Source organism: Mycobacteroides sp. H001 (genome assembly GCF_001440005.1).
Taxonomy (GTDB): Bacteria; Actinomycetota; Actinomycetes; order Mycobacteriales; family Mycobacteriaceae; genus Mycobacterium; species Mycobacterium gwanakae.
The window spans coordinates 1-113675 of sequence record NZ_LJYH01000043.1 but is presented as its reverse complement, the minus strand read 5'-3'; the positions used below and the strand labels follow the sequence as shown (position 1 = coordinate 113675).

Below are 113675 nucleotides of genomic sequence, written 5' to 3'. Positions count from 1 at the left end.
GATAAGGACGTACGCCTGGGGCTCGCGGACGGCGATCGCCGAGTTCACCGGACGCCCCACACCGACACCGCATCCGGAAGCCGAACTGTGGCTGGGTGCGCACCCTGCCGATCCGGCCTACCTGGAAACCGGTGGTGGCGCAGAGTCATTACTCGATGTGGTGGCCGCAGATCCGGCAGGGCAGTTGGGTCCGGCGTCGGTGGCTGAGTTCGGCGATCAATTGCCCTTCCTACTCAAGGTGCTGGCGGCGGACGAGCCGCTGTCCCTGCAAGCCCACCCCAGTGCGCGGCAGGCGGCAGACGGATACGCGCGGGAAGAGGCGGCGGGTGTCCCGCTCAACTCCCCGGTGCGCAATTATCGGGACCGCAATCACAAGCCCGAACTGGTTGTGGCGCTGGATCGTTTTGAGGCGCTGGCAGGTTTTCGCGACCCCGGTGACACCGTCGAACTCTTTCGCGCGCTCGATGTCGGCGAGCTGACACCCTATGTGAATCTGTTGGCCGGACAATCCGATGCCGATGGGCTGCGCGCCCTGTTCACCACCTGGATAACCCTTCCGCAGCCCAGCCTGGATCTGTTGGTGCCTGCCGTGCTCGAGGGTGCCGTGCGTTATCTGTCGTCCGGCCACGAGCGTTTCGCTGGTGAGGCGCGCACGCTTCTGGAGTTGGGTGAGCGGTATCCGGCGGACGCCGGAGTACTTGCCTCCTTGTTGTTGAATCGGCTCACGCTGGAACCGGGGGAGGGGATCTACCTGCCCGCCGGAAATCTGCATGCGTACCTGCGTGGTCTGGCCGTCGAGATCATGGCCAATTCCGACAACGTGCTGCGCGGCGGGCTTACTCCCAAACACGTCGATGTACCCGAATTGCTTCGGGTGCTGGATTTTTCACCCGCCGCCGAAAAACACCTGCATGTTGAGACCGTCACCGACGGTGCACAGACTCGGTACCTCACGCCCGCCAGGGAGTTCGCGTTATCGCGATTCGATCTGGTGGACGGCGAACGCGTTCCGGTGGAAGTAAAAGGACCGCGGATAGTGCTGTGCACGCGGGGCAGCGTGCGGTTGGACGGTATGGGGCCGGACCTTGACGTTCATGCCGGACAGTCGGTGTGGATACCGGCCGACGGCGGAGATGTGACGCTAACCGGGCAGTCCGATGCCCGTGTATTCATGGCAACAGTTGACGCGGACGCGTGACCGTCCGGCAGGACGGTGCGAGCGGGAACAGAAGGAGAGTCGATGTCGGCAGGCGGCAGTAAGAGGGCGATCATCGCGGCGCTGGCGGCGAACGCGGGTATCGCGGCGGCCAAGTTCGTCGGGTTCCTGATCACCGGGAGTTCGTCGATGCTCGCCGAGTCCGTGCACTCGGTGGCGGACACCTCTAACCAGGGGCTGCTGCTCTACGGCCAGCGCGCCGCAAGTAAGGAAGCAGATCGACTGCACCCGTTCGGATATGGACGTAGCCGATTCTTCTACTCTTTTGTGGTCGCGCTGGTGCTGTTCACGCTCGGCTCGGTCTTCGCCCTCTATGAGGGCTATCACAAGATCCACGCTCCCGAGCATCTGCAGTCGCCCATTGTCGCGATTGTGATCCTGGTGTTGGCCATAGGTTTGGAGGGCTACAGCTTCCGCACCGCCTTCGTGGAATCCAAACCGCTGAAGGGCAAAGCCAGCTGGTGGCAGTTCATCCGAAACTCCCGTAACCCGGAGCTTCCCGTCGTGCTGCTCGAAGACACCGGTGCTCTGCTGGGGCTGGCCTTCGCGCTGTTCGGCGTCGGCATGACGATTCTCACGGGCGACCCCGTGTGGGATGGGATCGGCACCATGGCGATCGGTGTGCTGCTGGGTGTCATCGCGATCGTTTTGATGGTCGAGATGAAGAGCCTGCTGATCGGTGAAGGTGCGACCGCAACACAGGAGCGCGCGATCCTGGATGCGCTGACCGGCACCGATCACGTCGAGCGGGTAATCCATTGCCGTACTCAGTATCTGGGTCCCGAGGAGCTTCTGGTCGCGGCCAAGATCGCGATCGCGCCCGATGCGGATCTGCCGTTGGTTGCCGCCACGATCGATGCCGCAGAGCGGCGGGTGCGCGAGGCGGTGCCGATCGCGCAGGTGATCTATCTCGAGCCCGATCTGGATCGTTCGGCCGTCAATTCTTAGCCGGCCGGTGTGATCAACAGTGGTGAGCACGGGGGTTGTGCAAGACTGCCGTAATGCCAGGTAGCGGATTGTGGCGAACCAAGTCTGTCGAACAGTCGATCGCGGATACCGACGAGCCGGAAACGAAGCTCCGTAGGGACCTAACGTGGTGGGATCTCACCGTTTTCGGGGTCTCTGTGGTCATCGGAGCCGGTATCTTCACCGTCACGGCATCGACGGCCGCCAATGTCACCGGTCCGGCGATATCGCTGTCCTTCATCATGGCTGCGATCGGGTGTGGCCTGGCCGCGATGTGCTACGCCGAGTTTGCATCGACCATTCCGGTTGCAGGCAGCGCCTATACGTTCTCCTATGCGACATTCGGTGAGTTCGCGGCCTGGATCCTGGGATGGGATCTCATCTTGGAGTTCTCGGTTGGTGCGGCCACCGTCGCGAAGGGCTGGTCGAGCTATCTGAGCACGGTATTTGGGTTATCTAGTGGCACAGTGCATCTCGGGTCGCTCAAGATCGACTGGGGCGCGCTGCTCATTGTCTCGGTGTTGACGGTGCTGCTGGCCGTCGGCACCAAGCTGTCTTCACGGGTGTCCCTCGTCATCACGACCGTCAAGGTCCTGGTGGTGCTGCTGGTGATCATCGTCGGCGCGTTCTTCATCAAGGCGGCCAACTACACACCGTTCGTTCCACCGGCGGAGGCGGGAAGTTCCAGCAGGACCGGTTTGGATCAGTCTCTGTTTTCGTTCATCGCCGGCGGCTCCGGAAGCCAGTACGGCTGGTTCGGGGTGCTGGCGGGCGCCTCGATCGTGTTCTTCGCGTTCATCGGGTTCGATGTCGTCGCCACCACCGCGGAGGAAACGCGGAACCCGCAAAAGGATGTGCCGCGCGGCATCATCGCCTCGCTCGTCATCGTCACCGTTCTGTACGTCGCGGTCACGGTGGTGCTCTCGGGCATGGTTAAATACAGCGACCTGCGGGCGGCCGATTCGCACCCGAATCTGTCCACGGCATTTCACCTCAACGGTGTCGACTGGGCGGCCAAGGTCATCGCCATCGGCGCGCTGGCCGGCCTGACCACGGTGGTGATGGTGCTGATGCTCGGACAGATCCGCGTCATCTTCGCGATGTGCCGTGATGGACTGCTGCCCCGCGAACTCGCCCGGACGGGATCGCATGGCACACCCATACGCATCACCCTCATCGTGGGCTTTCTTGTCGCGATAGCGGCGTCTCTCACCCCGATAGAGGGGCTGGAAGAGATCGTCAACGTCGGGACATTGTTCGCCTTTGTGCTGGTGTCGGCCGGCGTCATCGTGCTGCGGCGCTCCCGGCCCGACTTGCCCCGGAGCTTCCGCACACCGGGTGTGCCGTGGCTGCCCGTGGTCGCGATCCTGGCGTGCGGGTGGTTGATGCTCAATCTCGCCGTCCGCACCTGGATGTTCGCACTGGCCTGGATGGTCATCGGCGTGATCGTCTACTTCGCTTATAGCCGCAGGCACTCGGTGCTGGGGTTGCGGGTAGCCGTCGAGAAGTAGCGCGCTCCCTATCTCTCCGTAGGTCCCTTGTGGGTGACGCACACCACCAGGCTCTTTACAAAACCTATTCATTTGTCTAGACAAGCGACGAATCATGTCCTATCGTCAAATCTGTTCGGTGACGTACCTCACGCAGATTTAGACCGAGGAGATAGTGACGATGACGTCAAACCTTGATGCAGCCCATGACCTGCCAGTCCGGTGGCGCGACCGCAAGCGCCACATGTGGCTGTACGGGATGATCCCGCCCACCGCGATCTTCATTGCGACGGCGCTGGTTTATGCGATGAACCAGCTCGGATGGCAGCAGTTCTCGCCGTTCTTCTTCTGGATCGGCCCACTGCTGGTGTACGTGATCCTGCCGCTGCTGGATCTGCGGTTCGGTGCCGACGGCGAGAACGCACCCGATGAGGTGATGGAGGCGCTGGAGAACGACAAGTACTACCGCTATTGCACGTACATCTTCATTCCCTTCCAGTACGCGAGCTTCTTCCTGGGGGCCTACTACTTCACCGCCACCGATCTGAGCTGGATCGGGTTCGACAACGGCATCAGCTGGATCTCCAAGCTGGGTATCGCCTTGTCGATTGGTGTGCTCGGCGGCGTCGGCATCAACACGGCCCACGAGATGGGGCACAAGAAAGACGAGCTGGAGCGCTGGCTCTCGAAGATCACACTGGCGCAGACGTTCTACGGCCACTTCTATATCGAGCACAACCGCGGACACCATGTGCGCGTCGCGACACCTGAGGATCCGGCCAGCTCGCGATTCGGCGAGACGTTCTGGGGCTTCTGGCCGCGCAGCGTCTGGGGCAGCCTGAAGTCTTCGTGGAATCTTGAGGCCACCCGCATGAAGCGGTTGAACCGCTTCGTGCTGCACCCCAGCAACGATGTGGTGAACGCCTGGCTGATGACGGTGGTGTTGTTCGGGGTCACCATCGCCATCTTCGGCACCGCGGTCATCCCGTACCTGATCATTCAGGCCATCTACGGCTTCACCTTCCTGGAGACGGTGAACTACCTGGAGCACTACGGGCTGCTGCGGCAGAAGGTCGCCGGCGGGCGGTACGAGCGCTGCACCCCCAAGCACAGCTGGAACTCCGATCACCTGGTGACCAACATCTTCCTGTACCACCTGCAGCGGCACAGCGATCACCACGCCAACCCCACCCGGCGCTATCAGACTCTGCGCAGCATGGACGGTGCTCCGAACCTGCCCAGTGGCTACGCCACGATGCTGACGCTGGCCTACTTCCCGCCGCTGTGGCGCAAGGTGATGGATCAGCGGGTGCTGGATCACTACGACGGTGACATCACCAAGGTCAACATCCAGCCCAGTAAGCGCGCCAAGATTCTGGCCAAGTACGGCGTAACCGAACAGGCGGCCTGACATGTCCCAGTACCGTTGCCCCATATGTCAGTACGTGTACGACGAGAGCATGGGCGCTCCTCGCGAGGGGTTCCCGGCCGGGACGGCGTGGTCGGAGGTTCCCGACGACTGGTGCTGCCCCGACTGCGGAGTGCGCGAGAAGGTGGATTTTGAAGCCCTGCAAGGAGCGGAATCATGAGCGACGACGACTACAAGTTGTTCGAATGCATGCAGTGCGGATTTCAGTACGACGAGGCGCTGGGCTGGCCGGAGGACGGTATCGAGCCGGGCACTCGCTGGGATGACATCCCCGAGGATTGGAGCTGCCCGGACTGCGGGGCCGCCAAGGCCGACTTCGTGATGGTGGAGATCGCGCGGCCATGACATTGACCGAGTACACCGCGCCTGCCAGGCTCCACGGTGTGACGCCACGAGTGCCGTATGCCGAGGCCGCGCGGGCGCTGCTTCGCGAATCGGTGCTTGATGCGCTCGGAGACCTTCTGCGTCATCAGGATTGGTCGGCAGTGACCATGTCGGCGGTCGCCCGCCGGGCAGGAGTCAGCCGTCAGACGCTGTACAACGAATTCGGTTCGCGGCAGGGGCTGGCTCAGGGATACGCCCTGCGGCTGGCCTTGCGTCTGGCCGACTCCGTCAACGACGCGATCTACGCCAACGTCGGTGATATCCATGGCGCGTTGCACCAGGGATTCGCGGCCTTCTTCGCCGAGAGTGCCGCAGACCCCATGGTCATCTCGTTGTTGACAGGGGAGGCCAAGCCCGAACTCATGCGCCTCGTGACGGTCGACAGCGCGTTGATCGTGCTGCCGGCGTCGGCGCGGCTCACCGAGTCGTTTGCGAACAGCTGGGTGGCCGCCAGTGAGGAAGACGCGTCCATCCTCGCGAGGTCGATTGTGCGGCTGGCGATTAGTTACGTGTCGATGCCGCCGGAATCGGATCATGATGTGGCGCTCGATATGGCGCGCCTGCTGTCCCCGTTCGTGGAGGCCAACGCGCTCACCGGCAAGGCCCCCACAAGCGGGACGGGCCCCCAGTGACCTGCGCATCCATAAATCTCGCTACCTGATCTAACTATCCGTTGCTTACACGCGCTAACCTGGTGACGGACCCGTGTGTGTCAGTTGGATTGACATGCAGGAATTATTCAAGCGACGCGATTGAGGTGGCGATGACCGAGCTGGTGGCCGACGTACGCAACGGCATTGATTACAAGGTGGCCGATCTTTCCGAGGCCGAGTTCGGCCGCAAGGAGATCCGTCTCGCCGAGCATGAGATGCCCGGCCTCATGGCGCTGCGTCGCGAATACGCGGATGTATTGCCGCTCAAGGGCGCTCGCATTTCGGGCTCGCTGCACATGACGATCCAGACTGCGGTGCTGATCGAGACGTTGACGGCCCTGGGTGCCGAGGTGCGCTGGGCTTCTTGCAACATCTTCTCCACCCAGGACCATGCGGCGGCGGCGATCGTCGTCGGCCCGCACGGCACCCCGGAGGAGCCTCAGGGCACCCCGGTCTTCGCCTGGAAGGGCGAGACGCTGGAGGAGTACTGGTGGGCCGCCGAGCAGATGCTCACCTGGCCGAACGAGCCGGCCAACATGATCCTCGACGACGGCGGCGACGCCACCATGCTGGTGCTGCGCGGCGCGCAGTTCGAGCAGGCCGGCGTGGTGCCCCCGGCGGACGACAATGACTCGGCCGAGTACAAGGTCTTCCTGAACCTGCTGCGTGAGCGGTTCGAAACCGATAAGGACAAGTGGACCAAGATCGCCGAGTCGGTCCAGGGTGTCACCGAGGAGACCACCACCGGCGTGCTGCGCCTGTACCAGTTCGCCGCTGCCGGCGAGCTGGCGTTCCCGGCCATCAACGTCAACGACTCGGTGACCAAGAGCAAGTTCGACAACAAGTACGGCACCCGGCACTCGCTGGTCGACGGCATCAACCGCGGCACCGACGTGCTCATCGGTGGCAAGAAGGTGCTGATCTGTGGCTACGGCGACGTCGGCAAGGGCTGCGCCGAGTCCCTCGCGGGGCAAGGCGCTCGTGTGCAGGTCACCGAGATCGACCCGATCAACGCGCTGCAGGCGCTCATGGACGGGTTCGATGTCGTCACCGTCGAGCAGGCCATCGGCAATGCCGACATCGTGGTAACCGCGACCGGTAACTACGACATCATCCTGCTGGACCACATGAAGGCCATGAAGGACCAGGCGATCCTGGGCAACATCGGCCACTTCGACAACGAGATCGACATGGCGGCCCTCGAGAAGTCCGGCGCCACGCGGCTCAACATCAAGCCTCAGGTCGACCTGTGGACCTTCGGGGACTCGGGCAAGTCGATCATCGTGCTGTCCGAGGGGCGTCTACTCAACCTGGGTAACGCCACCGGACACCCGTCGTTCGTGATGAGCAACAGCTTCTCCAACCAGGTGATCGCGCAGATCGAGCTGTGGACCAAGAACGACGAGTACGACAACGAGGTCTACCGATTGGCCAAGCACCTGGACGAGAAGGTGGCGCGCATTCACGTCGAGGCTCTCGGCGGCACGCTGACCAAGCTCACCAAGGATCAGGCCGAGTACATCGGCGTCGACGTGGAAGGCCCGTACAAGCCGGAGCACTACCGCTACTGATCGCCGCTCATCCGCGTAGAGGCCCCTTGCACTCCGGTGCCGGGGGCCTTTGCGTAGGCTGACCAGCCGTGGGCCAGCTGATTGCGATCGAGGGTGTCGACGGCGCGGGCAAGCGCACGCTTACCGCCGCGCTGACGAAGCGCTGCGGATTGCAGGGGTTATCCGTTGCGACGCTGGATTTTCCGCGCTACGGACGCTCGGTGCATGCCGATCTCGCCGCGGAGTCGCTCAAGGGCGGGCACGGCGATGTGGTGTCCTCCGCGTACGCGATGGGACTGCTGTTCGCCCTCGACCGCCGCAGTGCGCTCGGTGAGATAGCCGAGCTGATCGCCGCGAACGATCTGGTGATACTGGATCGCTGGGTTGCGTCCAACGCTGCCTATGGCGTGGCGCGGCTGCATCAGGACGGCGGCGGCGACATGGCGCGCTGGGTCTATGAGCTTGAGTACCAACGCTTTGGCCTGCCGCATCCCGACCGGCAGGTGTTCTTGAACGTTTCCCCGGAGCTTGCTCAGCAGCGGGCGCGGCACCGCGAGCAGCAGGAGAGCGCGCGCACCCGCGATACCTATGAGCGTGATGCGGATCTGCAGTCGCGGGTCTCCGCGGCGTATGCCGATTTGGCGCAACGGAATTGGGGTGGCCCATGGGTGGTCACCGACGGCGCCGACCCGGATGCATTGGCCGAGAGGCTCCTGCGCCGAGTGTGAAGATTCGGCGGGTATTTCGCCGAATTACCGCCGTGGCTTCACACTCGACGGGTTTCACCGTAGAGGCTCACCATTCACTGGCTTCGGCCTCTTCCTCGCGGTCGACATGCCAGCGCACCGAGGAGACGGCGGGTTCCATGGATAACCGGCTCACCGCGGACTCCAGCAGCGAGTCGTTGCGCTCTTCGGCGCTCAGCTTCGCCACCACGCGCACATGCTTGCCGTCTTCGACGTCATAGGACCGCACTGATTGCAGCGCGAATTCGGGCCTGCTGACGGCCTGCACGGTGAGTGCGCGGATGTGCGCCTCGGTTTCGTCGGTGGTGGTGACCTCGAACAGGTACGCGGCCGGCCGGGCTTCGCGGCCGATGGCAGGCTGGCGATCCAGCAGATGTCCGAGCGGCCGCAACAGCACGTTGGCCAGCACGATGGCGGCGGTGCCGACTATCGCGACGTCGTACATCCCGCCGCCGGCCAGTGCCCCCACGGCGGCGGTGGCCCACATGGTGGCGGCGGTGTTCAGTCCGGTGATGGTTGCGCCCTGCTTCATGATCACGCCGGCGCCGAGGAAACCGATGCCCGAAACAATCTGTGCTGCAACGCGAGTCGGGTCGGCGCCGGGGCCGTGGAAGCTGTAGCCGCCCATGATGACGAAGAGTGTCGCACCCAGGCACACCAGCGCGTTGGTGCGCAGGCCGGCATTTTTGGCGCGCCACTGCCGTTCGATCCCGATGACGCAACCCAGGCCAAATCCCAGGGCTACGCGGATGATGACATCCCAATGACTCATGATGGGTCCTGTTCTCTTGCAGTGGCTTCGAGGTGCACACAACGGTGTGGTGCAACAAGAGCGCCTTCGAGCGCGACCCTGATGTGCGTTAGAAGGCGCTGTGGATACTCGGAGGTTGACTATCGGACATAGTCGCGTCACCTCCTAAGCGTGTGCGCAAAGCGCGCATGAACCACTGCTGAACAAAGCGCCATCATTAAACACCCGTCTGCGGTGACCGGCAAGGCGTCCGCGTGCTTCGTGGATATCCACGCCACATTGGGGGCGGGACGGCAGGATTGGTGCGTGTTCTTCGATCTGAGTGTGCGAGATTTCCTGGACCGCGCGGAGCTGGTGTATCCCGACCGCGTCGGGGTTGTCGACGAGCCGGTGCAACCGGCGCCCTCCTGGGGAGCGGTGACCTACCGGCAGCTTGCCGAGCGGGCGCGCGGGCAGGCCGCGGCACTCGACGGTCTGGGTATCGGACCGGGGGAGCGGGTCGCGATTGTCTCGCAGAACAGTGCGCGACTGCTCACCTCGTTCTTCGGGGTTTCCGGGTGGGGACGCATCCTGGTACCCGTCAACTTTCGGTTGGCTCCCGCTGAGATCGAGTACATCGTCGAGCACTCACGGGCTTCGGTACTGATAGTGGACCCGGAGGTGCGTGGGTTGCTCGACACCGTGCGCGCCACCCATAACTTCGTGCTGGGAGAGGATGACGCCGCGATATTCGGTGAAATCGGTACACCGCAGCGCGCCGATCCGAGACCCTGGTCGTGCACCGAATCAGACACCGCCACTTTGAATTACACCTCAGGAACCACGAGCCGGCCCAAAGGTGTGCAACTCACTCATCGCAACATCTGGATCAACGCAGTCGTTTTCGGGTTGCATGCCACCCTGCGTGACGACGATGTGCTGCTGCACACGTTGCCGATGTTCCACTGCAACGGGTGGGGGTGGCCGTATGCGGCGACCGGAATGGGTGGCCGGCACATCGTGCTGCGCAAGGTCGACGGTGACGAGATCTTGCGGCGTATCGCAGAGCATGGAGTCACCGTGATGTGCGCGGCGCCAACGGTCGTCGATTCTGTGCTGGACGCGGCGGCCCGTTGGCAGGGGCCCATCCCCGGCCGGGACCGGGTTCGGATAATCGTCGCGGGTGCGCCGCCCCCGACGCGCACCATCGAGCGCGTGCGTGCCGAACTCGGCTGGGAGTTCATCCAGATATACGGGCTCACCGAGACTGCACCGCTGATTACGATGAATCGCTTTCGGTCCGAGTGGGCAGATCTCGACGACCACCAGCAGGCTCGCATGCTGGGTCGCGCGGGAGCCCCGGCGATAGGTGTGCGGGTATCAATCGCCGAGGACGGTGAGGTACTCACTCAGTCGAACACGAATCTTGATGGCTACTGGGATCAGCCGGAGGCGACCACGGAAGCGTTGGCGGGCAATTGGTTTCATACCGGTGATCGCGGATCGATGTCCGACGGGTACCTGAGCATCTCGGACCGCAAGAAGGACATCATCATTACCGGCGGCGAGAACGTGTCGTCCATCGAAGTGGAAGACGCGCTGATATCTCATCCAGGGGTCCGTGAGGCTGCCGTCGTCGGAGTGCCCGACGACAAGTGGGGCGAACTGGTTACCGCTGTCGTGGTGATCTCGGTGACAGGTCCGGGGACAGATCCGCCGACCGGGCCGGATCTCATCGCGCACTGCCGGGAGCATCTGGCCGGATACAAGTGCCCCAAACGCGTCGAGTTCGTCGATTCCTTACCCAGAACCGCGACCGGGAAGATTCAGAAGTTCAGGATCCGCGAGCAGCTCGCGTGAGACTAGTTCGCAACTCGCCCCTTTGGTACCCCGGTTTTGTCACGATCTAGTGACACGATGGGCTCTATGAGGCAAAGGATCCTTGTTGTCGACGATGACGCGTCATTGGCAGAGATGCTCACCATCGTGTTGCGCGGGGAGGGCTTCGAGACGGCGGTGGTGAGCGACGGTACCCAGGCGCTCACCGCAGTCCGCGAGCTGCGTCCCGATCTAGTTCTGTTGGATCTCATGCTGCCCGGGATGAATGGCATCGACGTATGCCGGGTGCTGCGTTCCGATTCCGGTGTGCCGATCGTCATGCTGACCGCCAAGACCGACACCGTTGATGTGGTGCTCGGCCTGGAGTCGGGTGCCGACGACTACATCATGAAGCCGTTCAAGCCCAAGGAGCTCGTCGCACGTATTCGTGCCCGGTTGCGGCGCAACGACGACGAACCCGCCGAGCTGCTGAACATCGCGGGCATCGACATCGATGTTCCCGCGCACAAGGTGACGCGCGAGGGCGAGCAGATCTCCCTGACCCCGCTGGAGTTCGACCTGCTGGTGGCGCTGGCACGCAAACCGCGCCAGGTGTTTACTCGTGATGTGCTGCTCGAACAGGTGTGGGGCTACCGTCACCCGGCCGATACCCGGCTGGTGAATGTCCACGTGCAGCGGCTGCGGGCGAAGGTCGAGAAGGATCCCGAGAATCCGACCGTGGTGTTGACCGTTCGAGGAGTGGGATATAAGGCCGGACCCCCGTGATCTTCGGCTCGAAGCGGCGCATTCAGCGGCGATCGGCACCACTGGTACGCGGACTGAAGACGCTGAGTCGAGCGGTCGGGTTCACCTGGCGCCGTTCCCTGCAGGTGCGGGTGGTGGTGTCGAATTTGGCGCTGTCCTCCCTGGTCATCCTGATTCTGGGATTCGTGCTCACCAGCCAGGTGACCGGTCGCATTCTGGAGTCGAAGATTCGGGTCGCGACTGAAGAGATGGAACGCGCTCGCGTCATCGTCAGCGATGACGTCGGTGGCGAGGAGACGCGGTCGCTGCAGAGCAGCCTGGAGCTGGCCCGTAACCAGCTGCTGAACGGCAGCAAGGGATCCGAAGGCGGTGGCGCCGGAGCGTTCGACGCGGTCCTGCTGGTGCCCGGGGACGGTCCCCGCGAGGCGACGTCGGCTGGCCCCGCCACTCAGATCCCCGGCCCGCTGCGCGAATTCGTCAAGGCCGGTCAGGTCAGTTACCAGTATTCGACAGTCCACACCGAGAGCTTCTCCGGGAAAGCTCTGGTCATCGGCTCGCCGACCACGTCGAAAGTCACCGCGCTCGAGCTGTACCTGGTCTTCCCGCTGTCGAACGAGGAAAGCACGATTTCGCTGGTGCGCGGCACCATCGTCACCGGCGGTGTGGTGCTGCTGGTGCTGCTGGCGGCCGCCGCGCTGCTGGTCGCGCGCCAGGTGGTGTTGCCGGTGCGGTCGGCCTCGCGCATTGCCGAGCGATTCGCCGAAGGACATCTGTCCGAACGCATGCCGGTGCGCGGTGTCGACGACATGGCACGGCTCGCGGTGTCTTTCAACGACATGGCCGAAAGCCTCTCGCGGGAGATCACCCAGCTGGAAGAGTTCGGAAACCTGCAGCGCCGCTTCACCTCTGACGTCAGCCACGAACTGCGTACACCGTTGACCACGGTGCGCATGGCGGCCGATCTCATCTACGACAACCGTGAGGAGCTCGACCCGGCGCTGCAGCGTTCCGCCGAACTGATGGTCAACGAGCTCGACCGGTTCGAGACGCTGCTGAGTGACCTGCTGGAAATCTCGCGGCACGACGCCGGTGTGGCCGAGCTCGCCGTGGAGCAGGTGGATCTGCGCGACACCGTCAAGACCGTGGTGGCTTCGGTCAAGCACCTGGCGGACGAGCTGGACACCGAAGTAGAGCTCGACATGCCCGACAGCGAGATCATCGCCGAGGTGGATCCCCGTCGGGTGGAGCGGATTTTGCGCAACCTTGTCGCCAACGCGATCGACCACAGCGAGCACAAGCCCGTCACCATCCGGATGGCCGCCGATATCGACAGCGTCGCCGTCACCGTGCGCGATCGCGGAGTTGGACTGCGTCCCGGTGAGGAAAAGCTGGTGTTCAACCGATTCTGGCGTGCCGACCCATCGCGCAAGCGTCACTCGGGCGGCACCGGGCTGGGGTTGGCGATCAGCGTCGAGGACGCCCGGTTGCATCAGGGTCGCCTGGAGGCGTGGGGAGAACCGGGCAACGGGGCGCTTTTCCGATTGACGGTGCCGTTGGTTCGTGGGCATAAAGTGACCACGAGCCCGCTTCCGTTGAACCCGACCAGCCGTCCGAGCGCTGGTGCGCGCCGGCCGGTTTCGCGGGGAACTCAGCCAGGGGAACGGGGCATCCAGCCGGGGGAGCAGGAGACCACACCAATGCGTACCTCGGGTGCCAAGGCCGACAACGTGCGGGAGTCGTCCTGATGCGCCGCCGGGTGGCCGCGGTACTGACCGCGGTGGCGCTCGGTATCACCGGCTGTGCCGGAGTGCCGACCTCGTCCTCGCCACAGGCCATCGGCACGGTGCAACGGCCATTACCGCCAGGGATGCCGGCACCCACCCCGGGGATGGAACCCGAGACGGTGCTGCGCGAATTCTTGAAGGCGACCGCGGACCCCTCGAACAGGCACCGTGCGGCGCGCCAGTTCCTCACCGAATCCAGTTCGCGGACGTGGGATGACGCGGGCGATGCGGTGCTGATCGAGTCGCCGTCATTCGCCGACCAGCGCGGCGTCGATCGATGGACGATCAATGTGCGCGCCAACAAGTTGGGCACGCTGTCCGACATCGGGGTCTTCGAGATGCACCAGGGTGATGTTCAGGATCCCCAGTTCACGCTGGTGAAGGCCAATGGCGAATGGCGGATCGATTCGTTGCCCAATGGCGTGTTCCTTGACTGGGGGCAGTTTCAGTCCACCTATCGCCGGTACACGGTGTACTTCGCCGACCCGGCGGGTCGTACGGTCGTGCCCGATCCGCGCTATGTGGCGGTCAACGATCCCGATCTGCTGGCCACCGAGCTCGTGTACAAGCTGCTGTCCGGCCCGCGCCCGGAACTGGTTGGGGCGGTGCGCAACCACCTGAGCGGTCTGCGGTTGCGCGGCCCGCTGACCCGCGTCGACGGCAGCAGGGTGGACGTGGGGCGCGGATACGGCGGCGTGCGCGTGGAGCTGGAAGGCAACCTCACGCCCGATCAGCGGACCCGCCAGTTCCTTGCCGCGCAGGTGATTTGGACGCTCTCGCGGGCCGGTATCGCCGGGCCGTACGTCTTGCAGGTCAACGGTGCTCCTCTCGACGAGCAGTTCGCGGAAGGCTGGAGCACCCAGAACGTCGCCTCGACCGACCCCGGCGCATCGGAGGGTGCGGGGGTGGGCCTCTACGGATTGTTGAACGGGTCCATGGTGACGGTCGACCGTGATGCCGCGGCGCCCGTGCGCGGATCGTTTGGCCAAGTGGGAAACCAGGTTTCGGCTGCGCTCTCACGCAGCGGGCGTCAGATTGCCTCGGTTATCCGGGTGCAGGGCGGAGATGATCCGCAGATGTCGCTCTGGGTGGGTGCCAACGGCGCCAACGGCAGCGAGGCGGTCGGCGGTAAGACGCTGACCCGCCCGACCTGGGCGCTCGACGATGCAGTGTGGACGGTGATCGACGGCGGCCGAGTGGTCCGGATAATCCAGGAAGCCACCACGTCGATGGTGGCGGTGTTGCCCGTCGAATCATCCGCGGTGGCGGAGAAGTACAAGGGCCCCATCAGCGAATTGGCTCTATCCCGCGATGGCACGCGCGCCGCGATGATCATCGATGGCCAGGTGATCCTGGCGACGGTGATACAGACCGACAGCGGCGACTACGCCCTGGCCCATCCGCGCCGGTTGGGCTACGGACTCGGGAACTCCGCGGTGTCGCTGGCCTGGCGCACCGGCGACGACATTGCGGTGGCGCGCAACGACGGTTCACATCCGGTGGCGAACGTGAACCTCGACGGAGTGAACTCGGATCTGAACGACCAGAATCTCCTGACACCGGTCTCGACGATCGCTGCCTCGCCGGCGGCGATCTACCTCGCCGATGCGCGGGGCGTGCTGCAGCTGACGGGACTAGGCACTCCCGAAGTGCGATGGATCGAGGTACGTCCGCTCATGCTGCCGCAAGCGATTCCGGTGCTGACGGGCTAGTTGTCGGGGATCATCTCCGTGGCGAGCAGCGCCTCGGGAATTCCGAAAGCATCCACCAGGGTGCTCAGATGCGGGCGCAGCTCCTCGCACAGTTGATTGACACCGCGCCTGATGGCCTTCGCTCGTTCGGTCGAGACATGCCGGTGCATCAGGAACCAGGACAGGTCCGCCTCGAGTGTGCTGTAGACAAACAGATCGCACAGCTTCTCCAGCAGTTCCTGCGCCGACTTGCTGTCGCAGCTGTCGATCGCCTCGATGAAGGCTTCCAGCACCACCCGCTCGGTGTGGGCCGAGCCCACCTTGAGGATGTGGTCCTGTGCGGAGTTGAAGACCTCGAAGGGGTCCTCATCATCGGATTGGGCGCGCTGCATCCGGGTGGCGGCAGTGCGCAGCAGGTGATCTTCGCGATTGCGCAGCAGCCGCAGCTGGGTGCCCCTGTTGCTCAAATCGGATTCCTCGACGTCCTCGTCGGAAGAGTCCAGGATGGTCTGGATGACCTGCCGGGCCGCAGAGCGTTCCAGGATCACGTCGCGGGCCATGCCTGCGATAAACCGGGTCCAGCCCACAGCATTGAGACCACGCACATCCTCGGCGTAGGCCGACAGGAGTTCCTTGGCCACCAGCTGGGTGAGCACGGTGTTATCGCCTTCGAAGGTGGTGAACACGTCGATATCGCGGCGCAGAATGGTGAGCTGGTTTGCATCGAGGTAACCGGCCCCGCCACACGCCTCGCGGCACACGGTGATGGTGTTCTGGGCGTGCCAGCTGGTCATCGCCTTCAAACCCGCTGCGGCACTTTCCAGCTGGCGCTGCCGGTCCGCGTCCACCTCGTCGGCGGTCTGCACCTCGTGCAGTTCCTCGGTGAGCTCGTTCTGCGCGAACGCCAGTGCGTACGACCGGGCGATCAGGGGCAATAGCTTGCGCTGATGCACCAGATAGTCGGCGATGATCACCTCGTCGTCGCTGTCCGGTGTGTCAAACTGCTTGCGTACCAGGGCATATCGCGAGGCGATGGTCAGCGCCTTGCGCGCCGCCGCACCGGAGGTGGCGGCGACGCTGACTCGTCCGCGGATGAGTGTGCCCAGCATGGTGAAGAATCGCTTGTTCTCATTCTCGATGGGCGAGGTGTAGGAGCCGTCGGCGCCGACGTCCGCATATTTGTTGAGCAGGTTGGCGCGAGGCACCCGCACGTTGTCGAACACAATGCGCCCGTTGTCGACCCCGGCGAGGCCGCCCTTGTATCCGCAGTCGCTGGTGGTGATGCCGGGTAGATCATTGCCCGCCTCATCCCGGATGGGTACCACGAAGCAATGCACTCCCCGGCCGGATGCCTCCTCGCCGGGCCCGCCGGTGACGAGCTGAGCGAAAACCGCTGCCACAGTAGCGTGCTCCGCAGCGCCGCCAATGTAGTCCTTACGTGCCAGCGAGCCCTCCGAGTTCAGAACGAAGTCACCGGTCTGGCTGTCGTAGGTGGCGACGGTCTGCAGGGCCTGAACATTGGAACCATGGCCGGTCTCGGTCATGCCGAAACATCCGAGTACGTCCAGATTGATCAGCGGGACCACGTATTGCTTGTGATGGGTTGCGGTGCCGAGGTTTTCGATGGCACCGCCGAACAAGCCCCATTGCACGCCGGCCTTGACCATGAGGGACAGATCGGCATAGCCGAGCATCTCGATGCCGACGATCGCGGCTCCGACGTCGCCGGTGCCGCCGTGTTCCTTGCGGAACCCCGCGTGTGGCAAGCCATGTGGAACCAGCTCGCGCATGATGCGCAGCGATCGCGTCCGCGCCTCCTCGAGTGTCAGTGAGGGGTCGGGTAGCAGATCGGCGCGGTTCAGGTACTCACGAGCGGCATCACGTATCGGGCCGAATCGGCCGTCGAGCGCAAAGCGCAGATTCGAGGTGAGGACTTCGGGATCGGCAGGTGCTGTCCGGGTCTCCATATGCCCGAGCCTAGTCAGGTCGATCCGTCGGCTTGGCGTTCTAGGGCAAACCATTTGCTTATACCGACCAGTGGTCTAACATACCAACCAGTGGTCTATTAAGGCTGTGTGAAAGGAGATCGGGACATGAGTACTGCGTCCACCACGGTCGATCCGGCCCTGCGTACCCGCGCATTTGCGCGGGTCATCGGCCCCTTTGTCGCGACGGTCACCGCCATCATCGCTGTGCGCGCGGCAGATCTGCGCTTCCTGGGCGACAGCTTTTTCACAGAGCCGATGTGGTCGTGGCTGTTCGGTGCCCTGCTGCTGTTTTGTGGGCTGATGATCATCGCCTTCCATCAGTTTTGGCGAGGACTCGCGCCGGTGATCATCTCGTTGTTCGGATGGTTCCTGGCCCTGCGCGGATTCGTTCTGCTGGCGGTTCCTCAGCTGATGCAGAAGGGAGTCGACGCCTCGGTGCCCGCAGTCGGCCCGGTCCGTTTCTTCTTCCTGCTTCTGACGGTTGTCGGCGTGTACCTGACCTACGTCGGCTGGATCAGGAAGCGCTGACGTATGCCGCGTGTGGTGAAGCATCCAGAGGTGCGCCGGGCCGAGTTGCTCGATCTGGCGATGACTCTGTTCCTGGAACGCGGCTACGAGAAGGTGAGCCTCAACGATCTCATCGCCACCTCCGGCATGTCGAAAGGTGCTTTCTACCATTACTTTTCTTCGAAAGAGGCCCTGGTGGCCACGCTGGCGGAGCGTAGCGCCGACCAGGCCTTCGAGGTGCTGAGTCCGGTGTTCACCGAGCCGGGCATGGGGGCGTTGGAGCGGCTGAACGCCGGACTGCGCGCTAGCTACGAGGTCAAAATGGCGCTTGGTGCACCGGAGAGCATCGCGGCGATGGTGTCGATGTTCAGCCCAGAGAATCAGCCGCTGCTGCGCCGGATCTCGGCGATCTGGGAGGACAAGTTCCGTCCCGTGCTTACCGAGCTGATCACTCACGGAGTCGCCGAGGGGGTGTTCCAGACATTCGATCCCGAGGGCGTCGGCGACATGATTCAGGGCTTCGCAGCCAACATGGGCTCTACCGTGCAGAGGATCGTGGCCGCGCCGGATGCCCAGGCGCGCGCGGAGGCTATCGATGCGGCGGTCCAGCGTCAACGGCTCTACGGCATCGCCACCGACCGCATTCTCGGGCTACCCGACGGGACGGTCGACGTGCTGGACCGCCGTCAGATCGAGAGGCTGGTCGCGGCACTCTAGGCCGGGGTGAGTGCTATCCGGTCAGTCTGTCGGACCCCGCGGGCACAGTGACCCCATGCTTGATCTGGTGCTGCCACTGACCTGTGGCGGATGTGGGGCACCCGCCACCCGGTGGTGTTCGGCGTGTGCGTGTGCGTTCACCGCCGAGCCCGTGGTGGTCACGCCGCGGGTCGATCCGGGTGTGCCCGTTCTTTCGCTCGGGCGGTACGCGGGCGCTCGTCGGCAGGCGATTGTGACGATGAAGGAGCGCGGTCGCCGCGATCTCACCGCTCCGCTGGGTGCGGCATTGGCACGCGGGGTGGCGCAGCTGCTGTGCTGGCACCTCGTCGAGCAGCCGGTGACATTGGTTCCCGCTCCCACTCGATGGACGTCGGAACGCGGGCGAGGCGGTGATCCGGTGACCGCCGTGGCCGCGGTCGCTACCCGGATTCCGGGTGTGCGCCTTGCGTCCCTGCTGCGCATGAGGGTGGGGGCGCGTGATTCGGTCGGACTGTCCATTTCGGCCCGGCAGCGCAATGTGTCCGGACGCGTCGCGCTGCGCCGGGCCCGGACACCGGATACGGAATTGGTGCTGGTGGACGATGTCGTGACCACCGGCGCCACCGCTACCGAATCGGTCAGAGTGTTGAAATCGGCGGGATTTCGAGTCGCCGCCGTGCTCACGCTGACGTACTCCTAAAGATCGTATGACGATCTCGAAACGACTCTGACGAATCGGTGGCAAGGCGAGTGAACACGGACTACCGTCGGGGCCAACAAGCTATGAACGTTCCGCGCTTGGGCGGTCGAACCGCCTACCGACACGGGCGCCTGCGTCCGGTTTGGCGGAGGAGGTGGTCACCAACCCCAACGCCGGCGGGCTGCCGTCTCAGCGTTTCAGGCGACTCCGGCGTACTTCAAACATCAAACATGCGCGTCGCCAACATCTTTAGTCCCTAGCGGAAGGGTTGAGCGCAAGCGCACTCTCAGTACCGGAGGTATGAGTTGTCAAGCACATCAAAGGCATCCGTTGCACTCGAGGACGGGGAGCGGACAGCCCAGGCCGATATCGTGGTCAAGGGCCGAAACGTGGAAATCCCCGATCACTTTCGAATCTTTGTGAACGACAAACTGTCCCGTCTGGAACGTTACGACAAAACCGTTTACCTCTTTGATGTAGAACTCGAACACGAACGCAACCGGCGCCAGAAAAAGAGCTGTCAGCGCGTGGAGATCACCGCGCGGGGCCGGGGGCCAGTCGTCCGGGGCGAGGCATGTGCCGACACGTTCCACAGCGCCCTTGAAGCGGCCGCCGCCAAGCTGGAAAGCCGGTTGCGGCGAGGCCGTGACCGCCGCAAGGTTCACTACGGAGACAAGACGCCGGTATCGCTTGCCGAGGCCACCAAGGTTCTGCCCGCCGATGCCTTCACGCCACCCGCCGAGCTCAATGGCGCACACAGTCACAACGGAGCCGAGGTCGATGACGGTCACGGTCCGGGACAGATTGTGCGGACCAAAGATCACCCGGCCAAACCGATGACGGTCGACGACGCGCTCTACGAGATGGAATTGGTCGGCCATGACTTCTTCCTCTTCCACGATGAGTCCTCGGGCCGCCCGTCGGTGGTGTACCGCAGGCACGCGTACGACTACGGCCTGATACGCCTCGGGGAGTAGTAGGGCGCGCGGTTCACTCGCGCACAGGGCCCCCGCACCAGATCTGGTGTGGGGCCCTGTTACGTCGCATACTTCGGTGGTGAGTACCGCTCGCCGAAATCTCTGTGCTCTGTACGGCGTGATAGCACTGATCGCCTTGGTTGCCACCTGGTGGCACAACGTTGCGTACATCTCATCCGGGGGGAAGCTGGTCGACGTCGTGACCAGTGCGTATGCAAATCACGTCGCTGGCTCACTGACCAACGACTTGATGCTGCTCACGATCGCCGCCCTCGTCCTTATGGTTGTCGAGACCCGACGGTTGGGTATCAAACACATCTGGGTGTATATCGCGCTCTGCTTCCTTATCGCGATCAGCGTCGCGTTCCCGTTGTTCCTCATCGCCCGCGAGCGGCGCCTGGCGGCGCTGGCGGATGGCGCGACCGGCACCCAACAGTGACTGCTCGGGGAAGCTGGTGCGGGCGACGCCTACGATGGGACTCGCTGAAGTCTGACTAGTCCTAACGAGTACAGGGGTTATTGACGTGCTGTCGAAGTTGCTGCGCCTTGGTGAAGGTCGCATGGTCAAGCGTCTCAAGGGCGTGGCCGATTACGTCAACACCCTGTCCGACGACGTCGAGAAGCTCTCCGATGCCGAACTGCAGGCCAAGACCGGCGAGTTCAAGGCTCGCCTGGAAAAGGGGGAGACCCTCGACGACCTGATGCCCGAGGCATTCGCGGTCGCGCGCGAGGCGTCCTGGCGCGTGCTGAGCCAACGGCACTTTGATGTGCAGGTCATGGGTGGTGCCGCGCTGCACGCCGGAAACATCGCCGAGATGAAGACTGGTGAAGGCAAGACCCTCACCTGTGTGCTGCCCGCGTACCTGAACGCGCTGGCCGGTAAGGGCACGCACGTCGTGACCGTCAACGACTACCTGGCTAAACGTGACTCGGAGTGGATGGGCCGCGTGCACCGCTTCCTGGGGCTGGAGGTGGGCGTGATCCTGTCTCAGATGACGCCGCCGGAACGCCGCGAGGCCTACAACGCCGACATCACCTACGGCACCAACAACGAGTTCGGCTTCGACTACCTGCGCGACAATATGACCCACTCGCTCGACGAGCTGGTGCAGCGCGGACACGCCTTCGCCATCGTCGACGAGGTCGACTCGATCCTCATCGACGAAGCCCGCACCCCGCTGATCATCTCGGGTCCTGCAGACGGCGCCTCCAACTGGTACACCGAGTTCGCGCGGATCGTGCCGCTGATGGACAAGGACACCCACTACGAAGTGGACATCCGCAAGCGCACCATCGGTGTGCACGAGCTGGGTGTGGAATTCGTCGAGGACCAACTGGGCATCGACAACCTGTATGAGGCCGCCAACTCGCCGTTGGTGAGCTACCTCAACAACGCCATCAAGGCCAAGGAACTGTTCAACCGGGACAAGGACTACATCGTCCGCGACGGCGAGGTGCTGATCGTCGACGAGTTCACCGGTCGCGTGCTGCTGGGCCGGCGTTACAACGAGGGCATGCACCAGGCCATCGAGGCCAAGGAGCGAGTGGAGATCAAGGCCGAGAACCAGACGCTGGCCACGATCACCCTGCAGAATTACTTCCGCCTCTACGACAAGCTCGCCGGCATGACCGGTACCGCGCAGACCGAGGCGGCCGAGCTGCACGAGATCTACAAGCTCGGTGTGGTGTCGATCCCCACGAACCGGCCGATGGTCCGCAAGGACCAATCCGACCTCATCTACAAGACCGAGGAAGCCAAGTACATCGCCGTCGTCGACGATGTGGTGGAACGGTACGAGGCCGGCCAGCCCGTCCTGATCGGTACCACGAGTGTTGAGCGCTCCGAGTATCTTTCACGGCAGTTCACCAAGCGTCGGATTCCGCACAACGTCCTCAACGCCAAGTACCACGAGCAGGAAGCCCGCATCATCGCCGAGGCTGGGCGCCGTGGAGCCATCACGGTGGCCACCAACATGGCCGGTCGCGGCACCGACATCGTGCTGGGTGGTAACCCGGACTTCTTGGCGGATACGCATCTTCGCGAACAGGGCCTGGACCCGGTGGAGACCCCGGACGAGTACCAGGACGCCTGGGACGCGACGTTGCAGAAGTTCAAGGACGCCGCCGAGACCGAGGCCAAGGAGGTGCAGGAGGCCGGCGGCCTGTACGTGCTGGGTACCGAGCGTCACGAGTCACGGCGTATCGACAACCAGCTGCGCGGACGTTCCGGACGTCAGGGCGATCCGGGCGAGTCCCGCTTCTACCTCTCGCTGGGTGATGAATTGATGCGGCGCTTCAATGGTGCTGCGCTGGAAACGATTCTGACGCGCATGAACGTTCCCGATGATGTGCCGATCGAAGCCAAGATGGTGACCAGCGCCATCAAGAGTGCGCAGACCCAGGTCGAGCAACAGAACTTCGAGGTCCGCAAGAACGTCCTCAAGTACGACGAGGTGATGAACCAGCAGCGCAAGGTCATCTATGCCGAGCGTCGCCGCATCCTGGAGGGTGAGGATCTGCAGCCGCAGATCGAGGAGATGATCACCGACACCATCGCCGCCTACGTCGACGGCGCCACGGCCGACGGTTATCACGAGGACTGGGACTTCGAAGCGCTGTGGACCGCGCTCAAGACGCTGTACCCGGTGAGCATCAAGCCCGAGGAACTCATCGCGTCCGATACGTATGGGGAAGCCGACGAGTTGAGCCCCGCGGACCTCAAAGCGGCGTTGCTCGATGACGCCAAAAAGGCTTACAAGGCAAGGGAAGCCGAGATCGACGGGCTGGCCGGCGAGGGATCGATGCGTCAGCTGGAGCGCAACATCTTGCTCAGCGTGATCGACCGCAAGTGGCGTGAGCATCTCTACGAGATGGATTACCTCAAGGAGGGCATCGGCCTGCGGGCGATGGCGCAGCGTGATCCGCTGGTGGAGTACCAGCGTGAGGGCTACGACATGTTCACCGCCATGCTCGACGGCCTCAAGGAGGAGTCGGTTGGCTTCCTGTTCAACATCAACGTCGAGGTCCAACAGCCGGCCGACGGAACGGTCGCTCCGCAGCCGGCGCCGGAAGGGCTAGCCGAGTTCGCTTCCGCCGCAGCGCAAGCAGCGCAAGGGGAGTTGCGTGCCAAGGGGCTTGATGAGTCGACGCCAGAGCTGACGTACTCGGGTCCTGCAGAAGACGGCTCGGCGCAATCCCGGCACGAAGGCGGCGGCGCCTCGGCCTCGGGCGGCGGCACGCGGCGCGAGCGCCGGGAAGCGGCGCGCAACGCGGGACGCACCTCTAAGCCGACGAAGTCGCGCCGCAAGCGGTAGCGGCCGTCGGCGTCAGCCGAGCTGCAACGCAACCACCAGCCAGCTGCCCCGTACGGACTGGATGCGGCCGGCGAACGCCCTGACGCGTCCGCCGCGCTCGAACGTCCCGAAGATCTCTGCGGCGTCGTCCGCGCAGCGGCGCACCCGAATCTTGGACAACCGGGCAGCGGCGGTGACCGGGGTCCGCGAGGAACGTGCCATCACCGCGGACAGTGGCCCGTCACTCAGCAGCGGGCGCAGCTGGATAACCGGACGGCGCCGGTCCATGACTTCCAGCACACGGCGCATTGCGGCATCGGCGAACGCAACCGCCTGGGGCGGCGGAGACTGTTCGCGCAGATGTGTTTGACGCTCGATACCCGCTGGCCGAGTCCGTGATTGGTGCAACCTCGCCGGACGTGGCATCTGACAGGCCGGCGGCAGGCTGGCCAGCACCGGGGCCGGTTCGTAGTCGGCCACCCGAGTTACATAGCGATGAGACATTTTCCCCCTCCAGTGAAATGAGCCCCCTCATTTGCTCTGCTGGAGAGATGCAGATTGTTGCGATCATGATCGCACAGCCGGTGGTCAGGGCGCCAGGGTACGGTGAGCAAGACGTTCGGCACAGCGGCGCCGTTGGGTACAAGTGGTGAGTTTGAGGGGAAGGCGGCGCGGATTGTGGTGACCCGGTTGTCCGCGCTCGACGCATCGTTCTACTCCCGCGAGGACAGCTCTACCCCGATGCATGTCGGCTCGTTGGCGATCATCCGCAAGCCCCGCGGCGGCTTCACGTATGAGGAGCTTCTCGCGCTGGTGGAGAGCCGATTGCCGCAAGTTCCGCGCTATCGGCAGAAGGTCAAGGAGATCGGGTTCGGGCTGGCCCGGCCGGTCTGGCTCGACGATGTCGATTTCGATGTCACCTACCACATCCGGCGCTCGGCACTGCCGTCGCCGGGAAGCGATGGTCAGTTACAAGACCTGGTGGCGCGCTTGACATCTCGCCCACTGGATCGATCGCGGCCGTTGTGGGAGATGTACCTGGTGGAGGGGTTGTCCAAAAACCGCCTGGCCATCTACACCAAGACACACCAGGCCCTGGTGGATGGCCAATCCGCACTGGAACTCGGGCAGGTCATGTTCGACCGGACGGCCCGCACGCCGGACTTCGGGGAGGACATCTGGGTTCCCGGACATGAACCGAGTACGAACGAGCTGATCGCCGGCGCGGTTTCGGAATGGTTGGCGCGTCCCGGTGCCCGTCTGGAGGCGGTGCGCACCGCGGTCGCCGATGCCGCATCACTGACGGGCGAGATCGGTGAGCTGGGGGAGCGGATGGTCAAGGTGGTGCGCACCGCGGCTCGCGGTACCGCACCGCGCGGCCCGCTCAACCAGCGCGTGTCACGCAGCAGACGGTTCAGCGTGGTGACCACCAAACTGGCCGACTATCGGCGGGTGCGCGCAAAGTACGATTGCGATGTCAACGATGTGGTCTTGGCGGTAATCGCTGGGGCGCTGCGTAATTGGCTGATGAGCAGGGGGGAGCCGGTCACCACCGCCTCCACGATTCGCGCGATAGTGCCGATGTCGGTGTACCGGGACGGGGATCTGGATGTCCTCGCCGAGGGGGCCGCCACCACCGAGGTGTCGCCATTTCTCGTAGATCTCCCGGTCGGGGAGGGCAACGCCGTGGTGCGGTTGTCTCAGATCGCGCATGCCACCGAATCACACTCTGCCGCATTCAGTTTGGTGGACGTGCCGAACATGGCCGCGCTCTCGGGATTCGTGCCGCCGACCCTGCATGCACTGGCGGCCCGGGTCGCGACCACCCTGCCCAATCGGTTGTTCAATCTGTTGGTCACGAATGTTCCTGGGCCGCAAGCGCCGATGTACCTCGGCGGTGCGCGCTTGGCGGAGATCTACCCGGTACCTCCGTTGTTGCGCAATCAGGTGTTGTCGATCGGGCTGACTTCTTACAACGGCGTTGTGTACTACGGGATCAATGCTGATCGCGACGCGATGCCCGATGCCGACATGCTCCCGGTGTTGATCACCGAGGCGCTCGATGAACTGCTGGAGGCGGCGCAGTAATGCAGGTTTATATCCCGGTGACGCTCGCGATGCTGCGTGAACTGGTGGCCGATGGCGAGCTCTGGCCGGTGAACGGCACTGCTTTCGCGGTGACACCGGCGCTGCGTGAGGCCTACTCCGCAGGTGATGAGGAGGAGCTGTCCGAGGTGGCGATGCGTGAGGCGGCGATGGCCTCGCTGCGGCTGCTGGCCAACCATGATGGCGAGGATCAATTGCCGGCGCGGCGGGCGGTGCTGGTGGCCGACGCCGACGATGCCAAGCTGCGTCCCGACCTGGACGACGCGGTGGTGCGGCTGGCGGGCGCGGTACCGATGTCCGCGGTGGTGGCCGCGCACGTAGACCTGGCGCAGGCCGAGTCCGATGTGGTGCGCGCGGCCGAGGTGATCGACGCCGCAGATCTGGGCGATGAGGATGCCGAGCTGGTGGTCGGGGACGCTCAAGACCACGATCTAGCCTGGTACGCCACTCAAGAACTACCGTTCCTGCTCGACCTGCTGTAGGCGGCATGACGTGGCCGATTGGCCTGTTTCCGGCCAGTAACCTACGGTAGCGTAGGTTACGCCTGGCTGGGCATCTCCTTCATCACCGGAAGGTCATTGGCTGTGAAATTGTCTTCCTGGCTCGACGCGTCCGCCTCGGGTGCGCCCAAGTCGCGCCATGCCGCGGTAAACGTCTTGCGTGGCTTGGCTTCTCGCATCACCACCCCGCTGCTGCCGGACGACTATCTGAGTCTGGCCAATCCGCTGTGGTCGGCCCGGGAACTGCGCGGCCGCGTGGTCAGCGTGCACAAGGAGACGAGCGATTCGGCGACCCTGGAGATCAAGCCAGGCTGGGGCTTCCACTTCGACTATCACCCGGGTCAATACGTCGGGATCGGCGTGCTGATCGACGGACGGTGGCGTTGGCGTTCGTACTCGCTGACATCGGCGCCCGTGCACGCCGGTGGTTCGGGGCGCACCATCACCATCACCGTCAAGGCGATGCCCGAGGGATTTCTCTCGACACACCTGGTCAACGGCCTCGAGCCTGGCACGATCGTGCGACTGGCGGCCCCTCAGGGGAACTTCGTGCTGGACGACCCCGCGCCACCGGCGATCTTGTTCCTCACCGCGGGTAGCGGCATCACCCCGATCATGTCGATGCTGCGTACGTTGGTACGCCGGTCGGCGGCGGCTGAGTTACCCCTGCCGGATGTAGTGCACCTGCACTCGGCGCCCACCGAGGGCGATGTGATGTTCGCCGGTGAGCTTGCCGCGTTCTCCGAGGCGCACCCGTCGTACCACTACCGTCTGCGGACGACGAGAACACAGGGACGTCTGGACCTTTCAACACTGGCCTCGGAGGTGCCGGACTGGGCGCAGCGCCAGACGTGGGCCTGCGGTCCGGAAGGCATGCTCGACGACGCGCAGCGGGTATGGGCCGACGCCGATCTTGCCGATCTGTTGCACCTGGAGCGATTCGCGGTGTCGCGGGCCGCGCCGCACGGGCAGGGTGGTCTGGTCACCTTCGCGCGCAGCGGTAAGCAGCGCGCGGCCGACGCGGCGACCTCGCTGATGGAGGCCGGGGAGGAAGCCGGGGTTCAGATGCCCTTCGGGTGCCGCATGGGGATCTGTCAGACCTGTGTGGTGTCACTGCTGGAAGGGCACGCGCGCGACCTGCGAAATGGTGCCGAGCACGAGCCGGGATCGCGCATTCAGACCTGCGTTTCCGCAGCCTCGGGGGATTGCGTACTCGACGTATGAGGTTAACGGTCTAGTAACCTACGGTGCCGTAGGTTACGCTATCGTAGGCACGAACCGGCGAAGGGAGCTCACGGATGGCGATTTCGGATATCCAGGAATTCGCGCACCTCACCGAGGCTGATGTTGAGGCCCTCGGCAATGAGCTGGACGCGATCCGTCGGGATGTCGAGGAATCGCTCGGAGCCGCCGATGCACGGTATATCCGTCGCACCATCGCCGCCCAGCGTGCCCTGGAACTGAGTGGGCGTGTGCTGCTGGCCGCGAGCAAGAAGCGGTCTGCCTGGTGGGCTGGAGCGGTGACGCTCGGGGTGGCCAAGATCGTCGAGAACATGGAGATCGGCCACAACGTCATGCACGGCCAGTGGGATTGGATGAACGATCCCGAGATCCACTCCTCCAGCTGGGAGTGGGACATGGTGGACCCGGCCTCGCACTGGAAGCAGACCCACAACTACATCCACCACAAGTACACCAATGTGCTGGGCATGGATGACGATGTGGGCTACGGTCTGCTGCGCATCACCCGCGACAAGAAGTGGACACCGTTCAACCTGGGCAACCTCGTCTACAACACGCTGTTGATGCTCCTCTTCGAATGGGGTGTTGGCACACAGCATTTGGAGCTCGGCAAGGTAGCCCAGGGGCGCGCCGACAAGGCGGAGTTCCGCGCCAAGCGTGATGAGGCGCTGGCCAAGATGGGCAAGCAGGTCGCCAAGGACTATGTGGCCTTTCCGGCGCTGAGCGCGCTCTCGCCCGCAGGAAGCTATCGCAAGACGGTGACCGCCAACCTGTTGGCTAACGTGATCCGCAACATCTGGTCCAACGCGGTCATCTTCTGCGGCCACTTCCCGGACGGTGCCGAGAAGTTCACCAAACAAGACCTGGAGAACGAGACACAGGGCCAGTGGTACCTGCGACAGATGTTGGGCAGCGCCAACTTTGACGCCGGTCCGGCGATGGCTTTCATGAGTGGCAACCTGTGCCACCAGATCGAGCACCATCTGTTCCCGGATCTGCCGAGCAACCGGCTCTCCGCGGTGGCGGTACGAGTGCGCGAGCTGTGCGACAAGTATGACCTGCCGTACACCTCCGGGCCGTTCCTGCTGCAGTACGGCAAGGCCTGGCGCACCATCGCCAAGCTGTCACTGCCGGACAAGTACCTGAAGTACACCGCGGACAATGCGCCGGAAACACGCAGCGTCAAGATGTTCGACGAGCTGGAGCCGCGCGAGCGGCGCGGTCTGAAGTCGGCGTTCGCGGCGGTACGTGAACGCAGAAGGGTGCGTCGCGGCGCCAACGCCTGACGAGAAAACCTAAAAGCCCCCGAACGTGCAATGCGTCGGGGGCTTTTAGGTTTGGTGGTGGCCGGGAACTACCCCAGGCCGGATACGGACAGCCACATGGTGGCCCAGGCGGCGACGCCGCAGGCGAAAATGGCTGCCACATTGGCGATTCTACGAACGTAGCTCGTCATCTCTTAACCCCTGACCCTAGTTGGCTGTTTCCTTCGCAGCCACTGATGGAAACGCTAATCGCCATGTGCTGTTCGCGCGATCCGAGAAGGCCCCCGCAACCAAGAGTTAGGCCGTTGTTAACACAGAAAGCAGCTGTCGCACCGCGATCACTCGTTTCGCGGACGCGCCGGTGAGCTCGTCGAGGACGCACTCGGGGTCTGCGGGTGGGCCAAGATGCTGGCAGCCGCGCGGGCAGTCCTCGATGGCCTCGGACAGGTCGCTGAATGCGGCGAACACGTCTGCGGGCTTGATGTGGGCCAAACCGAACGACCTGATGCCGGGGGTATCGATGACCCAGCCCGACGGCTGCAGCGGCAAGGCCACCGATTGGGTGGATGTGTGCCGGCCCTTGCCGACGCCGGTCACCTCACCCGTCGCGCGATCGGCTTTGGGCACAAGCCGATTGACTAAAGTTGACTTACCCACCCCGGAGTGGCCGAGTAGCGCGGTGAGGCGGCCGGTCAGCACATCCATGATGGGCTCCAGGGGCGCGTCGCGTCCCGCGACGATGACCTGAATATCGAGATCTGCGAACTGTGCTGCGAACGAATCTGGATCTGTGAGATCGGTTTTGGTGAGAGCCAGGATGGGAATGAGGCCCCCCGCGTACGCCGCGATGAGCGCACGCTCCACCAGTCCGGTGCGCGGCGGGGGATCGGCTACCGCCACCACGATGAGCAACTGATCGGCGTTGGCCACAAAGACCCGTTCAAACGGATCAGTGTCATCGGCTGTGCGGCGCAACACCGTTCGCCGTTCCTCCAGCCGTACGATGCGTGCCAGCGAGTCGGGTCGGCCGGACAGGTCGCCCACCAGGCTGACGGTATCGCCCACCACGATCGGAGTGCGGCCGAGCTCACGGGCACGCATCGCGGTCACCTGTTCGGTGGGGTCGTTGTTGAGCACGCACCCCCAGCGGCCGCGGTCCACGGTGACCACCATCGCGGGCACCGCGTCGGCGTGATCGGGACGATTCTTGGTGCGAGGCCGCGAGCGCCGGCCCGGCCGGATGCGGGCGTCAGACTCGTCGTACTCGCGTGGACTCAAGAGGCGCGACCGTCAGATTGGGCCAGCATGTCGGCCCACATTCCGGGGAAGTCGGGCAGTGTCTTGCAGGTGGTGGCGATGTCGTCGACGGAAACGCCGGGCACCTTCAGGCCGACGAGGGCCCCGGCAGTGGCCATCCGGTGATCGGCGTACGAGCCCCAGACGCCGCCGTGCAGATCGGTGGCGACGATCCGCAGCCCGTCTTCGGTCTCCTCGCATTGCCCACCCAGAGCGTTGATCTCATGGGCAAGTGCCTTGAGCCGGTCGGTTTCGTGCCCGCGCAGATGCGCGATCCCACGCAGTGTGGAGACGCTCCCGGGTGCGGCGAGGGCAGCCAGTGCCGCCACCGTCGGGGTCAGCTCGCCAACCTCGCCAAGGTCCAGATCGACACCGCCATAACCGGTCTGGCCGATGACCTCCAGATGGGAATCCGTCAGTGACACTGTCTGGGCGAACTGGCGCACCACATTCTCGATCTGGCGGGCGGGCTGAGTGGATTCTCGCGGCCAGCCACTGATGCGCACACTTCCGCCGGTGGCCAACGCCGGCGCGATGAACGCCAGCGCGTTCGACAGGTCAGGCTCGATCACCCAGTGGTGTGCGGGAATTGGCTGCGGATCGATATGCCAGCGCCCGGGGGTGGAATCGTCGACCGCGATACCCGCCTCACGCAGCATCGTCACCGTCATGACCACGTGCGGACCCGACGGCAGCACGTCCGCGGTATTCATCGCCGTCAGACCTTCGGCGAACGCGGCGCCGGAAAGCAGGAGACCGGAAACGAATTGGGACGATCCGGAGGCATCGACACCGACCTGGCCGCCGCGGACCTGTCCCGCGCCGGCCACTGTGAACGGCAGGTGCTGCCCGTCGATGCCGACTCCGATGGCGCGCAGCGCGTCCAGCAGCGGAGCAATGGGACGGGCGCGTGCCTGATCGTCGCCGTCAAAAATGGTGGGGGCGTGACGAAGTGCTGCCACTGGTGGCAGGAAACGAAGGACTGTTCCGGCAAGCCCGCAGTCGACCCTCGAGGTGTCTCCGTCGCCGGTCCCGGGGGAGATCGTCAGATCGGTACCGTCGCCGGTGACGGCAAACCCGAGGGCTTGTAGCGCTCCGATCATGAGATCGGTGTCGCGGCTGCGCAACGCGCCGGACACGGTGGAGGTGCCGCCCTCACGCGCCGCCAGGGCCGCGAGCACGAACGCTCGATTGGTCTGAGATTTCGAGCCGGGCATGGTGATGGTCGCGTTGACGGAACCGTCGATCGTCGGTGCCTGCCAGAGTCCGCTTGTCACCGCCCTATTGTCCCGGACGCATACCTGTGGTGTCGGCCCCGGGTGGCACGATGGCGATATGTGCGGACGGTATGCGGTAACGATCGACCCGGCGCTGCTTGCCGCGGAGATCGACGCAATCGACGAGATAAGCACAGCGAGTCAGGCGTCGGAATCTGCGCAGCAGCTTCCCGTCATCCCGAACTACAACGTCGCCCCCACCGATCCGGTGCTCACGGTGGTGGCGCGGCATCGCGAACCCGGCGACATTCCCACTCGTCGTATTCGCGCCATGCGCTGGGGGCTGGTGCCGACATGGGCCAAGGCGCGCGAAGACGGTCGGCCGCAGGCCAAGGGTGCGCCCCTGATCAACGCCCGGGCGGAGACCCTCACCACGGCCGCCACCTTCCGCGTGGCCGCGCAATCCAAGCGGTGTCTCGTTCCGATGGACGGCTGGTACGAGTGGCGTAAGCAGGAGGGCGCCAAGACGGCGTTCTATATGAATGCCGGCGACGGAAAGCGGTTGTTCGCCGCGGGCTTGTGGTCGGTGTGGAAGCCCGCCGGTCTGCAGGGACAGGACGCGGCGCCGCTGCTGAGCTGCACGATCGTCACCACCGATGCGGTCGGTCCGCTCCAGGAAATTCATGACCGGATGCCGTTGATGCTGGGTGCTCAATCGTGGGATCGCTGGCTGGACCCCGACCGCGATCTGGACCAGAGCCTTCTGCGGGGAACAGGGGACGCAACCGGAATCGACACCCGGCAGGTCTCCTCATTGGTCAACAGTGTCGCGAACAACGGTCCGGAACTACTCGCGCCCGACGACGGATCCCAGCGGGTGGGGGAGCAGATCACCCTGCTGTGACGGATGCGGTCACCGCGTTGGTAAGCCGGACCAGATCATCGGGTGCCAGTGCCATCTGCAGCCCGCGCTTGCCCGCGCTACACAGAATGCGTTCCCAGGTCAGGGCGGACGAATCGATGACGGTGGGTAATGGTTTGCGCTGCCCGAGCGGAGAGATTCCGCCCACCACGTAACCGGAACTGCGTTCGGCCGCCGCCGGATCAGCCATGGTGGCCTTGGCCCGGCCGAGTGCGGCGGCGGCAGCCTTGAGTGAGAGCGTCGCGGGTACCGGGATGACCGCGACCGCCAGATCCGCCCCGCGATCCAGCGAGATCAGCAGTGTCTTGAAGATCTGTTCGGGAACCAACCCGGAACCAGCCAACGCGCGCACCGCCTCATCGCCGAACGCGTTTTCTCCGGACTGGTGTTCATACGGCAATAGTTCATAGTCGACTCGGGCCGCGATCAACGTGGCGACGGCCGGAGTGGCAGCTTTGGCGGCCTTGGAACCCACGATCTGGACAGTAGCGCTCCGGGTCCAGTGAATTTGGAGTTGACAGTCGAGATACTTTGGGAAATACCCCGGCATGCGTCGGTGTTGAGCAGTGTGTCCGCAGAGAGCGGACTATGGTCCTCAACACGGAAGGGGTATTGCAGGTGACAATGGCGTGCCTCGAACGTCCGATGTCGGTGCCGATCCGTATGGTCGGTGTCGCTACCGAAAGGACCGCCGTGACAGACACTGCAGATCCCGTTGATCAGCCGATTCAGGTGGATACCAAGGCGGAAACTGAGGCCGAGCGGGCCGCACGCTTTCAGCGTGACGCGCTCCCGCTTCTGGATCAGCTCTACGGTGCTGCGCTGCGGATGACACGGAACCCCGCCGATGCGGAGGACCTGGTGCAGGAGACGATGGTCAAGGCGTACGCCGGGTTCGGGACCTTCAAAGAGGGCACCAACCTCAAGGCCTGGCTGTACCGGATTCTCACGAATACCTACATCAATATTTATCGCAAGAAGCAGCGCCAGCCTGCGGAGTATCCGACCGAGGAGATCACCGACTGGCAGCTGGCCGCGAACGCCGAGCACACCTCTACGGGGCTGCGGTCGGCGGAGATCGAGGCACTTGACGGACTGCCTGATGACGAAATCAAGGAAGCGTTGAATAAGCTGCCGGAAGAATTCCGGATGGCCGTGTATTACGCGGACGTCGAAGGCTTCCCGTACAAGGAGATCGCCGAGATCATGGATACGCCGATCGGCACGGTGATGTCGCGGTTGCACCGTGGCCGTCGCCAGCTTCGCGAATTGCTGGCCGAAGTGGCCAAGGACCGTGGGTTCCTGCGCAACAATGAGTTGGCGGAGGGCCGGGCATGACCGACGGTGAACTGAAGAACAGTGTCGATAAGGGTGGCAACTGCGAGGTATCGGGTTGCGCCGAGGTGATCGCGGAGGTCTGGACCCTCCTCGACGGTGAATGCAGCGCAGAGAACAGTGCGCGGCTGCGGCACCATCTCGAAGAGTGCCCTGGCTGCCTGCAGCACTACGGCATCGAAGAGCAGATCAAAACACTCGTAGCCCGCAAGTGCGGTGGAGAAAAGGCACCTGACGGGCTACGTGAGCGTCTTAAGTTGAAGATCACTCAGACCACGCTCATCGAGCAGCGGGCCGAGAACTCCTAGCGCTAGCTGTTGGGACGCTTGCCGTGGTTGGCGGCATTGTGCTTACGGCTGCGCTTCTTGCGACCACGCTTGGCCATGGGAATCTCCTTACCGATTAAATGGGTTCCGGGTGCGAGCCCGGCTGACATGCCAGCTGCGCGTGGTGCGCGCCGGTGTGTGTACCCAGTCTCTCATGCCGGGGCGGGTGGTTGAAAGCGTGGATCCCGTAGGTGTGGTTCGATACTGAGGACCGGTAACCGGATGTCGACGAGAGCGAGGTGGCGCGCAGGTGGCCGAGGAAGTACACGCCGAGATCGTGGCCAGCGTGCTGGAAGTGCTCGTCAAGAAGGGTGACGCGATCGCCGAAGGCGACACGATCGTCCTCCTGGAATCCATGAAGATGGAGATCCCGGTGCTGGCTGAGGTGGCGGGAACCATCGGCGACGTGAGCGTTTCGGTGGGCGACGTCATCCAGGCCGGCGACTTGATCGCCGTCATCGACGACTAGATCGCCACCGCATGTCAACTCTCGGTGATCTGCTTGCCGAGCACACCATGCTTCCCGGTGAAGCGGTTGATCATCTGCACGCCGTGGTGGCCGAATGGCAGCTGCTGGCTGACCTCTCTTTCGCCGACTATCTGATGTGGGTGCATCGCGACGACGACTCCTTTGTCTGCGTCGCTCAATGCCGGCCCAACACCGCCCCGACGATCATCGACAGCGACGCCGTCGGCACCGTCGCGAAGATCGCGGATGTTCCGTTGGTGGAGGCGGCGTTCGCTTCGGGGACCATCGAGCGGGAAAGTGATTCGGATCTGACCGAGCACGCCTCCGAGCTGAACGTGGAGGCTGTCCCGGTGCGCTGTGGGGACCGGACCGTGGCCGTACTGACCCACCAGACCGCACTGGCCTCCCGACTCAAGAAGGGCGTGCTGGAGCGCGCGTATCTGGAGTGCGCGGGAGATCTGCTGCTGATGCTCACCGAGGGCACCTTCCCGAACGTGGCGGACCAGGCGATGTCGCGCTCCAGCCCCCGGGTGGGTGACGGATTTATCCGGCTCGACGTATCCGGTGAGGTCCGATACGCCAGCCCCAATGCCTTGTCGGCGTATCACCGCATGGGTTTGGCCAGCGATCTGCAGGGACATGACCTCATGGAGGTCACCAAGCCGCTCATCTCGGATCCCTTTGAGGGTCAAGAGCTCGCGGCGCACGTCCGTGATGTGCTGGCCGGGGGGCCGAGTATGCGCATGGAGGTCGACGCACGTGGTGCCGCGGTGCTCATCCGCACTTTGCCGCTCATCGTGCGCGGCGCGTCGGTGGGGGCGCTGCTGCTGACCCGTGACGTGACCGAGGTCAAGCGCCGCGACCGGGCACTGCTGTCCAAAGACGCCACCATCCGCGAGATCCACCATCGGGTGAAGAACAATCTGCAGACCGTGGCCGCGCTGCTGCGGCTGCAGGCCCGGCGCACACAGAACGAGGAAGCTCGCGAGGCGCTTTTCGAATCGGTACGCCGGGTGTCGTCCATCGCCCTGGTCCACGACGCCCTGTCGATGTCCGTGGACGAGGAAGTCAACCTCGACGAGGTGATCGACCGGATCATGCCGATCATGACCGATGTGGCCACCGTCGACACCAAGGTGCGAGTTTCCCGCGAAGGTGCGCTCGGGGTGCTCGACTCCGACCGCGCGACACCACTGATCATGGTGATCACCGAGCTGGTGCAGAACGCCATTGAGCACGCCTTCGAGGAGGGTGCGCAGGGTCAGGTGGTTATCAGGGCGGAGCGCTCGGCCCGCTGGCTCGATGTCGTCGTGCATGACGACGGGCGGGGATTACCCGAGGGATTCAGTGTGGAGACGTCCGACCGGCTGGGATTGCAGATCGTCAGGACGTTGGTGTCGGCCGAGATCGACGGCTCACTGGACATGCGCAGCGATGCCGAGGGCGGAACAAATGCGGTGCTTCGGGTGCCACTGGGCCGGCGCGCCCGCCTGATGGCCTGAAAGCTTCTGCGCGGCAATCAATCCGGCCCAGAGCAGCAAAGAACCCGGCACCAAATTGTGCCGGGTTCTGCGATGCTGCGGCGTTAGACGGCGCTGCGGGCGCGAGCGCGGGCGTTGCGACGCTTGAGGGCGCGGCGCTCATCCTCGCTGAGGCCACCCCACACACCGGCGTCCTGGCCCGACTCCAGCGCCCAGGTAAGGCACTCGGTCGTCACCGGACAGCGGTTACAGACGAGCTTTGCGTCAGCGATCTGGGCAAGGGCCGGTCCGCTGTTCCCTACGGGGAAGAACAGTTCCGGATCCTCGTCGCGACAGACCGCCTTATGGCGCCAATCCATAGTTGTGCACTCCTTTTTCATCGCGCGCGCCACAAGCGCACGAGATCAATGTTTTTCGGCTGTTAACGCGTGCGTACCAAATGTTTCTGCACTGTTGCTTCCGATCGTTTCACAAGCTCAGCAGAAGTCAATAGCGTGAGTTAACACGTGGTCAATCTCACTCGGGGGTGGTGTCTGCGGACTCCACATTCGTTTGTACTACACTGATCCGATCTGCGCCTTGAATCTGGCGAGATTCCCTCATTTTCCCAGGTGGCTTAGTGCTACCGGTGAGTAACATCACGGCCCGCCCGGGATCGACTACGTCAAGTAGTACATCCGATCTGTCCCAGGTGTGACGTAGACCGCGTCGCTGCTGTGAGTCGGCTGTGTCCGGAACGGGCTGTCGCCCAACACTATTGCCTTGCCGGCCGGTCTCAGGAGAGGGCGTCTGCGGGTTTTGCCGGGGCCACCACGTCGAGAACGTCGGGTTCGGCGGTGAAGGTTAGCTCGCTGCGGAAACCGAGGAAATCGCCGTCGACCTGGGTGGCGATAGGTGCTGACGCGCGTATCCGTACCCATGCGACGTCATCTTCGCGCAGCAGGTGGCTGGCCGCGGGACGGTCCGGGCGGGGTGCGCCCACCATGTGGCGGACCAGGCGAAGGTTGGCCATCACGTTCATGCTCTTCGATGCGAATACGCCCAAACCGCTCTCGAAACCGGTGCCCGGGTTTGTCCAGATGGCGCGCTCGTTGGCGTACGTCCACGGGTTGGAATTGCAGATGAACGCGAAGTGGATGCCCTGCTGCGGCTCCTGGCCGGGCAGCTCGACGGTGAGGGTTGGCTGGTGGCGCGCGGCGCGGAAGAAGCTCAGCACCGCGCGTGTCACATACCGTCCGGCCGTGACCTGCTTGCCCTTGTTGCGGTGAGCCTCCATGGCGGCGACCACCTCGCCGTCCAGGCCCATTCCGGCGTTGAAGATGAACCAGCGCTCGCCGCAATGCCCGAGGCCGATCCGGCGCCACCGTCGCTGGTCACGGCGGTGTGCATCGAGCAGATCGACCACCTGATTGGTGGCTTGCACAGGGTCGGCCGATATCCCCAGCGTTCGGGCGAACACATTGGCCGAGCCGCCGGGTACCACCGCGATGGCGGGCAGCGGCCCGGGCGCGGGATGTCCCGGCTGGCCGAGCAGGCCGTTCACCACCTCGCTGACTGTGCCGTCGCCGCCGTGTACGACGATGACCGCCGCCCCCTCGTCGGCTGCGCGCCGGGCCAGCTCGCTGGCGTGGCCCCGGTGGTCTGTGTGCAGAACCTGAAGATGCACTCGACTCTCGAGCGCGTGAGCCAGCAGGTCACGCCCGGCCGCCGTTGTCGAGGTGGCATTGGGATTCACGATGAGGACCGCACGCACGGGGCATGAGCCTAGCGGGACCTTCTCCACGCAAGCTGCCGATCGCCGCGGCGAAGCGTCCACCTAGGCTTGTCGGGTGACCACAGCCGTTCCGAATACCGTTCGCCGCGCCGGGACGATCGTTGCCGGTGAAGGTGCCGTGGGGCTGGTCATCGCGGTGGTCCTGGTGGTGCGGGCGGCGGGTGGCGCCGACCAGCATCTGGTGAACGGGTACGGCACCGCCGCGTGGTTCGCGGTATTCGGCACCGCTGTCCTTGCGGCGGGTCTGGCCCTCGCCACGGGGAAACGTTGGGGCAGAGGGATCGCGGTGATGATGCAGCTGCTGCTCCTGCCCGTCGCGTGGTACGCGGCTGTGGGATCGCATCAGCTTGCGCTGGGCGTACCGATCGCCATCGTCGCCGTGGTGGCGCTGACGCTGCTGTTCAGTCCCACCGCTCAGATATGGGCCACCGGCGACGAATCCGGCCCCGACGAATCCGACTAGCGGTCCGAGGCCAGCTGCGCCAAAGCCGGGCCCTGCAGCCGGTAAGTGATCCAATCCGATTGCGGATTTGCGCCTATCGAGTCGTAGAACTTGATGGACGGTGTATTCCATTCCAGCACAGCCCAATCCAGCCGGGTATAGCCGTTGGCCACACATTCGGCGGCCAGCGCCGACAGCAGGGCCTTCCCCAGGCCGGTGCCGCGCTGTTCGGGCTTGACATACAGGTCCTCCAGATAGATGCCGTGTTGACCGGTCCAGGTGGAGAAGCTCAGGAACCACACGGCGGTGCCGCAGACCACCCCGCCTGCTTCTGCGACATGTGCGAAAAGTGCCGGAGCCGGACCGAATAGCGCCTTATGAAGTTGCTCCCGGCTGATATGGCACTCATCGCGCGCCTTCTCGTACTCCGCCAGATCCTCGATCAGGCCGACGATGGCCGGGACATCCGCTTCGGTCGCGCGGCGAATCTGGCTGTTACTCACTCTGGGCTCCTAACCCTGCCAATATGGTCCGGAATTTGACGGTGGTCTCCGACAGTTCGTCCTGGGGATCCGATTCGGCGACTAGGCCGCCGCCCGCGTAGGCGCGGATCGCCGTGCCGTCCGCCGACAGCTCGGCGCAGCGGATCGAGACGGCCCAACGGCCGTCCCCGCTGCTGTCGCACCAGCCGACTGCGCCCGCATAGAACCCGCGATCACCCTCGATGCGTGCGATCAGATCGGCTGCCGCCTCGGTGGGGGTACCGCACACCGCCGGAGTGGGGTGCAATGCCATTGCCAAATCAAGTGCAGTGGTAGAACTTTGGCGTAACCGAGCACTGATGGAGGTGCTCAGATGCCAGAGTGCTGCGGTACGACTCAGCGTCGGCTCCGGCGGAACCTGGACATCGACGCACAACGAGGACAGATCCTCGCGCAGCTGATCGATCACCACGGAGTGTTCGTGGCGGTTCTTGTGCGAGCCCGCGAGGTCTTCGCCCGTGCGCCGGTCTTGCGATGGATCACTGGACCGAGGGGCCGAACCGGCGAACGGGTGACAGATCACCATGTCTCCGTGGCGCTCCACCAACAGCTCGGGGCTGCAGCCCACCATGGTGTGTCCACGGAACCGCTCGCCTGCGGGGGAGAGGTCCACGCAGAAACTGTTGGCGTCGGGGTCGTTTCGGATCAGCCGATGGGTCAGCACCAAGGCGTCCACCGGGGCATCGGCCTGTAACTCCAGCACCCGCGCAAGGACCACCTTGGACAGGCCCCCGGCGGTGTCACGCAGCACCTCGACGGCCTCGGTGACACGCCGCAGATGCTCAGAGGGCTCCGGTACTTGTTGTGTCACATGAATATTCGGCATGGTGCCGTAGAACTCGTGGGGCTGCCCGCGCTCAACTGTCGCCGGAACCGTCAGTGCTGCGGGCCTGGAGGTGTCAAAAGGTAGCGCACCCACCAGCATGCGGTGCCGGCCTGCGCGCAGGGCTTCGGCGGCACTCGCGACATCGTCGTAGGCCCTCTCGCGGCCATACGCGTACAACGCGTCGGCCGCCCGCGACATCACGAAATGCGGGTACGCGGGCGAGTCGGTGGCCGTCATGGTCAGCTAGACGGTACCGGGTGCCTGTACCCGGTCAGCCCAAGTGCGGCCACCTGACGCTGGCCGTGCTCATGCCCGCCCACCGCGATCGAGGCCGTGGCCATGCCCAGCCGGGTGCCCTCTTCCAGCGGCAGGTCGATCCACCTGGTCATGAGGGCGCGCGAGAAGTGGCCATGACCGACCAACAGCACATCGCGCTGGGTGAGCTCGGCGGCGATCTTGGCGATCACCCGGTCGGCCCGGGCCTGCACCTGTGCCACCGACTCGCCGCCGGGGCAGCCGTGCGTCCATACCAGCCAACCCGGGTCGTTCTCGCGGATCTGCGGTGTGGTCAGGCCCTCGTAGTCGCCGTAGTCCCATTCGGCGAGCTCCTCGTCGGTTGCGTCGATCGTCAGACCCGCCAGTTCGGCGGTCTGGATCGCCCGTCGGCGCGGACTGCTCACCACAACCGGATCATTTAGATCGAGATTGGCCAGCACCTCGCGCGCCGCCACAGCCTGGGCGCGACCGATTTCCGTGAGATCCAGATCGGTGCGACCGGTATGCCTGCCGATCTTTGACCACTCCGTTTCGCCATGACGTAGCAACAACATTCGGTTCTGAGGGGCAGACACGCACTTGATTGTGCCGTACCGACTTCCGTCGTGATCGTGTTCGGCATGCCAGTATGTGGACGTGACTCGGGTGCTGGCGGTAGCCAATCAAAAGGGTGGGGTGGCCAAAACCACGACGGTCGCGTCCCTCGGCGCGGCATTGGCCCAGGCCGGCAAGAAGGTGCTGCTGGTTGACCTCGACCCACAGGGCTGTCTGACGTTCTCGTTGGGGCAGGATCCGGACCGCCTGGGGGTCTCGGTGCACGAGGTGCTGCTGGGGCAGGCCGATATCAAGGAGGCGTTGCTCACCACCGCCGAGGATCTGACGCTGCTACCTGCGAACATCGACCTGGCCGGCGCCGAGGCGATGCTGTTGATGCGGGCGGGACGCGAGTACGCGCTGAAGCGGGCGCTCGAATCGCTGGGGGACGACTTCGATGTGGTGATCATCGACTGCCCGCCCTCCCTGGGGGTGCTGACACTGAATGGTTTGACGGCGGCCGATTCGGTCATGGTGCCGCTGCAGTGCGAGACCCTGGCGCATCGAGGTGTCGGACAGTTCCTGCGGACGGTGACCGACGTACAGCAGATCACCAACCCCGGGCTGACGCTGTTGGGTGCGCTGCCCACCTTGTACGACTCGCGGACCACGCACAGTCGCGATGTGCTGTTGGACGTGGCCGACCGTTACGAGCTGCCGGTGCTCGCGCCGCCGATTCCCCGAACGGTGCGCTTCGCCGAGGCGAGTGCTTCGGGTGCCTCAGTGCTCGCGGGCCGCAAGAACAAGGGCGCGCTGGCCTATCGCGAGCTGGCGCAGAGCCTGGTGAAGCACTGGAAGAGCGGCAAGGCCATGCCGACCTTCACCCCACCGGTGGACTGAGTCGGGCACTCCGCGCGGGTTATCCCAGCGCGAAGACGCGTGACCCGCGCTGCTCCACCAACGTGTTGCCGACCACGGCGCTGATGACAGGACCCTTTTCGTCGGCCGGATCACGTTGTACGGCAATGGATTTCCGGAATTCTCCGGTGGCCATGTTGAAGACGTCGATCCCGCCCTCGACGGGGATCAGTAACTCACCGGCCATGGCCGTACCTGGCCCCAGTGGCTTCTTGGTGGTGGGTAGGACGAATCGGTAGGAGAGATCGAAGCCGCCCAGCACCAGCACCTGATTGCCCGTCCACCAGGTGACGACGTCGCCGGCCTGGGCGGCAGTGTTGGACTGGACCACCTCGCCCGGTAGGGCTGTCGCGCCGACGCGCATGCCGTGGTCGTCGAAGACCACCAGCTCATTGTGCGTGCCGGGCAGATACACGGCCGACCGGGTGTCCGCGACCGCGAGCACCTTGGCCGCGGAGCCGCGCTCGACTCCGGGCAGCGCCGCCGAGTAGAGCTCCTCGGGCTTGTCGTTGTCTTTTGGTGTGGGCTTTTGCAGCGTCAGCCGCAGGGTGGAGTCCTGCGGGCAGGTTTCCAGCACCGCGAGCACGCTGGACCCGACGGCACCCGATTTCAGCGTGCAGTCCACGCGGGGCTGGCTATTGGGGTTCAGGGGAGCGACGACTCGCCCGTACTCCAGGGTGCGCACCATGTCCGAACGCCACAGTTCCAGCCGGGTACTGCCGAGCGCCAGCACGTAGGTGCCATCGGTCGACAACGACACCTTCGGGTCATTGGGGCTGCTGCGCAGCGGGCCCCGGCGGCCGGTCTGTCCGTCGATCATCGTGACCTGGCCGCATCCGCGTGCGTCTCGGTAGACGGCCACCGCGTCGTCGATGAAGCCGATCACGCCGCACAGATCGAGATTGCGGCGCGCGTAAGACCACAGTTGGGCCCCGGTTACCGGGTCATGGGCCACTACTTCGTGTCCGTCGGCGCTGACGACCGCACCGCTGGCGATGACCGGCCCCTTCGTGGCTCCACTGGTGGCGGACCATAGTTCGCGCACCGAGTCGGGAACCCGGGTAGCACTCATCGGGCGTTTGATGTCCCCGGCTGCGGGATGGCTGACGGTGGCGCGGGCGTCGCTGGTCCACCAGATCGTGACACCGGTAGCGGCGACCACCACGGCGATCACCGCCGCAGCAATGATGTCGGCCCGTGTGCGCCGCTCCGGTGCGATCACGCCGTGGCGGTGGTGGCAGCGGCCGCGTTCGGACGCCGACGGCGGCGGCGACGGCGTGCAGCAGCAGGCTGGTCGCCTTCGGCGGTAGCCACTGCCGCGGGCGCTTCGGCCACCGCACCATCGGCGGGCTCGCCCGCGCGGGTACGCCGACGGGTGCGGGTCCGCTTGGGCTTGTCGCCTTCGGTGCGCTCGGCCCGGGGCTCACGGCGCTTCGGTCCGCCGGCGAACTTGGGACCGACCGAACCGGTCACATCGGCGGGGATGTTCAGCTCGGTGAACAAATGCGGTGAGGTGGAATAGGTTTCGTCGGGGTCGGGCACGCCGAGGCCGAGTGCCTTGTCGATCAGCTGCCAGCGCGCGATGTCATCCCAGTCGACGAGGGTGACCGCGATGCCGGTGCGCCCGGCCCGACCGGTGCGTCCGATGCGGTGCACATAGGTCTTGTCGTCCTCGGGGCACTGGTAGTTGATGACGTGGGTGACATCGTCGATGTCGATGCCGCGGGCGGCCACGTCGGTTGCGACCAGCACGGTGATCTCACCGGAGCGGAACGCGGACAGCGCCTTTTCGCGCGCGATCTGACCGAGGTCACCATGTACCGCGCCGACGACGAAACCGCGCTCGGCCAGCTCGTCGGAGACCTTCTGGGCGGTGCGCTTGGTGCGGGTGAAGATCATGGTGGCGCCGCGGCCCTCGGCCTGCAGGATGCGGCTGACCAACTCGATCTTGTCCAGCGCGTGTGCGCGGTACACGAACTGCTCGGTCGAGTCGTGCACCGACGACGAGTGGGGCGCCTCGGCCCGGATATGGGTCGGACGATTCATGAACGTGCGGGCCAGGGTGATGATGGCATCGGGCATGGTGGCCGAGAACAGCATCGACTGCCGCCCCGACTCGGCGGACGGCGCCAGCGCCAGAATGCGCTCGATATCGGGCAGGAAGCCTAGGTCCAGCATCTCGTCGGCCTCGTCGAGCACCAGCATCGCCAGGCCACCCAGCTGCAGGTGACCCTGCTGTGCCAGGTCGAGCAGGCGTCCGGGCGTTCCGACAACGACATCGGCTCCGGCGCGCAGCGACTCGATCTGCGCCTCGTACGGGCGTCCGCCATAGATGGAGACGACGCTGAAGTCGCGGTCGCCGGCCGACAGGTACTTGGATGCCTTGATGAGGTCTTCGTAGACCTGGATGCACAGCTCGCGGGTCGGCACCACGACCAGGGCGCGCGGGGTGCCGTTGAGCGGCCGGTCCTCGACGCCGGTGGCGATGCGGTGCAGCAGCGGGACGCCGAATGCGTAGGTCTTGCCCATACCGGTACGGGCCTGGCCGATGAGGTCGGAGCCGCCGAGGGCGAGGGGCAGGGTGAGCTCCTGGATGGCGAACGGATGCTCGATTCCGACCTCGCGTAGGGCGCGAACGATCTCGTCGCGGACCCCGAGCTGGGCAAAGGTGTGTTCGATGTGACTCATGGGGGTGTACGTACCTTTCGTGTTTTCGCTCAGCGCGCACGATCGGTAGGTCGGATTCCTAGGATTCCAAGGGGCCGGGCTCGCGTCTATCGGCGAGGGCAGCACGTGCACGCACATTTCCTGTGGGAGAAATCCCTGGGTGCTTCGTGGTCAGGGCGTTCGTCCTGCGACCATGGTAGCGGGTGAGCTGCGTTTTTCCGATTCGCCGTGCTTTGCCGCGCAGATCGGTGTTCTGCCGCGGGCCCCCGACTAGAGTTCCAGACATGAGTACGGACCTCGATCCTCCCGGCGTCAATCAGCTGTTCGCGGTGATCGCGTACGGCGAGATCGCGGCGTTCTACCGGTTGACCGACGAGTCCAAGATGGCGCCCGATCTGGCCAGCAAGATCGCCATCGCCAGCATGGCGGCCTCGCAGATGCGTCACTACGAGGTACTGCGGGATGCGATGGAGGCCAACGGAGTTGACGTGCTGGCGGCCATGGAGCCGTACGTCAAGACCTTGGAGAACTACCACTCGCTGACGCTGCCGCGGACCTGGCTGGAGGCCATGGTGAAGGCGTACATCGGCGACTCGCTGGCAGCCGACTTCTATGGCGAGGTCGTGGCCTCGTTACCGGGTGAATCGGCGGCGGTTCTCAAGTCGGTGCTGGGTACGACGGGGCACTCGGAATTCGTTATCGCTCAGGTGCGTGAGGCCGTCAAGGACAACCCGCAGCAGCGCAACCGGCTCACCCTGTGGGGGCGGCGGCTGCTGGGTGAGGCGGTGACGCAGGCGCAGCACGTGCTGGCTGGGCACGATGAGCTGGCCGAGCTGGTGATGTCCGGTGATGCCGGTTTGGGCAACCTCAACGAGTTCTTCGAGCGGCTGCAGAAGGCGCACACCGAGCGGATGGCCGTCCTCGGGCTCGCGTAGCGGCGAGAGCTACTTGGCGCAGCGCGCGATGATGCTGTTGCTGCTCTGCACCGCCAGTATCTGACTCTCGCTATTGGTAATCGAGCAGTTGACCTGGCTCGCGAAGCTCGTCGCGGTGATCGAGCCGCCGGTGATACCGGGGCTCGGGGTCACGATCATCGTCCAGGGCAGCGAGGCGCCGAGCACGGTGCGTGTTGTGCCGTTGCCGTCGGTGTAGGTGATGGTGAGCAGATCGCCCGGCGTCTGGTTACCCGTCACGTAGTACGCGAATGCCGCGGGGGTGATCGGCCGCTGGCCTTCCGGCGGAAGCATCGGGTTCGACGGTGGAGGCTCGGGCGGCGGCGCCTCGGTGGACGGCGCGGTGGACGGCGTCTCCTGCACAGGCGTGCTCGTCACGGTTGTCGTCGACGGTGGCGTCGATGTCGCCGAGGGCGTCGGCGGGGGCGCGGTGGTGGTCACCGGAGTCAGCGAGGGCACGGGTGTGGTGATGGCGGCGGCCGGCGGCTTGTCCTCGCCGCCACTGAGCACGACCGCCGTCGCGATGACGGCGATTGCCAGCACGGCTCCGGCGATGGACGCGACCCATTTCCAGTTCTCGTTGGAACCCGGGGGCCGGTACTCGAAGTCCTCATCGAGACCCGAGTACTCGCGGTACTGCGGGGTCGTCTGGGAGTCGTACGGGTCGTCGTAGGGCTCGTAGTCGCTCGAGTACCGAGAATCTCCGCGATAACCGACCATGATCAGCGCTTCCTCTCAGCCCCATATCAAATGTGAAATCTGATGCTGATGTTACTGCTGTGACTTAAGGACTGGCACGATCATGCGAGGTGTGTCGGCGTGAAGCGCGTCGGCTAACCTCGTCGATACGAGCTCAATGGCGGCTCAACAACTTGGAAAGGTGTCCCCGTGGAGATCAAGATCGGTGTCACAGATAGCCCGCGCGAGCTGGTCATTTCGAGCGATCAGACCCCGGCTGACGTCGAAAAGGTCGTATCCGCGGCGCTGGCCAAGGAATCGGATGTGCTGAACCTCACCGACCAGAAGGGCCGCAAGTACCTGATCTCGGCCGCCCGGATCGCCTACGTGGAAATCGGCGTTGCCGACGCGCGACGCGTCGGCTTCAGCGGCTAGTCCAGCGGCTGCAGCGGAACGTGTGAGAGCCCGCCCCAGGCAAACCCGACGGTGGCGTTGACCGCGTCGTCCTTGGAGATGGGCTTCTCGTTGTCCAGCCAGTAGCGGGCGCTCACCTGACTGATCCCGACCAGGCCCACGGCCACCATGCGGGCATGGTGGGGGTCCAGTCCGGAATCGTGGCTGACCAGGTCGAAGACCGCGTCGGTGCAGGCGCTGATGGCGCCCTCGACGCGCTCGGTGACCTGTGGTACGCCCACCAGATCGTTTTCGAAGATCAGCCGGTACCCCTGGCTGTCGTGCTCGACGAAGTCAAAGAACGCCATCACGGCGGCGCGCAGCCGCTGACGGTTGTCGGTGGTGGTGCGCAACGCCTGTCGCACACTGGAAACCAGATTGTCGGCATGCTTGTGCAGCACCTCGAGGTACAGCTCCAGCTTGCTCGGAAAATGTTGGTACAGAACAGGTTTGCTTACACCCGCGCGTTCTGCGATCTCATCCATTCCGGCCGCGTGGTAACCGCGGTCGACGAATATCTCGCTGGCAGAGCCCACCAGTTGGCCGCGGCGCTCGTCGCGTGGCAGCCGTCCACCACGCCGCGCATTTCCCTGAGTCGAATCTTGCGTCGCCACCGTCGAGTTCACCGCGCCTCGACGCCCGGCCAGATTCGCAAGATCACGCATGTCCTTATCCTCTGCGCACACACGACTTGATGGTCGCGCACGCCACCTCACTCAGCCGGCTATTCAATCCGCCTGAACCCGAACTACAGACAGTACTCCTGGCATCCGGCGGCGTGCCCGAGGCGGGATGGCTTGTCGCTATGCCATTCTTGCCCGGTGACCTACGACCGGCACCAATGGGCGCATAATCGTAGGTCCATGCCAGAAACCATGAGTCGACTCCCCGTGCAGGAGTCCTCCGAACGCTACGAGCCACTGCGCGCCCAGCGCGATCCGCTCGCCGAGGGAAGCGGACGCATCCGTTCCGATCGGCGCGATCGCGACCGCTGGCGCAAGCAGACGTGGCTCGGTCGTTTCATCTCCACCTATGGGTGGCGTGCGTACGCCATCCCGTTGCTGGTCGGGTTGACCGTGTTCGTCGGCTACCAAACCGTCACGCAGCGTGAACCCTCGCATGCGGGTACCGGCCCCAACGAGCCCGTCGCCGATCCGCCATCCATTGGCGCGCTGGGTGACGCGATCATTGGCGCTCCGCCCAAGGGCCTCACCCAGTTCGACGCGACTCTGCCCACCGGCGTGCTGCCGGAGGGGGAGTCGTTCACCGAGGCCGGCGCCAAGTCCTGGCACGTCGTACCGGGTACGACACCCCAGATCGGGACGGGTGCGGCGAAGGTGTTCGCGTACACCATCGAGGTCGAAGACGGCATCGACACCATGGGATTCGGTGGTGACGATCTCTTCGCGCGCATGGTGACCGAGACGTTGGCCAGCCAGAAGAGCTGGACGCATAACCCGCAGTTCGGGTTTGTCCGGATTGACTCCGGCACACCTGATTTCCGGATCTCACTGACCTCACCGGCGACGGTGCGCGAGGGCTGCGGCTATGAGATCCAGCTCGAGGCTTCGTGCTACAACCCGCGATACGGCGAAAACGGTGACCGGCGCGTGTTCATCAACGAAGCGCGGTGGGTACGCGGTGCGGTGCCGTTCCAGGGCGACATCACCTCGTACCGCCAGTACGTCATCAACCACGAAGTCGGACATGCCATCGGTTATCGGGTTCACGAACCGTGTGAGCAGGACCAGCAGCTGGCGCCGGTGATGATGCAGCAGACATTCAGCACCAACAACAATGACGCGGCGAAGTTCGACGCGGATTCGATCAAGCCCGACGGCAAGAGCTGCCGCACGAATCCCTGGCCGTATCCGATTCCGTAGCGGCAGTCCCGGCTCGGGAAGGGTTGGCATCCCGATACTGTTGATGCAGCTGTAGCCCTTTCAGACAGCCCTGAGGAATTCGAGTTACAGGAGTCACGGTGCCCACATTGCCGCCGTTGGTAAGTCCCGCCGCCGATCTGACCCGCGAGGAAGTCGCGCGGTACAGCCGGCATCTGATCATCCCTGACCTGGGCGTCGATGGGCAGAAGCGTCTCAAGAACGCCAAGGTGCTCGTCATCGGTGCGGGCGGCCTCGGATCTCCGACACTCTTGTACCTGGCCGCCGCGGGTGTCGGCACCATCGGCATCGTCGAGTTCGACGTTGTCGACGAGTCCAACCTGCAGCGTCAGATCATCCACGGCCAGTCCGATATCGGCCGGTCCAAGGCGCAGAGTGCACGTGACTCGGTGCTGGAGATCAATCCGCTGGTCGAGGTGCGGTTGCATGAGCTGCGCCTGGAACCCGATAACGCGGTGAACCTGTTCTCGCAGTACGACCTGATCCTGGATGGCACCGACAACTTCGCGACGCGCTACCTGGTGAACGACGCCGCGGTGCTCGCACACAAGCCCTACGTGTGGGGCTCGATCTACCGTTTCGAGGGGCAGGTATCGGTCTTCTGGGAGGACGCGCCCGACGGGCTCGGCTTGAACTATCGCGACTTGTACCCCGAGCCGCCGCCTCCGGGCATGGTGCCGTCCTGCGCGGAGGGCGGCGTGCTGGGCATCCTGTGCGCATCCATCGCCTCGGTGATGGGTACCGAGGCCATCAAGCTGATCACCGGGATCGGTGACTCCTTGCTCGGCCGGCTCATGGTGTACGACGCGCTCGACATGACTTATCGCACCATCAAGATCCGTAAGGATCCGGCCACGCCGAAGATCACCGAGCTCATCGACTACGACGCGTTCTGCGGCGTGATCAGCGACGAGGCCTCGGCTGCGGTCGCAGATTCCACAATTACCCCCCGTGAACTGCGCGAATTGCTCGACGCCGATAAGAAGGTGGCGCTGATCGACGTGCGCGAGCCGGTCGAATGGGACATCGTCCACATCGACGGTGCCGAGCTGGTGCCCAAGTCGACCCTGGAGTCCGGTGCCGGCCTTGCCAAGCTGCCGCAGGACCGTCAGGCCGTGCTGTACTGCAAGACGGGGATTCGGTCGGCAGAGGCGCTTGTGGCCGTCAAGAAGGCGGGTTTCGCGGACGCGGTACACCTCCAGGGCGGCATCGCGGCCTGGGCCAAACAGGTGGACCCCGACATGGTCATGTACTGATCGATGGGAACCAGCAACAGCCACGTATTGCGGGACTTCCCATCTGTGACTGCCGACACGAACTCCGAGCGAACACAATCCAGTTCATCGCAGGCGGTAACGTATCCCGCGTGACTGTGGACCGCCCACCCGAGCACGTGCTCGCGACTTACGGGCTCAGCGGCGTCAAACCAGTCCAGCTAGGCCCGACATGGGAGGGTGGCTGGCGCTGCGGTGAAGTGGTGTTGTCACTGGTAGCGGATCATGCGCGTGCCGCGTGGTCCGCCAAGGTGCGCGACACCCTGTTCATCGACGGGGTGCGGTTGGCCCGGCCGGTTCGCTCCACCGACGGACGCTATGTCGTATCGGGTTGGCGTGCGGACACATTCGTTGCGGGTGCGCCCGAGCCCAGGCACGACGAGGTCGTGTCGCTGTCGGTGCGCCTCCATGAGGCCACTTCCAAGCTGGAACGTCCCCGATTCTTGACCCAGCCTCCCGTGGCGCCCTGGGCCGATGTCGATGTGTTCATCGCGGCCGATCGTGCGGCCTGGGAAGACCGGCCGCTGCAATCCTGGCCCTCTGCTGCCCGGGTGTCGCCCGGCTCGCCCGATGGCCAGCGATCCATCGATCTGATCAACCAATTGGCGAGTCTGCGGCGACCCACCAAGAGTCCACCGCAGCTGGTCCACGGCGACTTGTATGGCACCGTGCTTTTCGCGGGCGCGGCCGCGCCCGGTATCACCGACATCACCCCCTACTGGCGTCCCGCGTCCTGGGCGGCAGGTGTCGCGGTGGTGGACGCACTGTCCTGGGGCGACGCGGACGACGGTCTTATCGAACGCTGGGCGACCTTGCCGGAGTGGCCGCAGATGCTGTTGCGGGCCTTGATCTTCCGGCTGGCTGTGCACGCACTGCACCCCCGTTCGTCGGCACAGTCCTTCCCGGGGCTGGCGCGAACCGCGGCTCTGGTGCGGCTCACGCTGTAACGCGTATCACTTTCGGGCCGGGATGTGACGCGTTCGGGGGCCCTCACCGCGACATGACAGACTCATGTGAGCGAGATGTGATGGCTCGGTCATCGCCAGCAGCGCCGCTGCAACAAGATTTTTCTACCTTGCTTGCATGGCGAACAACACGGCAGCAGCCCCAATTGCACGGCGCGGACGCTGGATTGAGAACTGGGATCCGGAGGATGTCGCCGCCTGGGAAAACGGCGGTGCGAAAGTGGCGCGGCGCAACCTGATCTGGTCGGTGGTCGCCGAACACGTCGGATTCTCAGTCTGGTCCATCTGGTCGGTGATGGTTCTGTTTATGCCGCAGAACGTCTATCACATCGACGCGGCCGGAAAGTTCTTCCTGGTGGCCATGCCCACCTTGGTTGGTGCCGTGCTGCGGCTGCCGTACACCTTCGCCACCGCATGGTTCGGCGGGCGTAACTGGACCATCTTCAGTGCCCTGGTGCTGGCGGTGCCGACCTCACTCACCTTGTACTTCATGGCGCACCCGGAAACGTCGTACACCACCTTCATGATCGTGGCGGCGGTCGCGGGATTCGGTGGTGGAAACTTCGCCTCCTCGATGACCAACATCAATGCCTTTTACCCGCAACGGTTCAAGGGCTGGGCGCTGGGCCTCAACGCGGGTGGCGGGAACATCGGCGTCCCGGTGATTCAGGTGCTCGGCCTGCTCGTCATCGCCACCGCCGGGAACCGTTCACCGCACTGGGTGGCGGGTATCTACCTCGTGCTGATCGCTTTCGCCGCCGTGGGCGCGGCGCTGTTCATGGACAACCTGGCGAACCAGAAGACCGACGGCCGCTCGCTCATCAATGTGATGAAGTACCGGGATTCGTGGATCATCGCCTTCCTGTACATCGGCACCTTTGGGTCCTTCATCGGGTTCAGCTTCGCGTTCGGGCAGGTGCTGCAGCTGAACTTCCTTGCCGGGCTCGCTCACAGCGGCCTGACCCCGGCGCAGGCGGCGGCGCAGGCATCGCTGCACGCCGCGCAGATCGCGTTCATCGGGCCGCTGCTCGGCTCGCTGGCCCGTCCGTTCGGCGGCTGGCTTTCGGACCGCACGGGTGGCGGCAAGATCTCGCTGTACGCCTTTGTCGCGATGATCTTCGGTGCGGGCATCTTGGTGTCCGCCGGAACCATCGACGACCGCACGGCCGGCGCGCCCTCCGGAGCCATCATGACCGCCTACGTCGTGGGCTTTATCGTCCTGTTCGTCGTCTCCGGAATCGGTAATGGCTCGGTGTACAAGATGATTCCGTCGATCTTCGCCGCCAAGGCGCATAGCGCCGGGCTCGATGAAACCTGGTCGCGCACCATGTCCGGTGCCTTGATCGGTGTGGCCGGAGCCATCGGCGCGCTCGGTGGTGTGGCCATCAACCTGGTGCTGCGTGCCTCCTACCTCAGCGCCGCAAAGTCGGCCACCATGGCGTTCTGGGTGTTCCTCGCCTTCTACGTGGTCTGCGCGGCGGTCACCTGGTACGCCTACGTGCGGCGCCCGGTGGGGGTTCCGGTGCCGGTAGTTCTCGATTCCAAAGACGAAGTGGCGGTGTGAAAGTCATGAACAAGAAAGTCGTCGTCATCGGCCACGGAATGGTCGGCCACCGATTTGTCCAGGTGCTTCGCGAGCGTGACGCCACCGATCAGTGGCAGGTCACCGTCCTCGGCGAGGAATCCGACGCCGCGTACGACCGCGTGGCGCTGTCCTCGTACATCGAGAGCTGGGACCGGGACTCGCTGGCGCTCACCGGAAACAGCTATACCGATGACCCCATGGTGACTCTTCATCTCGGCGACCGGGTGGTCGGCATCGACCGGGCCGGGCAGACGGTCACCACCGAAGCCGGCACCGTCCTGGACTATGACGCACTGGTGATGGCCACCGGTTCATACCCGTTTGTGCCCCCGGTGCCCGGCGGCGACGCCGACGGTTGCTTCGTCTACCGCACCATGGATGATCTGGATGCCATCAAGGCCGTCGCCGACAAGTCGCCGGGTGCTGCGGGTGTCGTCATCGGCGGTGGCCTGCTCGGCTTGGAGGCCGCGAATGCGTTGCGCCTCATGGGGTTGGCCCCGCACGTCGTGGAGCTCAATCCTCGCCTCATGCACCTGCAGGTCGACGAGGGTGGCGGTGCCCTGCTCACCCGGTTGGTCACCGACCTCGGACTGACGGTGCACACCAGTGTGTCCACGGCGGCCATCGAGAAGGCAGAAGACGGAACGCTGTCCGTACAGCTGTCGGACGGATCCACGATCGACGCCTCGGTGCTGGTGTTCTCGGCGGGCATCCGGCCGCGTGATGAGCTGGCCAGGGAATGCGGGCTTGAGTTGGCCGAACGCGGAGGTATCTTCACCGATGCCGGTTGCCAGACAAGCGATCTGCACATCTATGCGATCGGTGAAGTAGCCGCCATCGAAGGTCGTTGCTATGGGCTCGTCGCGCCCGGATACACCACCGCAGAGATTGTCGCGGACCGGCTACTTGGCGGCACTTCCGAGTTTCCGGGCGCCGATCTGTCCACCAAGCTCAAGTTGCTCGGGGTGGATGTCGCCAGTTTCGGCGATGCCCACGGTACCTCCGACGGTGCCCTGGAGGTCGTCTTCAATGACGCAACCAAGGGCACCTATGCCAAGCTTGTGGTCTCCGATGATGCACGAACCCTGTTGGGCGGCATCCTCGTTGGTGATGCCAGTGCCTACGGCACCCTGCGGCCTATGCTGGGCCGGGAATTGCCGGCAGACCCGGCTGCACTGATCGCGCCCTCGGGTGCGGAGATCGGCGTCGGCGCACTGCCCGATGACGCGCAGATCTGCTCGTGCAACGCGGTGACCAAGGGTGCGATCTGCAGTGCCATCTGTGAGGGCGCCACCGATGTGCCGGCTCTTAAGGCGGCCACATGCGCCGGAACATCCTGCGGTAGCTGCATTCCGATGCTTAAGCAGATCCTGGCCGCTCAGGGTGTCGAGCAGTCTAAGGCGCTGTGCGAGCATTTCGCACAGTCGCGCGCCGAGCTGTTCCAGGTGGTGCAGGTGACGGGGATCCGGACCTTCTCGGAGCTGATTGCCAAGCACGGCACGGGAACCGGCTGCGACATCTGCAAGCCCACGGTCGCGTCCATCTTGGCCTCCACGTCCAGCGATCACATTCTGGAAGGGGAGCAGGCCGCGCTGCAAGACACCAACGACCACTTCCTGGCCAATATGCAGAAGAACGGCACCTATTCAGTCGTGCCGCGTCTGCCGGGCGGCGAAGTGACTCCGGAGAAGCTCATCGTCATCGGCGAAGTAGCAAAGGAATTCGGGCTGTACACCAAGATCACCGGTGGTCAGCGCATCGATCTGTTTGGTGCTCGCGTCGAACAGCTCCCGCTGATCTGGAAGCGGCTCATCGACGCCGGCATGGAATCTGGGCAGGCTTACGGCAAGTCCCTGCGCACCGTGAAGAGTTGCGTGGGTTCGACGTGGTGCCGGTACGGGGTTCAGGATTCGGTGGGCATGGCCGTCGAACTCGAATTGCGTTATCGCGGGCTGCGTTCCCCCCACAAGCTCAAGATGGGCGTGTCTGGATGTGCCCGCGAATGCGCCGAGGCCCGGGGCAAGGACGTTGGCGTCATTGCCACCGAGAACGGTTGGAACCTCTATGTCGGAGGTAACGGTGGCGCCACCCCGGCGCATGCCAAACTGCTCGCCGGAGATCTGGATTCGGAGACGCTGATCAAATACATCGACCGTTACCTGATGTTCTACATCCGCACCGCGGATCGGCTGCAGCGCACGGCGCCGTGGCAGGAGGCGATCGAGGGTGGCCTCGATCACATCCGGTCCGTGGTGTGCGAGGACTCGCTTGGTATCGCCGATGACCTCGAGGCCGCCATGGCCCGCCACGTTGAGGGCTATTCCGATGAATGGGCGGCCGTCCTGGCCGACGAGGACAAGCTGCGCCGATTCGTGTCGTTCGTGAATGCGCCCGAAGAGCTCGACTCCACCATCGCATTCGACGACAGCGGTCCGCGCAAGATTCCGGTGCTCTTGGGTACCCCGGGATTCAGGTCCGCCACCGAGTCCGCAACGTAGCGAACCGGCGGCGGTAATACCCGGGTAACACAACAGGGGTAGACATGACACAACACGACGAGAAGAAGGGCCGGAGATGACAATTCTGGACGCGCGCCCCCGTCTGAGGCGATACCAGTACGTGTGGTCGACGGTCTGTGCGGTGGACTCGCTCACCCCTGGCCGGGGTGCTGCGGTACTCCTTCCGGATGATGTGCAGGCCGCACTGTTTCTGCTGTCCAACGGAGAGCTGTACGCGGTCGGTAACATCGATCCATACGGTCATGCCGCCGTCATGTCGCGCGGTTTGACCGGTGACCGTGGCGGTGAGCCGACGGTGGCTTCGCCGCTGCTCAAGCAGGTCTTCTCGCTAATAGACGGGCGTTGCCTCGATGATGCGTCGCGCCGGTTGCCAGTCTTCGAGGTGCGGGTGAGCAATGGAAATGTCGAAATCGGAATGCTCAGGAGCCGACACCGGAACGCGGTTGCCGCGTAACGAACAAGAGCGTCGGCTCGACGGATTCACCATCGGTGTCACTGCTGCGCGTCGGTCGGAGGAACTGATCGCGCTCCTGGAACGCCGGGGTGCTGCAGTGGTGTATGCCGCGGCCATCCGGATCATCCCGCTCGCGGATGACGCCGAGTTGCGTGAGGCCACCGAGCTCGTCATCGCCGACCCGCCCGACGTCACGGTGGCCACCACCGGAATCGGGTTCCGTGGCTGGATCGAAGCCGCTGACGAATGGGGTGTGGCTGAAGGTCTCAAGTCGGCGTTGGAGTCCGGGCGTTTGGTCGCTCGCGGACCCAAAGCCACTGGGGCGATTCGCCAAGCGGGGCTGCGCGAAGAGTGGTCACCCGCGTCCGAGTCGTCAGCGGAGGTGCTGGACCGGCTGCTGGAAGAGGGTGTCGAGGGTCGGCGTATCGCCGTGCAGCTTCATGGTGCCGCCACCGAATGGGAACCCATCGCGGATCTCTGTGAAGCGCTGACAATCGCTGGTGCGCAGGTGATTCGGGTTCCGGTTTACCGCTGGGAACCTCCGGAGGATCAGCGCCCGATGGACCGCATGATCTCCATGGCCATCAATGCCGAGCTGGACGGGATCAGTTTCACAAGCGCCCCCGCGGTGGCATCAATGCTGGGTCGTGCCAAGGCAACCGGGCGATTGGATGAGCTACTGTCCGCGCTGCGGGGCAGGGTGGCGCCGCTGTGTGTCGGCCCGGTGACCGCGGCGCCGCTGGAAGTACTGGGTGTGCAGACAACGCAACCCGAACGAGCGCGGCTGGGGGCGTTGGCCCGGCACGTTGCTGATGAATTGCCTAGGCGTGCACCACGTTTCCATGCCGGTGGGCATGTTGTGAGTGTGCGCAGCTGCGGGATTGCGGTTGACGGCGAGACGCGTCAGATCTCTCCGGCGGGAATGGCGTTGATGAAACGGCTGATGGTGCGTCCCGGTCAGGTGGTGTCTCGCGAAGATCTGTTGGGTGTCCTGCCCGGCGGCGGAGACGACACCCATGCGGTTGAGACGGCGATGACGCGCCTGCGGTCTGCGCTCGGTGCGCCGAAAGTGATTCAAACAGTGGTCAAGCGCGGTTACCGGCTGGCAATCGATCCGACCATGATTGGGGAATGCCATGGATGACGGTCTTCGCACATGCGGCTCGTCCGCTGTTGAATACGTCTTGGTCGCGCATGGAACGCGTTCGGCCGCTGGCGTGGAGAACATCGCGGCGCTCGCCGAGGCGGTGTCGCTGCGCATAGGTGCGGTGCGCACCGCATTCGTCGATGTGCTGGGTCCTACCCCGTCAGAGGTGCTGTCGACGATCGAAGGTCCCGCGGTCTTGGTTCCGGCCTTTCTGGCATCGGGATACCATGTGCACCAAGATATTCCGCAGCATGTTGAGCTGAGTGGACATCCCAATGTCGCGGTGACCCAAACATTGGGGCCCGATCCGGTGCTGGCCAGTGTGATGGCCGAGCGGCTGCGCGAGGCCGGGTGGCGTCATGGTGATGCGGTGGTGCTCGCGGCGGCAGGGTCTTCCGATCCCCGGGCTCGCCATGAGGTGCACACCGCGGCGAACATGCTGGCGCATCACACCGGCCCTGTCAGGGTGGGCTATGTCGCCACGGGCGAACCGCGGGTGCCCGACATGGTCGCAGCAGCGCGTGCGACCGGTCGGCGCGTCTTCATCGCGTCGTATCTGTTGGCGCAAGGTCTGTTTCAGGAGCGCCTGGCTGCGTGCGGCGCCGATGGTGTCGCACGGCCGTTGGGTGTGCATCCCGAGATTGTGAATCTGCTGGTGCGCCGATTTGCTTCGGCGGCGGTGCCGGGTGCGCTAGAAGCCGTGGCGGACGTCGCGTAACGCGATTCGTCCGTCCACCGCCAGCACGCCCTCGGCCCTCAACAGTTCGAGCTGTCGGGTGCGGATATGAGGTGCGGGGCGACCGCTTGCCCCGATGACACGATGCCAGGGCAGGTCAGCCGAGTCGGTTCGCATGATCCATCCGACGATTCGTGCACTGGAAAGGCCTGCCGCGTCGGCGATATCGCCGTACGTGGCCACCCGACCGGCCGGTATCGACGCGACCAGCGAGCGCACCAGCTCTACTTGTTCTTCGGTGACGGCCGCCATGTTTACTCCAGGTGTGACCGTATCGCGGCGGCGGTTTCGGTGGGTCGTGATTGGGACACCATATGGTCGCAGTCGACGTCTACCAGCTCGAACCGGTCGCCAAGCTTGGCGGCAAGAGCATCCAGCAGTCCGGTGGTGACATAGGGCGGTGAGGTGCGGGTGGCGCGCAACAGGGTAACGCGAATGATGTTGTCCGGCAGGGTGATATTGCGTGCTAGCTCGCTCCACGCGGTGACCACGGCAGGCAGGTGCATGCGCCAGCCCCACCGGCCGTTCGGCAGTTGGATCAGGTGTTCATCCAGTTCTGCCTCGATGACGTGGTCCGGTACGTCCGACCACGCTCCGGCGACCTTGTCCGACTTTGCCTCGGCGCGGTCGGTGTAATCCGGATAGGCCACCATCTGCTCGGCGATCTGACGCATCCAGTCACCGTCCAGTCCGATCGCCGGGTCCAGCAGCACGAGCGACTTCACGAGGTCGGGTCTGCGTGCGGCCAAATGCAACGCGGTGGCGCCGCCGAATGAGTGCGCCACCACCACAATGGGCCCTGATTGCGTTTCGTCGAGCACCGCGGCCACCGCATCGGCATGCGCTTCCAGCGACCATGGCGCGGGTGCGGGGGAGCGCCCGTGGCCCAGTAGATCCAGTGTCAGGGTGGGCACATCGGGGAGGTGCTCGTCGAGAAGCGGCGCCCAGCGCTTGCCGTGCCCGGTGAGCCCGTGCAACGCCACCAGACGCACGGGTTCGTCGGGGCCGTACCGGTGGGTCTTCAACATCGGTGTCACCCGCGGAATCCTGCCACGATCCGCGGGTGATCTCCGCGCGGGACACCCAGGTCAGGTCCGGTTGTCAGACCCTCGTGCTGTGATCTGCACATGCCGGCGCCGACCACCTCCCCCCGATCGTGGGATGGCGCGGCGGCAGATCTGCTGGACCCGGCCCGGCAAGGCCGGTTCGTCGTGGTCGGCGGTAGCGGAACCGGCAAGACCAGCCTGCTGGTAGACATCGTGGCGGCGCGGACCGCCGCGGGTGCGAGCCCGGAATCCATTCTCGTGCTCACCGGTTCCACCCGGGCTAGCGTCGAGCTGCGCAGCCGGATCTCTGCGGCGGTATTCGAGCGCCGCGGAACCATCGCCATCCGTGAACCCATGGTCCGCACCGTGCACTCGTATGCCTTCGCCATGCTTGCCGCCCACGCGGCCCGTCAGGGCAATCCGCCGCCGCGTTTGATCACCGCTGCCGAACAGGACAGCATTGTGCGGGACTTATTGTGCGGCAACGCTGAAGACAATGGCGGCTCCTGGCCCGCCTCGCTGCGGCCCGCGCTGACGACGGCCGGGTTCGCGACCGGTGTTCGAGATTTCATGGCGCGGTGCACCGAGCGCGGTGTAGACGCCAGAGACCTTCGCGCTATCGGGCGGCGGCACAACCGACCGGAGTGGGTCGCGGTTGCCGACCTTGCGCGACAGTATGAGGAGGTCATGCTGCTGCGGTCCTCGGTGGGGATGGCGGCTCCGCAGGCCACGGTGCCCGCACTCGGCGCCGCCGAGTTGGTCGGATCGGCGCTGGAAATCTTCGCTGTCGATCCGGGAATCCTTGCCGCCGAACGCGATCGGATCGGCCTTCTTCTCGTGGACGATTCCCAGCATCTTGATCCGCAAGCGGCGCTGTTGGTGCGACTGCTGGCGGGGGGTGCCGCGCTGTCGGTGTGCACCGGTGACCCCAATCAAACCGTGTTCGGATTCCGCGGGGCCGACGCCCGGCTGTTGCAGACCGGCGCCGACGACGGGGCCACGACCATCGAACTTCACAGTTCATTTCGCTGCGCGGCGCCGGTCGCCGAACTTGCGAACACGGTGGCGAGACGGCTGCCGGGAAGCTCGCCCGCCCGCGTGATCGAGGGGGCGGAGAGTGCTCCGGGGGCTGCCGTGCGTCTTGCCGCCGTGCCCACCGAAACCGCGGAGGCATCTCTGGTTGTCGACCTGCTGCGACGCTCCCACTTGATCGATGGGGTGCCGTGGTCTCAGATGGCGGTCGTCGTCAGGTCGGTGCCGCGCAGTGGCGCGGCTCTGCGCCGCGCTCTGCAGTCGGCCGGCGTCCCGGTGCACGCGGAGTCCTACGACGGTCCGGTGGCCGCTGTTCCAGCCGTACATGCGCTGCTGCTGGCGGTGTCCTGTGCGCAAGGCAGTCTGAACGACGAGGATGCGGTGACATTGGTGACCGGCCCGATCGGGCGCGTGGATCCGGTAGCGCTCAGGCGGTTACGCCGCCAACTGTTGCGGGCCGAGGAAGCTGCGGGAGGGGATGCGAACAGCGCTGCGCTATTGCGTTCGGTTCTGGTGGATGCCGAAGACACGCGCCTCAGGGCGCTCACCGATATCCAGGCCGCACCACTGCGGCGCGTGCGTGCGGTGATCGCCGCTGTGCGCGAGGCCATCACGTCCGATGCAGGCGTCCTCGATGTGCTGTGGGCGGCCTGGATCCGATCGGGTCTGCAACGCCGTTGGGACGGGCTGTCGCAACGTGGAGGTCCACTGGGCGCGCAAGCAGACCGGGACCTCGATGCGGTGTCCGCACTGTTCGACCTGGCATCCGAACATGTGGCGCGCACACCAGGCATCGGAGTGACGGGATTGATCGACCACATCCGGTCGTTGGCGCTCGCGGGTCAGCGCACGGCGGGTGAGCCCGACGCGGTCTCCATCGTCAGTGCACACGCTGCCGTGGGCCGGCAGTGGGATGTGGTCGCGATCCCCGGTGTGCAAGAAGGGCTGTGGCCCAACACCGCGCCACGGGGCGGGGTGCTGCGCACCCAGGAGCTGATGGATGTGCTGGCGGGCATTGACCACGCCGCGTATGTCGACGGGGCGGCGGTGGCACTCGCTGAGGAGCGTCGGCTGCTGCTGCTGGCAGTGGGCAGGGCGGCTCGCCGCGTTCTTGTCACGGCCGTCGACAACGAGAATGCCGATGTGGGCGGCGGTTCCGCGATGGCCTCCCGTTTTCTCACCGAGCTCATGGTCGCGCATCCGCAATGGGTGATGCCGGAATATCGCGCGGGAGTGCCGGAGTCCCGGACCTTGACCACCGCTAGTCTCGTCGGCGAACTGCGGGCCGTCGTCACCGCATCTGCGGGTACCGTGAGCGATGCCGGTCGTCGCGCGGCGGCGCGTCAGCTGGCTCGCCTCGCGGACGCCGGTGTTTCCGGCGCAGACCCCGGGTCTTGGTACGGGCTCGCCGATGTCAGTAGCGAGGATCCCCTGTGGCACGCCGAGGACGGCCCGGTCCGCATGTCACCGTCCAACGTCGAGACGCTGATGGCCTGCCCGCTGCGCTGGCTGCTGGAACGGCATGGCGGCACGGATCTGACCGATCCGCGCCGTGCGCTCGGAACATTGGTGCATGCGCTCGTCGGTGAGCATCCCGCGGATAACGAGGCCATGTACCGCAAGCTCGACAAGGCTTGGGAGTCAATGTCATTCGAGTCGCAGTGGTATGCTCGTAACGAGCTGCGCAGGCATCATGAACTACTGGAGGCCTTCTCCGCGTGGCGTATGTCGACGCGCGGTGAACTCACCGAAGTCGGTCGAGAGATCGGCGTCGACGGAGTGCTCATGCACGCCGATCACCCGCAGGTGCGGCTGGTCGGTCGCATCGACCGGTTGGAACGTGACGCCGAGGGACGCGCCGTCGTCATCGATATCAAGACCGGTAAGAGCCCCGCCACCAAGGACGACGCGCAACAGCACGCCCAGCTCGCCACCTACCAGGTCGCCGCTGCCGAAGGTCTCATCGCCGGACAACCCGCGGGTGAGCCCGGTGGTGGCCGATTGGTGTACGTCGCGAAACCGAACCTCGATGTCGGGGCCACTCAACGCCATCAGGATCCGTTGACGCCTGCCGCTCAGCAGGCCTGGCGTGACACCATCCACACCGCCGCGGCCAACACGAAGGGGCCGCTGTTCATCGCCCGGGTCAATGATGGATGCGGGCACTGCCCGCTACGCGCATGCTGCCCCGCACAGGCAGAAGGGCAGGCGGTGTGCCAGTCGTGAGCACCTACTCTCCTTCCGAACTATCCAGGGCTTTAGGGCTTTTCGAGCCCACCGACGAGCAGGCCGCCGTCATCGGCGCGCCACCTGGCCCGATGGTGGTCATCGCGGGTGCTGGGGCGGGTAAGACCGAGACTATGGCCGCGCGGGTGGTGTGGTTGGTGGCCAACGGCTATGCCACCCCTGGCCAAGTGCTTGGGTTGACCTTCACACGCAAGGCGGCGGGCCAGTTGTTGCGCCGGGTCAGATCGCGACTGGCCCGGCTAGCGGGAAGCGGGATCATGGCTCCCGTCAGGGCCGACGAGCCCGATCCGGTGATCGCCACGTACCACGCCTATGCGGGAAACCTGCTGCGCGAGCATGGATTGCTGTTGCCCATGGAGCCCAACGCGCGGCTGCTGACGGAAACGCAGTTGTGGCAGCTGGCGTTCCGGATGGTCTGCGACTTCGATGGGGATTTGGACACGGAGAAGACGCCCGGCGCGGTCACCGCTCAGGTGCTCGCGCTGGCCGGTCAGCTGTCCGAACATCTGGTGGACACCACCGATCTGCTCTCCTCGCACGATGAGCTGGAACAGCTGATTCACACTCTGCCTCCGGGCCCGTACCAGCGGGAGGGCCGCCCAAGCGCCTGGCTGCTGCGTCTGATCGAGACACAGCATGAACGAACGCAGCTCGTTGCGATCGTCGTCCAGCTGATGGAGCAGATGCGTGCCCGCGGTGTCCTCGATTTCGGAGCACAGATGTCGCTGTCGGCCCGTCTAGCCGCCGAACACCCCATCGTCGGACAGACCCAGCGAGATCGTTATCGGGTAGTGCTTCTCGATGAGTACCAGGACACCGGGCATGCTCAGCGCATCCTGTTGTCGTCGTTGTTCGGGCGCGGCGTCGATCCCGAGCTGGCGTTGACGGCGGTGGGTGACCCCATCCAGTCCATCTATGGCTGGCGGGGCGCCTCGGCGACCAACCTGCCCCGATTCACCACCGATTTCCCGCTGCCGGACGGATCACCGGCGCCCACACGGGAGTTGCGCACCAGTTGGCGTAACCCGCCGGAGGCTCTGCACCTGGCCAACGCCGTGTCCGAGGAAGCGCGACGGCGCTCGGTGGCGGTACGGCCGCTGCGCCCCCGCCCGGACGCTACCTCCGGCAACATCGCCTGCGCGCTCTTCGGCGATATCGTCGCCGAACGAGAATGGGTCGCAACAAAACTGGCCTCTGTGTACCAGGAGGCACGTCGCGGCGGGAACCGTCCGCCGTCGTCGGCGGTGCTGGTCCGCCGCAACAGCGATGCCGCCCCCATGGCTGAGGTCCTTGCTGCGCACGGTGTTCCGGTCGAAGTGGTCGGATTGACGGGTCTACTCGGTCTTCCTGAGGTCGCAGACACCGTGGCGATGCTCCGTCTTGTCGCGGATCCGACCGCGGGTCCGGCTGCCCTGCGGGTGTTGACCGGCCCGCGATGGCGCCTTGGCGCTCACGACCTGGCCGTGTTGTGGCGGCGGGCGATGGGGTTTGGTCGCGCCGGCTCCGACATGGCAGGGGAGAATGCCGACATACCGTGTCTGGCCGATGCCATCAGCGATCCCGGTGCACCCGAACAGTATTCGGTGGAGGGCTGGACGCGCCTGACGGCCTTGCGGCGGGAACTGACCGCATTGCGCACCCGGCTCGGTATGCCGCTCACCGACCTGATCTGCGAGGTGCAGCGAGTGTTGGCGCTGGATGTCGAGCTCATCGCGGGACAACGCAGCGGCGGCCTGGACCAGCTGCGCGCATTCACCGATGTGGCCGCCGGATTCGCCGAGGCTGCCGACCAGAGCGACCCGGTGAGCGTGATCGCCGCGTTCCTGCAATACCTGGATGCGGCATGGGAGGTCGAAAAAGGCTTCGCGCCAGTGGAAGTCGCGAGTAGCCCGGGCAGGGTACAGATTCTGACCGTGCATTCGGCCAAGGGTTTGGAATGGGACGTGGTAGCGGTTCCGCATCTGAGTGCCGGGGTGTTTCCCTCGGGTGTGGCTGCGCCGACCTGGCTGACAAGTGCCATCGAGCTGCCGCCATTGGTGCGCGGTGACCGCGCCACCCTGGGAGATCGTTTCGGGGTTCCGCAGCTGGACACCGAGGGCATCACGAACCGCAAACAGCTCTCCGACGCCATCGCGCGACACAAGGACAGCCTGGCCACTCGCCGGATCGACGAGGAACGCCGACTGCTGTACGTGGCGGTCACCAGGTCGGCCGAGCAACTCTTCGTCTCCGGACACCACTGGGGCCAGACCGGACTCAAACCCAAGGGGCCGTCCGATTTTCTGGTCGAGCTGCGCGATGTCATCGAAGACGCGATCACCCAGGGCATCCCGTGCGGAATTGTCGAGGAATGGGCCCCCGCGCCTGCGGCCGGCGAGCGCAACCCCATGCTCGATCAGACCGTTGAGGCGCAATGGCCCGCCGACCCGCTGGCGGGCAGGCGCGGCGACATCGAAGCAGGGGCGCAGCTGGTGCGCGAGGCACTCGCCGATACCGCCGCGCCGGCCGAGGATGAGGATCCCGACGGCTGGGCCGCCGATGTCGACGCTCTATTGCGCGAACGAGAGCAGGCCCATCGTCGTCCGGAACGGACTCTTCCTCAGCATCTTTCGGTGACCAGTCTGGTCGAGCTGCGTCAGGATCCGCAGGCGCTCGCGCGCAGGCTTGCCCGCCCGCGTCCCACACGTCCGGACCTCGAAGCCCGGCGCGGCACCGCCTTCCACTCCTGGGTGCAGCGTCACTACGGAGCGGTACGTCTCATCGATTTCGAAGATCTGCCGGGCGACGGCTACGGGGAGTTCGAAGACGCCGAGGATCTCGCGGCCCTGCAGTCGGCCTTCCTCGCCTCGGAATGGGCGGATCGAACGCCCGTCGATATCGAGGTGCCGTTCGAGATCTCTGTCGCCGGGACCGCCGTCCGCGGCCGGATCGACGCGGTGTTCGGACCCGACAACAGCGCAGAGGGAAACTGGACAGTGGTGGACTGGAAGACCGGGCATGAGCCGTCAGGTACCGAGATGGAAGCCGCAGCCCTGCAGCTGGCGGCGTACCGGCACGCCTGGGCGGCGTTGCAGAACATCGATCCGGCGCGGGTGAGCGCGGTGTTCCACTACGTGCGGACGGGGCGCACGGTGGCGCCCGCCGAACTGCCCGAGCTGCCCCAGGCAACCGAACTCGCGAAGCTGACTTCGGAGGCAACTTCGGCGCCAAGTCGCTAGCCAACGCGAATGACGGGCGCCATGTGAGTAGATTGACACCCGTGCAACCGGTGACTCGGACGCGATCGGCATATGGCCGGTAAGTTTCGCCAGCGGTTCCGTGGCATCGACCAGGCGCTGACCGCACAGCCAGACCATGCTCTCGTCGGCGTCCTGCGTATCCCGCAGAATGCCGCCAGCCCATGGCTCGCCATCGGAAAACGAATCCTCATCGCGGTCGGCACGCTCTTCGCCGCGGTGCTCGTGGTGTACGCCGATCGCAGCGGCTACCGCGATGTTGCATCCACCCCGGAGGAAAGCGATCCGCTCAGCTTCCTCGATTGCTTCTATTACGCGACCGTCTCGCTCTCCACCACCGGCTACGGCGACATCACCCCGTACACCGAGGGCGCGCGGCTGGTGAACATTCTCGTGATCACGCCGCTGCGGCTGCTGTTCCTGATCGTTCTGGTCGGCACCACAGTGGAAGCGCTCACCGAACGTTCGCGTCAAGCACTCAAGATCCAGCGATGGAGGTCCCGCGTGCGCAACCACACCGTTGTCGTCGGATACGGCACCAAGGGAAAGACCGCCGTCCAGGCGATGCTCTCCGATGGCGCTACCCCGGCCGAGATCGTGGTCGTTGACGAAGACCAGATGGCCCTGGATTCGGCGGCTGCCGCAGACCTGGTGACGGTGCGTGGCAGCGCTACCAAGTCGGACGTGTTGCGGCTCGCCGGTGTGCAAAACGCCAAGTCGATCATCGTGGCCGCCAACCGGGACGACACCTCGGTGCTGGTCACGCTCACCGCACGTGAGTTGGCGCCCAACGCCAAGATCGTCGCCGCGATCCGCGAGGCAGAGAACGTGCACCTGCTGCGCCAGTCGGGCGCCGACTCGGTGGTGGTCTCCTCGGAAACGGCGGGACGGCTGCTCGGCATCGCCACCTCGACACCGCGCGTCGTCGAGATGATCGAGGACCTGCTGACCCCGGAGGCAGGGTTCGCGATCGCCGAACGCGAGGTGGAGCGCAGCGAGGTAGGCGGCTCGCCGCGTCATCTCTCGGACATCGTCTTGGGTGTGGTGCGCGACGGCACCCTGCACCGGGTGGATGCGCCAGAGGTCGATTCCATCGAGGCCTCCGACCGCCTGCTCTACGTCCGCAACGCCGGAGCATGACATGACTTTCCGTCTTCGCAACATCCCCCTGCTGTCACGCGTCGGGCTCGATCGGGCCGACGAGCTGCGTTCCAACCCTGAGGAATTGGCAAAGGGTTGGGGCGAGGCGGGACTGATCACTCTGGACGTGCGGGGCCGGGTGAACATTGTCGACGGGCAGGTGGTTCTCGAAGACGCGGCACGCGTCGGCGATGTGCCGCCGGAGCATGCGGTGTTCCTCGGGCGCATCCCGGGCGGCCGTCATGTGTGGGCGGTCCGCGCCGAACTCGACGACGACAGTGCGCCCCTGCTGGATTTGCGCCGCTCCGGACAATTGTTCGACGACACCAGTGCGGCCCTGCTGGCCACCGCGATGGCGATGCTGGCCTGGCACGACAGTGCCGGTTACAGCCCCGTTGATGGATCGCCGACCACTCCGGCCAAGGGCGGTTGGGTCCGGGTGAATTCGTCGACCGGCCAGGAAGAATTTCCGCGCACCGACCCTGCTGTCATCTGCCTGGTGCACGACGGCGGTGACCGCGCCGTACTTGGCCGTCAGAAGTTCTGGCCGGAGCGGATGTTCTCGCTGCTGGCGGGGTTCGTCGAGGCGGGCGAGTCGCTGGAGGCGTGTGTGGCCCGCGAGATCGCCGAGGAAGTGGGTCTGACCGTCACGGATGTGCAGTACCTGGGCAGCCAGCCGTGGCCTTTTCCACGATCGATCATGCTGGGTTTCCACGCCGTGGGCGATCCATCGCAGCCCTTCTCGTTCAACGACGGTGAAATCGCCGAAGCAGAGTGGTTTACACGCGATGAGGTACGCGCTGCACTGGAAGCAGGGGATTGGACCACCGCGTCCGACTCGCGCCTGATGTTGCCCGGGTCGATTTCCATCGCCCGGGAGATCGTCGAATCCTGGGCTTACGCCTAAATCAAACGGGCCCTGCGTTTAGACGCCGAGCTTGGCCTTCACCTGGGACAGCGACGGATTGGTCAACGCGCTGCCATCAGGGAACTTCACGGTCGGCACCGTCTGGTTTCCGCCGTTGACGTTGGCGACATAGTCGGCCGCGGCCGGGTCCTGCTCGATATCGATCTTGGTGTAGTCGATGCCCGCAGCCTTCAGCTGCGTCTCGAGCCGACGGCAATATCCGCACCAGGTGGTGCTGTACATGATGAGGCTGGAGTCGCTCGCTGTAGTCACATCCGCATTCAACGTCATACCCCTGGTGGGTGTTCCTCCGGGGTATGTGAGATGTCTCAACGCCGAGAACGGGGTCAGCGACCGGTTTTGTCGGCGGTTGCTGCGAAGATGGCCGGGTGGCGCGTTCTCTCCTCGATGGTCTCGACGATGAGCAGCGTGCCGCCGTCACCGCGCCGCGCGGTCCCGTCTGCGTGCTCGCCGGAGCGGGCACCGGTAAGACCCGCACCATCACCCATCGCATCGCTCACCTGGTCGAATCCGGGCATGTCGCTCCCGGTCAGATCCTCGCGGTCACCTTCACCCAGCGGGCGGCAGGGGAGATGCGCGGGCGGTTACGCGACTTGGGCGTGGGATCGGCTCAGGCCGTCACGTTCCACGCCGCCGGTCTGCGGCAGCTCCGCTACTTCTGGCCGCAGCTGGTCGGCGATACACGCTGGGAGCTCATCGACAGCAAGTTCACCATCGTGGCCCAGGCCGCCAACCGCGCCAAGCTGAGCACCAGCACCGACACCGTGCGCGACCTTGCCGGTGAAATCGAGTGGGCCAAGGCCTCTTTGATCAGCCCCGAGGCCTATCCGGCGGCCGCCGCCAAGTTCGCGCGGGATACGCCGGTGCCCGCCGAGCAGGTCGCGAAGGTTTACGCCGGTTACGAGAAGCTCAAGGCCCGACCCGACGGATCAACCCTGCTTGATTTCGATGACCTGCTGCTGCACACCGCGGCAGCCATCGAGAACTCCGCATCGGTGGCCGACGAGTTCCGGGATCGCTATCGCTGTTTCGTGGTCGACGAATACCAGGACGTCACCCCACTGCAGCAGCGGGTGCTCGACGCGTGGCTGGGCCCCCGCGACGACCTGACCGTTGTGGGTGATGCCAACCAGACCATCTATTCGTTCACCGGCGCCACCCCACAGTATCTGCTGGGCTTTTCCCGCAGATTTCCCGAAGCGACAGTGGTCCGTCTTGAGCGTGACTATCGCTCGACCCCGCAAGTGGTTTCGCTGGCCAACCGGTTGATAGCCGCAGCGCAAGGACGGGTGGCGGGCAGCAAGCTGCAACTTATCGGTCAACGGGCCGAAGGGCCGACCCCCAGATTCTCCGAACACGACGACGAGGCCGCCGAGGCGAAGTCCGTGGCGAAATCGATTGCGACACTGTTGGAATCTGGAACCCCGGCATCGGAAATCGCGGTGCTGTACCGGATCAACGCGCAGTCAGAGGTATATGAGGAGGCGCTCACCGAGGCGGGCATTCCGTTCCAGGTGCGTGGTGGTGAAGGGTTCTTCACACGCCAGGAGGTGCGGCAGGCGCTGGTGGCGCTGCAGCGTGCGGCGGAGCGAGAGCATGCAGACACTCCTGTGCCGCAACAGGTTCGGGAGATTCTGGAGCCGCTGGGTTTGTCGGCCGAGGAGCCGCACGGTGCCCAAGCGCGTGAGCGGTGGGAATCACTGCGTGCGCTCGTCGAACTCGCCGAGGAAGAATGCGTCCGCCTGCCGGAGCTGGATCTGCCGGGGCTCGTGCGCGAACTGCGGGTGCGGGCCGAGGCGCGTCACCCACCGACCGTGCAAGGCGTGACGCTTGCCTCGCTGCACGCGGCCAAGGGCCTGGAATGGGATGCGGTGTTCCTGGTGGGGCTGGCCGACGGCACCCTGCCCATCTCGCATGCCCTGTCGCGTGCCGGCGATATCGAACCGGTCGAAGAGGAGCGGCGGCTGCTGTACGTCGGGATCACCCGTGCGCGTGTGCATCTGAACCTGAGCTGGGCGCTCGCGCGCGCGGCCGGTGGCCGCAAGTCCCGCAAGCATTCGCGGTTTCTCAACGGAATCGCCCCCACCGCGCAACTCCCGGCCGCTGCTACGCCGAGGCGTCGGGGCAGCGGTGCGCGCTGCCGAATCTGCAATGCCGCGCTCAGCACTCCGGCGGCGGTAATGCTCCGGCGTTGCGAGAGTTGCCCATCCGATATCGATGAGGAACTCCTTGTCGCGCTCAAGGATTGGCGGCTCAAGACGGCCAAGGAGATGAAGGTGCCCGCGTTCGTGGTGTTCACCGACAACACCTTGATCGCCATCGCCGAGCTTCTTCCGGGGGATGACGCCGCCTTGGTGGCCATTCCCGGAATAGGTGCGCGCAAGCTGGAGCAGTACGGTCCCGATGTACTGCGTTTGGTCCGTGCCAGAGCCTCGTAGTTCCTTGTTCAACACGTGTCTAGCGCGCAGCGCGATCTCGTCCTAGGCTCGCCCCATGGCCGACGATGACCTCCGCGATTTCGAAGCAGGCACCTTCACACACGAGGGTGAAACCAAGATCGTGTTGAGAAAGGGCAGTGGACCGGCGGTGATCGTCATCGCCGAGATGCCGGGAATCACCCCGAAGGTCGCCAACTTCGCACGCAAGGTGGCCGACATCGGCTGCACCGCCGTCATGCCGCACCTGTTTGGGAATCCCGGACAGAACACGGACCCTCGGGAAGAGGGGTGGTTGCGTACCGCGACCTATATGGCGTCCTCGATGTTCCGCGGCTGCGTGAGCCGCGAATTCACGGTCCTGGCCACCGGAAAGAGCTCCCCGGTGGTGGCGTGGTTGCGGGCACTCGCGCAGAACGAGCACGAGCGCAACGGCGGTCCCGGGGTGGGCGCCATCGGTATGTGTTTCACCGGGGGATACGCGCTGGCCATGGCGGCCGATGACAGGCTGTTGGCCCCCGTGCTGTCGCAGCCATCGCTGCCGGCCGGGCTTACCAAGTCGCATCGCTACAACATCGATATTTCTCCGGAGGACCTGCAGAAGGTTAAGCATCGCTGTCAGCACGACGGGCTCACGGTGCTCGGTATGCGCTTCACCTCCGACAAGCTGGTGCCTGCCGAGCGATTCCAGTTCCTCAGAGATGAGCTGGGGGATGCGTTTGTCGCCATCGAATTGCCCGGCGACGTGGCCAACCCCAATTCGCCGATGCCGGCGCATTCGGTGGTCACCGAACATCTCATCGACGAGCCGGGGCAGCCCACGCGCGCGGCACTGGATCAGGTATTGGATCTGTTCCGTTCCCGGCTACTGACATCTGTGTAACCGGAGATCTGGAAAAGATGCCAGTTCGGAAAAACTGGTTTTGAAGTATCGCCGCAGGTCAAAAATAACTTGTCAACCAATAGATGACCTTTTACTCTGGGCTTCAGGAATTCGCGAGGATTCCAGACCAGACCTGTTCACGAGTGAGTAGACGGAAGGAGGAGCGATGAACACACCCACCAATTACGGCGACACCTTGTGGCGTGATGCCCATGGTGCCTTTGTCGTATCGCCGCTCGCTCCGCCGTCGCTCCTGACGCATGCCGCCGCTGCCAAGCCGGCGGCTCAGAGCATGTCGGCCGTCGGCATTAAGCACCGCGCCGCCGCCGCGAATGTCGCGTCCGTGAATAGGGGATACATCTAGGTAGCCCCTCAACCGCCTCCCAGGCCACGGACCCGACACCACCGGGATCCGTGGCCACTTTTGTTTGAGCCCCAAAACCTCAGACGTGGTTCCGGATCTCGATCGATAAGACACCGATACGAGACCAGCAGTTTTACGAGGAACCGAAGAGGAAGCAGGTGAACGGACACATGATGACCGTCGAAGTGGAGGCCCGAAGACTCGCGCTACCGTGCCACGTCGCGGATGCGGACCTGTGGTTCGCGGAAAGCCCGGCGGACCTGGAGCGGGCTAAGACGCTGTGCGCGGACTGCCCGATCCGGTCGCAGTGCCTGGCTGCGGCGCTGGATCGCGCGGAGCCCTGGGGCGTGTGGGGTGGCGAGATCCTGGAGCAGGGTGCCATCGTGGCGCGTAAGCGTCCGCGTGGACGCCCGCGCAAGAACCCGCTGCCGGCCGCAGATCCCGCCGCGGCATGACCCGGCATGTTGTGGGCCTCGACAACCAATGCTCCCCATCGCCATGTGGCGGTGGGGAGCATTGTTATCAGGGCGTTTTCGCGTTCGGTTCGAAGAACCCCGGCATCCATTCCTCGGCGATCGCCGCGTAGTTCACGTGCGCGCCGAGCTGCACCAGAACCCCGATCATTCCGCCGAGTGTGCGCAGCAGCATGACGTAACCCGGCGGCACCGTCATCTGACGTGCCAGCTTGAATCGTTCGGTGAATCCCTCGTCCAGGAGGTCGGTCGACGCCACCGCGGCTTGCTGGAACCATTCACGCGTGAAATGGAATTCACCGGAGCGCAGCGGATCGACATAGGGCCACAGCGGCCGGATGTAGTCCATTACCTGATCCCCGGACAGCTGGACCTCCGGTGGCATGAATCCGAGCTGCTTGATGAGCCGGATCACCTGCTCCCACTGCTCATCTCGGGCCCAGCACAGCACCTCGCCGAATTCGGGCGGAATGCCGCCGGGGTGCTCGGAGACCGCGCCGAAATCGATGATGCCGAAACGCCCATCGGGCAACAGCATGAAGTTGCCCGGATGTGGGTCGGCGTGCACCAAGCCCACCTTTTCCGGTGACTTGACCGTGAATTCGAGCATCAAGGCGCCGGCGGAGTCCCGTTCCTCGCGGGTGCCCTCGGAGATGATCTTCGAGAGCCGCCGCCCCTCCATCCACTCGGCGATGATCACCTTGGGTGCGCTCGCGACCACCGCCGGGACGAAGAACTTCGGATCTTCGGCGAAGGCCTTCGCGAATGCACGCTGGTTGGACGCCTCCTGGCGGTAGTCCAGTTCGGCCTCGATGCGGTCGCTGATCTCGGCCACCAGCCTGTCGATATCTGCTTTGGGCGCAATCTGTTTGGCCAGTGGTGTCATCCGCTGGATCAGCTTGAGATCGGCGCGCAGCGCATCATCGGCGCCCGGGTACTGGATCTTGACGGCCACCTCGCGGCCGTCCTTCCAAATCCCCTTGTGCACCTGGCCGATGCTGGCCGAGGCGACGGGCGTGTCGTCGAAGGACTGGAATCGGTCGCGCCACTTAGTACCCAGCTGTGCGTCGAGCACCCGATGTACCTTGGCCGCGGGCAGCGGCGGCGCCTCGCTCTGCAGTTTGACCAGAGCCTCACGGAACGGATCGGCGAACTGCGGCGGTATCGCCGCCTCCATCACCGACAGGGCCTGGCCGACCTTCATGGCGCCGCCCTTGAGCTCGCCGAGCACGTTGAACAGTTCGTCGGCGGCCTTCTCCAGGAGTTCGGCATTGACCTCATCGGCCGAGGTTCCGGTCAATCGTTTGCCCACCCCGATGACCGCGCGACCGGCCATACCTGCGGGCAGGCTTGCCAGTTTGGTCATTCGGCTGAGCCCGCCGCGGCGAATATCTGCCATGTCACCTCACATCCTTCAGTGTGGCGTCGTTGCCCCACGTCTTCACGGAATGCTAGCTGTTGCTAGCTGGCGGCAACGGGCTCATCCTCGCGGAAACCGGGAACCCAGTCGCCGATGATCTGCGCGTACGGGACCGTCGCGTCGAGCTGGGCCAAAATGCCCGACAGGCTGCCGAGAACGCGGAACATCATGAGATAGACGGGCGGCAGATCCAGGTGCCGGCCGGTCTGGAACTGCGCCCCACGCAGATCACTGGATTTGGCGGCGACCCGCTGCATCCACTTGCGGCTGAAGTGGAACTCATCGGACTTGAGCGGATCGATGAACGGCTTGAGGTACTCGTCGATCTCCTCCGGTGAGACCTCGGTGCGCGGTGGGATGAATCCCTCCTCGCGCATGAGGGGGATGAGCTCATCCCAGATCCCGTCGCGCTCCAGACGCCAGATGGGGCCCAGGTTCGGAGGGAACCCGCCCTCATGGGTGGCGACGGCACCGAAGTCCATGACGCCGAGGCGCCCGTCGGGCAGCAGCATGAAGTTTCCGGGGTGGGTGTCTGCGTGCAGCAGTCCGCATCGGTACGGGGAGCTGACCGTGAACTTCAGCAGCAGGCGGCCGCACTCGTTGCGTTCGTCTTCGGTTCCGCTGCTGATGATTTCGGAGAGCTTGCGGCCCTGCATCCATTCGCTGATGACGACCTTGGGCGCCGAGGCCACGACTGGTGACACATAGAACTCGGGGTCGCCTTTGAAGGCCTTCGCGAAGGCCCGCTGATTGGTTGCCTCGATGCGGTAGTCGAGTTCTTCCTCGGTGCGCTCGATCAGTTCGTCGATGATGCTTTTGACGTCTGCTCCGGGCACGATCTGTTTGAACAGCGATGACAACCGTTGCATGGTTTTCAGATCTGAGCGCACGGCTTCGTCCGCACCGGGGTACTGCACCTTGACCGCGACAACGCGCCCGTCGCTCCAGACGGCCTTGTGTACCTGGCCGATGCTGGCCGAGGCGACGGGCTTGTCGTCGAAGGACTGGAAACGTTCGCGCCACTTGGTGCCCAGCTGTGCGTCTAGGACCCGGTGGACCTTGTCGGCGGGCAGCGGTGGGGCATCGCTTTGCAGCTTGGTCAGCGCCTCGCGGAAGGGTTCGGCAAAGGCCGGCGGGATGGCGGCCTCGAAAACGGAAAGGGCCTGCCCGAGTTTCATGGCCGCGCCCTTGAGCTCGCCGAGAACCTGGAACAGCTGTTCGGCAGCCTTCTCCATCATCTCGGCGTTGACTTCGTCCTTGGACTTGCCGGTCAAACGTTTTCCGACGCCCAGCGCGGCTCGACCGGCGATGCCTGCCGGTAGGGATGCCAGTTTTGCAGCGCGCGCGGCGCGGCCACGACGGATCTCAGCCATGCGTTACATCATGCCGGGGGCGGCGAGAGTCTGACAACGCAGGTTTTCCATCTCGCTTACGTGGCGGCCGGAGCCTTGCTGTCCTCGTGGAACCCTGGAACCCACTTGTCGATGATGGCGGCGTAGTCGACCGGGGCATCGAGCTGTGCGGCGATACCGATCAGGCCGCCAAGGACCCGGAAGAACATCAGGTAATTCGGCGGCAAGTTCATCTGCCGGCTGGTCTTGAACGACTCGAGGAACTCCTGGCTGCGGAAATCGGTGGCCTTGGCGGTGAGCCGCTGCAGCCACTTGCGGCTGAAGTGGAAGGTCTCGTGGTTGAGTGGCTCGATGTACGGCTCAAGGTAGGAGTTGACCTCTTCGTGAGATACGGAGGTTGCGCTCGGCGGGATGAAGCCCTCCGAACGGAGTACCTCGGTGAGCTCTTCCCACTTCTCGTCGCGGGCCAGGCGCAGGATCGGACCGAAGCCCGCGGGCAGACCACCCTCGTGCGCGGCGCAGGCGCCGAAGTCCATGATTCCGAACCGGCCGTCTTCGAGCAGCATGAAGTTTCCGGGGTGGGTGTCTGCGTGCAGCAGTCCACACCGGTACGGCGAGCTGATGCTGAATTCGAGGAGGAAATGCGCGCACTTGCTGCGTTCCTCTTCGGTGCCCTTGGCGATGATTTCGGAGAGCTTCCGGCCCTGCATCCACTCGGTGATGATCACCTTGGGGGACGAGGCCACGACCGAGGGGACGTAGAACTCGGGGTCGTCCTTGAAGGCCTTCACGAAGGTGCGCTGATTGGTGGCTTCGATGCGGTAGTCGAGTTCTTCCTCGGTGCGCTCGATGAGTTCGTCGACGATGGCCTTGATATCGGCACCCGGAGCCACCTGCTTGAACAAGGAAGACAGACGCTGAATGGTCTTGAGGTCCGAGCGGACGGCTTCGTCGGCGCCGGGGTACTGCACCTTGACCGCGACGGTCCGGCCGTCCTTCCAGACGGCCTTGTGTACCTGGCCGATGCTGGCCGAGGCGACGGGCTTGTCGTCGAAGGACTGGAAACGTTCGCGCCACTTGGTGCCCAGCTGTGCGTCCAGCACGCGGTGGACCTTGTCGGCGGGCAGCGGTGGGGCATCGCTTTGCAGCTTGGTCAGCGCCTCGCGGTACGGCTCCCCGAATTCGGGGGGAATCGCGGCCTCCATCACCGAGAGCATCTGGCCGATCTTCATGGCCGCGCCCTTGAGCTCGCCGAGAACCTGGAACAGCTGCTCGGCAGCCTTCTCGACGAGTTCGGCGTTCACTTCGTCTTTGGATTTCCCGGCGATCCGTTTACCCACACCGAGCGCGGCACGGCCCGCGATACCGGCCGGAAGCGATGCGAGTTTTGCGGCGCGTGCGGCGCGGCCACGACGGATCTCTGCCATGTGCACATCATGCCCGGTCGTGATGAAGTTAACAAAAAGGGGGTCTTCGTCAATTTCCGGTGAAATAGGCGTCGCATGGGCACAAGGGATGTGGGGTCCAATGCCGGGCTGTCAGCGCGTGAGTGGACAGGTCGAGTTCGAGCGTCGCGTTGAGCGTCGCCAGTGGTCCCGGCGCCTGTCCGCGAATCGCCGACAGCACTCGGTCTATCTGTGCCAGTGCCACCGCCGCGGTGCCCAGCACCGTGGCCGGCGCGGCGACACCCACGGTTCCGGTGAGTTGAGCGGCCACCGCGGGCCACTGTTCGTCGCGATCACGCCGGTGGCGGTCGGCGCATTCCAGGCAACTGGTGATGCCAGGTAAAACCATGGGCCCAATCAGACCGGTGCCGTCGCGCGCCCGGACGGACAGATGCGGCACCTCGGCATCGGCCAGTGCCCGAAGTAGCCGGGTGTCGGCAATCAGGTCATCGGCGAGTATCGCCAAATCCACGTGTTGCCAAGACTTTCCGTGTGCCGACTGGGTTGAGCGCTGGATACGCGCCGAGGTGTGCCGGAGCGCCTCGGCGAGGGCATCGGACAGCGGGCCGCGGCCCACGAGCCGGATCACCGGCGAAGCGGCCGTGACGGATCGGGTGCGCCGGATGACGGCGCCGGTGTCGACCAATTCCTCGAGCAGCGACCGAATGTCCTCAGCGTCATGAAAGTCCTTGACGCACTGAAGGCCAAGGATCTGACTCCAGGTGAGTTCGTCGGTCAGGGAGTGCAGCAGCTGGCGTACTGCCGCGGCCGGCGCGGTGGATGAGGGGCGCACGATCACCGCATGACGCGGCATCCACCCGATCTGAACCCCGTCATCCGGCCTCGGCAGCACCGGGCGTGCCGGATCGAGGGCGAAGGTCGGCTCACTGGACATGACCCACTGTGGCATATCCGGCGTGCGCGCCGGGCGGCTGAAAGCCGTTTATCCACAGCCTTATTCGACCCCTGACCAGCGCCGAATGTGTGAGCCGCAGATTTCTCCGGTTTATTCCGATGTGCCCGGATCGAGCTTCTCGATCTGCGCGATCGGGTCGTCGATGGCGTCGGTGTCTCCGCCGACGATGCGATCGATAAAGGCGGCTGGGTTGTCCAGATCGCTGGCATCGGGAATCAGATCGGGGTGCGCCCAGATCGCGTCGCGCTTGTCCACACCCACGGCGTCGGTGAGCCTGCGCCACAGATCTGCGGCCTCGCGAAGCTTGCGCGGCCGCAGCTCCAGGCCCACCAGGGTGCCGAAGGTCTGCTCGGCCGGGCCGCCCGTGGCGCGGCGGCGCCGCAAGGTCTCGCTGAGGGCCGCGGTCGCGGGGATGCGCTCGCCGAGCGCGTCGGTCACCACGGTCTGCACCCATCCCTCGATGAGCGCCAGCAGGGTTTCCAGGCGTTCCAGGGCCTGCTCCTGTTGCGGCGTGGTCTTCGGCTCGAAAATGCCTTGGGACAGAATCTGTTCCATATCGGACGGATCACCCAGCGAAGCGGGGTTGAAGCCGCGTGCGGCTTCTTCGATGGCGCTCATGTCGATCGAGATGCCCTTGGCGTACTGCTCAAGGGTGTCCATCAGCCGGATGGTCAGCCAGCCCACGCCGCTGAACAAGCGGTGGTGCGCGGCTTCCCGGGCGGCCAGGAAGGTCATGATCTCGCTCTTGGACTGTTCAAGGCCTTCGGAGAACGCCTCGATGGCGACCGGAAGCAGAGCCGCGGTGCCCTTGGGGCCCAACGGCAATCCGATGTCTGTGGAGGTCAGCACCTCGCGGGACAGCTGTCCGAGCGCCTGGCCCAGCTGCGATCCGAAGGCCATGCCGCCCATCTGGGTCATCATGCCCAGCAGCGGACCGGCCATGCCCTGGGCCTCTTCGGGCAGGTTCGCCGCCCACATGCCTGAAATCTGTTCGGCGACAGGGTCGACGAGCCGCTTCCAGTTTTCCAGGGTGTTGTCCACCCAGTCGGTCGCGGTCCAGGCAGCGGTTCGGGTGGCCCCGGCGGGCAGCGCGGTGGCTCCGTCGAGCCAGGTATCGGCCAGGTGCACCGCATCGGTGATCGCCGATTGGGTGCCCTCGGTGATGGGCGCGACGAAACCGATTGAGCTTGAAGCGAGTTGCCGGGCGATGTCGTAGTTGACCGCGCCCGCGGACTGACCACTGGCAGCACCGGCGGCAGCCCCGCTGAACATCTGGCCCAGCTGGGTGAAGATCTGCCCGAGGTCGGCGGGATTGAATCCACCAGATCCGAAGCCGAACGGGTCCGCGCCCGACGGTCCCGAGCCAGGGCCCGGCCGCGCGCCGTCGCCCGGCTCACGGTCGGGGTCGTCGCCAGCAGCGAATCCAAAGGGGAGGTCGGCCATATCTCCACGGTACCGCTGGTAGACATGGCCGGATCACGCTGTCAGTGAACGCACCCGTTTTGGCGTGGGATCAGGCCAGGAAGCGCGCCCGGACCTCCGGAGGCGGCACCGGGCAGGTGTCGTACCGCCCGAACACCCGGTAGCGGGTTCGGGCGACCAGCCGGTAGAGCGCATCGCGGATGGGGCGCGGGATCAGTGCGATGAGGGAGGCTCGTCGGGTGCCGCCGAGATAGTCGATGATGCGCACCACTCCGTCGGACCGGATATGAATTCGTTCGGCAGGATCGCCCGGGTTGTCGACGATCACGAAGGAATCGACACCGACGAGTTCGGGGTGCCGCGCGATCACCTGCTTGCCGTACTCACTGTCCAGGGCCGCGAAGCGCATCGTTCCGACCTTGTCGTCCCGCAGGATCTTCTTCACCGCCCCGTTGCACAGTGCGCACACGCCGTCATACAGCAGGACGGGGGCATGATCGTTCATCGGACCTCCACCATGAGACTACCGGCGGGGCCCCGAACAGGGCTTGCCATAGGGTGCAGGCATGAATCGCCGCGTAGCGACGCTGCTGGTCGCGCTGGTCCCGATCATCGCCTTCGCGTTGTTGATGTCGGTGGTCACCGTGCCGTTCGTGTCGCTGGGGCCGGGCCCGACCTTCAACACCCTCGGTCAGGTCGAGGGCAAGGAGGTCGTCGACATCAAGGGCACCAAGGTCGACCCGGTGTCGGGTCACCTCAACATGACGACGGTCTCCCAGCGCGACGGACTGACATTGGCCGACGCGCTGCGGTTGTGGGCGAGCGGGCGTGAGCAGTTGGTCCCGCGGGACGCGGTGTACCCGCCTAATCGGTCCAAGGACCAGGTGGACAAGGAAAACGACCTCGAGTTCAAGAAGTCCGAAGAAAGTGCCGAATTCGCGGCGCTCGGATATCTCAAGTACCCGACGGCGGTCACGGTCCTGACCATCAGCGATGACGGTCCGTCCAAGGGCAAGCTGCAGGAGAACGACGCGATCACGGCGGTGAACGGGCGGCCGGTGGCCAACCTGGAGGAGTTCACCGGAGCGCTCAAGGTGACCAAGCCCGGTGAGGTGGTGACGCTTGACTACAAGCGCAAGAACCCCGAAGGCAGCAGTAAGACCGAATCGGTGAAGATCACGCTCGGCAAGAACGGGGATCGTGACTACGGGTTCCTGGGGGTCGGAGTTGTGCAGGCGCCGTGGGCGCCGTTCACCATTGATTTCAACCTGGCCAATATCGGTGGGCCGTCGGCCGGGCTGATGTTCAGCCTCGCGGTGATCGACAAGCTGACGCCCGGTGAACTCGACGGTGGAAAGTTCGTCGCCGGAACGGGAACCATCGACGCCGAGGGCAAGGTGGGGCCCATCGGTGGAATCACGCACAAGATGCAGGCAGCCAAAGACGCTGGAGCAACGGTGTTCTTGGTGCCGGCGGCCAACTGTGCCGAGGCCAAGACGGACGGTGGGCAGGGGCTCACCATGGTCAAGGTAGGCACCTTGGCCGAAGCGGTTGACGGGCTCAACGCCCTTGATCGCGGTGGTCAAGCGCCCAGTTGTTAGCGAGCCTCACCACCCTCGATGCTGGCCGATGCCCGCTGTTCTGCGGCTACAGTGGGGCTGAGAATCGAAGCGCGAAAATTGAGCCGTGCTTGAACACTCGACGAGGAGCGTAGCGACGTGGGAATGCGGCCGAATGGGGCTCTGCCACGACTGACCCGACGGAGCCGGCGACTGGTCGCCGCGGCGTTGGTGATCGTGGTGTTGTTGTTGATCGGCCCGCGCCTGGTCGACACCTACATCAATTGGCTGTGGTTCGGCGAGCTCGGATTCCGTGGCGTATTCACGACCGTGCTGCTGACCCGGCTGGCCTTGTTCCTGATCGTCGGAATCTTGGTCGGTGCTGTGGTTTTCGCGGGCTTCGGATTGGCATACCGGGCGCGGCCCGTGTTCGTGCCCACCAAGGGGCCGGGTGACGCGCTGGCGCAGTACCGTGCTCTGATCCTCTCGCGGGTGCGGCTTTTCGTCGTCGGTGTTCCGGTGCTTATCGGTGTGCTGGCCGGCATTGTGGCCCAAAGCTATTGGATGCCCGTGCAGCTGTTCCTGGAGGGCGGGGACTTCGGTATCAAGGATCCACAGTTCGGCCTGGATCTCGGGTTTTTTGCCTTCGAGCTGCCGTTCTATCGATTCGTGCTGACGTACCTGTTTATCGCGGTCTTCGTCGCGCTCATCGTCAACGCCTTGGTGCACTACATCTTTGGTGGCATTCGGCTGTCCGGTCGTTCGGGCACGCTGTCGCGTCCGGCACGCATCCAGCTGGTGACTCTTGCCGGAATTCTGGTGCTGCTCAAGGTTGCCGCCTACTGGCTAGATCGGTACGAACTGCTTTCGCACACGCGGGCGGGGAAGCCGTTCACCGGCGCCGGTTACACCGATATCAACGCGGTGCTGCCGGCCAAGCTCATCCTGCTGGCCATCGCGGTGATCTGCGCGGTCGCGGTGTTCTCGGCGCTGGTGCTCAAGGATCTGCGGATTCCCGCGATCGGCCTGGCGCTGCTGCTGCTGTCCTCGTTGGTGGTCGGCGCCGGCTGGCCGCTCATCGTGGAGCAGTTCAGCGTCAAACCCAATGCCGCGCAGAAGGAAAGTGAGTACATCGCGCGCAGCATCAAGGCGACGCGCGATGCCTACGGACTGACCGACGACGTCGTGACCTACCGGGACTACAGCGGTACCGCATCGGCGCCCACCGGCAGTGAGCAACTGGCCAAACAGGTTGCGGCCGACCGCTCCACGATCGCCAACATCCGCGTCTTGGATCCCAACATCGTGAGCCCGGCCTTCACTCAATTGCAGCAGGGCAAGAACTTCTACGCCTTCCCCGATTCGTTGTCGATCGATCGGTATCAGGACAGGAGCGGCTCGCTGCGCGACTACGTCGTTGCCGCACGCGAGCTCGATCCGGCCAAGCTTCGTGATAACCAGCGTGACTGGATCAACCGGCACACCGTCTACACCCACGGCAACGGATTCATCGCCGCACCGGCCAACACCGTGCGCGGAGTGGCCGATAAGCCGGACGAGAACGGCGGGTACCCGGAGTTCCTGGTAAATGCCGTCGATGACAACGGCAAGGTCCTTTCCGACGGCCCGGCGGCGCTGGCTCAGCCGCGCGTGTACTACGGCCCGATCATCGCCAGCGACACCAACGACTATGCGATCGTCGGCAAGAACGGTGACGATCGTGAGTACGACTACGAGAACAACTCCGGAACCAAGAACAGCACCTACACCGGTACCGGCGGCGTGCCGGTCGGCGGTGCGCTGGCACGGACGGTCTTCGGTCTGAAGTACGCCGAACGGAACTTCCTGTTCTCCAACGTGATCGGGGACAACAGCAAGATCCTGTTCAACCGGGACCCAAGCCGGCGTGTGGAAGCGGTGGCGCCGTGGCTGACGGTCGACAGCGGGACCTACCCGGCGATCGTCGACAAGCGCATGGTCTGGATCGTCGACGGCTACACCACGCTGGACAACTACCCGTACTCGCAGCAGACGTCGTTGTCGGAGGCCACCTTTGACAGCCAGGTCGGCAAGACCGGGGGAGCGCTGCCCAACCAGCAGGTGTCGTACATCCGGAACTCGGTCAAGGCGACGGTGGACGCGTACGACGGCACCGTCACCCTGTATCAGCAGGACGAGAAGGATCCCGTGCTCAAGGCATGGATGAAGATCTTCCCCGGAACGGTTAAGCCGAAGAGCGACATCTCGCCGGACCTCGCGCGCCACCTGCGCTACCCAGAGGATCTTTTCAAGGTGCAGCGGACGCTGTTGGCGCGCTACCACGTCAACGACCCGGTGACCTTCTTCTCCACCAGTGATTTCTGGCAGGTGCCCGATGATCCGAACGCGTCCACCGGTTCGCAGCCCCCGTATTACATCGTGGCCAAAGACATCACCAAGAACGACAATTCGGCCTCATTCCAATTGACAAGTGCGCTTAACAGATTCCAGCGTGACTTCCTGGCCGCCTATGTCAGTGCCAGCTCCGATCCCGAAACCTACGGGAAGATCACCGTTTTGACGGTTCCCGGCACGGTGCAGGGCCCCAAGCTGGTGAACAATGCGATCACCACCGACAACCAGGTGTCTTCGCATGTCGGCATCATCAAGAACCAGAACATCCTGCGGTGGGGCAACCTGCTGACACTGCCGGTGGCCAACGGTGGATTGTTGTTCGTCGAGCCGCTGTATGCCTCGCCGGGCCAGGGCGATCAGTCCTCGTATCCGCGCCTGATCCGTGTGGGCATGTTCTACAACGGCAAGGTCGGCTACGCGACCACGGTCAGGGATGCTCTGGACATGGTGTTCGGGCCCGGTGCCGGTGCGACGGCAACTGCCCCGGCGGCCGAACCCGGAAATGTGAACCCGCCGCCGCCCAGCGGTCAGAACGTCCCGATCGTTCCCCCGGCTGCCGTGCCTCCGGCGGGGTCGTCGGAACTGTCCTCGGCGAAGACCGCCGCGCTGCAGGAGGTTCAGCGGGCCATCGGCGAGGTGAAGGACGCCCAGAAGAGTGGGGACTTCGCCCGGTACGGACAGGCCCTGAAGAGCCTTGACGACGCGATGACGAAGTTCACACAGGCCAAGTAGCTTCCGCCGAATGTCGACTTTTCGGGCCAAAGTCCGAGATGGAGGGCCGGAAAGTCGACACGCGGCCGAGGCGTTCGTGGGTGCGTAACTGCAGGCCAGGTAAACGATTTGGTGCCACGCGCTGCGCCCGGTAACCTTGTGTTCACCACCGCGGGGTGGAGCAGCTCGGTAGCTCGCTGGGCTCATAACCCAGAGGTCGCAGGTTCAAATCCTGTCCCCGCTACTAGGTCCCCAGGCCAGAGGCTTAAACGCTTCTGGCCTGGGGTATTTTTTTGGACCTAAATCGGCCAAGTCATCAATAAATCATCACTAATTCGCAGGCGGTTGCATCGCGCGATCCAATACGTCAGCGGCCTCGGGGTGCGCCTTACCGCGTGCGCGAGAGTGCCGCAGGGTGGTATTTATGTCGGCCTGCCCCAGCGAATCAGCAATCACGCGCAGGGGTAGTCCGGCGTCGTCCTTGGCCGTTGCTCCAGCTTTGCGGAAGCTATGTGCCGTGATGCCATCGGAGATGCCGAGCGCAAGCCGAATGCGCCGCCAGTCCGTGTCGACGTTCGTCGGATCACGCGGCGTCCAGTTGGTCGACGGGAAAACCAAGTCGGCATACCGGTCGTCGATCTCGTCAGGGTGGAGCAGCTTTCGTGCCGCCAACACCTTGCGGCGCGATTCCAGCGTCTTGATAGCGAAATGGGGGATTGAGATCGGCTGTATCCGGTTCTTCGGGTCGTCGGTACGTGTGACACGCACGAGGCCCTGTCCCTTGACGCGGATGATCTTCCCGGACGGAACGTATACGCGGGCCTTGAGGTCGAAGTCTGGCCAGATAGCCCCGCGGAGCTGGCTCGCGCGCAGGTTCAGGCCGAAGAGCAGATCCACGTAATCGGCCATGTCATCCTTGCAGAACTCGGCGACAGTGGGCGGCTCGTACCGCTTCAACGGACTGGGGCGCTCCCGTTCGGCCTTGGAGAGGATGCGTGGGCACGGCGCGGTGGACGTGCGCACCGCGTCGAGGATGAAGCGAACGTGATCCACGGCGATGTGTTCTGCCCCGCCTGTGCGCCCCTTGGGCTTGGCGTCGCGCACCAACTCCACCTCACGCACCGGGTTGATGGTGAGCGCGCCGTCGCTTACCCGGATGGCGTATCGGAACATGCCCGAGAGCGCGGACCGGCACCTCTTGGCCGACCCCGGTCCGTGTGCCTTGGCCAGCTCGGCGAGGTAGGCCTCGATCACCGTTGTCGGCGTCTCCGTCAGCCGACGACCCCCCAACCGTTGAATGAACCGGCTTGCCTCGCGGTCGTAGGCAACCAGCGTGTTCTCGGCGCGGCCTTGCGAGACCAGGTAGGGGCGGTAGTGCTCGGTCCACAGCATCGCGATGGTGGTGCGCGTCGTGATGGCGGCATTGAGTGGAGACACCGAAATCGCTGCCGCCGCTGCCAGTACCGCGTTGCGCGCCCGAGCGCCGTCCCTGTCCGGCACTGGACGGCCCCGAGAGTCATTGCGTGGTGGGCTGGTCCGCATGACTTGACGGGGCTTGCCGCTGGCGTCGCGAACCCGGACCTTGGCCTGCCACACGCCGGGGCGAAGCTCGGTCAGGTCAGGGTCGCCGGGTACCCCGATAGGTCGGGGTGGTCTACCTCGCATAGGTGTTTTCTCTCTGTTCCGTTCTACTTCAGAAGTATTGGCAGAAGCTCGACACAAGCGTCGCCCAATTCTCGAAGACGAGGCCGGTGGTTGCGATGATGAAACCGCCTAGCGCGCAGATGATGTCGCGCAACGCGAAGAACTTGCTGTCTTTTTCCAGTTTGGCAATTTCTGTGTCAATGACAGCTTTCGCTCTGTCGTCAATCAGAGCGTCCAAGTCAGCCAGCGCGTTCTCGATGTTCTCAAGTCGCTCGTCAGGATCGGTAGACACGATCTTTACGCGCGGCGTGTGTCCAGTAAGTGTGAAGCTGGCTGGTTGTGGCGTAATCACGATGTCCCCGCTAAGTTTCGCAAGGGGCTGGGGTATTTCAAACCGAAATGAGTTTCTGATCGTTTTGCGCCACTGCCTAAATCGTTCTGATACGCGATACCAGACGTACACCAGGCCCAGCCCCGTGATGATCGCACCAACTACTTGCATCCAGATTCCTAGAGTTTCCATGCACGTCTCCCTATCCGCCGCAGTCTGTTCACAGTCTGCGCGTCGAACGCGAGCGCCTCTGGCGTTTCGATGATGACGTTCAATCGCTGCTAGTAGCGGACGGGGGACAGACCGAATCGCTTGCGGATCGCCTCATCCTTCCGCCTGGCAGCTTCCACCAGATTCGTTCTAGTTCAAGGGCTTCTGCGATGTTCATGGCCGTTGTGGATCTTCCACCCGATCGGCGAGCCAGGCCCGCTCGGCGGGCGTGAAGCTCTGTCGCCGAACACGGACGGTGTGAACGTCGGTCCACAGCTCCTCGGGTAGCTCACGGTTGTCGTTGGTCCATTGCAGGCCTTGCAGCAATGGGACCGAGCGAGCCGGAACGGTGACCCTCGATCAGGCATTCGAGCTACTCGGAGCCGTGCTCGCGGGCGGGTTCCTTGGCGCCGCCATCAAAGGATGGGTCGACCGGAGAAACGGCAAGGACACCAACGCGAACACCAAGGATGCCAACGACAACGCCGATTGGAAATCGTTCTGCGCCGAACAGCGCGAGACCTTCGCGACCGCGATGGACGAGCAGCGCAAGGCCCACGACCGAGCCATTGGAGCGATGAGTGCAGCGCACGACCGGGCCATGCGAAGGCATGAATGGCCGAATCGCCACGCTCGAAAGTAAATTCAACACCGAGCACGACACGCTGAATGTGGCTCTGTCACATCTGCGGGAGCTTCGCGCATGCCGTATCTGCGACGTGCCGCCACTGCCCAAACCACTGGAGGGGAGGCTATAGCAGGCTGGTGGTGGTCACGCCTCCTCTTGTGCGAATCGCATCGCGATCTCTACGTCTCGTGGCTCGTCTTCGTCAGAAGAGATCGTAATTCCTTCCATCGCATGGGCGATGAGTCTTTTTTCGAGCTTCCGAAGGTTGTTGTCGTTGGAAGATGATGCTTCCGCGATCAACTTCGCAACGAGCGCGGCTTGCCTGGCAGTCAATTGTTTGGCGCTGCGGAGGGCCGTGATTTCTTTGAGTTCGCGGAGTGTCCTGATTGTGTCCTCTGAAACCTTGGTGTTGATGTACTTGTTGGTCAGCCACAACAAACTGTCGAGCATTACCTGATGATAGGAATGTCCGGGCGAGGCACCTGCCATCTCAGCTACAAGCTCGGGTAGTGGTCCCATGATCCTGCCATGTACGGTGGAGAACCAATCGCCCTTCTTGGAATCGTTGGTGACAAACAGAATTGGCCGATTCGCGTTCTTTGCGTGCTCTAGCAGCTCAGCCCAGACTAAATAGTCCCCGGTTGCGTCGGCCTTATTCTTCGCGTCAGCATTGCCCGGCGGACGCCCTTCGTCTATCCGTTTTTGGGCCTCCTCGCGGCGTTCTTGAAGGCTCTGGGCTGACGGCTTTTTCCCGAGGCGTGGCCCGCTGGCAATCCTGTCGAGCTCGTCGCGAACGGGATCGTTAGTTCTGGCCTCTTTGAGGTCGAGTATGTGGTTGGCACGAAGCTCGGCGTACTTGCTTTTGAACGCCTCAAACGATCCTGTGAACGCTTCTCTGATTTCGTTGCGGACTGCTTGATCACGGATGGGCTTAAGGGCAGTGTCCAGTGTGTCCTCTGCTGCCTTCTGGAGGTCTTCGGCGACTCGATCGAAAGTGTTCTGTGCATCATGTAATGCGGAGGTTCGATTCTTCTGATACTCGTACGCCGCCTGGTACGGCACGAAGAGCCGATCACCTATCTTCTCAAGGGCTGTAAGAATTTCCTGGCGACGACCAGCTCCCACCCGGTACAGGTCCAGTAGGGCGTTAGCGTCCAAGGCGATCGTCCCTTCGGTGACAATATGTGCGATCACCTCATCGTCGGGGTAATACCACTCGCTGAACACTTCCCGCATCGCAACGCTCCCATCGTCGGAAGCAGAACTATAGCCGGGCACGAAGGTGCTGGAGGCTGATCCGCGGTCAATTCATCAATAAGGAGATCACCATGACGACACGGACACCGGGCCTCGACTACTTCAAGCTCAAGGGCTTCATGGATGCCGTGGTTACCGACGAGGTCGACGAGAACCTCGTACCGGATCGCAAGGGCATCAACGCCAGGGTGACCGTGACCCCGCTCGTCAACGACAAGGATTACCCAGAGGTCGTGGCGACGATCGAGGGGGCACCACGCATCGAGGTTCTCTGCCCAGTGGTGGGCCGACTCGATGACGGCGTTCTGAAAACGACTGCTACACAAGCGGATATCTGGCTTGTCGCGAATACCGCCATCATCGGCCTGCCTGACGACGCACTGGTCTACCGGGTCGAGTTCTCAGAAAGTTGTGTTCAACAAGGGCCAAGACCGACACCTGATGCCGCGCAAGTTCGCGGCCCGAACATCGCTGACGCCGTGGTCGACCTCTCCTCGATCGCGGTTTAGGGGCTACTTGCCGCGAAGCCACCGCGTCAGCGCCGCGACCTCATCGACTACTTTCTGGTCTAGGTAGTCGGCGTTGGCCGCGACAATCTTGCCGATTTGCTCGACCCTTTGGTCAAATGCGTTGGCGCACACTGCGGCAATGTGTGGGCCAAGCTTCTGCATCTCAGTCGCCGAGAGTCTCGGGTCCAAATGGATGGACTCCACACGGCCTCGGGCATCAACCGTCACCTTCACGAGTCCGCCCTGATCCTCGGCTTCGCCGCCCTGTCGCTGGACGCGCCGGAAAATCTCTCCCTGCTCGGCCTCGAAGCTGGAAGCGTTACGCTCGGCTCGACGCGGCTGGTCATCCCACGCGGACTGGAGAATCGAATCCATCAATCGGTCTCGCGCTTCATTTCGGCGAGCGGCACATTGTTGGAATACAGATCTATGACGATGCCGTTGTTCTTCCAGTTCAGATAGCTATTGCGATTGTTGTTGAATGTGAATAGCCACTGGTCGCCCTTGCGTCTCCTTGCTGCTACTCGCAGTGCTGGCATGACGTTGTAAACGCCGTCATAGCGCCAGGGAAGTTCGACGCCCCAACCAGGCAGCGGCCAGCGGTCCGGGATCTTTGGGATGCTGACCCATTTTCCTTCGAGCTTGTCGACGTAGAGCTGGCCGAGGTACTTGACGAAAGGCATTTGTCCATCGAAGTCGGCATCTAGTGCGGCAGTGTCTTCAAATCGCTCAAGAAAGACCTTCTCTACGAAACCGATTGCCTCGTCTGAAAACCAGTCGTCTTCGGGTATGCCGGGGAACCAGTCTGCAGGGGTCGAGGCGTACAGCTGGATACCCAGTTCAAGTGCTTCGACCCATGCCTTGAAGCTAGGTCGCTCCTGAGCTTCGACAAATTCGGGGATGTCCCACCACCAGCGAGGATTGCTCACCACGCCCCCTCAACTTTGAACCGTCCGCCAGTACTCGATTCGAGGTCGGCGAGCCGCGTCATTTGCGATGGGGTGAGGGGCTCCTTCAGATAATAGGTAATTTCCCAGTCCCTTTCCGTAACATACTTTTTGTCGATAGCAAGCTGCCGAGCGAAGTCTCCTTCCGGCACTGACCCACTCTTGATCTCCGCCGCGCGCTGATTCGGGATGTCCGCATAGTCCCATATGCGCGAGCCCTCCTGAAATCTTCCGGGGCCATCGGGGGCGACCTGCTGGTGTTTCCAGCCGTTCGCTTCGGTCAGTCCGTGCTCGTCCCTAATACGAAATTCTTCGGTGTCACCCTGCTCGCCAATTCTGTCCCAACGGTCCCTCTCCTTGAGGTAGTCGTCGTAGGAGCGGTAGGGTTCGCCCTTGCTCTGCTTTCCCTTGACGTATTTTTCGTAGTCACGTTCTCGGCCAAGTTGTTTGAGTGACTCTTGCTCTTGTGCGCCGACGCGCCCAGCGTTCGCGCCCGTTGCGGCGACACGCACGACGGGGAGTGCCGCGACGCGGGCCATTGCCGTCGAGACGCTGGCTGCGGCGGGCGCCACACGCGCCCCGCCTGCTGCGACCGCGACGGCGGCGCCCTCAAAGCGAGTGACAATGGCGGCGACCTTCGAGCCGACTTGAGCGAGCTTGGCGGCCGTGATGCCTGCTGCGGCGTAGTCGCTACCGCCAGCAGTGACGGGCGTGAGCAGTGCCCCAGCGGCCCAGATTAGGGCAGTGGTGATACCGAGTTCGGCGACCGCATTTTCGATGGCTGAGTGGGCTTCATCGATGTTGCGTGCGTGGTCTGCACACATCTGGGCTAGCGCTTTGGCGTTCTCCGAGACCGTGAACAACTGTTCATAGACATCGGAGGCGACGCTCCAGCCCGCTTCGATGTCTTCGGCGTCTTGGGCGCGTAGCTGTCCCATGCCTTCCCACAGAAGCTCGGCTTGTCGAATGGTCCACTGTGCTATGAACTTCCATTCGCTCTCGGCTTTGCGTAGCTGGTCCTGGTGTCCGTTTGGCCAGAGCTTGCCCTGTACGTAGGAGACGATGAGGTCCCACCACCACGGCCCCGGCGAGGGATCGCCCATCGCGTTCGGGACGTTGGGCGTAGGAGGGCACCCGAAGGGTTGTTCGGGCATCGGGCCGATATCCGGCGGCGGCTTGTGGGCGGCGGCTGCATTGGCGTCGTTGTAGTTGTGCGCCGAAGTCGCCAGGATCAGGCCGACTTTCGCGGCACCCTCACCCATCTTGCCCAGCGCCTCGACCAAGCTGTTGGCGGCGCTGTCATACGAGGATGCGAATGTGCTTGCAGCGGTGTCAGTTCCCGCCATACCTGCGAATCCAGACAGGTTGTTCGTCGCCTTGGTAACAGCGTCGGTCAACTGCAATCCAACGATGTTGATGTTGCGTGCCGCCGTCAGGACTGCGGCAGGGTCAACCCGCGTCACCGGCCCTGCCACATCGACTTGTTGGCCGTGATTGCCTTGTCGTAGTGGCCGTGTGCGTCATTCACCGACCTCGAGAACTCGGAGAGCCCCTCGTCCACCTTCGCCATGCCTTGGGCGAGCTTGGAGAAAAACTCGACCTGCGCGTCACGGGCCTGGCCTGACCAATCCGAGCCCAGCCGCATCACGGTGGTCTCTGCCGACTCGATCTGTTCGACGAGGTACTTGCGGAAGGCCCGCAGATCGTCGTACACCTCTTTGAGCTGCGGCACCGACACTTCGAACTCGGCATCACCACTGCCGCCTGGCTTCTTAGAGATCACTGGACGCCTCGCGGAGCGCCTTCGCGGTGTCGATGATGTGGACTGCCATCTTGATCATCGCGGCCTGCACTAGCTCGAATCCCTCGTCCCAGTCGGCCCACAACTCCTTGTGGACCTCGGGGGCGATGCCTTTCCATGATCCGTGTAGCAGCTGCTCGACATCGCCCTTGGTTGACCCGTAGCGGGACTTCACGTCCTCGGCGCTCTTGATCAGCCACTCGGCAGCCGCCACCATCTCCCGATATCGGACGAGAAGGACGGTCATGTGATCCCCCTAGCAACATGTTGTTAGCTGATTTAGAGACGGTACTACGGGCACAGTGGGCGGGGTAGTACAACCAGTTTGATAGCAAATACTTTGTCACGACGGAGACCCTGAAAACGGCCAGCGAGGTCATCAATAAATCATCACTAATTCGCGCGACGTGACGACTTTTCGCAATTGTGTTCGGCTGTCCGCGACTGTCCAAATCTGAAAGTATTCGCAGGTAGCAGGTGGTATCAAGGCTGTCCTTGACTGCCCAAGATTGTCCGTGGTAGTCCACATTTCGCATAACCCAGAGGTCGCAGGTTCAAATCCTGTCCCCGCTACTAGGTACGCAGGCCAGAGACTCAGTCTCTGGCCTGCGTCATTTTTACTCCGAGATGTTCGGCCACTCTCGCGCCCGGCTCGGTAGCATCCCTGCGATGGCCATCAAGCTCGAAAACGTGGGCATCGCCGTTGAGGATCTCGAAGCCGCTATCGCGTTTTTCACCGACCTCGGTCTCACCGTCCTCGGTCGCGCCACCGTCAGCGGTGAGTGGGCCGACACCGCCGTCGGTTTGGACGGCAATCACGCGAACATCGCCATGCTTCAGACGCCAGACGGCCATGGTCGGATCGAACTCTTCGAGTACATCCATCCCGAAGCAATCGCGTCGAAGCCCACCCTTCCCAACGACATTGGCATGCATCGCGTCGCCTTCTCGGTCGACGACATCGACGACGCCATCGAAATAGCCGCCAGGCACGGCTGTCATCCGCTTCGCGGTGTCGCCACCTACGAGGACATCTACAAGCTCACATACCTTCGCGGTCCCAGCGGCATCCTCGTGATGTTCGCCGAGGAGCTGAAGAAGGGTTGAGGGAGGTTGACGGGCCGACCCGCCGAGACATGGAACGCCGTGGACTCGGCGGTCTTGCTGACGGTCGCGAAGCACCGCTGACCCCGTGGCGAGCGCTATCCGTGGCAGGTGGCGGTTGAGTTCTGCGCCGCGGCGGTGTTTTCGACCTTGACCTTGCCGTTGACGATCAAGCGGCAGGTCGCTTCGGCCTCTGCGGACTGGGCACTGACGAAGTACGGAGGATCGGTGATATCGCTGGTAAAGGTCCAGGTCCAGGTGCGCTGAGAGCCGTCGACGGGCTGCTCACGCATATGCCCGAGGCTGTCTCGCCAGGTGATCGCCGTTAACGGGCGATCTGAACTGATGACGTAGAGAACAGTGTCCGGGGGCTGCGGGGTGATGGCGAGCGAAGCGCCGAATGCTGTCGCACCGACCGCAGTGGTGCAGACGGTGATCAGAGTTGCTGCGAGTGCCACGGATCAGCCCTCGTCGCTCTCTGGGGTCGAGACCATGAGCTTCATTGCCCGTCCTTATCTTGTTGTGCTGAGGGCACAGTACGCCCGATCACGTTCACGCCGTGGCGATTTGACGGTCTGAATTCGGAGGAATCGATCCCCGTTGCGCGCGTGGACCCCGGCCGCGAGATGATGGGCATATGGGTCTCATCGCGTTACCAAATGCCGTGCTCTCCGATGCCGATATCGCCGACGCATTGAGCCGCGCCGTCCGGGTGATCAACCCCGTCCTGACCGTGCTGGCGCAGTCCGATCCCTTTGGACTCAAGGAGCGCACCTACGAGCTGGGCGAAGGCGAGGGAGTCGCAGACAAGGCGCTTGATGCCCTGGCCTGCGCTCTGAACACGGCCACCACCCCGGGCACCCGGGCCTGGGAGCAGCTGGACACGCGCGGAAAGGTGCACTGGTGGGTGCAGCGCGTGGGCGCCGTCAACACCGTATTCGTCGCGTTCCCAGGGATTTTCGGTGCCCTCGCGGCACGGCTGCCCGTGCAGGACCTGCTGGGATTCTCCAACCAGGCCATTGTTCTGGTGGCCATCGCCCGCGAGCTTGGTATCGGTGATCACCAGGAGCAAGTCCGGCTGCTGGCGAAGGTGCTGTGCAATCGCACCCTCAGCGATGCGGCGCTGGCCGGTGCCGACGATCAGGACCCGGAGACGCCGCGGAGCTGGTCGCCGTTCGCGCTGGCTCGCACCCTGTGGCACCTCGCGGGCATCCTGCGGGCCATCGGCGACGAGCTGGAAAAACGGCCGCAACCCAAGCCGATTTTCCGTTATCTGGGAATGCTGCCGGCGGTGGGCAGTGTGGCCGGATATTTCGGCGAGTACGGGGCTCTGCGGCGGGCCGCGAGCGCGGGGGAGAAGAGCATCGCCGCGCAGTCACGACCTGCGTACGCCTAACCGCGTCCTAGTCGCCGAGGTTCTCGTCCAGATGAGCCCGGACGTTATCCCAGAGGTCCAGAACGTCCACGTTGAGCTTCTCCCAGATTTGGATGATGAGGGGGTCGGCCGCGTCTACGAGTCCCAAAAGTAGGTGCCCCGTGCAGATTTCCGTGTGCCGCCTGCTTGTGGACGCGGTCATCGCCAGCTCGAGTGTCTGCTGGGCGCCCGGAGTGAACGCCATTTTCTCCGTCGGCGGCTCCTGGCCCAACGGCACGATCTGCTGAATGACCCGTGACCCGTTCTCAAAGCGGACTCCGGCGGTAGCGAGCAGCCGAGCACCCAGGCCGGTGCCTTCGCCGAGCAGACCCAGCAGGAGGTGTTCTGCTCCGAGATAGTTGTGCTGGCGTTCGCGTGCTTCCTCCTGTGCGATCACGATGACCTGTCGCGAGCGCTCGTTGAACAGATGGAACATGGCCCCCCTATCTCCGGCTCAAGGTACATCTTGCCGGAGCTGGGTTCGGTGATGAGTTACTGTCACGGCATGAGCGCTGTGAAGGTCTTGGCTGGAACCGGTTTCGTGGCAGTCGCACTGCTCTCGGGATGCTCGGGTGTCATCAACCAGGGTGGGGATACCCCATGCAAGGACTTCATCGCTGCCGAGGAGCAGAAGCAGAACGACGCGGTGAGCAAGATGCTCAAGGATCAGCGCGGGCGTGATGCCTCGAATCTGGAGATCTCCGCGACACGTACCTCGGTCACGATGTACTGCAAGACGCTGGGGAATGACAGCAGCAAGATCCGCGAGGCTCCCCACATCTAGGTAGGGTCTTTCACGCAGTGTTTGCCTGGCCGCGGATATGCCCAGCTGGGGTTGCGGGCAATCGCCTCGCGCTGCGCTGGGCAATCTGGTCACGGCAGTGACAGGAACCACATCCGTTCCTGGGCAGTGATCCGCGTCATCGGGTACGCTCGCGCGGTGCATGACCGAAAACCCCAGGTAGGACTACCATTATGGTCGCTGATGTAATTAGTTGCGACAAGTTGCTCAGTCACCCGCGCGGGCTGGTGTGGGAACTGATCAGCTCACCCGACATGTACCCGATGTTCTTTACCGGCGTCGGTTCCTGCGAGACCTTGATCGAGAACACCGAGACGGGGCCCGATCCCGAATACCTGGTGCTGTCGGCCAAGACCACGGCCCGCGTTCGGCTGATTCTCAGCAACACCAAGGAAAGCCTGGCTATCGAGGGAGTCGATAACGACGGGCTAATCTCGGTCCGGTTGTTCGAGGAACGTTCGGCGCAGACCCGGGTACGCATCACGGTGTTGCGGGCGGCCTCCGTCTTACCGCCCGGCATAAAGAAGCCGAGCGTGGCGGTAAACCAGTGGTTGATGGATGGGCTGGACAAAATCGACGACTATCTGTCCGGCGCGTCGACTTCCACCGTGTCCAACATGGGTGATGGCGGAAATATTCAACTCAGCATCGCCCGGCTGATGGTGGGGGTCGGCGTGGTGCGTATCCCGCGCCCCGACCGCGGACTTCGCCAGTTGGGCTCACTGGCGCGGTGGGGATTCACTCTTCAGGGCGGATACGCGGCCGCGGCGGCCCGTGCTCCCAAGCAGCTCGCGATCGCCGATGACGCCGGACAGCTGACCTTCGAGCAACTCGACCGGCGCGCCGAGGCGATGGCCACGGGTCTGATGCGCGACGGCATCAACGAAACGTCCAAGATTGGCCTGCTGGCTCGCAACAACATTGCCATGGTCGAGTGCCTCATTGCCTTCGGCATGCTCGGTGTGGACGTGATGCTTCTCAACAACGCGTTGGCAGCAACCCAGATCCAGATTGCTGTGGCGCGGAACAATCTCACCAAGGTGTTTGTCGACGACGATCTGGACGAACTCGTCAGGTACGTGCCCTGGGAGGTCGAGCTCGTCAGCACCGGCCGGCGCAGTGCCATCAATGGCCGCCGCGGGCTCGATGACTTCGTTGTCGCCGACAAGCCTGGAGTGTTGCCGCCCACCCGTCCCGGCCACCAGGTGGTGCAAACCTCCGGAACGTCGGGAACCCCTAAGGGGGCGTTGCGGCCGACGCCGCGTGGGTTCGCCGTTATTGCCGCGATGCTTTCGCGGATGCCGATGAAGATGAACGAGACCATGCTCATCTCGGCGCCTGTCTTCCATGCCTGGGGCCTGGGCTGCCTGCAGATCAGCACCCCATTGCGGGCGACGGTGATCCTGCAGGAGAAGTTCGATCCGGAAGAATGCCTGCGGGCCATCGCCACCCGCAAGGTGACCACGCTGATTGCCGTCCCCGTGATGTTGCAGCGCATCGTCGATCTGCCCGCCACGGTGCGCCAGAAGTACGACACCTCGAGCCTGCGACTGGTTGCCTGCAGCGGGTCGCCTCTGAATGCCTCACTGGTGCAACGGTTTACCGAGGCGTTCGGTGAAGTGCTCTACAACTTCTATGGGTCCACCGAAGTGTCCTGGGCCACCATTGCTGACCCCGCGGATCTTGCGATCGCTCCCACCACCGTGGGGCGGCCGCCGTTAGGCACCACCATCGCGATTCTCGATGCCGACCGGCGCCCGGTGCCGCGCGGCGTGACGGGACGAATCTTCGTCGGCAATGAGATGTTGTTCGACGGGTACGTCGCCGATCCGTCTCCGGTCTCGGTCAATGGTCTGCTGGACACCGGCGATCTGGGGCACCTGGATGCCGATGGTCGTCTGTACATCGATGGGCGCGACGACGAGATGATCATCTCCGGCGGTGAAAACGTGTTTCCCCGGCCGGTGGAAGACGCGTTGGCCTTCTTGCCGCAGGTTGCCGATGTTGCCGTCGTCGGGACCTCCGATGACAGCTTCGGTCAGCGGCTGTCGGCGTTCGTCGTGCTGCACAAGGACGCCGGTCTCGACGGAGACATGGTGCGCGCCTTCATCAAGAATCGGCTCAGCAAGTTCCATGTGCCCCGTGACGTGTACTTCGTCAACGCACTGCCGCGTACGTCCACCGGCAAGGTCATCAAGCGACTGTTGCTCGCGGACTGCGCGCGCGATGGGATCAGGCCGCAGTAGTCACGCCTGAACGGGGGAGGCGGTCCACCCGCTCCACCGGGAAACATCGGTCAGCACCATGGGGCCGGCTGGCGGAGTTTCTCGATACTGCCGATACTTGTTGGCCAGCAGGCTGATCCAGGCCGGATCGGGCTTGTCGAGTGTCCGGGCTATGCCATCGGCGCGCGCCCACCACAACGCTGACCAATCCTCGTCGTAGTGGTCCACCAGGAAGCTGACGGCGGGATTCGCGGCGATGTTGCGCAGTCGCTGTAAATCGTTGCGTGACTTCGGCTTGTGATCAACCGCCCAGCAGATGACATCATCGGCGACCGCGAAGGTCACCGGAACCAAGTGCGGCACAGTCGATGCGCTCACCGTCGCCAGCCTTGCCACCGTCGCCGTTCGGAAACGGCTCCGTGCGTCGGCCGGGTCGAGTCGCACGCCTAGTGCGCGCCCCCGTTGCAGATGTTGGACAGCACGTGGAAGTTGTTGACGCCGTCGAACAGTAGGCCCCCCACCGCAGCGCCACGATCGATGATCTCGGGGGAGGAGCGCACCTCGGGGGCGGCCACCAGCCACGTTCCGGAGAGGTCGTAGGCGCCGCTCAGGCCGTCGGCGTAGGCGGTGAGCTGCTGGCGGGGCCCGGGTTCGGTGATGCCGTCCAGGTTGGCGCGCACGCCGTCGTTGACCCGTCCCCACATGTCGCGGGCCTGCCCAATGGCATCGACCTGACGGTCCAGGCCGGAGTAGGCGGGGTTGTCGCCGCGCAGGTACATCAGGGCCTCGGTGACGATCGGGCCGTTGTTGGCCGGATCATCGACGGCCTTGGACATCTGGTTGATCGCGGCGCAGGTCGATTCGTCCGCGCTGGCCACCGGGAGGCCCGCGCCGAACGGAATGATGGAACAGCTCACCAGGGCAAGCAGACCTGACCGAACCCACATATGTCCTCCACAAGATGATGTATCGCGCCGATAAAAACGGGAGCTTAGCTGTCTTTGCCAGACTTCGCTCAGCTGGCTCACAGAACGCTCGTCGGAACCACTGCGGCCCCTCCGGGGGGAATCCCGAAAGGGCCGCAATGGATCTTGATCAGTGCATCACTTGAGTTCTGCGGAGCTCAGCCCCAGCAGACGGCGGGCCACCACCAGCTGCTGGATCTGCTGGGTGCCCTCGAAGATGTCCAGGATCTTCGAGTCGCGGCCCCACTTCTCCAACAGGGTGCGCTCGGAATAGCCAGTGGTGCCGGCCATTTCGACAGCCTTGAGGGTCACATCGCTACCGACGCGACCAGCCTTGGCCTTGGCCATCGACGCTTCCATCGAGTTGGGGATGTTGTTGTCGGCCTGCCATGCGCTACGCAGGGTCAGCAGGTACGACGACTCCCAGTCGGCTTCCATGCGCAGGAACTCGGCCGCGGCCGCGTGCTGGGCGTGGGCAGGCCGGTCGTAGGAGATCTCGATGCCGGCGTCTTCAAGAATCTTGCGCAGTTCCTCGAGCGAGGCCCGCGAGACTCCGACGGCCATGGCCGCGACGATCGGACGGGTGTTGTCGAAGGTGCTCATCACACCGCCGAAACCCTTTTCGGTGTTGATCTCCGGATCGGACAGGATGTAGTCCTTGGGGATCCGTGCATTGTCGAAGCGGATGACCGCGGTGTCGGATGCCTTGATACCGAGCTTCTCTTCGAGACGCTCGATCGTCACGCCCGGGTGCTCACGCGGAACCAGGAAAGACTTGATCGCCGGACGGCCCTTGGTCTTGTCCAGGGTGGCCCACACCACGATGTGGGTGGCACGCGAACCGGCGGTGACGAAGATCTTCTCGCCGTTGATGACGTACTCGTCACCGTCGAGCTTGGCGGTGGTGGTTACCGCGGCGGAGTCCGAACCGAAGCCGGGCTCGGTGATGGCCATGGCGGCCCACACCTTGCCGAACTTGTCGGCGTCTTCCTTGGTCGTCACGCTCGACACTGCGGCGTTGCCGAGCCCCTGGAAGGGGATGGTCAGCAGCAGACCGCAGTCGCCCCAGCTCATCTCGAGGGCATTCAGCAGCGCGGACATGTTGGCGCCGTTGACGTTCTGCTTCTCGGTGTTCTCCTCGGCGCGGAAGGCCTCGGCACCGGCGAAGGCGAACGTGCCCGCGGCGGTGACGCCGGCGAACAGCGTCTCCAGGGTGTCCAGCTCGACGGGGTAGGTGTGCTCGGCCAGGTCGTACTTGCGGGAGATCGGCCGTACCAGCTCGGCAGCGCCCTGGTGCCCCTTCTCCTGAACCGCCTGCAACTTCTTGGGGAGTTCCAAATTGATTGCCATGGAAAGACTTTCGTTTAGTAGAGGTTCGGGGCTTAGAGGACTACGACGCCTTCGGCGACACCGATGGCACGCAGGTTGCGGTACCAGCGCTCCACCGGGTGCTCCTTGGTGAAGCCGTGGCCGCCGAGCAGCTGCACGCCGTCGAGGCCGATCTGCATGCCCTTGTCGGTGGCCAGCTTGCGGGCCAGGGCGGCCTCGCGGATGAACGGCAGGCCCTGCTCGGCGCGGGAAGCACCGCGCAGGGTCACCAGACGAAGGCCGTCGAGCTCAATGGCGATGTTGGCGCACATGAAGGCAACGGCCTGGCGGCGGGCGATGGGCTCGCCGAACGCCTCGCGCTGCTTGACGTAGGGGATCACGTAGTCGAGCACGGCCTGGCCGGTGCCGACCGCCAGGGATGCCCATCCGAGACGAGCCAGCGCGACGGCCTCGGAGTAGTCGGACTCTCCGGCTCCGTCCTCGCCCAGCAGGCCTGCGGCGGGAACCGCGACGTTGTTCAGGTTCAGCCGGCCCAGGGCCGCGCCGCGGATACCCATGCTCGGGTCTTCCTCGACGGTGATGCCCTCGGTGCCGGACTCGACGATGAACAGCGACGGGCGGCCGTTGTAGTTGGCGGCCACGATGAACAGCTCGGCCTGCGCCGCAGCGGGAACCAGCGACTTGACGCCGTTGAGGCGGAAACCGCTGGGGGTGCGGGTGGCGGTGGTCTTCAGGCTGAACGGATCGAACAGTGCCTGCGGCTCGGCGATCACGACAGAGGCCTGCGGCACGTTCTCGCCCGCGAACTCCTTGAGGTAGGTGGCCTGCTGGTCGGCGCTGCCCCAGTTGGTCAGTGCGGAAGCCACGCCCGACGGTGCCAGGATCGGCAGTGCCAGGCCCAGGTCACCGTATGAGAGAGCTTCGGCGACAAGGGAGTTGGTGACGGTCGAGCGCTGCGAGGCGATGCCGTCGAAATCCTCGGGGATGTTGATGGCGGTGACGCCCAGCTCGGCGACCTTGCTCAGCAGATCGGCGGGGTAGGTCTTGTTCTTGTCCGACTCGTAGGCGGCCGGGCGGATGACCTCGACGGCGAATTCCTTCACCGTGTCGGCGATCATCTTCTGCTCGTCCTCGGGAGTGAGGTCGAAGTAGTCGGCGTTCGCCTTGTCGAGGCGCTTGGGGGCGCCCTTGCTGCCGGTCACCTTCTTGAAGGTGCGGTTGGCAACGCCGAGGGTGGTGAACAAGCCCTTCGTGGTCTCGAAGATGCCCTTGTTGAAGGCTCCGCGCAGGTTGTACTTGTCCAGCAGCTCCGAACCCGCGATCGGGGTCAGTACCGCGATGAGGATGTCGATCGCGCCGCGCTTGTGCTTCTGGAGGCCGACGCCGGTCTCGTGTTTCGCCAGGCTCTTGCTCTTGGCGGCCTTCTTCTCGTCGCGCGGGGTCAACGTGTTGGTCATGTCACCAGCCGTTTCTGGGGTCAAAGTGGGGTTCTGCCGGAGTAACTGATCGTTACCTTACTCCGAAGTAAGAACCGTATCTTACTAAGCGGTAAGGTCCGCACAAAACGAGGTGCATGTCACACCGATGGACCCCGCGGCACGCGGGCTCTACCGCTCTCAAGCGGCGCTGGGAGTGCGAGAAGCTGGGCCCCCCTCAGGACAGGGCGCGCAGTACTTCCTCGTGCAGCAATGTGTTGCTTGCGACGGCACTACCGCCATGTGGGCCGGGCTCACCGGCCAGATTCGTGAAGGTGCCGCCGGCCTCACGGACCAGGATGTCCAGCGCGGCCAGGTCCCACAACGAGACCTCGGGTTCGGCCGCGATGTCGACCGCTCCCTCGGCGACCAGGCAGTACGAGAAGAAGTCGCCGTATCCCCGGACCCGCCACACCGCGTCGGTGAAGTCGATGAATCGATCGCGCGTACCGCGGTCGGCCCAGCCCGACAGGCTGGAGAACGACAGACTGGCAGACGCCAGCTGGTCGACCCCGGAAACATGGATCAGCTCGTCCTCGCCGGAGCCGACCCGGCGGTGGGCACCGAGCCCGGCGGCCGCCCACCACCGGCGGGACAGCGCCGGGGCACTGATCACTCCGACGACGGGGACGCCGTCTTCAAGCAACGCGATGAGTGTGGCCCAGATGGGGACGCCACGTGCGAAGTTCTTGGTGCCGTCGATGGGATCCACCACCCACTGCCGACCGCTGAAGGCGGCTTCTCCGCCGTATTCCTCGCCCAGCACCGAGTCCGCTGGACGTGCTCGATGCAGCAGAGAGCGCAGGACGGACTCCACCGAGGTGTCTGCGTCGGTTACCGGCGTCAGGTCGGGCTTGGTGTCCACCCGAAGATCGAGCGCACCGAACCGCGACGTGGTGATTTCATCGGCAGCATCGGCCAATTCGAGTGCCAGCCGACGATCTTCGCGCAAGGAGACGGTGGGCGTCATGCCTGCAGTCCTACCATGGACGTGTGTGGGAATTCGTGGTGCTACTGCTCATCGGCGGCTCGCTGGTTTTCGTCATCATGCAGATGCGACGCGGCAGGCAGGCGCAATCCGGTACGAACGCGGCGCAAGGGACCCTGTTGGTGACGGGTGTGAGCCCTCGTCCCGAGGGAGTGACGGGTGAGCAGCTGGTTACGATCACCGGTGCGCTCAATGGTCCGACGGTCGCCGAATACATCACCTATCGGCAGATCGTGCGTGACGTCAACGATTGGCCGCGCATCGGCGATCTGATTCCGGTGCTGTACTCACCGAAGAATCCCGAGCGTTGGGATGTGTTGTTAGCGCCGTCGCCGGGGGCCACCACTGCGCAGCAATACCCGAGTGGGCCGCCATCGATCGAAAACATCGATCCGGTACCCCCTCCACCGCCGCCTGCAACCCCGCCGCCACCTCCGGCAGCTTTTGGGGGTCCGTCGTCAGCGGAGGATCCGGCCAAGAAGCACGAACCGCCGCCGCGGTACTACGAACCTCCGCCGCTGTAGCTACGCGGTCTGCTGTAAGAAGTTCGCCAATGCGACGAGGCGATTCTCGGTCTCACGCTTGAACATTCGCTCCGCGATGGGCTCGATGATCGCCGGCCTGCAGGTGAAGGTCATGGTGTATGTCGCTAGCGACATGTCCTCGCGGTGCTCGGCGGCGAGGTCGGTGTCGTCACTGTCGATCGGTTCATGACGGAGCGAGGCGGCCCACTTGCTGAAGAAGGGCGGCGTGGATTCGAGCTTGATGGCCGCCAGATGCGGTGGTTTGAACGTGACGTATCGGGTGCGAAATGAGTAGCCGCCCAGGATCCAGCGCGCGGTACAGACAGCCACCTTGCCGACGTCGGCCTTGCCGCCCTCCACCGACGCGCGGCGTAGCAGGGTGTCCCATTCCAGTCGCCGGCCGTAATCGTGGAGCAGGTCGAACGTCCGCTCGCAGCTGGCGGGCATGACCTGTGACACCACGATATGGACGGTCACGGATGAGCCTCGTGGGCGAAGACCAATGTCATGGCTCGCCGTGTCGTCCGGTGGCGGCGAGCAGATCGGGCACGGTCTCGAGCTTTACCCGGGGGCGGCCCTGTGGCTCGCCGGTCGCGCGCTCATGCGAATCGATGGTCAGCCAATCAGACTGGGACACGATGTGTGGTTCGTGACCCAAAAGCCATTCCTCCAGGGCTGCGGTATCGGGTGCGGCGCCCAGGTCGGCGCTCGTCAGATCCGCGAGCAGCGTGTCGACCGTCTCCTGTGAGTCGCTCTTGTTGGTTCCGATGACGCCGACCGGGCCACGTTTGATCCAGCCGACCACATACTCGTTCTCGCGGCCCTCGATGCGTCCCGCGTTGTTGAGGATGACCCCACGCCGGGAATCGAAGGGCAATCCCGGCACCGGAACTCCGCGATACCCGATGGCACGCACCACCAGGTGGGTGGGCAGCGTCTCGCGTTCGCCCGTGTCGCGGGCCGCGACGTACCCGTCTTCATCTACTAATTCGTTGTGGCCCACAGTGATTGATTCGACCTCGGTATCGCCGTGCAGCTCGATGGGGGAGGTGCGAAACCGGAACACCACTCTGCGATGGCCTTCGGTGTGCGGTCGTTCCGAGAATTTGCGCAAGGTGTCGATGTTGGTGCGGGTGGGCTTGGGTGCGGCCGCCAACTCCTCGTCGGTGATGTCGGCCAGGTCGTCAGGGTCCACCACGACGTCGACACCGGGCAGATCTCCCATCTCGCGCAGCTCCAGCGGGGTGAAGGTGGCCTGCAGCGGTCCGCGCCGGCCGATGATCACAACTTCACGGATCGCGTTGTGGTCCAACGAATCCAGGGCGCGATCGGCGATGTCCGTGGTGTGCAGCGACTCCGGATCCATGCCCAGGATGCGTGCGACGTCCAGCGCCACGTTGCCATTGCCGACCACCACCGCGCGTGCGCCCGACAGGTCGACCGATACCTTCTGGTACGTGGGGTTGGCGTTGTACCAACCCACCACGTCGACGGCCGCGATGCAGCCCGGCAGTTGATCGCCCGGGATGCCCAGGGGCTTGTCGGACTGGGCTCCCACCGCGTAGATCACCGCGTCATAGCGCGACGCCAACTCCTCGGCGGTGATCTGTTCTCCCACTTCGATATTGCCGAAGAATCGGAAGCGCGGGTGCGTTGCCGTCTTCTCGAATACCGCGCTGACCGACTTGATCTTGGGGTGATCCGGCGCAACCCCAGACCGGACCAAACCCCAAGGGGTGGGCAGCATTTCGAGCATGTCAACATGCACGTCGAAGTCGGGGTGTTTGAGCAGCGATCCGGCGGCAAAGAAGCCCGAGGGCCCCGCACCGACGATGGCGACGTGAACGGCGCGCACCCTCGTCCATCCTTATCTGCCCGCCAGGGGGCAGCGGCTGTCGTCGGCTATGGGCTGGCCGACAGGGGGCTGGCCGCGGTCCTGTGCGGACGGGTTACCCCACCGATGCTAGCGACGGTTACGAGGGTGCGCGGGTAGACCTGCGGACTAGGCCCGCATTTCGTACACGCCGGACAGCGCCTCGACCCGGTTCCAAATAGCGTCGAAGCGTTCGGAATTGAATACCGGTTCTGAAATCACGTCCTTCGCCCACTGCCGTTGGGACGCGGTGGCCTCGCGCTTGCCGATCAGATCGACCGCGTACTGCGAGAAATCCCGGTTAAGGATCTCGAAGATCTGGTCGATGAGCTGCTCGTCGGCACCTCGCAGCTTGGCCTGCTCCAGGATCAGACCGCCGTAGACCACCAGGGTGAACAGCTCACCGATGCTGAGCTGCAGATCCAGTCCGGCGCTCTTGATGGCGTCCTTTTCCGCGGCCACCAAGGTGGCCAGCGCCTCGGCGCGCTCGGTGAAGGCTGCGACATTCGGGATGCCGGCGTTCTCCGCGAACGGCTTGCGCCAATCGTGGAACTGGACCTTACCCAGGCCGCTGGCCGGGCCCTGGTTGAACAGGAACTCGTCGTCGCGGGCTTCCAGCTGCACTCCGGGAACCGCGAGATCCTGGGAATGGTGCAGGTAGGCGGGCATGAACTTGAGGATCAGCGCCAGGTTGACAGCCACCGTGCCCTCGAGCTTGGGCAGGCCGGCCACGTCGATACGTGCCGCAGTGGTGTAGGTCTCGGCCTCGAATGCCTTGGCCGACATGACATCCCCCAGCAATGCCAGCACCTTCTCAGCCTCGGTGGTGGCCTTCATCTTGGTGACCGGGTTGAACAGCAGGTAGCGCCGATCCTCGGGGCTGGCGGTGCGGAAGTAATCCACGGCGCGCTCGCTGAACAGCTTCATGCCCATCAACCGGGCGTAGGCGTCGACGAACTCGCGGCGCACGTGGTCGAACTTGGTGACCGGGCTGCCGTACAGAATGCGGTTGTGTGCGTGGGTGACCGACTCGTACAGGGCGTGAGTCGACAGGCCGATGCCGCCGAAGCACAGGTTGAACTTGCCGATGTTGACGGTGTTGAGCGCGGCGCTGAAGGCGTCGGCGCCGACGTGCAGGATGTCGTCCTCGCTGACCGGGTACTCGTCGAGTTCGAACTCTGCGACGTACATCTGCGACGGCACGACGTTCTTGATCACCGTGTAGTTGGGGTGCTCGCTGTCGGCGAGGAAGAAGACGTACTGGTCCAGTCCGTCGCGGCCTTCGACCCGGCCGAACACCGACACGATGCGGGCGCAGTTGCCATTGCCGATGTAGTACTTGCGGCCCGACGCCTTGTATCCGCCACCTTCGACCGGAGTGAGCACCAGGTCGGTGGAGTAGATATCGGCGCCGTGGGCCTGCTCGGACAGGCCGAAGGCCGCGACGGCTCCACCGTCGAGCAGGTCGGCAGCGCGCTTGCGCGGGTCGGTGTTGGTGCTCTGCCACACCGGCCCGAGCCCGAGCACGGTCACCTGCCACGGGTACCAGTAGTTCAGGCCGTAGAAGCCGAGGATCTCCGACAGCTTGGCCACGCGGGCAGTGTCCCAGCGCTTGTCGGCGTTGCCGGCGCCGTCGGCGGCCGGGGTGAGGAAGGTTGCGAACAGCTTCTCGCTCGCCGCGAAGTCCAGGAAGTCCTGGTAGAAGACCTTGTCGACATAGTCCTTGAGCAGGCGCGTCTTGCCGCGATTCTCGAACCAGTCGACGGTGGCCTTCAGGAGTCGGCGTGTTTCACCGTCGAATTCGGCGAAGTCGTCCTGGGTGGGGTGAAGCAGCTCGGTCTTGGGGGCGATGTTCGTATCCTGACTCACGGTCAGGAACTTACCAGTGCGTCAGTTTGGATAGGGAGGGACGGGGATTTGAACAGCACGTGCACAACCGTCGGTGGGTCAGTTGGCGTCGCGTACCGTGCGCCGGTCGGTCTGGTCGCGTTGGTGGGTGCAGTGCCGGTGGCGCCGCCGTCCCAGGCGGGCCAATGCCATCAGCGCCAGGTCGTCGGCATCCATCGCGGGCCGGTGCGGCACGTAATCATCAAGTAGGGCTACCTCGACGCCCTGCTTGTCCAGGTCATCGCGGATGCCCGCCGTGAACATCGAATCGGCGCCGCGGGGTTGAGTGTGGTGCGAAATCCTTTGTGTTGCGAGCGATCTGACCATGATGACGCCGCCCTGGCCGCGATCGGCGATGCGGTGCCCAAATCGATGGGTGAGATAGAGCGTGCGCATGCGGTTCAGTACGGGCTCGCCGAAGCGGCTGCTGCCGCTGTCTTCGTCGGTGATGCACACCAGCAGGCCGACGTCGATGTCGTCGGTCGCCGCGGCGAGCTCGCCGGTGAAGACATCGGGCGATGTGGTTCGCACGCTCACGCCCGAGGTCACGGCCAGTGTGTAGGCGTCGGCCCGTCCACCGTGCGCCGCGAGCACCACGTTGATGCCGTTCGCGGCGATGTGGCGCGCGAATGCGGTCGCCGTTTGGGTCTCTCCGGCCGCGATAACGGCCCATGGCCCGTACCGTGATCTTGGTAGCGCGGCCAGCTGCCGCCCGAAGGAGTGCATGTCGTTCGCGTCTCCCGGGTAGCTAAGTAGTTGAGTATTGTATTTCTTGTTGAAATTCGATATATCAAATTCGACGGAATGATAACAGTCGAATAGTCGGATCGGGGTGGAAATGACGAAGTCCGCACCCGCGGTCGTGCGCGCAACCCAGGTTCTCGATTACCTGGCAGCGCGGCCCGTTCAGCCGCTGTCGATGACCGAGATCGCCGAGGCCATAGGCGTCAACCCGGCATCGACGCTCGCGATACTTCAGGCGCTGACGGAGGCCGGATACATCGTTCGTCATCCTCGCCACAAGACGTATTCGATCGGTCCCTCCCTATTGATCACCGGTCATGCCGCCCGGATGCGATTTGAGATCGCCGACGTCGTGGACGCCGAGGTGAAACAACTCGCCACCGCTTTCGGCACGGCATGTACGGGGTCGATGATCGCGGGGGAGGACGTCGCGGTCATCGCGTCGTACGGTCGCTCACCCAGCGGTGGCAGCTACCAGGTGGGGCAACGCATTCGGCTCAGCGCGCCGGCGGGTCTGGTGTTCATGGCGTGGGCGCCCGATGCGGACGTGCGGCAATGGCTGCTTCGCGCTACTCCGGTGATTACCGATGAACTCTGGGACGGGATGCAGACCATGCTGGCCGGCATTCGCACGCAAGGGTATTTCGCGTCCGTGCACAGTGATCGTGTCGACAAGTTCTACATGCAGTTCGGCGAGGCAGCCAGCCAAGGCAGCGTCGGCGAGAAGCGCGACATCATTCAGTCGATGCTCGCCGCTCTGTTGGCCCGCATGGGCGAGCCGATCGACTTCAGTGAGCCACGCCGGATCGGGTTCCTGGGGGCTCCTGTGTTCAACGCCGAGGGAGAGGTTGCCGTGATGCTCAGCGTGCTGGGAACACCTGACAGCCTCACCGAAACTGAGGTCACCGACGCGGGCAATCGTCTGCGCTACAGCGCCGATCACATCACGTCGATCACCCACGGCAGGCAGGGCGCCAGCACCTAGACATCGGGTCGGAATGCTGCGCTCCGTCAGCCCGGTAGCCTGAACAGTTGTGGATCTGGACTGCCAAGCCGACATCGCTGACCTCGACACGACCCTCACCACGGTGGAGCGGGTGCTCGACGTCGACGGTCTGCGTGCCCGGATCAAGACACTCGAAGAAGCCGCCGCCGACCCCAACCTGTGGGATGACCAGGCGCGCGCCCAGCAGGTGACCAGCCAGCTCTCGCACGCACAAGGTGAGCTGCGGCGTGTGGAAGCACTGCGGCAGCGTCTCGACGACCTGCCGGTGCTCTACGAGCTCGCTGAGGAAGGCGATGACCCCTCGGTGGTGGCAGAGGCCGATGCCGACCGCGCCAAGCTGCGCGAGGACATCGAGGCCATGGAGGTCCGGACGCTGCTGTCGGGCGAGTACGACGAACGCGAAGCGGTGGTCACCATCCGGTCCGGTGCTGGCGGTGTGGACGCCGCGGACTGGGCCGAGATGCTCATGCGCATGTACATCCGCTGGGCCGAGGCGCACAAATATCCCGTCGAGGTTTTCGACACCTCCTACGCCGAAGAGGCGGGTATCAAGAGCGCGACCTTCGCAGTGCACGCACCCTTCGCCTACGGCACGCTGTCGGTCGAGCAGGGCACGCACCGGTTGGTGCGAATCAGCCCGTTCGACAATCAGAGCCGGCGGCAGACTTCGTTCGCTGATGTCGAGGTGCTGCCGGTGGTGGAGACGACCGATCACATCGACATTCCCGAAGGCGATCTGCGCGTCGACGTGTACCGATCGAGCGGCCCGGGTGGTCAGTCGGTGAACACCACCGACTCGGCGGTGCGTTTGACTCACATCCCGACGGGGATCGTCGTCACCTGCCAGAACGAGAAGTCGCAGCTGCAGAACAAGGTCGCGGCGATGCGCGTGCTGCAGGCCAGGCTGCTGGAGCGTAAGCGGCAGGAGGAGCGCGCCGAGATGGATGCGCTCAAGGGTGATGGCGGCAGTTCATGGGGCACCCAGATGCGCTCCTACGTGCTGCAGCCGTATCAGATGGTCAAGGACCTCCGTACCGAGTACGAGGTAGGTAATCCCGCGGCGGTACTGGACGGGGACATCGACGGATTCATCGAGGCGGGAATTCGGTGGCGCAATAGGCGCGATGACTAGCGCCACCGAGTTCAACGCGGCGAGCCTTCGCCTCCACGAGCGCTGGAACACCCTGTGGTCCAGCGAGGTTGGTCGCTGGCTACTCGACAGCGGTCTGCAGATCGTCATCGCCGTCCTGGGTGCGATGATCCTCGTGCGCTTCATCAACTGGGGCGCGCACAAGATCACCCGCCGGCTGGACCGTTCGTTTACGCAGAGCGATGCGCTGGTGCGCTCCGAGGCCAGTAAGCATCGCCAGGCACTCGCCTCCGTCGTCTCCTGGATCGTCGTGGTGCTGGTCGTTGTCGTCACCACCGTGCATGTCGTTGGGGTGCTGGGTATTTCGATAGGCGGGCTCGCAGGTCCCGCCGCGGTGCTCGGTGGCGCGCTCGGTTTCGGCGCCCAGCGCGTCGTCCAGGACCTGTTGAGTGGTTTCTTTCTGATCACCGAAAAGCAGTACGGCTTCGGTGATCTGGTGGAGCTCTACGTGCAGGGGCAGACCACCGAGTCCCGGGGGACCGTCGAGGAGGTCACCCTGCGGGTGACCAAGTTGCGTTCCAGTGAGGGCGAGGTCATCACCATTCCGAATGGGTTGATCGTCAAGGCGGTCAACTTGTCGAAGGACTGGGCCCGCGCGGTCGTCGATATCCCGGTGCCCACGAGTGTGGACCTGGCCCGGGTTAACGATGTGTTGTACGACGTCTGCCAGCAGGCGCTGGTGGACCGTGATCTGTCGCAGCTGCTGCTCGACGCCCCGTCGCTGATGGGTGTCGAGAGCATCGAGGTGGACCGGGTCAACGTGCGCATGGTGGCGCGGTCGCTGCCCGGTAAGCAGTTCGAGGTGGGCCGGCGGCTGCGCGCCAAGGTCATCGCGGCGCTGGCCAAGGCCGGCGTGGCGTTGGTGGGGGACAGCCGCCCGGTGGTGCGCACCATGTCGTCCTCGAGCTCCGGAGAGCTCAAACGCGAGACCAAGCGCGAGGAGGATCGCGACGAGGGCGTTGACACCAAACCCCAACCGATCGTGAAGGACGAGGATCTCAAATGAGTGAACCTCGCCAGGAACCGTTCTGGGAGAAGCTTCTGTCCTCGGCGGCCAAGATCCGGGCAAAGGTCAGGATCCGCACCTCGACCGCCATGCTCATTCTTGCGTTCGTCGCGGCGAGCTGGCTCTACGAGATCAACAAGCCGGAGCCGGCGCCTCCGCAGCCGCCGCCGGGATACACCTGGGTGCCCAAGCCCAGCGTCACGACGACCACGCCGCGACCGGTACCCAGCACCACGAGGCGGCCGACGACCACTACGGCGCCCACCACGACCACGACGACGGAGCCCACGAACACCATCGTCACGACATTTCCGACGCTGACACCCAGCGGAACGCCGCCGACACCCCCGACGACAACCCCACCTCCGGCGCCCGGATGGTTGCCCCCCTGGCTGGTCCCGCCGCAGCTTCCGCCGCCGCCCGGTGCACCTCCCGCGACGCCTCCAAGCCCCGCGCCGTAGTGCGCCCTCACGGTCATCACGGGTTTCCCGGCTAGACTGGCGTGCCGTGATCAGCCTCGACAAGGTAACCAAGCTCTACAAATCGTCGGCTCGGCCCGCGTTGGACAACGTGAGCCTCGAGATCGACAAGGGTGAGTTTGTGTTCCTCATCGGACCTTCGGGTTCGGGCAAGTCGACATTCATGCGCCTGCTCCTGGCTGAGGAGCTGCCCACCAAGGGCGAAATCCAGGTTTCCAAGTTCCACGTCAACAAGCTGCGCGGTCGCGAAATCCCGCACCTTCGGCAGACGATTGGCTGTGTTTTCCAGGACTTCCGGCTGCTCCAGCAGAAGACGGTGTATGAGAACGTGGCCTTCGCGCTTGAGGTGATCGGCAAGCAGACCGACATCATCAACCGCATCGTGCCCGAGGTGCTCGAGATGGTGAACCTGACCGGTAAGGCCAGCCGGCTGCCCTCGGAGTTGTCCGGTGGCGAGCAGCAGCGCGTCGGTATCGCGCGTGCGTTCGTCAACCGTCCGCTGGTGCTGCTGGCCGACGAGCCGACCGGAAACCTGGACCCCGAGACCAGTGAGGACATCATGGCGCTGTTGGAGCGGATCAACCGCACCGGCACCACCGTGTTGATGGCGACACATGACCATCACATCGTCGACTCGATGCGCCAGCGCGTCATCGAGTTGGAGCTCGGCAAGCTGATCCGCGACGAGCAGCGCGGTGTCTACGGGGTAGATAGGTAAGTGGAATAGAACATGCGTTTTGGATTCCTGTTCAACGAGGTCCTCACCGGCCTGCGTCGCAATGTGACCATGACGGTGGCGATGATCATCACCACCGCGATCGCGATCGGATTGTTCGGTGGTGGTCTGCTGGTGATATCGCTGGCCAAGAACTCTAAGGCCATCTACCTGGACCGCGTGGAGACGCAGATCTTCCTCACCGAGGACCTGTCGGCCAGCGACACCGACTGCAGCAGCGATATCTGCAAGGGTCTGCGCGACGAGATCGAGAAGCGTTCCGATATCAAGTCGGTGCGCTTCGTGAATCGCGAGGACGCGTACGCGGACGCGGAGAAGCGGCTGCCGCAGTTCCGGGACCTGATGAAGGACGTGAGCAAGGATGCGTTCCCGGCCTCGTTCATCGTCAAGCTCAAGAACCCGGAGACGCACGCAGATTTCGACGAGTCATTCGTCGGCAAGCCCGGTGTGAAGGGTGTGCTCAACCAGAAAGATCTGATCGACCGCTTGTTCGCGGTGCTGAACAGCCTGCGTGACGCGGCGTTCATGATCGCGTTGGTCCAGGCTGTCGGTGCGGTTCTGTTGATCGCCAACATGGTTCAGGTCGCCGCATACACCCGGCGCACCGAGGTGGGCATCATGCGTCTGGTGGGTGCCACCCGTTGGTACACGCAACTGCCGTTCCTGCTGGAGGCGGTGATCGCGGCGCTTGCCGGTGTCGCGCTGGCGGTGATCGGTCTGATCGTGGCGCGGGTGACCATCCTCAACGGCGCGTTGGAGCAGTTCATTCAGGCCAACTTGATTGCCCCGATCACCTATGGAGATGTGTTCCTTGCGTCGATTCAGATGGCGGCGCTGGGCATTCTGCTGGCCGGAGTGACCGCCTATGTGACCTTGCGTCTGTACGTGCGTAGATAGGTCCTGGCGATGAGTAAGAAACCGACCGACGGGCGCCAGATCATCGCGTCCAATCGCAAGGCGCGGCACAACTATTCGATCCTCGACGTCTACGAGGCCGGGGTACAGCTGGTGGGCACCGAGGTCAAGACCCTTCGCGAGGGCAAGGCCTCTCTGGTAGACGCCTTCGCCACCATCGATGACGGTGAGGTCTGGCTGCGCGCGTTGCATATCCCGCAGTACGACCACGGAACCTGGACCAACCACGCACCGCTGCGGAACCGGAAGTTGTTGCTGCACAGAGCGCAGATTGATCAGCTGGTCGGCAAGGTTCGCGATGGCAACCTGACGCTGGTGCCGTTGTCGCTGTACTTCCTGGACGGCAAGGTCAAGGTGGAGCTGGCGTTGGCGCGCGGTAAGCAGGCGCACGACAAGCGTCAGGATCTGGCCAAGCGGGACGCGACCCGCGAGATCACCCGCGAATTGGGGCGGCGCGCCAAAGGCATGTAACCCGAACGGGTTACGCGGCCACCGCCAAGGCCTTCTCGTGTCTGCGCTGGCGCTCGACGGTTACCAGGTAAAAGGCCCATGCGAACGCGAAACTCGTGAAGAGGCTCGATACGAAGTAAAGCCATGGGCGCCGGATGCCGCGGCGGTACCCGTCGATGATCGTCATCAGCGGTAGCAGAATGACATTGCCGATCGTGTAGTCCTGGCTGGCCGAGCCCGCCGCGGGATTGACGAACATCAGCTTGATGTAGTCGATCCACCCGGTGATGGGGTTGGACACGTGGTACTCGGCGACGTACCGGATGTTGAAGTACCAGCCCAGTGCGATCGAGGCAATGCCGACGGCGTAGTACACGATTTCGAGCAGCGATAACGCGGGACCCGTTGCGGTTCGGGCGAATATCGGTCGATTCGACGCGACGATGAGCGCGATGACGGCGATTCCGAGGATCGCGTGCACGATGAGCGACACCATGTCCGGAGCCTGACAGCGCTCTGAAGTTTTGTCAATAGTGACATAACTTGCCTTGATTGATCCTTGCGGTACCTTTCGAGCATGGTCAGACCGGCCCAGACCGTCCGCAGTGAGCGGACCCGTGCCGCCCTTCGGCAGGCGGCGATCGTGCGCTTTCTGGGTCAGGGCGTGGAGGACACCTCGGTCGAGCAGATCGCCGCGGATGCCGGAGTCTCTTTACGTACCTTCTATCGTCACTTCGAGTCCAAGCATGACCTGCTCTTCCCGGACTACGACCTCGGTTTGGAATGGTTTCGCAGCGCGCTGGACGCCAGGATTCCCGGCGAGCCCATCCTGGAATCGGTGGAGTCGGCGATCTTCAGTGCGCCCTATGACGTCGACGCGGTGGTCAAGATCGCGACGCTGCGTAACCAGGAGCTGGACCGCGCGCGCATCGTGCGGCATATCCGGCAGGTTGAGGCCGAGTTCGCTGAGGCGATCGAGGAGCATCTCGTTCGCGATGGTGACGGCGACACCAATCCTGATGTGCGCCTGCGTAATACCGTGACGGCGCGCAGCATTGCGGCGGCAGTCTTCGGCGCCATGGACGCGTGGATGCTGGGCGAGAATCGCTCGCCCGAGGAGCTTGCGCGGCTCAGTCGTACCGCGCTGGACTTCCTGAAGGTGGGAATCGGCGACGCTTCCTGAAACTAAGTTTTGTCACTATTGACAAAACTTCGGCGCCATGTCAGCGTGAGGCATGGCGGACTTCGAGGCGATCGTGATCGGCGCGGGGCACAACGGACTCACCGCAGCGGCGAAGCTGCAACAGTCGGGACTGCACACCCTGTGCCTCGACGCGAAGTTGTACGCCGGCGGTATGGCTTCGACGGTGGAGCTGTTCGATGGCTACCGATTCGAGATCGCCGGGTCCGTCCAGTTTCCGACATCTGCCGTCTTGAGTCGCGATCTTGGGCTGGACACGTTGCCGACCGTCGACCTCGATGTTGTGTCCGTGGCGCTCAGGGGGATTGGCGACGAGCCGCTTGTCTACTACAGCGATCCGATGAAGCTGTTGACCCATCTCAACGAGGTACACGGAGCCGAGGCGGTCAACGGCATGGCGGGGATCATGGCGTGGAGCCAGGCGCCCACGAGGGCGTTGGGGCGATTTGAGGTGGGGCAGCCGCCGAAAACATTCGATGAGATGTACGCCTGTGCGACAAACGAATTCGAGAGGGCGAGTATCAACGACATGCTTTTCGGATCGGTCACCGATGTGCTGGACCGCTACTTTCCTGATAAAGAAAAACATGGCGTGCTGCGCGGAATGCTGGCGTTTCTGGCGCTCAACATGACCTACCGCGGTCCGGAAACCCCCGGTAGCGCTGCCGCGTTGGCCTTCGGGTTGGCGATGCCGGATGCGACCGCCTTGCAGATGAAGAAGCTCCGAGGCGGTATCGGTGCGCTCACGTCGCATCTGCATGAGCTCTTGATTCGGCATGGCGGTGAAGTGCGGCTGCGCAGCAAGGTGACTCAAATCCTGACATCCGACGGCCGGGTGAGCGGCGTCGGTTTGGAAGATGGCTCGACAATCACCGCACCCGTCGTTATTTCTTGCGTCGCACCGGATATCACCATGGTCGAGATGTTGGACTCCTCGGTTGTTCCACCCGATCAGCGGGACCGATTCGCGCGGGTCGATCACCGCGGCAGCTACCTGCAGATGCACTTCGCTCTCGACGCGCTGCCGGAGTTCGCGGCGCCTTACCAGGACCTGAACGATCCGGAGATACAATCGACGGTCGGGATGTACAGCACGCCCGAGGAGTTGCAGGCGCAGTGGGAAGACTGTCGCCGGGGTGTGGTGCCCGCCGATCCCGCGGTGGTGTTCCAGATTCCGTCCCTGCATGACCCGCAGCTGGCGCCCGAGGGCAAGCACGCGGCTTCGGCGTTCGCATTGTGGTTCCCCGTGGAGACGGGGCACGCCCGATACGGCGAGATGAAGGTGGAGATGGGGGAGCGAGTGATGGACAAGATCTCCCGGCTGGCACCCAATTTCAAGGACACGGTGTTGCGGCACACCACCTTCACACCCCGCCACATGGGCACCATGTTCGGGGCGCCGGGCGGCGACTACTGCTTCGGGTTGGTTCACGCGGACCAGATCGGCGTCAACAGACCAGGGCCACGCGGATACCGGGGCGATCCCTTACCTGTCGAAGGCCTGTATCTCGGGAGCGCGGGATGTCATGGAGGACCGGCGATTTCCTTCATCCCCGGCTACAACGCCGCGCTGGAAGTGTTGGCAGACGCGCGCTAGAGCGCTCCTGCGCCGACCCGCCGCGCCGCCCTTCGCGTCGAGACCCCCTTCGCGCCGAGACCCCTTCGCGCCGAGACCGAGGTTGTGGCGGATTCGTCTCGCATCTTTTCGCCATAACCTCGGTCTCGGCGACGACGGCTAGAACGCTCGGCTGCCCGCCGGGGACAGCACGAATCCGTGCGGGCCATCACCGGTGAAATTGTTGGGCAGTAGGCAGATCGTCTCGCGCTGCTCGCTCACTCCGCAGGTGATCACTTTGTCGGTGCCCTTGAGCCCGTAGGTGATCTTCTGGCCGGAGGTCAGCGGACGATAGGCGCTGGGGTCCACGGGGGCCGGTCCGGCGGGGGATGCGTCGGGACGCGCGACGATCTCCTGCTGACCCAGGTCGGGCATGTGGGTCAGGCTCGCGGTCGGGGTATTGAGCGACACCGCGGCGACGTTCTCGTCACCCGCGACGCCGGGGAGCTTGCCCCAGCAGGTGCCGTCGACTCCGGTAGCGCGGGAGTTCGAGGTGATGCGGCAGCGCAGGCCATCGGGGGTGAGGAACTGCACACCCGTGGTGGCGTACGCCGAGTACGTCTCAAAGGCAGTGGGCTCGACCGCCGTGTAGCCGTCAAGGCTGGGTATTGACGGCTCGGCGGACGCCTGAGCAGCGAATACGGTCGCGCCGGCCGCAACGGCGGCATAGGTACTCAGCAGCATGCGCATGGCGGTGACTCCCCAGGTTTGGCGATTTCCCGCACGTTACCGTGGCGTGGACGGGTAATTCGGTGGCTTCGTGGATCTGCGGCGGTACGATGGAGTGTCCCACCGAAGGTCGGTGGGGTGACGGGGCTGAAAGGTTTCGACAGCGAGTCTCGACTTAAGGGAAGCGTGCCGGTGCAGGCAAGAGACCACCGTAAGCGTCATTGCAACCAATTAAGCGCCGATTCTCATCAGCGCGACTACGCACTCGCTGCCTAAGCGACTGCGTGTCTGTCAGACCGGGAGCGCCCTCGGCCCGGACCCTGGCATCAGCTAGAGGGACAAACCTACGGGTTCGGTCGCGGGACCCGTAGGGACATCAAACAGCGACTGGGATCGTCATCTCGGCTTGTTCGCGGGACCGAGAGATCCAAGTAGAGGCATAGCGAACTGCGCACGGAGAAGCCTTAATGAACGGCCGTTGGACCCGGGTTCAATTCCCGGCAGCTCCACCGATAGAACACAGATAACTTCATATTCGAGACCTCCTTGCCGACGAGCAAAAGTGTCATACCCCTGCGGTACGACTGGATGCACAGGCGGTA

Annotated in this window: 113 protein-coding genes, 1 tRNA gene, 1 other RNA gene and 1 pseudogene (1 of these 116 running past the window's edge); 68 read left to right on the top strand and 48 right to left on the bottom strand. The window is 64.2% G+C overall.

The features are described 5' to 3' along the window. The 9 genes from manA to AOT83_RS21300 all read left to right on the top strand — a co-directional run. Positions 1-1198, top strand: partial view of a mannose-6-phosphate isomerase, class I gene (gene manA, locus AOT83_RS21340; RefSeq protein ID WP_057964439.1) — the 3' portion only. 20 nt of this gene lie to the left of the window's left edge; only the last 1198 of its 1218 coding nucleotides appear in the window; its start codon lies off the left edge, out of view; it ends in the stop codon at positions 1196-1198. Positions 1199-1240: 42 nt separating this feature from the next. After that, positions 1241-2164, top strand: a complete 924-nt coding sequence (locus AOT83_RS21335; protein ID WP_030096903.1) for a cation diffusion facilitator family transporter — start codon at positions 1241-1243, stop codon at positions 2162-2164. Between the two features lie 53 nt (positions 2165-2217). Then, positions 2218-3693, top strand: coding sequence for an amino acid permease (locus AOT83_RS21330; RefSeq protein ID WP_030096904.1), 1476 nt, complete (start codon positions 2218-2220; stop codon positions 3691-3693). 160 nt (positions 3694-3853) lie between these two features. Further along, positions 3854-5083, top strand: coding sequence for an alkane 1-monooxygenase (locus AOT83_RS21325; RefSeq protein ID WP_057964438.1), 1230 nt, complete (start codon positions 3854-3856; stop codon positions 5081-5083). A 1-nt stretch (position 5084) separates the two neighbouring features. Further along, on the top strand, positions 5085-5261 hold the full coding sequence (locus AOT83_RS21320) for a rubredoxin (protein WP_057964437.1): 177 nt from the start codon (positions 5085-5087) through the stop codon (positions 5259-5261). Then, positions 5258-5446 (top strand): rubredoxin, encoded by a 189-nt coding sequence (locus AOT83_RS21315; protein WP_030096907.1) that lies wholly within the window; start codon positions 5258-5260, stop codon positions 5444-5446. The genes AOT83_RS21320 and AOT83_RS21315 overlap by 4 nt, the downstream gene beginning before the upstream one ends. A 50-nt stretch (positions 5447-5496) precedes the next feature. After that, positions 5497-6117: a TetR family transcriptional regulator gene (locus AOT83_RS21310; protein WP_075908230.1), complete on the top strand. Its 621-nt coding sequence runs from the start codon at positions 5497-5499 to the stop codon at positions 6115-6117. 131 nt (positions 6118-6248) lie between these two features. After that, complete coding sequence (gene ahcY, locus AOT83_RS21305) at positions 6249-7709, top strand: adenosylhomocysteinase (RefSeq protein ID WP_030096909.1); 1461 nt, start codon at positions 6249-6251, stop codon at positions 7707-7709. 68 nt (positions 7710-7777) lie between these two features. Next, positions 7778-8416 carry a dTMP kinase gene (locus AOT83_RS21300; protein ID WP_057964435.1) on the top strand — a complete coding sequence of 213 codons (639 nt, stop codon included), beginning with the start codon at positions 7778-7780 and terminating at the stop codon, positions 8414-8416. 67 nt (positions 8417-8483) lie between these two features. On the opposite strand, the gene AOT83_RS21295 is transcribed toward AOT83_RS21300, so the two are convergent. Beyond that, positions 8484-9206, bottom strand: coding sequence for an MgtC/SapB family protein (locus tag AOT83_RS21295; RefSeq protein WP_030096911.1), 723 nt, complete (start codon positions 9204-9206; stop codon positions 8484-8486). 285 nt (positions 9207-9491) lie between these two features. Here AOT83_RS21295 and AOT83_RS21290 point away from each other — a divergent pair, with 285 nt between their 5' ends. The 4 genes from AOT83_RS21290 to lpqB are packed head-to-tail and all read left to right on the top strand — an operon-like array spanning position 9492 to position 15243. Next, positions 9492-11024: an AMP-binding protein gene (locus AOT83_RS21290; RefSeq protein WP_057964508.1), complete on the top strand. Its 1533-nt coding sequence runs from the start codon at positions 9492-9494 to the stop codon at positions 11022-11024. A 57-nt stretch (positions 11025-11081) separates the two neighbouring features. Continuing rightward, complete coding sequence (mtrA, locus tag AOT83_RS21285) at positions 11082-11768, top strand: two-component system response regulator MtrA (protein ID WP_014850711.1); 687 nt, start codon at positions 11082-11084, stop codon at positions 11766-11768. Further along, entirely contained in the window at positions 11765-13492 is a 1728-nt protein-coding gene (mtrB, locus tag AOT83_RS21280; protein WP_057964434.1) for an MtrAB system histidine kinase MtrB, read from the top strand. The genes mtrA and mtrB overlap by 4 nt, the downstream gene beginning before the upstream one ends. Beyond that, positions 13492-15243 (top strand): MtrAB system accessory lipoprotein LpqB, encoded by a 1752-nt coding sequence (gene lpqB, locus AOT83_RS21275; protein WP_057964433.1) that lies wholly within the window; start codon positions 13492-13494, stop codon positions 15241-15243. Before mtrB ends, lpqB begins: the two co-directional genes overlap by 1 nt. On the opposite strand, the gene AOT83_RS21270 is transcribed toward lpqB, so the two are convergent. Next, complete coding sequence (locus AOT83_RS21270; RefSeq protein ID WP_057964432.1) at positions 15240-17189, bottom strand: acyl-CoA dehydrogenase; 1950 nt, start codon at positions 17187-17189, stop codon at positions 15240-15242. The two genes, lpqB and AOT83_RS21270, sit on opposite strands and share 4 nt — an antisense overlap. 126 nt (positions 17190-17315) lie before the next feature. Here AOT83_RS21270 and AOT83_RS21265 point away from each other — a divergent pair, with 126 nt between their 5' ends. The 6 genes from AOT83_RS21265 (at position 17316) to secA (ending at position 23404) form a co-directional block, all read left to right on the top strand. Beyond that, positions 17316-17738, top strand: coding sequence for a hypothetical protein (locus tag AOT83_RS21265; RefSeq protein ID WP_057964431.1), 423 nt, complete (start codon positions 17316-17318; stop codon positions 17736-17738). Positions 17739-17741: 3 nt separating this feature from the next. Continuing rightward, a complete protein-coding gene (locus AOT83_RS21260) occupies positions 17742-18434 on the top strand; it encodes a TetR/AcrR family transcriptional regulator (protein WP_057964430.1) in 693 nt (230 codons plus the stop codon). A gap of 55 nt (positions 18435-18489) precedes the next feature. After that, on the top strand, positions 18490-19113 hold the full coding sequence (locus AOT83_RS21255; protein ID WP_057964429.1) for a ComF family protein: 624 nt from the start codon (positions 18490-18492) through the stop codon (positions 19111-19113). Between the two features lie 305 nt (positions 19114-19418). After that, positions 19419-20090 (top strand): ribosome-associated translation inhibitor RaiA, encoded by a 672-nt coding sequence (gene raiA, locus AOT83_RS21250; RefSeq protein ID WP_030096919.1) that lies wholly within the window; start codon positions 19419-19421, stop codon positions 20088-20090. Between the two features lie 79 nt (positions 20091-20169). Next, positions 20170-20529: a DUF2834 domain-containing protein gene (locus tag AOT83_RS21245; protein ID WP_044105204.1), complete on the top strand. Its 360-nt coding sequence runs from the start codon at positions 20170-20172 to the stop codon at positions 20527-20529. 85 nt (positions 20530-20614) lie between these two features. Then, on the top strand, positions 20615-23404 hold the full coding sequence (gene secA, locus AOT83_RS21240) for a preprotein translocase subunit SecA (RefSeq protein WP_030096921.1): 2790 nt from the start codon (positions 20615-20617) through the stop codon (positions 23402-23404). A 12-nt stretch (positions 23405-23416) separates the two neighbouring features. Here the strand turns inward: secA and AOT83_RS21235 are convergent, their stop codons facing one another. Continuing rightward, the gene (locus AOT83_RS21235; RefSeq protein WP_057964428.1) at positions 23417-23887 is read right to left on the bottom strand and encodes an Rv3235 family protein; all 471 of its coding nucleotides are present in this window, start codon (positions 23885-23887) and stop codon (positions 23417-23419) included. A gap of 174 nt (positions 23888-24061) precedes the next feature. Between AOT83_RS21235 and AOT83_RS21230 the strand changes: the two genes are divergently transcribed. The 4 genes from AOT83_RS21230 to AOT83_RS21215 all read left to right on the top strand — a co-directional run bounded on the left by AOT83_RS21230 (position 24062) and on the right by AOT83_RS21215 (position 28517). Then, complete coding sequence (locus AOT83_RS21230; protein WP_057964507.1) at positions 24062-25471, top strand: wax ester/triacylglycerol synthase family O-acyltransferase; 1410 nt, start codon at positions 24062-24064, stop codon at positions 25469-25471. Further along, positions 25471-25971, top strand: coding sequence for a hypothetical protein (locus AOT83_RS21225; protein WP_030096924.1), 501 nt, complete (start codon positions 25471-25473; stop codon positions 25969-25971). The genes AOT83_RS21230 and AOT83_RS21225 overlap by 1 nt, the downstream gene beginning before the upstream one ends. Before the next feature lie 66 nt (positions 25972-26037). Then, positions 26038-27213, top strand: a complete 1176-nt coding sequence (locus AOT83_RS21220; protein ID WP_199340752.1) for a ferredoxin reductase — start codon at positions 26038-26040, stop codon at positions 27211-27213. A gap of 74 nt (positions 27214-27287) precedes the next feature. Further along, positions 27288-28517 carry a fatty acid desaturase gene (locus tag AOT83_RS21215; RefSeq protein WP_057964427.1) on the top strand — a complete coding sequence of 410 codons (1230 nt, stop codon included), beginning with the start codon at positions 27288-27290 and terminating at the stop codon, positions 28515-28517. A gap of 276 nt (positions 28518-28793) precedes the next feature. On the opposite strand, the gene rsgA is transcribed toward AOT83_RS21215, so the two are convergent. Together rsgA and aroA are read right to left on the bottom strand one after the other, a co-directional pair. Beyond that, positions 28794-29774, bottom strand: a complete 981-nt coding sequence (gene rsgA, locus AOT83_RS21210; protein WP_057964426.1) for a ribosome small subunit-dependent GTPase A — start codon at positions 29772-29774, stop codon at positions 28794-28796. Beyond that, positions 29771-31069 (bottom strand): 3-phosphoshikimate 1-carboxyvinyltransferase, encoded by a 1299-nt coding sequence (aroA, locus tag AOT83_RS21205; RefSeq protein ID WP_057964425.1) that lies wholly within the window; start codon positions 31067-31069, stop codon positions 29771-29773. The genes rsgA and aroA overlap by 4 nt, the downstream gene beginning before the upstream one ends. A 58-nt stretch (positions 31070-31127) precedes the next feature. On the opposite strand from aroA, the gene AOT83_RS21200 reads away from it, so the two are divergent. Next, entirely contained in the window at positions 31128-31913 is a 786-nt protein-coding gene (locus AOT83_RS21200; protein ID WP_057964424.1) for an SOS response-associated peptidase, read from the top strand. Here the strand turns inward: AOT83_RS21200 and AOT83_RS21195 are convergent. Beyond that, positions 31900-32406, bottom strand: a complete 507-nt coding sequence (locus AOT83_RS21195) for an aminoacyl-tRNA deacylase (RefSeq protein WP_057964423.1) — start codon at positions 32404-32406, stop codon at positions 31900-31902. The two genes, AOT83_RS21200 and AOT83_RS21195, sit on opposite strands and share 14 nt — an antisense overlap. Before the next feature lie 149 nt (positions 32407-32555). Between AOT83_RS21195 and AOT83_RS21190 the strand changes: the two genes are divergently transcribed. Continuing rightward, the gene (locus tag AOT83_RS21190) at positions 32556-33269 is read left to right on the top strand and encodes a sigma-70 family RNA polymerase sigma factor (protein WP_030096931.1); all 714 of its coding nucleotides are present in this window, start codon (positions 32556-32558) and stop codon (positions 33267-33269) included. Next, entirely contained in the window at positions 33266-33574 is a 309-nt protein-coding gene (gene rsrA, locus AOT83_RS21185) for a mycothiol system anti-sigma-R factor (RefSeq protein ID WP_030096932.1), read from the top strand. The genes AOT83_RS21190 and rsrA overlap by 4 nt, the downstream gene beginning before the upstream one ends. Positions 33575-33576: 2 nt before the next feature. Here rsrA and AOT83_RS28365 read toward each other — a convergent pair whose 3' ends face one another. Both AOT83_RS28365 and AOT83_RS28460 read right to left on the bottom strand, forming a co-directional pair. After that, positions 33577-33702: a hypothetical protein gene (locus AOT83_RS28365; protein ID WP_256364553.1), complete on the bottom strand. Its 126-nt coding sequence runs from the start codon at positions 33700-33702 to the stop codon at positions 33577-33579. Beyond that, complete coding sequence (locus tag AOT83_RS28460; protein WP_075908119.1) at positions 33669-33860, bottom strand: hypothetical protein; 192 nt, start codon at positions 33858-33860, stop codon at positions 33669-33671. The genes AOT83_RS28365 and AOT83_RS28460 overlap by 34 nt, the downstream gene beginning before the upstream one ends. Here AOT83_RS28460 and AOT83_RS21180 point away from each other — a divergent pair. Together AOT83_RS21180 and AOT83_RS21175 are read left to right on the top strand one after the other, a co-directional pair. After that, on the top strand, positions 33843-34061 hold the full coding sequence (locus tag AOT83_RS21180) for a biotin/lipoyl-binding carrier protein (RefSeq protein WP_005056341.1): 219 nt from the start codon (positions 33843-33845) through the stop codon (positions 34059-34061). The genes AOT83_RS28460 and AOT83_RS21180 overlap by 18 nt on opposite strands. Positions 34062-34072: 11 nt before the next feature. Then, a complete protein-coding gene (locus AOT83_RS21175; protein ID WP_030096933.1) occupies positions 34073-35563 on the top strand; it encodes a sensor histidine kinase in 1491 nt (496 codons plus the stop codon). An 83-nt stretch (positions 35564-35646) separates the two neighbouring features. Here the strand turns inward: AOT83_RS21175 and AOT83_RS21170 are convergent, their stop codons facing one another. Beyond that, on the bottom strand, positions 35647-35901 hold the full coding sequence (locus AOT83_RS21170) for a WhiB family transcriptional regulator (protein WP_005056343.1): 255 nt from the start codon (positions 35899-35901) through the stop codon (positions 35647-35649). Between the two features lie 416 nt (positions 35902-36317). Continuing rightward, a complete protein-coding gene (locus tag AOT83_RS21165; RefSeq protein WP_057964422.1) occupies positions 36318-37295 on the bottom strand; it encodes a diacylglycerol kinase family protein in 978 nt (325 codons plus the stop codon). A gap of 76 nt (positions 37296-37371) precedes the next feature. Between AOT83_RS21165 and AOT83_RS21160 the strand changes: the two genes are divergently transcribed. Next, complete coding sequence (locus AOT83_RS21160) at positions 37372-37779, top strand: hypothetical protein (protein WP_057964421.1); 408 nt, start codon at positions 37372-37374, stop codon at positions 37777-37779. Here the strand turns inward: AOT83_RS21160 and AOT83_RS21155 are convergent. From AOT83_RS21155 to AOT83_RS21145, 3 genes are read right to left on the bottom strand one after another with little or no spacing between them, the layout of a single operon-like run. After that, positions 37776-38261: a GNAT family N-acetyltransferase gene (locus AOT83_RS21155; RefSeq protein ID WP_057964420.1), complete on the bottom strand. Its 486-nt coding sequence runs from the start codon at positions 38259-38261 to the stop codon at positions 37776-37778. The genes AOT83_RS21160 and AOT83_RS21155 overlap by 4 nt on opposite strands. Beyond that, positions 38254-39363, bottom strand: coding sequence for an isochorismate synthase (locus tag AOT83_RS21150; RefSeq protein WP_057964419.1), 1110 nt, complete (start codon positions 39361-39363; stop codon positions 38254-38256). Before AOT83_RS21150 ends, AOT83_RS21155 begins: the two co-directional genes overlap by 8 nt. A 2-nt stretch (positions 39364-39365) precedes the next feature. Further along, the gene (locus AOT83_RS21145) at positions 39366-39977 is read right to left on the bottom strand and encodes an acid phosphatase (protein ID WP_030096938.1); all 612 of its coding nucleotides are present in this window, start codon (positions 39975-39977) and stop codon (positions 39366-39368) included. Positions 39978-40038: 61 nt separating this feature from the next. On the opposite strand from AOT83_RS21145, the gene AOT83_RS21140 reads away from it, so the two are divergent. Continuing rightward, positions 40039-40836 (top strand): AAA family ATPase, encoded by a 798-nt coding sequence (locus tag AOT83_RS21140; protein ID WP_030096939.1) that lies wholly within the window; start codon positions 40039-40041, stop codon positions 40834-40836. A gap of 19 nt (positions 40837-40855) precedes the next feature. Here AOT83_RS21140 and AOT83_RS21135 read toward each other — a convergent pair whose 3' ends face one another. Both AOT83_RS21135 and AOT83_RS21130 read right to left on the bottom strand, forming a co-directional pair. After that, positions 40856-42076, bottom strand: coding sequence for a hypothetical protein (locus AOT83_RS21135; RefSeq protein WP_057964417.1), 1221 nt, complete (start codon positions 42074-42076; stop codon positions 40856-40858). Further along, positions 42073-43542 (bottom strand): DEAD/DEAH box helicase, encoded by a 1470-nt coding sequence (locus tag AOT83_RS21130; protein ID WP_057964416.1) that lies wholly within the window; start codon positions 43540-43542, stop codon positions 42073-42075. The genes AOT83_RS21135 and AOT83_RS21130 overlap by 4 nt, the downstream gene beginning before the upstream one ends. A 263-nt stretch (positions 43543-43805) precedes the next feature. On the opposite strand from AOT83_RS21130, the gene AOT83_RS21125 reads away from it, so the two are divergent. After that, positions 43806-44456 (top strand): ferritin-like fold-containing protein, encoded by a 651-nt coding sequence (locus tag AOT83_RS21125; protein WP_030096942.1) that lies wholly within the window; start codon positions 43806-43808, stop codon positions 44454-44456. Positions 44457-44465: 9 nt separating this feature from the next. On the opposite strand, the gene AOT83_RS21120 is transcribed toward AOT83_RS21125, so the two are convergent. Next, positions 44466-45194: an MmpS family transport accessory protein gene (locus AOT83_RS21120; RefSeq protein ID WP_057964415.1), complete on the bottom strand. Its 729-nt coding sequence runs from the start codon at positions 45192-45194 to the stop codon at positions 44466-44468. Between the two features lie 168 nt (positions 45195-45362). On the opposite strand from AOT83_RS21120, the gene AOT83_RS21115 reads away from it, so the two are divergent. Continuing rightward, on the top strand, positions 45363-45587 hold the full coding sequence (locus tag AOT83_RS21115) for a DUF3107 domain-containing protein (protein ID WP_030096944.1): 225 nt from the start codon (positions 45363-45365) through the stop codon (positions 45585-45587). Here the strand turns inward: AOT83_RS21115 and AOT83_RS21110 are convergent. Beyond that, positions 45584-46270 (bottom strand): TetR/AcrR family transcriptional regulator, encoded by a 687-nt coding sequence (locus AOT83_RS21110; RefSeq protein ID WP_030096945.1) that lies wholly within the window; start codon positions 46268-46270, stop codon positions 45584-45586. The genes AOT83_RS21115 and AOT83_RS21110 overlap by 4 nt on opposite strands. Before the next feature lie 198 nt (positions 46271-46468). On the opposite strand from AOT83_RS21110, the gene AOT83_RS21105 reads away from it, so the two are divergent. The 8 genes from AOT83_RS21105 to AOT83_RS21070 all read left to right on the top strand — a co-directional run bounded on the left by AOT83_RS21105 (position 46469) and on the right by AOT83_RS21070 (position 56168). Beyond that, positions 46469-47488, top strand: coding sequence for a DUF3152 domain-containing protein (locus AOT83_RS21105; RefSeq protein ID WP_044105209.1), 1020 nt, complete (start codon positions 46469-46471; stop codon positions 47486-47488). Between the two features lie 107 nt (positions 47489-47595). Next, positions 47596-48762, top strand: coding sequence for an adenylyltransferase/sulfurtransferase MoeZ (gene moeZ, locus AOT83_RS21100; RefSeq protein ID WP_196325715.1), 1167 nt, complete (start codon positions 47596-47598; stop codon positions 48760-48762). A 110-nt stretch (positions 48763-48872) separates the two neighbouring features. After that, on the top strand, positions 48873-49727 hold the full coding sequence (locus AOT83_RS21095) for a TIGR02569 family protein (protein WP_030096948.1): 855 nt from the start codon (positions 48873-48875) through the stop codon (positions 49725-49727). Positions 49728-49863: 136 nt separating this feature from the next. Beyond that, positions 49864-51309 (top strand): nitrate/nitrite transporter, encoded by a 1446-nt coding sequence (locus AOT83_RS21090; RefSeq protein ID WP_030096949.1) that lies wholly within the window; start codon positions 49864-49866, stop codon positions 51307-51309. Between the two features lie 5 nt (positions 51310-51314). Continuing rightward, positions 51315-53828, top strand: coding sequence for a nitrite reductase large subunit NirB (gene nirB, locus AOT83_RS21085; RefSeq protein ID WP_057964414.1), 2514 nt, complete (start codon positions 51315-51317; stop codon positions 53826-53828). Positions 53829-53949: 121 nt separating this feature from the next. Then, positions 53950-54303, top strand: coding sequence for a nitrite reductase small subunit NirD (nirD, locus tag AOT83_RS21080; protein WP_030096951.1), 354 nt, complete (start codon positions 53950-53952; stop codon positions 54301-54303). Continuing rightward, complete coding sequence (locus AOT83_RS21075; RefSeq protein ID WP_030096952.1) at positions 54293-55447, top strand: uroporphyrinogen-III synthase; 1155 nt, start codon at positions 54293-54295, stop codon at positions 55445-55447. The genes nirD and AOT83_RS21075 overlap by 11 nt, the downstream gene beginning before the upstream one ends. Next, entirely contained in the window at positions 55440-56168 is a 729-nt protein-coding gene (locus tag AOT83_RS21070; protein ID WP_057964413.1) for a sirohydrochlorin chelatase, read from the top strand. Before AOT83_RS21075 ends, AOT83_RS21070 begins: the two co-directional genes overlap by 8 nt. On the opposite strand, the gene AOT83_RS21065 is transcribed toward AOT83_RS21070, so the two are convergent. Both AOT83_RS21065 and AOT83_RS21060 read right to left on the bottom strand, forming a co-directional pair. Further along, positions 56142-56438 carry an MGMT family protein gene (locus tag AOT83_RS21065; RefSeq protein ID WP_005056371.1) on the bottom strand — a complete coding sequence of 99 codons (297 nt, stop codon included), beginning with the start codon at positions 56436-56438 and terminating at the stop codon, positions 56142-56144. The two genes, AOT83_RS21070 and AOT83_RS21065, sit on opposite strands and share 27 nt — an antisense overlap. 2 nt (positions 56439-56440) lie before the next feature. Further along, positions 56441-57223 carry an alpha/beta hydrolase gene (locus tag AOT83_RS21060; protein WP_030096954.1) on the bottom strand — a complete coding sequence of 261 codons (783 nt, stop codon included), beginning with the start codon at positions 57221-57223 and terminating at the stop codon, positions 56441-56443. A gap of 90 nt (positions 57224-57313) precedes the next feature. Here AOT83_RS21060 and AOT83_RS21055 point away from each other — a divergent pair, with 90 nt between their 5' ends. The 4 genes from AOT83_RS21055 to nudC all read left to right on the top strand — a co-directional run bounded on the left by AOT83_RS21055 (position 57314) and on the right by nudC (position 65794). After that, complete coding sequence (locus tag AOT83_RS21055) at positions 57314-60490, top strand: ATP-dependent DNA helicase (RefSeq protein WP_057964412.1); 3177 nt, start codon at positions 57314-57316, stop codon at positions 60488-60490. Further along, complete coding sequence (locus tag AOT83_RS21050; RefSeq protein ID WP_057964411.1) at positions 60487-63729, top strand: ATP-dependent DNA helicase; 3243 nt, start codon at positions 60487-60489, stop codon at positions 63727-63729. Before AOT83_RS21055 ends, AOT83_RS21050 begins: the two co-directional genes overlap by 4 nt. A gap of 72 nt (positions 63730-63801) precedes the next feature. Continuing rightward, positions 63802-64887, top strand: a complete 1086-nt coding sequence (locus tag AOT83_RS21045; protein WP_030096957.1) for a potassium channel protein — start codon at positions 63802-63804, stop codon at positions 64885-64887. Between the two features lies 1 nt (position 64888). Then, on the top strand, positions 64889-65794 hold the full coding sequence (nudC, locus tag AOT83_RS21040; RefSeq protein WP_030096958.1) for an NAD(+) diphosphatase: 906 nt from the start codon (positions 64889-64891) through the stop codon (positions 65792-65794). Positions 65795-65812: 18 nt separating this feature from the next. Here the strand turns inward: nudC and AOT83_RS21035 are convergent, their stop codons facing one another. Beyond that, positions 65813-66085, bottom strand: coding sequence for a mycoredoxin (locus tag AOT83_RS21035; protein WP_057964410.1), 273 nt, complete (start codon positions 66083-66085; stop codon positions 65813-65815). A gap of 98 nt (positions 66086-66183) precedes the next feature. Here AOT83_RS21035 and AOT83_RS21030 point away from each other — a divergent pair, with 98 nt between their 5' ends. The 4 genes from AOT83_RS21030 (at position 66184) to AOT83_RS21015 (ending at position 69952) form a co-directional block, all read left to right on the top strand. Next, positions 66184-68253 carry an ATP-dependent DNA helicase UvrD2 gene (locus tag AOT83_RS21030; RefSeq protein ID WP_030096960.1) on the top strand — a complete coding sequence of 690 codons (2070 nt, stop codon included), beginning with the start codon at positions 66184-66186 and terminating at the stop codon, positions 68251-68253. Between the two features lie 55 nt (positions 68254-68308). Next, complete coding sequence (locus AOT83_RS21025) at positions 68309-69133, top strand: dienelactone hydrolase family protein (protein ID WP_030096961.1); 825 nt, start codon at positions 68309-68311, stop codon at positions 69131-69133. A 166-nt stretch (positions 69134-69299) separates the two neighbouring features. Beyond that, positions 69300-69497, top strand: coding sequence for a hypothetical protein (locus tag AOT83_RS21020; protein WP_057964409.1), 198 nt, complete (start codon positions 69300-69302; stop codon positions 69495-69497). A 170-nt stretch (positions 69498-69667) separates the two neighbouring features. Next, a complete protein-coding gene (locus AOT83_RS21015; RefSeq protein WP_030096963.1) occupies positions 69668-69952 on the top strand; it encodes a WhiB family transcriptional regulator in 285 nt (94 codons plus the stop codon). A gap of 67 nt (positions 69953-70019) precedes the next feature. On the opposite strand, the gene AOT83_RS21010 is transcribed toward AOT83_RS21015, so the two are convergent. The 6 genes from AOT83_RS21010 to AOT83_RS20985 all read right to left on the bottom strand — a co-directional run bounded on the left by AOT83_RS21010 (position 70020) and on the right by AOT83_RS20985 (position 77030). Further along, a complete protein-coding gene (locus AOT83_RS21010; RefSeq protein ID WP_030096964.1) occupies positions 70020-71369 on the bottom strand; it encodes an AarF/UbiB family protein in 1350 nt (449 codons plus the stop codon). A gap of 62 nt (positions 71370-71431) precedes the next feature. Continuing rightward, positions 71432-72763: an AarF/UbiB family protein gene (locus tag AOT83_RS21005; RefSeq protein WP_030096965.1), complete on the bottom strand. Its 1332-nt coding sequence runs from the start codon at positions 72761-72763 to the stop codon at positions 71432-71434. A 56-nt stretch (positions 72764-72819) separates the two neighbouring features. Next, entirely contained in the window at positions 72820-74169 is a 1350-nt protein-coding gene (locus AOT83_RS21000; protein WP_030096966.1) for an AarF/UbiB family protein, read from the bottom strand. Positions 74170-74218: 49 nt separating this feature from the next. Further along, the gene (locus tag AOT83_RS20995) at positions 74219-75097 is read right to left on the bottom strand and encodes a TOMM precursor leader peptide-binding protein (RefSeq protein ID WP_057964408.1); all 879 of its coding nucleotides are present in this window, start codon (positions 75095-75097) and stop codon (positions 74219-74221) included. Positions 75098-75193: 96 nt separating this feature from the next. After that, positions 75194-76546 (bottom strand): zinc-dependent metalloprotease, encoded by a 1353-nt coding sequence (locus tag AOT83_RS20990; protein WP_030096968.1) that lies wholly within the window; start codon positions 76544-76546, stop codon positions 75194-75196. A gap of 70 nt (positions 76547-76616) precedes the next feature. Then, positions 76617-77030 (bottom strand): DCC1-like thiol-disulfide oxidoreductase family protein, encoded by a 414-nt coding sequence (locus AOT83_RS20985; protein ID WP_057964407.1) that lies wholly within the window; start codon positions 77028-77030, stop codon positions 76617-76619. Between the two features lie 61 nt (positions 77031-77091). Between AOT83_RS20985 and AOT83_RS20980 the strand changes: the two genes are divergently transcribed. The 3 genes from AOT83_RS20980 to AOT83_RS20970 all read left to right on the top strand — a co-directional run bounded on the left by AOT83_RS20980 (position 77092) and on the right by AOT83_RS20970 (position 81433). Continuing rightward, positions 77092-78126, top strand: coding sequence for a PDZ domain-containing protein (locus AOT83_RS20980; RefSeq protein ID WP_057964406.1), 1035 nt, complete (start codon positions 77092-77094; stop codon positions 78124-78126). A 117-nt stretch (positions 78127-78243) separates the two neighbouring features. After that, positions 78244-81210, top strand: coding sequence for a UPF0182 family protein (locus AOT83_RS20975; RefSeq protein WP_057964405.1), 2967 nt, complete (start codon positions 78244-78246; stop codon positions 81208-81210). A 149-nt stretch (positions 81211-81359) separates the two neighbouring features. Then, a tRNA-Met gene (locus AOT83_RS20970) sits at positions 81360-81433 on the top strand. 86 nt (positions 81434-81519) lie between these two features. On the opposite strand, the gene AOT83_RS20965 is transcribed toward AOT83_RS20970, so the two are convergent. From AOT83_RS20965 to AOT83_RS28455, 3 genes and pseudogenes are all read right to left on the bottom strand, one after another. Beyond that, positions 81520-82785: a tyrosine-type recombinase/integrase gene (locus tag AOT83_RS20965; protein WP_057964404.1), complete on the bottom strand. Its 1266-nt coding sequence runs from the start codon at positions 82783-82785 to the stop codon at positions 81520-81522. 97 nt (positions 82786-82882) lie between these two features. Beyond that, positions 82883-83356, bottom strand: a complete 474-nt coding sequence (locus AOT83_RS20960) for a hypothetical protein (RefSeq protein WP_057964403.1) — start codon at positions 83354-83356, stop codon at positions 82883-82885. Beyond that, a pseudogene (locus tag AOT83_RS28455) lies at positions 83344-83552 on the bottom strand (DUF3263 domain-containing protein). Before AOT83_RS28455 ends, AOT83_RS20960 begins: the two are co-directional and overlap by 13 nt. Before the next feature lie 171 nt (positions 83553-83723). On the opposite strand from AOT83_RS28455, the gene AOT83_RS20955 reads away from it, so the two are divergent. Beyond that, complete coding sequence (locus AOT83_RS20955; protein ID WP_234797689.1) at positions 83724-84017, top strand: hypothetical protein; 294 nt, start codon at positions 83724-83726, stop codon at positions 84015-84017. Positions 84018-84146: 129 nt separating this feature from the next. Here AOT83_RS20955 and AOT83_RS20950 read toward each other — a convergent pair whose 3' ends face one another. Continuing rightward, positions 84147-85238 carry a PIN domain-containing protein gene (locus AOT83_RS20950; RefSeq protein WP_057979810.1) on the bottom strand — a complete coding sequence of 364 codons (1092 nt, stop codon included), beginning with the start codon at positions 85236-85238 and terminating at the stop codon, positions 84147-84149. A 92-nt stretch (positions 85239-85330) separates the two neighbouring features. Here AOT83_RS20950 and AOT83_RS20945 point away from each other — a divergent pair, with 92 nt between their 5' ends. Further along, positions 85331-85768, top strand: a complete 438-nt coding sequence (locus tag AOT83_RS20945; protein ID WP_057964401.1) for a hypothetical protein — start codon at positions 85331-85333, stop codon at positions 85766-85768. A gap of 3 nt (positions 85769-85771) precedes the next feature. Here AOT83_RS20945 and AOT83_RS20940 read toward each other — a convergent pair whose 3' ends face one another. The 5 genes from AOT83_RS20940 to AOT83_RS20920 are packed head-to-tail and all read right to left on the bottom strand — an operon-like array spanning position 85772 to position 88763. Continuing rightward, a complete protein-coding gene (locus AOT83_RS20940) occupies positions 85772-86143 on the bottom strand; it encodes a YbaB/EbfC family nucleoid-associated protein (protein ID WP_057964400.1) in 372 nt (123 codons plus the stop codon). Then, positions 86143-86697: a hypothetical protein gene (locus tag AOT83_RS20935; RefSeq protein ID WP_131726962.1), complete on the bottom strand. Its 555-nt coding sequence runs from the start codon at positions 86695-86697 to the stop codon at positions 86143-86145. Before AOT83_RS20935 ends, AOT83_RS20940 begins: the two co-directional genes overlap by 1 nt. After that, positions 86694-88178, bottom strand: coding sequence for a hypothetical protein (locus tag AOT83_RS20930; RefSeq protein ID WP_057964506.1), 1485 nt, complete (start codon positions 88176-88178; stop codon positions 86694-86696). The genes AOT83_RS20935 and AOT83_RS20930 overlap by 4 nt, the downstream gene beginning before the upstream one ends. Next, complete coding sequence (locus AOT83_RS20925; RefSeq protein WP_057964398.1) at positions 88175-88498, bottom strand: WXG100 family type VII secretion target; 324 nt, start codon at positions 88496-88498, stop codon at positions 88175-88177. The genes AOT83_RS20930 and AOT83_RS20925 overlap by 4 nt, the downstream gene beginning before the upstream one ends. Further along, positions 88488-88763, bottom strand: a complete 276-nt coding sequence (locus AOT83_RS20920) for a WXG100 family type VII secretion target (protein WP_057964397.1) — start codon at positions 88761-88763, stop codon at positions 88488-88490. Before AOT83_RS20920 ends, AOT83_RS20925 begins: the two co-directional genes overlap by 11 nt. Positions 88764-89185: 422 nt before the next feature. On the opposite strand from AOT83_RS20920, the gene AOT83_RS20915 reads away from it, so the two are divergent. Next, positions 89186-89623: a VOC family protein gene (locus tag AOT83_RS20915; RefSeq protein WP_057964505.1), complete on the top strand. Its 438-nt coding sequence runs from the start codon at positions 89186-89188 to the stop codon at positions 89621-89623. Between the two features lie 95 nt (positions 89624-89718). On the opposite strand, the gene AOT83_RS20910 is transcribed toward AOT83_RS20915, so the two are convergent. Beyond that, complete coding sequence (locus AOT83_RS20910) at positions 89719-90078, bottom strand: MmpS family transport accessory protein (RefSeq protein WP_057964396.1); 360 nt, start codon at positions 90076-90078, stop codon at positions 89719-89721. A gap of 179 nt (positions 90079-90257) precedes the next feature. Here AOT83_RS20910 and AOT83_RS20905 point away from each other — a divergent pair, with 179 nt between their 5' ends. Further along, entirely contained in the window at positions 90258-91016 is a 759-nt protein-coding gene (locus AOT83_RS20905) for a hypothetical protein (RefSeq protein ID WP_030096974.1), read from the top strand. 7 nt (positions 91017-91023) lie between these two features. On the opposite strand, the gene AOT83_RS20900 is transcribed toward AOT83_RS20905, so the two are convergent. After that, entirely contained in the window at positions 91024-91470 is a 447-nt protein-coding gene (locus AOT83_RS20900; RefSeq protein WP_030096975.1) for a Clp protease N-terminal domain-containing protein, read from the bottom strand. Between the two features lie 51 nt (positions 91471-91521). Here AOT83_RS20900 and AOT83_RS20895 point away from each other — a divergent pair, with 51 nt between their 5' ends. Continuing rightward, positions 91522-91818, top strand: coding sequence for a hypothetical protein (locus AOT83_RS20895; protein WP_030096976.1), 297 nt, complete (start codon positions 91522-91524; stop codon positions 91816-91818). Positions 91819-92009: 191 nt separating this feature from the next. After that, positions 92010-94082: an AMP-binding protein gene (locus tag AOT83_RS20890; protein WP_057964395.1), complete on the top strand. Its 2073-nt coding sequence runs from the start codon at positions 92010-92012 to the stop codon at positions 94080-94082. Here AOT83_RS20890 and AOT83_RS20885 read toward each other — a convergent pair whose 3' ends face one another. The 5 genes from AOT83_RS20885 to hisN all read right to left on the bottom strand — a co-directional run bounded on the left by AOT83_RS20885 (position 94083) and on the right by hisN (position 98800). After that, a complete protein-coding gene (locus AOT83_RS20885) occupies positions 94083-94505 on the bottom strand; it encodes a TIGR03668 family PPOX class F420-dependent oxidoreductase (RefSeq protein WP_057964394.1) in 423 nt (140 codons plus the stop codon). A 2-nt stretch (positions 94506-94507) separates the two neighbouring features. Beyond that, on the bottom strand, positions 94508-95008 hold the full coding sequence (locus AOT83_RS20880; RefSeq protein WP_030096979.1) for a hypothetical protein: 501 nt from the start codon (positions 95006-95008) through the stop codon (positions 94508-94510). A 156-nt stretch (positions 95009-95164) separates the two neighbouring features. Continuing rightward, positions 95165-96376: an acyl-CoA dehydrogenase family protein gene (locus tag AOT83_RS20875; RefSeq protein ID WP_030096980.1), complete on the bottom strand. Its 1212-nt coding sequence runs from the start codon at positions 96374-96376 to the stop codon at positions 95165-95167. Positions 96377-96408: 32 nt separating this feature from the next. After that, positions 96409-97812 carry an acyl-CoA dehydrogenase family protein gene (locus tag AOT83_RS20870; protein WP_057964393.1) on the bottom strand — a complete coding sequence of 468 codons (1404 nt, stop codon included), beginning with the start codon at positions 97810-97812 and terminating at the stop codon, positions 96409-96411. A gap of 196 nt (positions 97813-98008) precedes the next feature. Next, a complete protein-coding gene (gene hisN / locus AOT83_RS20865) occupies positions 98009-98800 on the bottom strand; it encodes a histidinol-phosphatase (protein WP_030096982.1) in 792 nt (263 codons plus the stop codon). Between the two features lie 23 nt (positions 98801-98823). On the opposite strand from hisN, the gene AOT83_RS20860 reads away from it, so the two are divergent. Beyond that, positions 98824-99342 carry a hypothetical protein gene (locus AOT83_RS20860; protein WP_044105224.1) on the top strand — a complete coding sequence of 173 codons (519 nt, stop codon included), beginning with the start codon at positions 98824-98826 and terminating at the stop codon, positions 99340-99342. Here AOT83_RS20860 and AOT83_RS20855 read toward each other — a convergent pair whose 3' ends face one another. The 4 genes from AOT83_RS20855 to AOT83_RS20840 all read right to left on the bottom strand — a co-directional run bounded on the left by AOT83_RS20855 (position 99343) and on the right by AOT83_RS20840 (position 103828). Continuing rightward, complete coding sequence (locus AOT83_RS20855; RefSeq protein WP_030096984.1) at positions 99343-99819, bottom strand: SRPBCC family protein; 477 nt, start codon at positions 99817-99819, stop codon at positions 99343-99345. It abuts the gene before it with no gap. A gap of 28 nt (positions 99820-99847) precedes the next feature. After that, positions 99848-101197, bottom strand: a complete 1350-nt coding sequence (locus tag AOT83_RS20850) for an FAD-dependent oxidoreductase (RefSeq protein WP_057964392.1) — start codon at positions 101195-101197, stop codon at positions 99848-99850. Between the two features lie 147 nt (positions 101198-101344). After that, complete coding sequence (locus tag AOT83_RS20845) at positions 101345-103084, bottom strand: acyl-CoA dehydrogenase (protein ID WP_030096986.1); 1740 nt, start codon at positions 103082-103084, stop codon at positions 101345-101347. Between the two features lie 78 nt (positions 103085-103162). Beyond that, entirely contained in the window at positions 103163-103828 is a 666-nt protein-coding gene (locus AOT83_RS20840) for a short-chain dehydrogenase (RefSeq protein ID WP_030096987.1), read from the bottom strand. Positions 103829-103940: 112 nt separating this feature from the next. On the opposite strand from AOT83_RS20840, the gene AOT83_RS20835 reads away from it, so the two are divergent. From AOT83_RS20835 to smpB, 7 genes are read left to right on the top strand one after another with little or no spacing between them, the layout of a single operon-like run. After that, positions 103941-104831, top strand: a complete 891-nt coding sequence (locus AOT83_RS20835; RefSeq protein WP_030096988.1) for a helix-turn-helix domain-containing protein — start codon at positions 103941-103943, stop codon at positions 104829-104831. Positions 104832-104880: 49 nt separating this feature from the next. Beyond that, positions 104881-105984 carry a peptide chain release factor 2 gene (gene prfB, locus AOT83_RS20830; RefSeq protein ID WP_030096989.1) on the top strand — a complete coding sequence of 368 codons (1104 nt, stop codon included), beginning with the start codon at positions 104881-104883 and terminating at the stop codon, positions 105982-105984. Beyond that, positions 105977-107008 (top strand): mechanosensitive ion channel family protein, encoded by a 1032-nt coding sequence (locus AOT83_RS20825; protein ID WP_057964391.1) that lies wholly within the window; start codon positions 105977-105979, stop codon positions 107006-107008. Before prfB ends, AOT83_RS20825 begins: the two co-directional genes overlap by 8 nt. Next, on the top strand, positions 107005-107469 hold the full coding sequence (locus tag AOT83_RS28240) for a hypothetical protein (RefSeq protein ID WP_109365434.1): 465 nt from the start codon (positions 107005-107007) through the stop codon (positions 107467-107469). The genes AOT83_RS20825 and AOT83_RS28240 overlap by 4 nt, the downstream gene beginning before the upstream one ends. A 46-nt stretch (positions 107470-107515) precedes the next feature. Then, on the top strand, positions 107516-108205 hold the full coding sequence (ftsE, locus tag AOT83_RS20815; protein WP_030096992.1) for a cell division ATP-binding protein FtsE: 690 nt from the start codon (positions 107516-107518) through the stop codon (positions 108203-108205). A 12-nt stretch (positions 108206-108217) separates the two neighbouring features. Further along, complete coding sequence (gene ftsX, locus AOT83_RS20810; protein ID WP_030096993.1) at positions 108218-109120, top strand: permease-like cell division protein FtsX; 903 nt, start codon at positions 108218-108220, stop codon at positions 109118-109120. Positions 109121-109129: 9 nt separating this feature from the next. Further along, entirely contained in the window at positions 109130-109609 is a 480-nt protein-coding gene (gene smpB, locus AOT83_RS20805) for an SsrA-binding protein SmpB (RefSeq protein ID WP_030096994.1), read from the top strand. Between the two features lie 10 nt (positions 109610-109619). Here smpB and AOT83_RS20800 read toward each other — a convergent pair whose 3' ends face one another. Next, positions 109620-110084, bottom strand: coding sequence for a DUF2834 domain-containing protein (locus tag AOT83_RS20800; protein ID WP_057964390.1), 465 nt, complete (start codon positions 110082-110084; stop codon positions 109620-109622). An 81-nt stretch (positions 110085-110165) separates the two neighbouring features. Between AOT83_RS20800 and AOT83_RS20795 the strand changes: the two genes are divergently transcribed. Beyond that, a complete protein-coding gene (locus tag AOT83_RS20795; protein WP_057964389.1) occupies positions 110166-110771 on the top strand; it encodes a TetR/AcrR family transcriptional regulator in 606 nt (201 codons plus the stop codon). A 52-nt stretch (positions 110772-110823) separates the two neighbouring features. Beyond that, positions 110824-112386: an NAD(P)/FAD-dependent oxidoreductase gene (locus AOT83_RS20790; protein ID WP_057964388.1), complete on the top strand. Its 1563-nt coding sequence runs from the start codon at positions 110824-110826 to the stop codon at positions 112384-112386. Between the two features lie 138 nt (positions 112387-112524). Here AOT83_RS20790 and AOT83_RS20785 read toward each other — a convergent pair whose 3' ends face one another. After that, positions 112525-113094, bottom strand: coding sequence for a hypothetical protein (locus tag AOT83_RS20785; RefSeq protein ID WP_030096998.1), 570 nt, complete (start codon positions 113092-113094; stop codon positions 112525-112527). Positions 113095-113216: 122 nt separating this feature from the next. Here AOT83_RS20785 and ssrA point away from each other — a divergent pair. Next, positions 113217-113585: a transfer-messenger RNA gene (ssrA, locus tag AOT83_RS27025) on the top strand. The last annotated feature ends 90 nt before the right edge of the window (positions 113586-113675 follow it).

What these genes read in the sequence shown, in the direction of transcription:
- AOT83_RS21335 (WP_030096903.1), top strand. Translation starts at nt 1,241, where the DNA reads ATGTCGGCAGGCGGCAGTAAGAGGGCGATCATCGCGGCGCTGGCGGCG.
- AOT83_RS21330 (WP_030096904.1), top strand. Translation starts at nt 2,218, where the DNA reads ATGCCAGGTAGCGGATTGTGGCGAACCAAGTCTGTCGAACAGTCGATC.
- AOT83_RS21325 (WP_057964438.1), top strand. Translation starts at nt 3,854, where the DNA reads ATGACGTCAAACCTTGATGCAGCCCATGACCTGCCAGTCCGGTGGCGC.
- AOT83_RS21320 (WP_057964437.1), top strand. Translation starts at nt 5,085, where the DNA reads ATGTCCCAGTACCGTTGCCCCATATGTCAGTACGTGTACGACGAGAGC.
- AOT83_RS21315 (WP_030096907.1), top strand. Translation starts at nt 5,258, where the DNA reads ATGAGCGACGACGACTACAAGTTGTTCGAATGCATGCAGTGCGGATTT.
- ahcY (WP_030096909.1), top strand. Translation starts at nt 6,249, where the DNA reads ATGACCGAGCTGGTGGCCGACGTACGCAACGGCATTGATTACAAGGTG.
- AOT83_RS21295 (WP_030096911.1), bottom strand. Translation starts at nt 9,206, where the DNA reads ATGAGTCATTGGGATGTCATCATCCGCGTAGCCCTGGGATTTGGCCTG.
- mtrA (WP_014850711.1), top strand. Translation starts at nt 11,082, where the DNA reads ATGGGCTCTATGAGGCAAAGGATCCTTGTTGTCGACGATGACGCGTCA.
- lpqB (WP_057964433.1), top strand. Translation starts at nt 13,492, where the DNA reads ATGCGCCGCCGGGTGGCCGCGGTACTGACCGCGGTGGCGCTCGGTATC.
- AOT83_RS21270 (WP_057964432.1), bottom strand. Translation starts at nt 17,189, where the DNA reads ATGGAGACCCGGACAGCACCTGCCGATCCCGAAGTCCTCACCTCGAAT.
- AOT83_RS21265 (WP_057964431.1), top strand. Translation starts at nt 17,316, where the DNA reads ATGAGTACTGCGTCCACCACGGTCGATCCGGCCCTGCGTACCCGCGCA.
- AOT83_RS21260 (WP_057964430.1), top strand. Translation starts at nt 17,742, where the DNA reads ATGCCGCGTGTGGTGAAGCATCCAGAGGTGCGCCGGGCCGAGTTGCTC.
- AOT83_RS21255 (WP_057964429.1), top strand. Translation starts at nt 18,490, where the DNA reads ATGCTTGATCTGGTGCTGCCACTGACCTGTGGCGGATGTGGGGCACCC.
- AOT83_RS21235 (WP_057964428.1), bottom strand. Translation starts at nt 23,887, where the DNA reads ATGTCTCATCGCTATGTAACTCGGGTGGCCGACTACGAACCGGCCCCG.
- AOT83_RS21225 (WP_030096924.1), top strand. Translation starts at nt 25,471, where the DNA reads ATGCAGGTTTATATCCCGGTGACGCTCGCGATGCTGCGTGAACTGGTG.
- AOT83_RS21215 (WP_057964427.1), top strand. Translation starts at nt 27,288, where the DNA reads ATGGCGATTTCGGATATCCAGGAATTCGCGCACCTCACCGAGGCTGAT.
- AOT83_RS21200 (WP_057964424.1), top strand. Translation starts at nt 31,128, where the DNA reads ATGTGCGGACGGTATGCGGTAACGATCGACCCGGCGCTGCTTGCCGCG.
- AOT83_RS21190 (WP_030096931.1), top strand. Translation starts at nt 32,556, where the DNA reads ATGGCGTGCCTCGAACGTCCGATGTCGGTGCCGATCCGTATGGTCGGT.
- rsrA (WP_030096932.1), top strand. Translation starts at nt 33,266, where the DNA reads ATGACCGACGGTGAACTGAAGAACAGTGTCGATAAGGGTGGCAACTGC.
- AOT83_RS28365 (WP_256364553.1), bottom strand. Translation starts at nt 33,702, where the DNA reads ATGTCAGCCGGGCTCGCACCCGGAACCCATTTAATCGGTAAGGAGATT.
- AOT83_RS21175 (WP_030096933.1), top strand. Translation starts at nt 34,073, where the DNA reads ATGTCAACTCTCGGTGATCTGCTTGCCGAGCACACCATGCTTCCCGGT.
- AOT83_RS21170 (WP_005056343.1), bottom strand. Translation starts at nt 35,901, where the DNA reads ATGGATTGGCGCCATAAGGCGGTCTGTCGCGACGAGGATCCGGAACTG.
- AOT83_RS21150 (WP_057964419.1), bottom strand. Translation starts at nt 39,363, where the DNA reads ATGACGGCCACCGACTCGCCCGCGTACCCGCATTTCGTGATGTCGCGG.
- AOT83_RS21130 (WP_057964416.1), bottom strand. Translation starts at nt 43,542, where the DNA reads ATGAGTCACATCGAACACACCTTTGCCCAGCTCGGGGTCCGCGACGAG.
- AOT83_RS21125 (WP_030096942.1), top strand. Translation starts at nt 43,806, where the DNA reads ATGAGTACGGACCTCGATCCTCCCGGCGTCAATCAGCTGTTCGCGGTG.
- AOT83_RS21120 (WP_057964415.1), bottom strand. Translation starts at nt 45,194, where the DNA reads ATGGTCGGTTATCGCGGAGATTCTCGGTACTCGAGCGACTACGAGCCC.
- AOT83_RS21110 (WP_030096945.1), bottom strand. Translation starts at nt 46,270, where the DNA reads ATGCGTGATCTTGCGAATCTGGCCGGGCGTCGAGGCGCGGTGAACTCG.
- AOT83_RS21105 (WP_044105209.1), top strand. Translation starts at nt 46,469, where the DNA reads ATGCCAGAAACCATGAGTCGACTCCCCGTGCAGGAGTCCTCCGAACGC.
- AOT83_RS21090 (WP_030096949.1), top strand. Translation starts at nt 49,864, where the DNA reads ATGGCGAACAACACGGCAGCAGCCCCAATTGCACGGCGCGGACGCTGG.
- nirB (WP_057964414.1), top strand. Translation starts at nt 51,315, where the DNA reads ATGAACAAGAAAGTCGTCGTCATCGGCCACGGAATGGTCGGCCACCGA.
- AOT83_RS21070 (WP_057964413.1), top strand. Translation starts at nt 55,440, where the DNA reads ATGGATGACGGTCTTCGCACATGCGGCTCGTCCGCTGTTGAATACGTC.
- AOT83_RS21065 (WP_005056371.1), bottom strand. Translation starts at nt 56,438, where the DNA reads ATGGCGGCCGTCACCGAAGAACAAGTAGAGCTGGTGCGCTCGCTGGTC.
- AOT83_RS21055 (WP_057964412.1), top strand. Translation starts at nt 57,314, where the DNA reads ATGCCGGCGCCGACCACCTCCCCCCGATCGTGGGATGGCGCGGCGGCA.
- AOT83_RS21045 (WP_030096957.1), top strand. Translation starts at nt 63,802, where the DNA reads ATGGCCGGTAAGTTTCGCCAGCGGTTCCGTGGCATCGACCAGGCGCTG.
- nudC (WP_030096958.1), top strand. Translation starts at nt 64,889, where the DNA reads ATGACTTTCCGTCTTCGCAACATCCCCCTGCTGTCACGCGTCGGGCTC.
- AOT83_RS21035 (WP_057964410.1), bottom strand. Translation starts at nt 66,085, where the DNA reads ATGACGTTGAATGCGGATGTGACTACAGCGAGCGACTCCAGCCTCATC.
- AOT83_RS21025 (WP_030096961.1), top strand. Translation starts at nt 68,309, where the DNA reads ATGGCCGACGATGACCTCCGCGATTTCGAAGCAGGCACCTTCACACAC.
- AOT83_RS21020 (WP_057964409.1), top strand. Translation starts at nt 69,300, where the DNA reads ATGAACACACCCACCAATTACGGCGACACCTTGTGGCGTGATGCCCAT.
- AOT83_RS21015 (WP_030096963.1), top strand. Translation starts at nt 69,668, where the DNA reads ATGATGACCGTCGAAGTGGAGGCCCGAAGACTCGCGCTACCGTGCCAC.
- AOT83_RS21010 (WP_030096964.1), bottom strand. Translation starts at nt 71,369, where the DNA reads ATGGCAGATATTCGCCGCGGCGGGCTCAGCCGAATGACCAAACTGGCA.
- AOT83_RS21005 (WP_030096965.1), bottom strand. Translation starts at nt 72,763, where the DNA reads ATGGCTGAGATCCGTCGTGGCCGCGCCGCGCGCGCTGCAAAACTGGCA.
- AOT83_RS21000 (WP_030096966.1), bottom strand. Translation starts at nt 74,169, where the DNA reads ATGGCAGAGATCCGTCGTGGCCGCGCCGCACGCGCCGCAAAACTCGCA.
- AOT83_RS20995 (WP_057964408.1), bottom strand. Translation starts at nt 75,097, where the DNA reads ATGCCACAGTGGGTCATGTCCAGTGAGCCGACCTTCGCCCTCGATCCG.
- AOT83_RS20990 (WP_030096968.1), bottom strand. Translation starts at nt 76,546, where the DNA reads ATGGCCGACCTCCCCTTTGGATTCGCTGCTGGCGACGACCCCGACCGT.
- AOT83_RS20985 (WP_057964407.1), bottom strand. Translation starts at nt 77,030, where the DNA reads ATGAACGATCATGCCCCCGTCCTGCTGTATGACGGCGTGTGCGCACTG.
- AOT83_RS20980 (WP_057964406.1), top strand. Translation starts at nt 77,092, where the DNA reads ATGAATCGCCGCGTAGCGACGCTGCTGGTCGCGCTGGTCCCGATCATC.
- AOT83_RS20960 (WP_057964403.1), bottom strand. Translation starts at nt 83,356, where the DNA reads ATGGAAACTCTAGGAATCTGGATGCAAGTAGTTGGTGCGATCATCACG.
- AOT83_RS20950 (WP_057979810.1), bottom strand. Translation starts at nt 85,238, where the DNA reads ATGCGGGAAGTGTTCAGCGAGTGGTATTACCCCGACGATGAGGTGATC.
- AOT83_RS20945 (WP_057964401.1), top strand. Translation starts at nt 85,331, where the DNA reads ATGACGACACGGACACCGGGCCTCGACTACTTCAAGCTCAAGGGCTTC.
- AOT83_RS20940 (WP_057964400.1), bottom strand. Translation starts at nt 86,143, where the DNA reads ATGGATTCGATTCTCCAGTCCGCGTGGGATGACCAGCCGCGTCGAGCC.
- AOT83_RS20920 (WP_057964397.1), bottom strand. Translation starts at nt 88,763, where the DNA reads ATGACCGTCCTTCTCGTCCGATATCGGGAGATGGTGGCGGCTGCCGAG.
- AOT83_RS20915 (WP_057964505.1), top strand. Translation starts at nt 89,186, where the DNA reads ATGGCCATCAAGCTCGAAAACGTGGGCATCGCCGTTGAGGATCTCGAA.
- AOT83_RS20905 (WP_030096974.1), top strand. Translation starts at nt 90,258, where the DNA reads ATGGGTCTCATCGCGTTACCAAATGCCGTGCTCTCCGATGCCGATATC.
- AOT83_RS20900 (WP_030096975.1), bottom strand. Translation starts at nt 91,470, where the DNA reads ATGTTCCATCTGTTCAACGAGCGCTCGCGACAGGTCATCGTGATCGCA.
- AOT83_RS20895 (WP_030096976.1), top strand. Translation starts at nt 91,522, where the DNA reads ATGAGTTACTGTCACGGCATGAGCGCTGTGAAGGTCTTGGCTGGAACC.
- AOT83_RS20890 (WP_057964395.1), top strand. Translation starts at nt 92,010, where the DNA reads ATGGTCGCTGATGTAATTAGTTGCGACAAGTTGCTCAGTCACCCGCGC.
- AOT83_RS20880 (WP_030096979.1), bottom strand. Translation starts at nt 95,008, where the DNA reads ATGTGGGTTCGGTCAGGTCTGCTTGCCCTGGTGAGCTGTTCCATCATT.
- AOT83_RS20875 (WP_030096980.1), bottom strand. Translation starts at nt 96,376, where the DNA reads ATGGCAATCAATTTGGAACTCCCCAAGAAGTTGCAGGCGGTTCAGGAG.
- AOT83_RS20870 (WP_057964393.1), bottom strand. Translation starts at nt 97,812, where the DNA reads ATGACCAACACGTTGACCCCGCGCGACGAGAAGAAGGCCGCCAAGAGC.
- hisN (WP_030096982.1), bottom strand. Translation starts at nt 98,800, where the DNA reads ATGACGCCCACCGTCTCCTTGCGCGAAGATCGTCGGCTGGCACTCGAA.
- AOT83_RS20840 (WP_030096987.1), bottom strand. Translation starts at nt 103,828, where the DNA reads ATGCACTCCTTCGGGCGGCAGCTGGCCGCGCTACCAAGATCACGGTAC.
- AOT83_RS20835 (WP_030096988.1), top strand. Translation starts at nt 103,941, where the DNA reads ATGACGAAGTCCGCACCCGCGGTCGTGCGCGCAACCCAGGTTCTCGAT.
- AOT83_RS20825 (WP_057964391.1), top strand. Translation starts at nt 105,977, where the DNA reads ATGACTAGCGCCACCGAGTTCAACGCGGCGAGCCTTCGCCTCCACGAG.
- AOT83_RS28240 (WP_109365434.1), top strand. Translation starts at nt 107,005, where the DNA reads ATGAGTGAACCTCGCCAGGAACCGTTCTGGGAGAAGCTTCTGTCCTCG.
- ftsX (WP_030096993.1), top strand. Translation starts at nt 108,218, where the DNA reads ATGCGTTTTGGATTCCTGTTCAACGAGGTCCTCACCGGCCTGCGTCGC.
- smpB (WP_030096994.1), top strand. Translation starts at nt 109,130, where the DNA reads ATGAGTAAGAAACCGACCGACGGGCGCCAGATCATCGCGTCCAATCGC.
- AOT83_RS20800 (WP_057964390.1), bottom strand. Translation starts at nt 110,084, where the DNA reads ATGGTGTCGCTCATCGTGCACGCGATCCTCGGAATCGCCGTCATCGCG.
- AOT83_RS20795 (WP_057964389.1), top strand. Translation starts at nt 110,166, where the DNA reads ATGGTCAGACCGGCCCAGACCGTCCGCAGTGAGCGGACCCGTGCCGCC.
- AOT83_RS20790 (WP_057964388.1), top strand. Translation starts at nt 110,824, where the DNA reads ATGGCGGACTTCGAGGCGATCGTGATCGGCGCGGGGCACAACGGACTC.
- AOT83_RS20785 (WP_030096998.1), bottom strand. Translation starts at nt 113,094, where the DNA reads ATGCGCATGCTGCTGAGTACCTATGCCGCCGTTGCGGCCGGCGCGACC.